General features: G+C 42.0%; 89 protein-coding genes and 2 pseudogenes (1 of these 91 cut by a window edge). 44 read left to right on the top strand and 47 right to left on the bottom strand.

The window, feature by feature from the left end:
- Nucleotides 1-388 precede the first annotated feature (388 nt).
- The 9 genes from V7K45_RS00710 to V7K45_RS00670 all read right to left on the bottom strand — a co-directional run bounded on the left by V7K45_RS00710 (nucleotide 389) and on the right by V7K45_RS00670 (nucleotide 15,193).
- Entirely contained in the window at nucleotides 389-6,007 is a 5,619-nt protein-coding gene (locus V7K45_RS00710; protein ID WP_334999410.1) for an ATP-binding sensor histidine kinase, read from the bottom strand.
- 477 nt (nucleotides 6,008-6,484) lie between these two features.
- Nucleotides 6,485-7,696: a precorrin-6y C5,15-methyltransferase (decarboxylating) subunit CbiE gene (gene cbiE, locus V7K45_RS00705; RefSeq protein ID WP_334999408.1), complete on the bottom strand. Its 1,212-nt coding sequence runs from the start codon at nucleotides 7,694-7,696 to the stop codon at nucleotides 6,485-6,487.
- Between the two features lie 45 nt (nucleotides 7,697-7,741).
- Nucleotides 7,742-8,146, bottom strand: a complete 405-nt coding sequence (locus tag V7K45_RS00700) for a VOC family protein (RefSeq protein ID WP_334999406.1) — start codon at nucleotides 8,144-8,146, stop codon at nucleotides 7,742-7,744.
- Between the two features lie 18 nt (nucleotides 8,147-8,164).
- Complete coding sequence (locus V7K45_RS00695; protein ID WP_334999418.1) at nucleotides 8,165-8,761, bottom strand: tRNA-(ms[2]io[6]A)-hydroxylase; 597 nt, start codon at nucleotides 8,759-8,761, stop codon at nucleotides 8,165-8,167.
- Between the two features lie 164 nt (nucleotides 8,762-8,925).
- Nucleotides 8,926-10,821, bottom strand: coding sequence for a CheR family methyltransferase (locus V7K45_RS00690; RefSeq protein ID WP_334999404.1), 1,896 nt, complete (start codon nucleotides 10,819-10,821; stop codon nucleotides 8,926-8,928).
- 433 nt (nucleotides 10,822-11,254) lie between these two features.
- Nucleotides 11,255-11,881 (bottom strand): chemotaxis protein CheB, encoded by a 627-nt coding sequence (locus tag V7K45_RS00685; RefSeq protein ID WP_334999402.1) that lies wholly within the window; start codon nucleotides 11,879-11,881, stop codon nucleotides 11,255-11,257.
- Between the two features lie 147 nt (nucleotides 11,882-12,028).
- The gene (locus V7K45_RS00680) at nucleotides 12,029-12,898 is read right to left on the bottom strand and encodes a polyphosphate kinase 2 family protein (protein ID WP_334999400.1); all 870 of its coding nucleotides are present in this window, start codon (nucleotides 12,896-12,898) and stop codon (nucleotides 12,029-12,031) included.
- A 220-nt stretch (nucleotides 12,899-13,118) separates the two neighbouring features.
- The gene (locus tag V7K45_RS00675; RefSeq protein WP_334999398.1) at nucleotides 13,119-13,595 is read right to left on the bottom strand and encodes a hypothetical protein; all 477 of its coding nucleotides are present in this window, start codon (nucleotides 13,593-13,595) and stop codon (nucleotides 13,119-13,121) included.
- 335 nt (nucleotides 13,596-13,930) lie between these two features.
- Nucleotides 13,931-15,193, bottom strand: coding sequence for a proton extrusion protein PcxA (locus V7K45_RS00670; RefSeq protein WP_334999396.1), 1,263 nt, complete (start codon nucleotides 15,191-15,193; stop codon nucleotides 13,931-13,933).
- Between the two features lie 585 nt (nucleotides 15,194-15,778).
- Here V7K45_RS00670 and V7K45_RS00665 point away from each other — a divergent pair.
- The 3 genes from V7K45_RS00665 (at nucleotide 15,779) to V7K45_RS00655 (ending at nucleotide 18,182) form a co-directional block, all read left to right on the top strand.
- Nucleotides 15,779-16,948 carry a tetratricopeptide repeat protein gene (locus tag V7K45_RS00665; RefSeq protein WP_334999394.1) on the top strand — a complete coding sequence of 390 codons (1,170 nt, stop codon included), beginning with the start codon at nucleotides 15,779-15,781 and terminating at the stop codon, nucleotides 16,946-16,948.
- 72 nt (nucleotides 16,949-17,020) lie between these two features.
- Nucleotides 17,021-17,587, top strand: coding sequence for a Uma2 family endonuclease (locus V7K45_RS00660; RefSeq protein WP_334999392.1), 567 nt, complete (start codon nucleotides 17,021-17,023; stop codon nucleotides 17,585-17,587).
- 337 nt (nucleotides 17,588-17,924) lie between these two features.
- A complete protein-coding gene (locus tag V7K45_RS00655; RefSeq protein WP_334999390.1) occupies nucleotides 17,925-18,182 on the top strand; it encodes a helix-turn-helix domain-containing protein in 258 nt (85 codons plus the stop codon).
- A gap of 339 nt (nucleotides 18,183-18,521) precedes the next feature.
- Here the strand turns inward: V7K45_RS00655 and V7K45_RS00650 are convergent, their stop codons facing one another.
- Complete coding sequence (locus tag V7K45_RS00650) at nucleotides 18,522-19,688, bottom strand: pyridoxal phosphate-dependent aminotransferase (protein ID WP_334999388.1); 1,167 nt, start codon at nucleotides 19,686-19,688, stop codon at nucleotides 18,522-18,524.
- A gap of 436 nt (nucleotides 19,689-20,124) precedes the next feature.
- Between V7K45_RS00650 and V7K45_RS00645 the strand changes: the two genes are divergently transcribed.
- The gene (locus V7K45_RS00645) at nucleotides 20,125-20,793 is read left to right on the top strand and encodes a ribonuclease T2 family protein (RefSeq protein ID WP_334999385.1); all 669 of its coding nucleotides are present in this window, start codon (nucleotides 20,125-20,127) and stop codon (nucleotides 20,791-20,793) included.
- Nucleotides 20,794-20,974: 181 nt separating this feature from the next.
- Here the strand turns inward: V7K45_RS00645 and V7K45_RS00640 are convergent, their stop codons facing one another.
- Nucleotides 20,975-22,057, bottom strand: coding sequence for a class I fructose-bisphosphate aldolase (locus V7K45_RS00640; RefSeq protein WP_334999383.1), 1,083 nt, complete (start codon nucleotides 22,055-22,057; stop codon nucleotides 20,975-20,977).
- 363 nt (nucleotides 22,058-22,420) lie between these two features.
- Here V7K45_RS00640 and V7K45_RS00635 point away from each other — a divergent pair, with 363 nt between their 5' ends.
- Nucleotides 22,421-22,735, top strand: coding sequence for a hypothetical protein (locus tag V7K45_RS00635; protein ID WP_292809785.1), 315 nt, complete (start codon nucleotides 22,421-22,423; stop codon nucleotides 22,733-22,735).
- Nucleotides 22,736-22,767: 32 nt separating this feature from the next.
- On the opposite strand, the gene V7K45_RS00630 is transcribed toward V7K45_RS00635, so the two are convergent.
- Genes V7K45_RS00630 through V7K45_RS00620 form a run of 3 tightly spaced genes read right to left on the bottom strand, consistent with a single transcriptional unit; the run spans nucleotide 22,768 to nucleotide 26,501 of the window.
- Entirely contained in the window at nucleotides 22,768-25,119 is a 2,352-nt protein-coding gene (locus tag V7K45_RS00630) for an AAA family ATPase (RefSeq protein WP_334999381.1), read from the bottom strand.
- A 51-nt stretch (nucleotides 25,120-25,170) separates the two neighbouring features.
- On the bottom strand, nucleotides 25,171-25,389 hold the full coding sequence (locus V7K45_RS00625) for a hypothetical protein (RefSeq protein WP_334999379.1): 219 nt from the start codon (nucleotides 25,387-25,389) through the stop codon (nucleotides 25,171-25,173).
- A 14-nt stretch (nucleotides 25,390-25,403) separates the two neighbouring features.
- Entirely contained in the window at nucleotides 25,404-26,501 is a 1,098-nt protein-coding gene (locus tag V7K45_RS00620) for an ATP-binding protein (protein ID WP_334999377.1), read from the bottom strand.
- Between the two features lie 211 nt (nucleotides 26,502-26,712).
- Between V7K45_RS00620 and V7K45_RS00615 the strand changes: the two genes are divergently transcribed.
- Nucleotides 26,713-26,961: a hypothetical protein gene (locus V7K45_RS00615; protein WP_334999375.1), complete on the top strand. Its 249-nt coding sequence runs from the start codon at nucleotides 26,713-26,715 to the stop codon at nucleotides 26,959-26,961.
- 125 nt (nucleotides 26,962-27,086) lie between these two features.
- On the opposite strand, the gene V7K45_RS00610 is transcribed toward V7K45_RS00615, so the two are convergent.
- Nucleotides 27,087-28,730, bottom strand: coding sequence for an acetolactate synthase large subunit (locus V7K45_RS00610; protein ID WP_334999416.1), 1,644 nt, complete (start codon nucleotides 28,728-28,730; stop codon nucleotides 27,087-27,089).
- A gap of 93 nt (nucleotides 28,731-28,823) precedes the next feature.
- On the bottom strand, nucleotides 28,824-30,191 hold the full coding sequence (locus V7K45_RS00605) for an NAD-dependent succinate-semialdehyde dehydrogenase (protein WP_334999373.1): 1,368 nt from the start codon (nucleotides 30,189-30,191) through the stop codon (nucleotides 28,824-28,826).
- 226 nt (nucleotides 30,192-30,417) lie between these two features.
- Here V7K45_RS00605 and V7K45_RS00600 point away from each other — a divergent pair, with 226 nt between their 5' ends.
- Nucleotides 30,418-31,041 (top strand): Uma2 family endonuclease, encoded by a 624-nt coding sequence (locus tag V7K45_RS00600; protein WP_334999371.1) that lies wholly within the window; start codon nucleotides 30,418-30,420, stop codon nucleotides 31,039-31,041.
- Between the two features lie 169 nt (nucleotides 31,042-31,210).
- On the opposite strand, the gene V7K45_RS00595 is transcribed toward V7K45_RS00600, so the two are convergent.
- Nucleotides 31,211-32,863: an adenylate/guanylate cyclase domain-containing protein gene (locus V7K45_RS00595; RefSeq protein ID WP_334999369.1), complete on the bottom strand. Its 1,653-nt coding sequence runs from the start codon at nucleotides 32,861-32,863 to the stop codon at nucleotides 31,211-31,213.
- Between the two features lie 477 nt (nucleotides 32,864-33,340).
- A complete protein-coding gene (locus V7K45_RS00590) occupies nucleotides 33,341-34,681 on the bottom strand; it encodes a DEAD/DEAH box helicase (protein WP_334999367.1) in 1,341 nt (446 codons plus the stop codon).
- Nucleotides 34,682-34,896: 215 nt separating this feature from the next.
- Between V7K45_RS00590 and infC the strand changes: the two genes are divergently transcribed.
- Nucleotides 34,897-35,409, top strand: a complete 513-nt coding sequence (gene infC / locus V7K45_RS00585; protein ID WP_289798351.1) for a translation initiation factor IF-3 — start codon at nucleotides 34,897-34,899, stop codon at nucleotides 35,407-35,409.
- 159 nt (nucleotides 35,410-35,568) lie between these two features.
- Here the strand turns inward: infC and V7K45_RS00580 are convergent, their stop codons facing one another.
- Complete coding sequence (locus V7K45_RS00580; RefSeq protein WP_334999365.1) at nucleotides 35,569-36,183, bottom strand: TetR/AcrR family transcriptional regulator; 615 nt, start codon at nucleotides 36,181-36,183, stop codon at nucleotides 35,569-35,571.
- A 406-nt stretch (nucleotides 36,184-36,589) separates the two neighbouring features.
- Here V7K45_RS00580 and V7K45_RS00575 point away from each other — a divergent pair, with 406 nt between their 5' ends.
- From V7K45_RS00575 to V7K45_RS00565, 3 genes are all read left to right on the top strand, one after another.
- Complete coding sequence (locus tag V7K45_RS00575; RefSeq protein WP_334999363.1) at nucleotides 36,590-37,900, top strand: HlyD family efflux transporter periplasmic adaptor subunit; 1,311 nt, start codon at nucleotides 36,590-36,592, stop codon at nucleotides 37,898-37,900.
- Nucleotides 37,901-38,022: 122 nt separating this feature from the next.
- Nucleotides 38,023-39,198 (top strand): ABC transporter permease DevC, encoded by a 1,176-nt coding sequence (devC, locus tag V7K45_RS00570; RefSeq protein ID WP_334999414.1) that lies wholly within the window; start codon nucleotides 38,023-38,025, stop codon nucleotides 39,196-39,198.
- A gap of 133 nt (nucleotides 39,199-39,331) precedes the next feature.
- Nucleotides 39,332-40,030 carry a DevA family ABC transporter ATP-binding protein gene (locus tag V7K45_RS00565; RefSeq protein ID WP_334999361.1) on the top strand — a complete coding sequence of 233 codons (699 nt, stop codon included), beginning with the start codon at nucleotides 39,332-39,334 and terminating at the stop codon, nucleotides 40,028-40,030.
- Between the two features lie 26 nt (nucleotides 40,031-40,056).
- Here the strand turns inward: V7K45_RS00565 and V7K45_RS00560 are convergent, their stop codons facing one another.
- The 4 genes from V7K45_RS00560 to V7K45_RS00550 form a co-directional block, all read right to left on the bottom strand.
- Nucleotides 40,057-40,977: a hypothetical protein gene (locus tag V7K45_RS00560; protein ID WP_334999359.1), complete on the bottom strand. Its 921-nt coding sequence runs from the start codon at nucleotides 40,975-40,977 to the stop codon at nucleotides 40,057-40,059.
- Nucleotides 40,978-40,997: 20 nt separating this feature from the next.
- A complete protein-coding gene (locus V7K45_RS32870; RefSeq protein ID WP_442941940.1) occupies nucleotides 40,998-41,312 on the bottom strand; it encodes a nuclease A inhibitor family protein in 315 nt (104 codons plus the stop codon).
- Nucleotides 41,313-41,433: 121 nt separating this feature from the next.
- Nucleotides 41,434-42,039: a hypothetical protein gene (locus V7K45_RS00555; RefSeq protein WP_334999357.1), complete on the bottom strand. Its 606-nt coding sequence runs from the start codon at nucleotides 42,037-42,039 to the stop codon at nucleotides 41,434-41,436.
- A gap of 143 nt (nucleotides 42,040-42,182) precedes the next feature.
- Nucleotides 42,183-46,250 (bottom strand): hypothetical protein, encoded by a 4,068-nt coding sequence (locus tag V7K45_RS00550; protein WP_334999355.1) that lies wholly within the window; start codon nucleotides 46,248-46,250, stop codon nucleotides 42,183-42,185.
- Between the two features lie 707 nt (nucleotides 46,251-46,957).
- Here V7K45_RS00550 and V7K45_RS00545 point away from each other — a divergent pair.
- The 5 genes from V7K45_RS00545 (at nucleotide 46,958) to V7K45_RS00525 (ending at nucleotide 52,363) form a co-directional block, all read left to right on the top strand.
- On the top strand, nucleotides 46,958-48,154 hold the full coding sequence (locus V7K45_RS00545) for an ABC exporter membrane fusion protein (RefSeq protein WP_442941939.1): 1,197 nt from the start codon (nucleotides 46,958-46,960) through the stop codon (nucleotides 48,152-48,154).
- A gap of 127 nt (nucleotides 48,155-48,281) precedes the next feature.
- On the top strand, nucleotides 48,282-49,460 hold the full coding sequence (gene devC, locus V7K45_RS00540) for an ABC transporter permease DevC (RefSeq protein ID WP_334999351.1): 1,179 nt from the start codon (nucleotides 48,282-48,284) through the stop codon (nucleotides 49,458-49,460).
- A 75-nt stretch (nucleotides 49,461-49,535) separates the two neighbouring features.
- On the top strand, nucleotides 49,536-50,234 hold the full coding sequence (locus V7K45_RS00535; RefSeq protein ID WP_334999349.1) for a DevA family ABC transporter ATP-binding protein: 699 nt from the start codon (nucleotides 49,536-49,538) through the stop codon (nucleotides 50,232-50,234).
- A gap of 532 nt (nucleotides 50,235-50,766) precedes the next feature.
- Nucleotides 50,767-51,702 (top strand): M23 family metallopeptidase, encoded by a 936-nt coding sequence (locus V7K45_RS00530; protein WP_334999347.1) that lies wholly within the window; start codon nucleotides 50,767-50,769, stop codon nucleotides 51,700-51,702.
- Between the two features lie 121 nt (nucleotides 51,703-51,823).
- Nucleotides 51,824-52,363: a late competence development ComFB family protein gene (locus V7K45_RS00525; RefSeq protein ID WP_190909652.1), complete on the top strand. Its 540-nt coding sequence runs from the start codon at nucleotides 51,824-51,826 to the stop codon at nucleotides 52,361-52,363.
- A 69-nt stretch (nucleotides 52,364-52,432) separates the two neighbouring features.
- On the opposite strand, the gene V7K45_RS00520 is transcribed toward V7K45_RS00525, so the two are convergent.
- A complete protein-coding gene (locus V7K45_RS00520; protein WP_442941938.1) occupies nucleotides 52,433-53,077 on the bottom strand; it encodes a L,D-transpeptidase in 645 nt (214 codons plus the stop codon).
- Between the two features lie 651 nt (nucleotides 53,078-53,728).
- Here V7K45_RS00520 and V7K45_RS00515 point away from each other — a divergent pair.
- The 3 genes from V7K45_RS00515 to V7K45_RS00505 all read left to right on the top strand — a co-directional run bounded on the left by V7K45_RS00515 (nucleotide 53,729) and on the right by V7K45_RS00505 (nucleotide 55,684).
- A complete protein-coding gene (locus tag V7K45_RS00515) occupies nucleotides 53,729-53,881 on the top strand; it encodes a hypothetical protein (RefSeq protein ID WP_334999345.1) in 153 nt (50 codons plus the stop codon).
- Between the two features lie 365 nt (nucleotides 53,882-54,246).
- Nucleotides 54,247-54,903: a sigma-70 family RNA polymerase sigma factor gene (locus V7K45_RS00510; protein ID WP_094352725.1), complete on the top strand. Its 657-nt coding sequence runs from the start codon at nucleotides 54,247-54,249 to the stop codon at nucleotides 54,901-54,903.
- Nucleotides 54,904-55,069: 166 nt separating this feature from the next.
- Nucleotides 55,070-55,684, top strand: coding sequence for an anti-sigma factor family protein (locus tag V7K45_RS00505; RefSeq protein WP_334999343.1), 615 nt, complete (start codon nucleotides 55,070-55,072; stop codon nucleotides 55,682-55,684).
- 16 nt (nucleotides 55,685-55,700) lie between these two features.
- On the opposite strand, the gene V7K45_RS00500 is transcribed toward V7K45_RS00505, so the two are convergent.
- A complete protein-coding gene (locus tag V7K45_RS00500) occupies nucleotides 55,701-56,156 on the bottom strand; it encodes a gamma-glutamylcyclotransferase family protein (RefSeq protein WP_334999341.1) in 456 nt (151 codons plus the stop codon).
- Between the two features lie 1,146 nt (nucleotides 56,157-57,302).
- On the opposite strand from V7K45_RS00500, the gene V7K45_RS00495 reads away from it, so the two are divergent.
- The 3 genes from V7K45_RS00495 (at nucleotide 57,303) to V7K45_RS00485 (ending at nucleotide 63,473) form a co-directional block, all read left to right on the top strand.
- The gene (locus V7K45_RS00495) at nucleotides 57,303-57,875 is read left to right on the top strand and encodes an alpha-ketoglutarate-dependent dioxygenase AlkB family protein (protein ID WP_334999339.1); all 573 of its coding nucleotides are present in this window, start codon (nucleotides 57,303-57,305) and stop codon (nucleotides 57,873-57,875) included.
- A 397-nt stretch (nucleotides 57,876-58,272) separates the two neighbouring features.
- Entirely contained in the window at nucleotides 58,273-60,912 is a 2,640-nt protein-coding gene (leuS, locus tag V7K45_RS00490; RefSeq protein ID WP_334999337.1) for a leucine--tRNA ligase, read from the top strand.
- Nucleotides 60,913-62,324: 1,412 nt separating this feature from the next.
- Nucleotides 62,325-63,473: a pyridoxal-phosphate-dependent aminotransferase family protein gene (locus V7K45_RS00485; protein ID WP_334999335.1), complete on the top strand. Its 1,149-nt coding sequence runs from the start codon at nucleotides 62,325-62,327 to the stop codon at nucleotides 63,471-63,473.
- A 334-nt stretch (nucleotides 63,474-63,807) separates the two neighbouring features.
- On the opposite strand, the gene V7K45_RS00480 is transcribed toward V7K45_RS00485, so the two are convergent.
- The 6 genes from V7K45_RS00480 to petM all read right to left on the bottom strand — a co-directional run bounded on the left by V7K45_RS00480 (nucleotide 63,808) and on the right by petM (nucleotide 68,575).
- Nucleotides 63,808-64,035 carry a DUF2949 domain-containing protein gene (locus V7K45_RS00480; protein WP_012410503.1) on the bottom strand — a complete coding sequence of 76 codons (228 nt, stop codon included), beginning with the start codon at nucleotides 64,033-64,035 and terminating at the stop codon, nucleotides 63,808-63,810.
- 485 nt (nucleotides 64,036-64,520) lie between these two features.
- On the bottom strand, nucleotides 64,521-65,051 hold the full coding sequence (locus tag V7K45_RS00475) for a DUF192 domain-containing protein (RefSeq protein WP_334999333.1): 531 nt from the start codon (nucleotides 65,049-65,051) through the stop codon (nucleotides 64,521-64,523).
- 137 nt (nucleotides 65,052-65,188) lie between these two features.
- Nucleotides 65,189-65,875, bottom strand: a complete 687-nt coding sequence (gene nblR, locus V7K45_RS00470) for a response regulator transcription factor NblR (protein ID WP_334999331.1) — start codon at nucleotides 65,873-65,875, stop codon at nucleotides 65,189-65,191.
- Between the two features lie 303 nt (nucleotides 65,876-66,178).
- Nucleotides 66,179-67,096, bottom strand: a complete 918-nt coding sequence (locus V7K45_RS00465; protein ID WP_334999329.1) for an NAD(+) kinase — start codon at nucleotides 67,094-67,096, stop codon at nucleotides 66,179-66,181.
- 130 nt (nucleotides 67,097-67,226) lie between these two features.
- Nucleotides 67,227-68,225 (bottom strand): SDR family oxidoreductase, encoded by a 999-nt coding sequence (locus V7K45_RS00460; RefSeq protein ID WP_322672493.1) that lies wholly within the window; start codon nucleotides 68,223-68,225, stop codon nucleotides 67,227-67,229.
- A 245-nt stretch (nucleotides 68,226-68,470) separates the two neighbouring features.
- On the bottom strand, nucleotides 68,471-68,575 hold the full coding sequence (petM, locus tag V7K45_RS00455; RefSeq protein ID WP_094344256.1) for a cytochrome b6-f complex subunit PetM: 105 nt from the start codon (nucleotides 68,573-68,575) through the stop codon (nucleotides 68,471-68,473).
- Nucleotides 68,576-68,780: 205 nt separating this feature from the next.
- Here petM and pdxA point away from each other — a divergent pair, with 205 nt between their 5' ends.
- Nucleotides 68,781-69,875 carry a 4-hydroxythreonine-4-phosphate dehydrogenase PdxA gene (pdxA, locus tag V7K45_RS00450; RefSeq protein ID WP_334999325.1) on the top strand — a complete coding sequence of 365 codons (1,095 nt, stop codon included), beginning with the start codon at nucleotides 68,781-68,783 and terminating at the stop codon, nucleotides 69,873-69,875.
- 126 nt (nucleotides 69,876-70,001) lie between these two features.
- On the opposite strand, the gene V7K45_RS00445 is transcribed toward pdxA, so the two are convergent.
- A complete protein-coding gene (locus V7K45_RS00445) occupies nucleotides 70,002-70,706 on the bottom strand; it encodes a response regulator transcription factor (RefSeq protein WP_334999323.1) in 705 nt (234 codons plus the stop codon).
- A gap of 1,138 nt (nucleotides 70,707-71,844) precedes the next feature.
- Between V7K45_RS00445 and V7K45_RS00440 the strand changes: the two are divergent.
- A pseudogene (locus V7K45_RS00440) lies at nucleotides 71,845-72,291 on the top strand (rhodanese-like domain-containing protein); the annotation flags it as partial.
- Between the two features lie 529 nt (nucleotides 72,292-72,820).
- Here the strand turns inward: V7K45_RS00440 and V7K45_RS00435 are convergent.
- The 7 genes from V7K45_RS00435 to alaS form a co-directional block, all read right to left on the bottom strand.
- Nucleotides 72,821-73,450: a ribonuclease H-like domain-containing protein gene (locus V7K45_RS00435; protein ID WP_334999321.1), complete on the bottom strand. Its 630-nt coding sequence runs from the start codon at nucleotides 73,448-73,450 to the stop codon at nucleotides 72,821-72,823.
- Between the two features lie 89 nt (nucleotides 73,451-73,539).
- Nucleotides 73,540-74,088 (bottom strand): CAP domain-containing protein, encoded by a 549-nt coding sequence (locus V7K45_RS00430; protein WP_334999319.1) that lies wholly within the window; start codon nucleotides 74,086-74,088, stop codon nucleotides 73,540-73,542.
- Nucleotides 74,089-74,856: 768 nt separating this feature from the next.
- Nucleotides 74,857-75,387, bottom strand: coding sequence for a CAP domain-containing protein (locus tag V7K45_RS00425; protein WP_334999317.1), 531 nt, complete (start codon nucleotides 75,385-75,387; stop codon nucleotides 74,857-74,859).
- A gap of 434 nt (nucleotides 75,388-75,821) precedes the next feature.
- Complete coding sequence (locus tag V7K45_RS00420) at nucleotides 75,822-76,103, bottom strand: hypothetical protein (RefSeq protein ID WP_334999315.1); 282 nt, start codon at nucleotides 76,101-76,103, stop codon at nucleotides 75,822-75,824.
- Between the two features lie 158 nt (nucleotides 76,104-76,261).
- Complete coding sequence (locus V7K45_RS00415) at nucleotides 76,262-77,419, bottom strand: class I SAM-dependent methyltransferase (RefSeq protein WP_334999313.1); 1,158 nt, start codon at nucleotides 77,417-77,419, stop codon at nucleotides 76,262-76,264.
- Nucleotides 77,420-77,450: 31 nt separating this feature from the next.
- Complete coding sequence (gene trpB / locus V7K45_RS00410; protein WP_334999311.1) at nucleotides 77,451-78,686, bottom strand: tryptophan synthase subunit beta; 1,236 nt, start codon at nucleotides 78,684-78,686, stop codon at nucleotides 77,451-77,453.
- Nucleotides 78,687-78,977: 291 nt separating this feature from the next.
- Complete coding sequence (gene alaS / locus V7K45_RS00405) at nucleotides 78,978-81,620, bottom strand: alanine--tRNA ligase (RefSeq protein ID WP_334999309.1); 2,643 nt, start codon at nucleotides 81,618-81,620, stop codon at nucleotides 78,978-78,980.
- A gap of 279 nt (nucleotides 81,621-81,899) precedes the next feature.
- Between alaS and V7K45_RS00400 the strand changes: the two are divergent.
- The 3 genes and pseudogenes from V7K45_RS00400 (at nucleotide 81,900) to V7K45_RS00390 (ending at nucleotide 86,800) form a co-directional block, all read left to right on the top strand.
- A pseudogene (locus V7K45_RS00400) lies at nucleotides 81,900-82,135 on the top strand (heavy-metal-associated domain-containing protein).
- Nucleotides 82,136-83,025: 890 nt separating this feature from the next.
- The gene (locus V7K45_RS00395; protein WP_334999307.1) at nucleotides 83,026-84,051 is read left to right on the top strand and encodes a GGDEF domain-containing protein; all 1,026 of its coding nucleotides are present in this window, start codon (nucleotides 83,026-83,028) and stop codon (nucleotides 84,049-84,051) included.
- Nucleotides 84,052-84,274: 223 nt separating this feature from the next.
- Complete coding sequence (locus V7K45_RS00390; protein ID WP_334999306.1) at nucleotides 84,275-86,800, top strand: tetratricopeptide repeat protein; 2,526 nt, start codon at nucleotides 84,275-84,277, stop codon at nucleotides 86,798-86,800.
- Between the two features lie 36 nt (nucleotides 86,801-86,836).
- On the opposite strand, the gene V7K45_RS00385 is transcribed toward V7K45_RS00390, so the two are convergent.
- Nucleotides 86,837-87,094 carry a ribbon-helix-helix domain-containing protein gene (locus V7K45_RS00385; RefSeq protein ID WP_334999304.1) on the bottom strand — a complete coding sequence of 86 codons (258 nt, stop codon included), beginning with the start codon at nucleotides 87,092-87,094 and terminating at the stop codon, nucleotides 86,837-86,839.
- 79 nt (nucleotides 87,095-87,173) lie between these two features.
- Between V7K45_RS00385 and V7K45_RS00380 the strand changes: the two genes are divergently transcribed.
- Complete coding sequence (locus V7K45_RS00380) at nucleotides 87,174-87,392, top strand: hypothetical protein (protein WP_334999302.1); 219 nt, start codon at nucleotides 87,174-87,176, stop codon at nucleotides 87,390-87,392.
- On the top strand, nucleotides 87,385-87,804 hold the full coding sequence (locus V7K45_RS00375; RefSeq protein WP_334999300.1) for a hypothetical protein: 420 nt from the start codon (nucleotides 87,385-87,387) through the stop codon (nucleotides 87,802-87,804). The genes V7K45_RS00380 and V7K45_RS00375 overlap by 8 nt, the downstream gene beginning before the upstream one ends.
- A 53-nt stretch (nucleotides 87,805-87,857) precedes the next feature.
- Here V7K45_RS00375 and V7K45_RS00370 read toward each other — a convergent pair whose 3' ends face one another.
- Entirely contained in the window at nucleotides 87,858-88,595 is a 738-nt protein-coding gene (locus V7K45_RS00370; protein WP_334999298.1) for a Ycf66 family protein, read from the bottom strand.
- 215 nt (nucleotides 88,596-88,810) lie between these two features.
- Between V7K45_RS00370 and gndA the strand changes: the two genes are divergently transcribed.
- Together gndA and V7K45_RS00360 are read left to right on the top strand one after the other, a co-directional pair.
- Entirely contained in the window at nucleotides 88,811-90,241 is a 1,431-nt protein-coding gene (gene gndA, locus V7K45_RS00365) for an NADP-dependent phosphogluconate dehydrogenase (RefSeq protein ID WP_334720165.1), read from the top strand.
- A gap of 300 nt (nucleotides 90,242-90,541) precedes the next feature.
- Nucleotides 90,542-91,090, top strand: a complete 549-nt coding sequence (locus V7K45_RS00360; protein WP_334999295.1) for a hypothetical protein — start codon at nucleotides 90,542-90,544, stop codon at nucleotides 91,088-91,090.
- 196 nt (nucleotides 91,091-91,286) lie between these two features.
- Here V7K45_RS00360 and V7K45_RS00355 read toward each other — a convergent pair whose 3' ends face one another.
- Entirely contained in the window at nucleotides 91,287-92,429 is a 1,143-nt protein-coding gene (locus tag V7K45_RS00355) for a protein kinase domain-containing protein (protein ID WP_334999293.1), read from the bottom strand.
- A gap of 250 nt (nucleotides 92,430-92,679) precedes the next feature.
- Complete coding sequence (gene cax, locus V7K45_RS00350) at nucleotides 92,680-93,771, bottom strand: calcium/proton exchanger (RefSeq protein WP_334999291.1); 1,092 nt, start codon at nucleotides 93,769-93,771, stop codon at nucleotides 92,680-92,682.
- A 529-nt stretch (nucleotides 93,772-94,300) separates the two neighbouring features.
- Between cax and V7K45_RS00345 the strand changes: the two genes are divergently transcribed.
- Nucleotides 94,301-97,024, top strand: coding sequence for a DUF3536 domain-containing protein (locus tag V7K45_RS00345; RefSeq protein ID WP_334999289.1), 2,724 nt, complete (start codon nucleotides 94,301-94,303; stop codon nucleotides 97,022-97,024).
- Nucleotides 97,025-97,411: 387 nt separating this feature from the next.
- Here V7K45_RS00345 and V7K45_RS00340 read toward each other — a convergent pair whose 3' ends face one another.
- The 4 genes from V7K45_RS00340 to V7K45_RS00325 form a co-directional block, all read right to left on the bottom strand.
- Nucleotides 97,412-97,657: a hypothetical protein gene (locus V7K45_RS00340; RefSeq protein WP_334999287.1), complete on the bottom strand. Its 246-nt coding sequence runs from the start codon at nucleotides 97,655-97,657 to the stop codon at nucleotides 97,412-97,414.
- Between the two features lie 36 nt (nucleotides 97,658-97,693).
- Nucleotides 97,694-97,939, bottom strand: coding sequence for an HNH endonuclease (locus V7K45_RS00335; protein ID WP_334999285.1), 246 nt, complete (start codon nucleotides 97,937-97,939; stop codon nucleotides 97,694-97,696).
- Nucleotides 97,940-97,946: 7 nt separating this feature from the next.
- Nucleotides 97,947-99,044 carry a Gfo/Idh/MocA family protein gene (locus V7K45_RS00330; RefSeq protein WP_334999283.1) on the bottom strand — a complete coding sequence of 366 codons (1,098 nt, stop codon included), beginning with the start codon at nucleotides 99,042-99,044 and terminating at the stop codon, nucleotides 97,947-97,949.
- Nucleotides 99,045-99,214: 170 nt separating this feature from the next.
- Complete coding sequence (locus V7K45_RS00325; protein ID WP_334999281.1) at nucleotides 99,215-99,682, bottom strand: DUF4870 domain-containing protein; 468 nt, start codon at nucleotides 99,680-99,682, stop codon at nucleotides 99,215-99,217.
- Nucleotides 99,683-100,235: 553 nt separating this feature from the next.
- Between V7K45_RS00325 and V7K45_RS00320 the strand changes: the two genes are divergently transcribed.
- The 12 genes from V7K45_RS00320 to V7K45_RS00265 all read left to right on the top strand — a co-directional run.
- Nucleotides 100,236-100,457, top strand: coding sequence for a hypothetical protein (locus tag V7K45_RS00320; protein ID WP_334999279.1), 222 nt, complete (start codon nucleotides 100,236-100,238; stop codon nucleotides 100,455-100,457).
- Nucleotides 100,458-100,866: 409 nt separating this feature from the next.
- A complete protein-coding gene (locus V7K45_RS00315) occupies nucleotides 100,867-103,206 on the top strand; it encodes an NACHT domain-containing protein (protein ID WP_334999277.1) in 2,340 nt (779 codons plus the stop codon).
- Between the two features lie 625 nt (nucleotides 103,207-103,831).
- Entirely contained in the window at nucleotides 103,832-105,919 is a 2,088-nt protein-coding gene (locus tag V7K45_RS00310) for a glycosyltransferase (protein WP_334999275.1), read from the top strand.
- A 23-nt stretch (nucleotides 105,920-105,942) separates the two neighbouring features.
- Complete coding sequence (locus tag V7K45_RS00305; RefSeq protein WP_334999273.1) at nucleotides 105,943-106,506, top strand: hypothetical protein; 564 nt, start codon at nucleotides 105,943-105,945, stop codon at nucleotides 106,504-106,506.
- An 86-nt stretch (nucleotides 106,507-106,592) separates the two neighbouring features.
- Nucleotides 106,593-108,383 (top strand): ABC transporter ATP-binding protein, encoded by a 1,791-nt coding sequence (locus V7K45_RS00300; RefSeq protein WP_334999271.1) that lies wholly within the window; start codon nucleotides 106,593-106,595, stop codon nucleotides 108,381-108,383.
- Nucleotides 108,380-110,188, top strand: a complete 1,809-nt coding sequence (locus tag V7K45_RS00295; protein ID WP_334999269.1) for an ABC transporter ATP-binding protein — start codon at nucleotides 108,380-108,382, stop codon at nucleotides 110,186-110,188. Before V7K45_RS00300 ends, V7K45_RS00295 begins: the two co-directional genes overlap by 4 nt.
- Before the next feature lie 15 nt (nucleotides 110,189-110,203).
- Nucleotides 110,204-110,776, top strand: coding sequence for an acyltransferase (locus V7K45_RS00290; RefSeq protein WP_334999267.1), 573 nt, complete (start codon nucleotides 110,204-110,206; stop codon nucleotides 110,774-110,776).
- 305 nt (nucleotides 110,777-111,081) lie between these two features.
- Complete coding sequence (locus tag V7K45_RS00285; RefSeq protein WP_334999265.1) at nucleotides 111,082-111,381, top strand: DapH/DapD/GlmU-related protein; 300 nt, start codon at nucleotides 111,082-111,084, stop codon at nucleotides 111,379-111,381.
- Nucleotides 111,371-112,555 carry a hypothetical protein gene (locus V7K45_RS00280; protein WP_334999263.1) on the top strand — a complete coding sequence of 395 codons (1,185 nt, stop codon included), beginning with the start codon at nucleotides 111,371-111,373 and terminating at the stop codon, nucleotides 112,553-112,555. The genes V7K45_RS00285 and V7K45_RS00280 overlap by 11 nt, the downstream gene beginning before the upstream one ends.
- Nucleotides 112,556-112,557: 2 nt before the next feature.
- The gene (locus V7K45_RS00275; protein ID WP_334999261.1) at nucleotides 112,558-113,745 is read left to right on the top strand and encodes a hypothetical protein; all 1,188 of its coding nucleotides are present in this window, start codon (nucleotides 112,558-112,560) and stop codon (nucleotides 113,743-113,745) included.
- The gene (locus tag V7K45_RS00270) at nucleotides 113,742-114,884 is read left to right on the top strand and encodes a glycosyltransferase family 1 protein (RefSeq protein WP_334999259.1); all 1,143 of its coding nucleotides are present in this window, start codon (nucleotides 113,742-113,744) and stop codon (nucleotides 114,882-114,884) included. The genes V7K45_RS00275 and V7K45_RS00270 overlap by 4 nt, the downstream gene beginning before the upstream one ends.
- Before the next feature lie 139 nt (nucleotides 114,885-115,023).
- Nucleotides 115,024-115,176, top strand: the beginning of a protein-coding gene (locus tag V7K45_RS00265) for a glycosyltransferase family 2 protein (RefSeq protein ID WP_334999257.1). It continues 1,020 nt past the right edge of the window; the window shows 153 of its 1,173 coding nt (coding positions 1-153); its start codon is at nucleotides 115,024-115,026; its stop codon lies off the right edge, out of view.

The following is a 115,176-nucleotide window of genomic DNA, read 5'->3' as shown; positions in this document are numbered from 1 at the left end:
TCTGCTTAATATTAAAGATTTCCATATTTAAAGCTTGTATTTTATCAACTCAGTGCTGCTGGGTCATTTTTTCCTACTTAGTCTAAACTCCAGTTATTTCGAGGATATAAAAATTGGGTTAATTGCAGTGTCGGCGGATTATCCCCCTACCGATGCAGTTAAGTATTCGCGTTTTTCTGAGATGATTCAACTGTCGGCACCTAATCGCAACGATCGCAATTGAGATTCACTCCTTAATGTACAGTCAAAGGAATCCCGTTATCTTTCGGTTTTAACTTGAGAATAAACGCAACCAATAACAGTATGTCCCTTTTGAATAAAAGCCTCGGTCATCGCATAACCTAGACCTTTGCTGATACCTGTAATTAAGATAAGCTTAGTCTTTGTCTCACTGTTGCATTGGAATCTCAATCACAAACTCAGTCCCCTTTCCCGGAGCTGATTCACAGCTTAACTGACCTTTATGTTTGTCTACTACCACTTGATAACTAATTGACAACCCCAACCCCGTACCACTTCCTACTGCCTTAGTGGTAAAAAATGGATCGAATATTTTTTGCTGTACCTGTGCAGTCATCCCATAACCGTTATCAGCAATCCGAATTTTCAACGTGTTTACTTTTCCTAATTCAGTACGAATACGAATCTGAGGATTTTTGCTTGGAGAATCTTCTCCATTGTTGTACTCCTCTAAAGCATCGATCGCATTACTTAAAATATTCATAAACACTTGGTTGAGTTGACCGACATAGCAAATAACATTCGGAAGTTGTGCGTATTCTTTAAATACCTCAATTTCCGCGCGATCGCTCTTTTCCTTGAGTCGGTGCTGTAAAATCATTAGGGTACTATCGATGCCTTCATGAATATTGACAGGCTTCATTTCCGATTCATCTAGACGAGAGAAGTTACGTAAGCTCAGAATAATATTTCGGATACGGGAACTTCCCACTTTCATCGAATCGAGAACCCTTGGAAGGTCTTCTGTCAGAAATTCTACATCCATTTCCTCAATTTTTTGCTCCACTATTGCTGAGGGATGGGGATATTGTTGCTGATAAATATTAATTAAATCTAGCAGTTGTCGAACATAGTCACTTGCGTGAGTGATATTACCATGAATAAAATTGATAGGGTTATTAATTTCGTGGGCAATTCCCGCCACCATTTGCCCTAACGAAGACATTTTTTCACTTTGGATTAATTTACTTTGGGTACTTTGTAATTCTTCTAAAGCTTCTTGCAAATGCTGATTTTTTTCGTTAAGTTCTGCTGTTCTTACTACCACTCTTTCCTCTAGTATATGACTGTAGTCCTCCAATTGTTCATTCGCTTCAGCCAAATTATTGTAGAGAATAGCATTTTCTAAAGAGATTGCAGCTTGGATAGTTAAGAGCTTGAGAACTTCTAAGCGATCGCGTGTAAATGCTCCAGTAGTTAAATTATTTTCTAGATAAATCAGCCCTAGCAATTTACCTTGATTAAGCATTGGAATACATAATATGCTTTTTGGTTGCTCACGGTTAATATAACTATCTATCGCAAAAGAAGCTTTATCTGTAATGTCATCAATTACTAAGATTTCTTGGGTTCGTTTGACATAATTAATCAGAGAAATAGGAACAATATCGCTAGACTCGAAAGGAATAGATAAAAACTCTGTGTGAGTACCTCTAAAGGTGGAAGCAGAACTAATTGCAGCAATAGTTAAGTCTAAGTTATTAGCTTCACTCAATATCAGCACACACTTAGAAGCTCCTGCATTCTCCATCACAACTTCCATTAATGTAGAAAGTAGTGCCTTCAATTCAATCTCTCCAGACACTGCTTGAGAAGCTTTAATGACAGTTCCCAAATCTAACATATCTGAAATACTAGTGTTGGAGCCAATGACAGTTTCATTCGTCACCAGAGTAGATTTATTGCTAAGTGTAGATAAGTGTAAGCCCAGTTCAGGTAAATTCTTGCCACTGTAAGAATAGCTAAGTTCTTCTTGCTGAATCGTGGCGAGAAGTAATTGAGGATAGCGTTTTTGCAAGTCATAAACTTTGGCTAAAGCTCCCCAACGAACATAGCAATAGTAGGCATCAGTGAGGTATAATTGAGCAATTTTTTGTTTACCCCATTTGAGATAAAACGTAGCGGCTAATTCACAAGCAAGAGCTTCTTCGTTAATGTAATCATTTTCTTTACTAAGGGAAATAGCGCATTCATAATTATCTATTGCTTCAAGATATTGACCAAGAACTCGATGCCGTTCCGCCTCTACTAAATGAAATTTATGTAAATAATTCATTGGAGCATGATGTGCCCAATGTGCTATTTTTGCCTGATTTACTATAACTTTTTTGATAATTTTTTGTTGTTTCTCTTCATCAACATCAGGGTACAAAGCAAGCTGTACTAATGAATCATAAAAATAGAATTGAGCACTGATGATCATTCCTAGACAAGCATATAAATACTGTTCTGCCTTCAGAGAATTTTCAAGTGCTTGGGAATAATCTGTAAACAGGTAACATAGTTGCAGCTTACAAATAAATAAGGAAATAATTGCAACTCCATCATTAGCCGCTATATGAATCGGTAACATTGTTTTCTCATTATATGCGTCACCAATTAAACAAGAATAATTTTTTGAAGAATCTAACAAATTCAATACCATCTGGCGATATATTTCATTCCAATGAAAAACTCGCTCTTGCTTTATTTGTTTTATAGCATTGCTATGTGTTCCCATTTCCTGTTCAAGAGGAACTAATTCCTTGCCAATAAAATATGCGTAATAGGAGTAAGTATAAAGACAATAAGCCCCAAATTCTAAATCTCCTGTTTCCAAATTATTAGAGTAAACTTCTATTAGAGGTTTTAGTGTATTTCTAACATGTTCTTTCCAGGGTTTGATGAGTTGATTAAATGTTTGAATTACCTTCAACATAACTTCTTGAGTTTGGAATTTGGTCAACATACTTTCAGCCAGTTTGCCAAATCGATAGCCAGACTCAATATCTCCCACTACACTGCACAATATAATCCCATAAGCAACATACACGAATGCAGATAAAGATGCATTGCCATATTTAATCGATAAGTTGAGCTGATTCAGAACTATTAATGGAAACAATGTAGGAACAGCTGTGTAGGCAAAAGCAGTTATATTAGATAATATACGTATCACTACTAATGACCGAGAGTCTGTCATTTGAGGTAAATTAATTAAGTCTTCAATATTCCTGCCGCTTAGATGCGATGCTGTTTCCACTAATGCTATTTCAATATCAGACTGCTGAGGATTACAGGGAAAGTCTACCCCTAATAATTTTAAAAATCCTAGTGCAAGGTTAACAGCTTCTAGTGCTTGACCCTGTGCGCCATAAGCTTGAATTTTTACTTCATAGACTTTCACTTTTTCTAAGAGTGTTTTAGCTCTTACTAATACCACCTCTGCCAATTTCTCCATCTGCTCAAAGTCGCCAGCCAAGTATGCTGCTTCTGTTGCTATTTCATACAAAGCTAGAGTTAGCTCATATTTTATCTCCCAACTATCATCTGCTAGTAGCTCAATTCCAGTAGTTAAATACTTAAGTGCCGATAAATAAGCTGTTGATACTAAAGCTTTACGTCCAGCAATTAGATTCATTTCAGCCAACTCATTACGTTTAGCTTGATGGGTGATAAATTCAGCTGCAATATTCAAATGATTGACAAGCTCAAAAATATTTTCTTCCCGTTCGTCAACTGGGGTATTTTTCAAGAGAAGCAGCCCAATTTTTAAGTGCGTTTGCTTGATTTGGTCTTTGGGAATTAGAGAATAAGCTGCTTGCTGAACTCTATCATGTACGAATTTATATGTGGGTAGCTGGGAATTAGTTGCTGAGAAATTTTCTGATTCTCTACTTGAAAAGCTTAATAGTTGTTTATCATTTTCTGGTACAAAATTATAACTATCTTTCTGAGGTATAATCAGTCCTTCAAGTAATGCTTGCCATAAGTCAGATGCAGTATCTATTACAGATTTTTCATTAACAAATGATAATGTTTTTAAGTCGAACTCATTACCAATACAAGCAGATATTTTTAATACATTTTGTACGTTTTTTGGCAACTTTTCTATTTGTATGCCCATAAACTCTACTACATCATCTGTCAGAGATAAAGTTTTAATTTTGGTAATATCGTACTTCCAATGACCAGCATCGACGTTTAATTCAATTAATCCGTCATCATATAGTAGCTTGATAAATTGAGATGTAAAGAAAGGATTCCCTTTAGTTTTAAAAAACACCATTTGAGTCAGAGGTACAGCAATGACTTCTGGACAACGTAACGTATCAGCAATCATTTGATTTAAATCAATCTGACTTAAAGGTGAGAGTTTAAATGTATTAATTACTCCTCCTAGTTTGGCAATTTCTTGTAGTGTCAAATGTAGTGGGTGTAGATTTGAAACTTCATTATCCCTATAAGCGCCAATTAGTAACAAGCTACCTTGACTTTCATATATTTTCTCTGTATCCTTAGCAATGTGAGAAGAAGTTCCATCCATTAATAATTGAAGAAATTTCAAAGAAGCAGTATCTGCCCATTGCAAATCATCTAAAAAAATGACGAGAGGATGCTCTTTCGTAGTGAATACCTGAATAAATCTTTGAAACAACAAATTAAAGCGATTTTGAGCGGCGCTACCAGTAAGTTCAGCAGATGCAGGTTGTTTGCCAATAATGATTTCTAGTTCAGGAATTACATTAATGATTACTTGAGATTGCGTATTCAATGCCGATAATATTTTGGTTTTCCACTGTTGAATTTGGGCATCTGTTTCGGATAGGATTTGCTCAATTAAATCTCGCAAAGCTTGCACCAATCCTGACAACGGAATGTCGCGTTGGAATTGGTCAAATTTTCCTTTGATGAAGTAACTACGCTGTCTAGCAATGGGTTTATGAACTTCATTAACCACAGCAGTTTTGCCAATCCCTGAGTAACCAGAGACTAAAATCATTTCCGTTTTTCCCTTTGTCACCCGGTCAAAAGTAGTGAGGAGAATTTCAATCTCTCTTTGACGACCATAAAGTTTTTCAGGAATGGCAAAATGATTTGAGATATCCCGAATTCCTAATTCAAATGCTGTAATATTTTGTTTCTCTTGCCATTGGTTTTGACATCTCTCCAAGTCATACCTGAGTCCATGAGCGCTCTGATATCGGTCTTCGGCATTTTTTGCCATCAGCTTGCTGATAATATCAGATAAAATTGTGGGAATATTGGAGTTAATATGGCTAGCTTTTGGCGGTTCTTTGGCAATGTGAGAGTAGACTAACTCCATCGGTTCAGTAGTACTAAATGGTAACTGCCCTGTCAGGAGTTCAAAAAAGGTGATACCCAAGGAATAAAAGTCGGTACGGTAGTCTATACCTCGATTCATGCGTCCTGTTTGTTCAGGGGAAATATAAGCTAGAGTACCTTCTAGGACGTTAGGGTTTGTGAGAAATTGAATTTCTTTTGGTAATAGAGTCGCAATACTAAAATCGATGATTTTGGTCTTACCTGTTATCGGATGAATCAAGATGTTAGCAGGTTTGATATCTTTGTGAATGATGCGATGGCGATGTAACTGTTCTAAAGTTGCACTAATTTCAATGGCAATATCGAAAAACTCACTCAATGAAACAGAATGATTTCCTTTTTTTTGCTTTTCTTGCTGCCATAAATTCAGGGCAATCCCACCAAAATCTTCCATTACTATCACATATCTATTGTGAGATTTCTCTAGGTTTATTGGTTTGATTATGCCAGGAATTTCCAGATTTTGGGTAATAGTGTATTGATTGTGAAACTGATTAATTTCAGCAAAATTAGGATCTTCATTACGCATCAATTTTAAAATAACTGATTGCCGATCTTTTTCTCTGATAGCTTGATAAACTAAGGTTTTTTTACCTGAATATAATTGCTTAATAATGCGATAGCCAAAGATAGGAGATATTTTATCTGATTCTACTAACATTGCATCTAGTTATGATAATTTTCTTTCTCTGGTTTAGTATACCCAGAGCATAATAGCTACTATCAGTAAGTAATAGAATTTTGTAAGATGCTAAAAATTATGGTTATTAATCACCAATTGACAGCAGATTATAGGTAACTGAGATATAAGAATATCAGTGGATTAACGGGTAATAAGTGGCTATTTCTGTTTAGTTTCTTCAAAAAGCGAAAATTGAAAAATGCTGCGATCGCACATCAATATTAGACATTTTAACCGCAGACAGATATTCATTTTGCTGTATCTAAAGGTAGAGGATATACTCACAATTGTTCATAGTTTTGACAGCAAGATACATTTGACAGAGTATAATGTGTATAAAATAATTAGAATTTACGTAAGTTATCACCAAATTACAAAAGCGATGTCTGCGACAAGACGTTCGCGTAGCGTCTCCGACAGGAGAAGCGTCTACACACTCATAACTTTATTCAATTTTTAAGACTTCACTACTATCCATTGCGTCACAGCCGCCATTGCTCGCCAACCTAAAAATTTACCAATAGGTTCCGCCCGTTGAATGGCAATACGAGTTAAATTGCCACCGACTCGTTCATGCCATTGAAATAAAGTTTGCTCGCCCTCTACTGTGACAACATTGGCCACTAAACGTCCACCCGGCCGCAGTGCTTCCCAGCAAACATCAAAAAGTCCGATTGCTGTCACCCCACCACCAATAAAAATGGCGTCTGGTGGTGGCAAATCTTTCAGGGTATGGGGCGCTTTACCTTCAATGATTTGCAGATTTGGAGTACCGAGAGTGGCAGCGTTGTCAGCAATATACAGTAGTCTAGACGAGTTTTGTTCGATCGCGATCGCTCGACATCGCGCATTACTCCGCATCCATTCAATTGAAATTGAGCCGCAACCCGCGCCCACATCCCACAATAATTCTCCTGGTGTGGGTGCTAAAGCTGCTAGGGTGATTGCCCTAACTTCACGCTTCGTTAACTGTCCATCGTGGTGGTAGGCGTTATCTGGTAATCCTGGCAATCTTGGTAATGGGATAACCCCAGTATCGGCAATACAATCAACTGCGATCGCATTCAAAGCCGCAACTTCGATTTCACTCCAGGATGCAGCCGTACCTTCTACAATTCTTTCATGAGCGCCGCCCATACGCTCCAATACGGTGATTTTACTGCCACCATAGCCGCGATTTGTCAAAATTTCAGCAACGAGGGCTGGTGTGTCTTTACCCTCACTCAAAATCAACAGCCGCGCTCCCGGATAAATGTAGGACTGGAGTAGGGAGGATGGACGACCATTCAAACTTAAGGTTTCTACCTCAGTCAAAGACCATCCCACCCTGGCACAGGCGAGGCTGAAGGCTGAAGGTGCGGGGATAATCGTCATTTCAGAGACGGGAATTCGCCGCGTTAAGGTGACACCAATGCCGTAACACATCGGATCGCCGCTTGCGAGTACGCAGATTGACTGACCCCGGCGCTGAATGATTTCCTCTACAGAAGTACTAATGGGAGATGTCCAGACTAGTTTCTCACGTCGATCGTCTGTAGGAAGCATTGCTAAATGGCGATCGCCTCCCACAATTACTTTCGCTCGATCGACTAGAGAACGAGCGATCGCGCTTAACCCCTGTAATCCATCTTCCCCAATGCCAACAATAGAAAGCCATTTCTGTATCATGCTAATTCATGATTAATTACTTCATAACGTTGTTGGCAGGAACTTTTAACTGATAATTCCGAGATTGTTGTAGATTTCGATCAGATTGCCATCAGGATCGCGCAAATGAGCTGTGCGGATTCCCCAGCTTGGACGATCTTGTGGTTGAGTCACAACGAGCGCATTTTGAGCCTTTACCTGCTCATAAACCTCATCCACGTTATCCACTGCCAAAATCAAGACTATTTTATCTCGATTGACAACGTATGAAGGCTGTTCAATTCTTGGGACTACTTCAGCCATTAATTCTTGTTTGAGCAAACCCAGCTTGAGATATCCGGTATTAAACTCAGCATATCCGCTATCTTCATCGCCCCAATCGACATCAAATTTCAGCAGATCCCGGTAGAACAGAAAAGAATCTTTGTAGTTGGAGACAAGCAGTCTCAGGTGTGTTAGCTGAAGCTTCATATCTGTTGGGTTAGTCTACTAACTGTGAATTCTAGGTTCTGGATGCAAAGTCGCCAGCAATTCGCTTTCGACAATTGCTAATTCATCAAGCCGCTGCATGACAATTTCTTTGTCGAAATAAGTAGCAGCTAAAACCCAATATATACCGTAGTGACGCGCTTCGGATGCCATTAGCCCACGATAAAATTTTGCTAATTCTGGCTCTGGACAGTAAGCAGCTAATAGTCCCAGGCGTTCGTGAGAGCGAGCTTCAATTAAACCAGTGACTAGTAAGGAATCCAGAAATCGGTCAGGTTCTTTGGGGCGTACTTGAGCTTTTAAACCCGCGCCATAGGGAGGCGGTGGTAGGGGAGCTAGGGGAATATTCCGGCGTTCTAACCATTGGTTGACTAGCTCAAAATGTTCTAGTTCTTCGCGGGCGATCGCAGTTAACTCCCGTACCATTTTAGTATTGGAAGGGTAGCGAAACATCATGTTCAAGGCCACGCCTGCTGCTTTGCGTTCGCAGTGGGAGTGGTCGAGTAAGATGATATCTAAATTAGCCATCGCTTGTTCTAACCAAGCAGAACTAGTGGGCTGTTTCAGGGCGTTGATAGTCGATAACTGAGTAAGCACAGAGTCAATCAATTTTGGATTTTGTATTTTTCAATAGTTTAAACTAGTAGTCCACCAAGTTCACTTGGCGGGGTAAAGGGTAAGGGGGAAGGGGGAAAGGTTTTAAATTCCTTACCCTTTACCCTTTACCCCTTTCCCCCTGCTCCCCTGCTCCCCTGCCTCCCTCATTCCTGCTGCCGCCGTTTCTCCATTTCTTTAGTAGAAATCATACTGCTGACTCTCTCTACATCTACCATCATCAACACTGCTCCTTGCATTTCAATGTCAAGCAACGGAGTAATTGCCAGGTAACATTGTATTTGCCTACCCCGACGATTGGTAGCATCAACGATCATTTCTTGAAACTGCTTTTTCCCGGATAGTGATTCACGAATAGGCGATCGCAACTGCTCGACGGGTAGCCCAATATCTAAGCTAAAGATCGACTTGCCGATCACTTCATCAGTTCGCAAGCCCCATAAATCTTCTACCATGTAATTCCAAATAGAGATATTAAAGCTGCCGTCAATTACTACGATTCCCGTTTGGAGACTTTTAAGAATAGAGATAAGGAAAATATTTGTGCGATTGAGTTCTGTGGTGCGCTCGCTCAGTTCGTTATTAATTGTCTGTAATTCTTCATTAGTCGATTGGAGTTCTTCATTCATTGTCTCCAATTCTTCATTAGTAGATTGGAGTTCTTCGTTGGTTGTTTCTAACTCTTCATTGGTAGATTGTAATTCTTCGTTGGTAGTTTCTAATTCTTCATTGGTAGATTGTACTTCTTCGTTGGTAGTTTCTAATTCTTGTTGTGAACGTTGCAGGGCATCTTGGAGTTTAATATAACGGGTGACATCATGAAAGGAGATACTGACCCCTAAAAAGTTAGTGTCTGTTTCTTGTAAAGGCGTAATTTGTACATCTAGATATTGGGTTTCTGTGTTAGACAAATAGCGCTCTACATTTGTTAGGCTCACAGGGCGGCGTTCGGTATAAGCCCGTTCAATTAGCGATCGCAATTCAACTGGCCGATAGGAAAGTTCTAGATCCTGGAAGGGACGAGCTAAATCTTTGGGAAAAAGAGCAAACAAAATCCGCGCTTGCTCGTTCACCATTACCAGAGTGCCATTAATATCAATGACTATTTGGGCGATTGGAGCTGTGTCAAAACCCATATCTCGCAATCGGAGATTTCTAGCCAAACGGTTGCTAGATTCATCATCCACTGAATTTGCCATAACTAAGAGGCGATCGCGTAAATTCACCGTCGATACCTTAGTAAATATTCGGTTTTTCAAGTCCAACGGCGTAAACAAATTAGAATGCATCAATAGCATCTCTGCTTTTCCTAAAAACAGATAGCCATTATCATTGAGTGCAAAATGAAACCGGGCCAGAATTCGCCCTTGAGTTTCAGAATTAAAATACATTAATGTATTGCGGCTGACTAATAAATCTAAGCGCGAAATAGGCGCGTCTTGAAGCAAATCGTGGCGACCAAAAATCACTGAGCGGCGCAAGTCTTGGCGGAAAATATAGCGGTTTCCGACAATCTCAAAGTATTTCTGCCGCAGTTCATCTGGCACATTTTGGACATCTTTTGCTGAATACACGGCTTGCCTAGCGTGGTTGAGAGCATCTTCATCTACATCTGTGGCGTAGATTTTCACTCGTTGACGAAATTCCTCTGCTCCCAATATTTGGGCCATCAACATTGCTAGGGTATAAGCTTCTTCTCCAGAAGCACAGCCAGCACTCCAGATGCGGATTTGATCGGAAGCTTTTTTATTCCTAATTAGATTAGGCAGTATTTGCTCTGCTATGTATTCCCAAGCTGATGAATCGCGAAAAAAAGCAGTGACGTTAATTAAAATCGTATTGAAAAGATAATTGAATTCTTCTGGATAAACTTCTAGATAGTCTTGATACTCTTCAAAGTTTTCTATGGTTAATGACTGCATCCGCTTGAGTACTCGACGTATCAAAGTCGAGCGCTTATAGCCCGTAAAATCAAATCCCCGGCTTTGTCTGAGATAAACCAGTAGATTTTCAAATTTAGGATCTTTTTCTGCGGAAGTCATAGGGCGGAGGGGCAGAGGGCAGGAGGCAGGGGGCAGAGGGGCAGGAGGCAGGAGGCAGGGAGCAGAGGGGCAGGAGGCAGGGGGCAGGAGGCAGGGGGGCAGAGGGGGCAAAGTTCCAAGCTACATCTGCAAGTATCAAAGGCTCATTAATGAGTATCAAAGGCTCATTAAAGGAGTTCAAAGGCTCATTAATGAGTATCAAAGACTCATTAAAGAAGTTCAAAGCCTCATTAATGAGTATCAAAGCTTCATTAAAGGAGTTCAAAGACTCATTAAAGGAGTTCAAAGCCCCATTAAAGGAGTTCAAAGGCTCATTAATGAGTATCAAAGCCTTATTAAAGGAGTTCAAAGCCTCATTAATGAGTATTAAAGACTCATTAAACTATGGTGACACCAAATTTTACTTTAAAACGAGTTTTCTCTGCCTCTGAGCTTAGTTAGATTCTTCCATAACCAAAGTCACCAGGGTGCTGGAAATTTCATCAAGGGGGAGAATAAAATCTATATTGCCAGTTTGAATTGCTGCGGAGGGCATCCCGGAAAATTCGGCGGTTTTTACGTCTTGGACAATGACAGTACCGCCCATTTTTTTGATCGCTTCTACTCCGATTGCGCCATCGCTACCCGTTCCTGTTAGCACAAGGGCGATCGCTCTGTCTTTGTAAATGGCTGCAACCGATTCAAATAATAAATCAGCCGAAGGACGTAAAAAATTTACTAATTCTGACTGTGATAAGGAAAGTGTACCGTCACCGTTAACCAACAAGTGACGATCGGGTGGAGCAACGTAAGCCGTTCCTGGGGTAAGGGAATCTCCTTCTTGTGCCTGTTTGACAATAATATCTGTGCGCCGACTGAGAATTTCTGCCATAAACGACGGATATTCCGGAGCCAGGTGTTGCACAATGGCGATCGCGGCGGGAAATTCTGCTCTTAGAGCCGATAGCACTTTAACTATAGCAGTCAGACCGCCTGCTGAGGCTGCGATCGCCACTATATCAAAGGCAGCATTAGTAAAGTGAGGTGGATGATTTTTGGCATTTTCTGCCATTTCAATCATGATTTTGCGCCTATCACTATCTGCGTAACTTCTTTTGTTACAAATAGCATTAATTAAGTTACAATTTTTTATTCTTATTTACATATATTACACAGTATATCTTAACTACTCTAGTATTTTTTTGCATTTGCCGATGGAATTTACAGGTTAATCTTCCTGCTCTAGAATACGTTTCGCTTCCAAAAGTTGCTGCTTATGTTCCTCACTAACTGTTGGGTATTGCAGATTTAGTTCTTCTAATTTTGTGCAGATAATATTGGCAACGGTCAGGCGTGTAAACCATTTGCGATCGGCAGGAATAATATACCACGGTGCCCATTTAGTACTAGTATTATTAAAAACTTCTTCATAAGCATTCATATAATCATCCCAAAAAGCTCGTTCTCGGACATCATTATCTGAAAATTTCCAATTTTTATCAGGAGAGTCAATCCGTTCTAAAAAGCGTTTTTTCTGCTCTGACTTAGAGACATTTAGAAAAAACTTCAGAATAATTACACCATTATTAACTAAATATTTTTCAAAGTTATTGATTTCTTCAAAACGCTGTTTCCATATCTTATTTCCATTAGGGAAGCGAGGAAGCTGTTGTTTCTGAAGCATTTCTGGATGGACGCGAACCACTAGCGCTTCTTCATAGTATGAACGGTTAAATATGCCAATTCTTCCTCTTTCTGGCAGAGCTTTCATTGAGCGCCACAAGTAGTCATGGTCTAATTCTTCTGCACTGGGCCCCTTAAAACTAAACACCTGAAATCCCTGCGGATTAACACCAGAAGTCACGTGTTTAATAGTGCTGTCTTTGCCAGCAGCATCCATTGCTTGAAAAATAATCAACAGAGCATAGGTATTTTGAGCATAGAGAATATTTTGGTAATTAGCTAGTCGTTCAATATCTACCTGTAATTTGCTTGCAGCATCACTTTTTTGATGAAAATCGGTTTTGTAAGCTGGATCGTAGTCTTTTTTCAAAGAAATCTTTGAACCTGGCGAAACAATGAAAGCATCATGATTCATGTATAAAATCTCCTAGTAACTATTTAATACACAAGCACATTTTTAAGTGTTAATTCCTGAAAGTTAAGTAAAGCAGCGTAAATAATTAAAACTTTGTAGTAAAGACTTTAGTCCTCTCTGCGAGACGCTACGCGAACAAACGATCGCTTTAGCTTTTACTACAAACTAATATCAAGATTTCTTACATTACTTAATCTACTTCGATTTATTATCATCTACTTTACTTCCGTCGTTTTGGCATAGGACGCATTGCTTCACGCCCCAAGATAAACATCCCCGTAATACCTAAACAGACAAACCAAATATATTGGTACCAATATTGCCGAATCTGTATAACTGTACTGGTTTTTGGATGCAATGTATTTAAGTATAGCAGCAGCACCAATATCATCAGTGCCCCAAAACCAACAAGGCTCAAGCCAACAAGAATTCGTGCAGAACGCAGTTCAAAATCACTAATAGTATTTAGGTCAATTTCTGCCAGTTCCTTAAAGGAGTCATCCGCCAAAGATGAGGCTGCTTGAACTCTATTGCTCAGTTTTGATGGCAAAATCGGTGACAGTTTCGCTACAGTTGGGCGACGAAGTAAAGCCTCAGTATCTCGCAGCAATTCTAGCGGCTTACGGGTAGTAGTTGGTTGAGCAAACTCTATGTTGTCTGTAGGAGTTGAGGCATTAGCTTTGCTTTCAAAATCCATAGTATAGTTCGGGAAAACCAGGATATACATAGCCTAGCGAATCAAAAGACAAATGCGTGAAAATAATTCGTAATTTGTAATTAATTGATTCTGGGAAAAATGCATTCTTTACTCAAAGTAAGTGAATTTGGACGTTGGATAATTACAAAACAAGGCAGGAGACAGAGGGCAGGAGGCAGGAGGAAAGAAGTATTAATTAAAACTAAACTTTCAGGGTATAAAGCCCAGTTTAAAAGATGAATTGTATCAGCAAAAAATACGCGAAGTACAAAGCTTCCAAGATAAATTTCACGTTTTAAAACGTGAATTTATTCTATCTCTTGCCTCCTGAAAAACTATTCGTCCATCTCTTTTAATGTAGCTAATGCTGATGGAGATAAACGACTGAGATAGCGGAATATCCAATATTTAAAGATAGTATTTAAAATTACAGGAAATGTAGCAATAAAGAAAAAGATTACATTTCTACTGGGTGGTAGACCTAAATGTTCTGCCAATCCCGCAAGCAGGACTTCCCACCCATCCGGTGAGTGAAATCCTACAAATATATCAGTAAACAGAATAATTAAAAAAGCTTTGGCACTATCGCTCAGACCAGAGACAATGGTATCCATAAAAGACTTCAGTATTGCAATTTCTCTTTTGCTCATAGCGATAACTATACCAAAAGAAAATAATGAGATTAAATCAGCAAAAACATTACTAATGCTACTATTACTTTTTCTGCTAAATTCTTCCGAAATTTCAATTGCTTTACTTTTGATTTTTTCTTGTGTTAACTCTGAAGAAAGTGGCGGTGCTTGATTAAGAAAATATTCAAATCTCAATTCTTCTTGAAAATTATGTAATTCATGGAGAGCTTCTTTTTCCATGTCAGAATTGATGAAAATTTTAGTTGTATTATCTCCTCTAACCCTTTCTAATATTGGAGTTACTATAAATTCTTTAGATATATATTGAGTTAAAAGCGGTACAAGAATGAGAACTATCAAAAATCGCAGGGCAATTATTGTTCTACCTTTAGAAAGACGATAATTCTTGAGAAATTCTTCTTCTGTCTGCGGTGCAAAATCTACTTGAATTTTATTAATCCTTCTGCCAACAGAACTCTTTGGCAATCTAGGTTTTGGAATTGGAGGGTTAATTTGAGGATCGTTTATATTAGATGAATTTAGCTGTTTTTTTATTTCGTTATCATTAATGTTTAAAGGCTGATAAGTTGACACTAAGGAAGTATTATTAATTACTTCATCTTTGATAGCGTACTTCTCTACTACTTCATCAATAACCTTCAAATTTTCTAACAAAACAGAATTAGAAATATTGACAATTCCCCGACTAAGCTGGAATTCTGCAAGCCTGATCTTAATAATAGTTAGGTTCTTATTAAGATATACTTGCCAATAAGACATTACATTTTCAGTATAGTTTACTGATTGTAAAGATATTTTTTTGCTATCAAAATGTTCGTTCTCAATGTTTTTAATTCTCTGAGCCGCTTGGTAAGCTTCTAAAAGTGCCCTTTCTGGCGTATCTGAAAACCAACGCTTAAGCGATCGCAAATATTTTTGGAATGTTCTGGTAAGTGAGCTTTTCATTACATATATGACTTTTAGATAATGTGTATTATAGTTATATAATCATAAAAAATGGGTAATAACAGCTAAATAGTTAGTCCAACCCAGATTCAGTTAATATTCCCTGATGCGATGTCTTTGATGGTCACTGACTTGTACTGAGCGCAGTCGTAAAGCCTGCGGCATAGCTACGCTTCGGGCGCAGCCTCTCGCAGAGAAGTAGCTTTGTCGTATCACTTGCCTACGGCACGCTTTGCAAACGTGGAAGCAAGCTACGCGCAGCATCTCGTAGAGAAGTGCAGGCTACGTCTACGCTAACAATTTTATATTACCTGTAAACTCAGATGGAGCGGCATAAATTGACACTGGTTCTTTATATTGACAGTTTAGCCATTACACCGTCATCATTAATACCATCTGCCAGTATTTATGCTCTATACAAAAGCCTTGATTGTAACATTTCACAATCAAAGCAAATTTTTCACTATGCAGAGTCTATCACTGTTAAAGGGAATAGAAAGTAAAGATGTTGCTTTCTCATCTCCTTTATCCCTCTATTCACTACTCGCCACTCCCAAGTTTTAAATTATGAGATTGAGTCTATGCATGATTGTAAAAAACGAAGCAGCAACACTGCCTAAATGCCTGAGCAGTGTGAGAAAAGTAGTGGATGAAATGATAGTCTTGGATACAGGCTCAATCGATCGCACTCCCAATATTGCCCAACAACTCGGTGCAAAAGTTCATCATTTTAAATGGTGTAATGATTTCAGTGCTGCCCGCAATGCAGCTCTCAAATATGTCACTGGTGATTGGATTTTGGTATTAGATGCTGATGAAACTCTGACTCCCGCAATTGTACCGCAGTTACGAGAGGCGATCGCCAGAGATGAATATTTGCTCATCAACCTCGTCCGCCAAGAAGTTGGTGCAGAACAATCTCCCTATTCTCTGGTTTCCAGGCTATTCCGCAATCATCCAGATATTCGTTTTGACCGTCCTTACCATGCTTTAGTAGATGATAGTGTGTCAGAAATCTTAACCAAAGAACCCCACTGGCAAATAGGTTATTTACCTGGGGTTGCCCTTGTACACACAGGATATCAAAAAAGTGCGATCGCTCAAAATAACAAATATGCCAAAGCCGCTACAGCGATGGAAGGGTTTCTCGCAACTCATCCCAACGATCCCTATGTTTGCAGTAAATTAGGAGCATTGTATGTGCAAACTGGGAAAATTTCTCAAGGTATGGATTTGCTCAGACATGGAATCACCGTTGCTGAAGACAACTACGATATTTTATATGAACTCCATTATCATCTAGGCATTGCCTACAGTCGGTTGCAAAAATCTCCACAGGCAATTTTTCACTATCAAGCTGCCATCAAATTGCCAATTTATCCCATGCTCAAACTAGGAGCATACAACAACTTGGGTAACTTACTCAAAGCAGCAGGAGATTTCAACGGTGCGAAAACTGCTTATGCCACAGCTTTGAAAATCGATCCTACTTTCGTTTTTGGACATTATAATTTGGCGATGACATTTAAAGCTTTGGGTTTATTTGCAGATGCGATCGTATATTATCAACATGCAATTACCTTAAATCCCAACTATGCCGAAGCATATCAAAATTTGGGGGTAGTATTGCTGAAAATTGGCAATCATCAAGATAGTTTAGCAGCTTTTAAAAAAGCGATCGCCCTTCACGAAAGGTATAATCCCGAAGAAGCAAAGAGACTACGCCAGGGATTGCAAGAGATGCAGCTGATGTAGAGGTGAGGGCGCATGGGGCATGGGGGAGATAATTGACATTAGGATATTAATATCAATATTTCAGAGGTTTCGATGAGCCAAATCATTGATGAACGGATACGTTGGACAAGTGCAGACCTAGAGTTATTGCCAGATAACGGTAATCGCTACGAAATTATCGATGGGGAATTATTTGTGACTAGGGCACCGCATTGGGGACATCAAAAAGCTACTGGTAATATTTATGCAGAATTAAGAAGTTGGTCACTCTCATCAGGTCTTGGTGAGGCTGTCCCAACACCAGGAATTATTTTTAGTGATGCAGATAATGTTATTCCCGATGTGGTTTGGGTAAGTAAAGAACGCCTCGCCATTTTACTCGATCGAGAAGGACATTTAACCGGAGCGCCAGAATTGGTTGTAGAAGTACTTTCCCCTGGAGTCCAAAACGAGCGACGCGACCGCGAAGTTAAGCTAAAATTATATGCTTCTAGAGGAGTTCAAGAATATTGGATTTTAAACTGGCAATTACAACAGGTTGAAGTGTATTGCCGAGAAAAAGCAGTTCTGAAATTAGTAGCAACATTATTCGCAACAGATGACCTCTCTTCACCTCTGTTACCAAATTTTGTTTGCACTGTAGCGCGGTTGTTTGTGTGAATATGCGGAACATCAAAAACTTTAAGCTGGAAACACAAAACATCAGACTGAAGTATAGTTCAATACAGTTAAGTTAACTGTATTGACTTATAGTCTCAAAAGTTGCCTCCCCTAGTTCTCCCCGATTGTTACCTAATCTAAAAATACCAACCCAAAAGTTAAAATCAAAACTTTTGGCGGTATCAAACTTTTTATTATTTTATGAATGAAGAGATAAAGTTATTTCGTATATTTTGTTTATATTCAGTGATGTTGGCAGCATAATTGCCCACACGTCCATAATTATTTAAAGAATACGACAACGTAGATGTAATAAGTATTTGAGGGAGAAATACCTATGCTTGAATCCCATCTTATCCACACCGAAGCTGATTATCGTGCTGCACTTGATGAAATTGAAAGATTGTTTGATGCAGAACTTAATACACCAGAGTTTGACCGCTTGGAAGTTTTAACTACGCTTGTGAAAGCATACGAACAAAGGTATTACCCAACCGAAGCACGAGATCCTATTGAAGCAATCTTATATTATCTTGAATCCCGTGAGTTGTTTTTAGATGATATAGAGCCAATGAAACCAGCCATGTTTTACTAAAAACCCCTGGAACTTGAACTTCGGAACACGAAATTTGAACTTCGGAACACGAAACTTGAGCTTCAGAACACAAAACTTGAGCTTCAGAACACAAAACTTGAACTTCGGAACACGAAATTTGAGCCTCGGAACACGAAACTTGAGCTTCAGAACACAAAACTTGAGCTTCAGAACACAAAACTTGAACTTCGGAACACAAAACTTGAACTTCGGAACACGAAACTTGAACTTCGGAACACGAAACTTGAGGTTTCAAAATGAACTCCACCAGTTCTGAGTCGAAAAGGTGGAGTTAAAAAGTTGAAGAGTAGAAAAATGCTCCTCACAAATGACAACCGACTAAATACGCGACTTGACAAATTTCTCTAATCTATCCATTCCTTTTTCAATCGTCGCCATATCTGTGGCGTAGGAAAGGCGAATATTGTCATCAGCGCCAAAAGCAATTCCGGGAATGACAGCAACTTGATGTTCTTCCAGTAAAGCGTCACAAAATTCTAGGGACTTTAGACCGGTTTTGCTGATATCAGGGAACAGATAAAAAGCGCCATCTGGTTTTGCAGTACTCAATCCGGGGATGGCGTTGAGTCTGTCTAGCATTACCTGTCGTCGTTTGGCGAAGGCTTGGCGCATTTCTTCGACACAATCTTGAGAACTTTGTAGCGCTGCGATCGCACCATATTGAGCAAAGGTACAGACGTTAGATGTACTATGCCCTTGGATGGAACTCGCTGCTTTAATGATTTCCACAGGCCCCGCTAAATAGCCGAGACGCCACCCAGTCATGGAATAAGCCTTCGCAAACCCATTACTAATCAAAGTGCGGTCAAAAATTGCCTTCCCCAGAGAACCGATGCTGATATGTTCTGCACCGTCGTAGAGAATCTTCTCGTAAATCTCATCAGAGACAACAAAGATATCTGCATCAACTACTACCTGCGCCAGTGCTTTGATTTCATCTGGCGTGTAAACCATCCCTGTGGGATTAGATGGAGAGTTGAGGATGAATAACTTCGTCTTCGGCGTAATTGATTTACGGAGTTGTTCGGGAGTAATTTTATAACCTGTCGTGGCATCTGTAGGCACAATCACCGGGACTCCACCGACCAAAGTCACCATTTCGGGATAACTTAGCCAGTAAGGTGCAGGGATAATTACTTCATCACCTGGATCGATTAATGCCACCATTAAGTTGTACAGAGAATGCTTACCGCCATTGGTGACGATGACATTCTCAGACTTGTAATCAAGACCATTATCGGTTTTAAGCTTGTGGGCGATCGCTTCCCTTAACTTTGGTTCTCCGGCTGCTGCACCATATTTGGTTTTGCCTTCATCCAAAGCTTTGACTGCTGCGGCTTTAATATGCGCCGGGGTATCAAAATCTGGTTCTCCAGCGCTAAAACTACAAACATCTATTCCTTCCGCCTTCAGTGCCTTAGCCTTGGCTGCGATCGCTAAGGTTAATGAAGGTGTTACCTGACTTACTCTTGCTGCCAGCTTCATTCTTACTATTTTTTGGCAAATCTTTCACTTATCTAAGGATATCCCAGAATCCCTACCAAGATTTGCTTTTTCTGAATTCATTGATAATCGGGGAGATGAGGGGCAGAGGGGCAGGGGAAGCAGAGGGGACTAGGGGGACTAGGGGACTAGGGGACAAAAGTTAGAACTTACAACAAGTCTTTCCCCTTGTCTCCAATTCTCCTTGTCCCCTTGTCCTCTTCCCCATGACCAATAGACTTCTTGGCATTTGTCGGGAAAAGGGGAAAGGGGAAAAGGTTCTGCAAAAGTCCCTTTCCCCTTTAACCTTTACCCTTTTCCCCAAGAGTGCAAAAAGCACTTTTGCAAGAGGTCTAATGACTTTGCAAAGCAGTTTGATTCTTGACTCTTAAGAATGTATCGTATATAACTTTATTTTTAGGGGAAACTAACTGTTTTTATGCAGATTAAGAAACTTTTAATTGCATCTTCTCTGCTAATTACTGGTCTTTTTATACCTAATGCTGCCATTGCCCAAAATCGCGGTACTCCGGGTAAATTTGATTTTTATGTACTGACACTCTCTTGGTCGCCAGATTATTGTGCGGCAAATGGTAGCCGTGACCCGCAGCAGTGCAGTTCTGGAAGAAAACTTGGTTTTGTACTACATGGTTTGTGGCCGCAGTACCAAGCTGGTTATCCAGCTAATTGTTCCACGCAAAAATTACCGTTGGAAGTAAAGCGGCGGTTTCCTAATTTGTATCCTAGTAATAAGCTTTACGATCATGAATGGGAAAAACATGGTACTTGTTCGGGGAAAACTCCTGCGGAATACTTGGGATTGAGTAAAAAATTAAAAGATGCGATCGCTATTCCCGCAGCTTACAATCGTCCTGCGAAACCTTTGCGTACCACAATTACAAATTTTAAAAATTCATTTGTGAGTGCTAATAATCAAATTACTGCTGATGGTATAGCACCTTTTTGTTCTGGTTCAGGAAGATTTTTGCAAGAAGTCTTCTTTTGTTATTCCAAAAACGGCGAACCTGGTATTTGTAGCGCCGAGATTTTGAAGCGATCAAAAACAAGTTGTGGTCAGCCAGATTTTTTAGTGAGAAACGTTAGATAAAAAGGGGACATGGGGCATTGGGCATTGGGAATGGGGCATGGGGAAGAGGACAAGGGGACAAGGAGAATTGGAGACAAGGGGAAAGACTTGTTGTAAGTTCTAACTTTTGTCACCTTGTCCCCCTTGTCCCCCTTGTCCCCCTTGTCCCCCTTGTCCCCTCTGCTTCCCCACTCCCCACTCCCTAAGCGATCGTCACATCTGGCGATAAATAAACATCTTGAATGGTATGAAATAGCTTCACACCTTCCTCAAAAGGACGTTGGAAAGTTTTTCGCCCAGAAATTAATCCTGAACCACCAGCGCGTTTATTAATTACAGCAGTGCGTATTGCTTCGGCGAAATCATTTTTACCAGTTGCGCCACCAGAATTAATCAACCCCACACGCCCAGAGTAGCAATTTAGTACTTGGTAACGAGTTAAATCAATTGGGTGATCGGTTGTCAATTCTGTGTAAACCCGCTCATCGGTTTTGCCGTAACTCTTACCACTGGCTTTGGCAACTGCACCGTAACCATTGTTATTTTCGGGTAACTTTTGTTTGATGATGTCGGCTTCAATGGTTACACCTAAATGATTTGCCTGTCCGGTGAGGTCAGCCGCAAGGTGGTAATCTTTATCTTGTTTAAAGGCGTTATTCCGCAGATAACACCAGAGAATAGTCGCCATCCCTAACTCATGGGCACGTTTAAAAGCTTTGCTGATTTCCTGAATTTGTCTGGTAGAATTCTCCGAACCAAAGTAAATTGTCGCACCTATCGCCGCCGCTCCTAAATTCCAAGCTTGTTCTACATCCGCAAACAATACCTGGTCAAATTGATTGGGGAAAGTCAGCAATTCGTTGTGATTGATTTTGGCAATAAAGGGGATTTTGTGGGCATATTTCCGTGATACGATGCCTAATGTTCCCAAAGTAGTAGCAACAGCATTGCAATCTGCGGCGATCGCTAATTTGATAATATTTTCTGGATCGAAGTAAATCGGATTGGGCGCAAAAGACGCGCCAGCTGAGTGTTCAATCCCTTGGTCTATCGGTAAAATCGAGAGATAACCTGTGTTTGCCAGACGACCTGTAGAATAAAGTAACTGGAGATTACGCAATACTTGAGGATTGCGATCGCTGTTAAGCCAGATTCTATCTACAAAGTCTGGGCCCGGCAAATGTATTAAATCACGAGAAACTTTTGCTTTGTGGGTAAGCAGGTCTTCTGCCTCTTTACCTAGCAATGACTCAATAGAATTAGCCTCTTTGAGCGTTGTAGTCATAGTATTATCCTCAAAGTTTGAGCAAATGACCTTGCCTTTAAGATAGCATTTCTAATATTGCTAACCTGGTTGTACGGTCATCAATTATGTGTATTCTTTTTGAATATATAGCAATCTTCTTTTATAAATGAAAACCAAAAGGCTGAGATTTCCCACTTATTTCAATAAGTTGGGAATCTTGTTGTGAATGATTCAGTAAGGTTATACTACCGGAAGTATTCAATCAACTTTCGGAATTGATATTTTCAACTTCAGTTACCAACATCAAACAGTACAATTATACTACATGGTATCGTAACTGAAAATTCAAAACCCATCTTTCCCGATTTTGGTAATAATTTTGAACAGAATAAATCCAATTCTATGAGTAAGTTTCAAATTGATATCGACTTCAGCAATATAGATTTAGCTTCCCTTGAAACAGAAGAAGATTTTCAAAGAGAGGCAAAAATGTTACTCCCAAAGGCACTGGTCAAACTAGGTGAAAGTGTGGGTGAAAAGACTTGGGAAGAATTACAGGAAAAGCTGCAAGGAAATGGAGGTAAACTCAAATCTTCTCCCAGCGAAAAACGTAGGTTTATTCAAGAAACCGGAAGAACTTATCAACGAAATGCTAGTAATAGAGAAAAACAAGAACTAGAAGACTATATAGTAGAGCAATTACGTCAGCATAAGTAGTATTTGTCATCAGTTAACTTAGCGGACATTATTCAAATAAACCAGCGGCGAATCAATTCCACCTGGAAGCGATAGCCGTCGTCAACTTCCTCAATTAACTCCCGTTGCAACAGCAAGTTGAAAGTAATGTCAGCATCGGGGAACTGTTGCAATAGAGCTTGCCGACTGACTATAGCCCCTTCCCCTTGAACAGCGATAAAACGTAGAATAGCCTGTCCAGTAGCGTCTACTTGGTTGTTTTGAATGTCAGCAAAGAAAAAGCCACCACTTTTTAAAGCTTCTGGTATCGCGGCTTCCACATCAACTAAAGTTGCCAATCGCCGGATAGAAGGGTCTTGCTCGTTCTTAAGGACAATAATTTCTGCACACAGTAGTTGTACTAAGAATGGATGACAACGGGTAAGTTGTAGCACTCGCTCAACAGCGTTAGGTTCATAGCGGAGAGTAAAATCTTTGACGGGACGTTCAATTAATTGTCGTGCTTCCGCTTCTTTGAGGTACGAGATATGCACTACTTGAACATTAATCAGATAACTAGCCCAGCGCTGATATTCTTCGATAGTATGGGAGCCAGCCAGTAACACCTTGAAGCGGGGACGATGTTGGATGAGGTGACGCAGCATTCCCAAAACATCCTGTTCATCAAAGCGACCTTTGGCTATGGCGTTGTCTAGCACCTCGAATTCATCTAGCGCTAGTAAAGCGGTATTTTGTTCTAGAGCCTGTTCTACTTTATCTAGCCATTCATCGAAATAGGTGAAGGGGTCAGATTTTAGCACTTCGCGGGTTAGGGACGGTAGAGTTAAGCCTTGCTTTTTTGCTGACTTCTCCATTTCTTTAGCCAGGTTGTAGAGAAAGCCTGCATGGTCACTAGCTGATGAAGGTGCGCCTTGCAAGTCTACAAACATGGGGATGATGTTACTAGGTAGTAACTTTCCGATGTTATTGAGGAGGGAAGTTTTACCCATACGTCGCTGACCGTATAGTAGCAGAGGTGGGCGACGGCGATCTAAAAGTAACTGCTCAATACGTAAGCCGATGTCATCACGCCCCGTGAAAATTTCTTGCTCTAGTGTAATGGGATTACCAGTAATGTAAGGCGAGTTAATTTCTTGACGGAGTTCAGTAATTTTAGCCAGTTGCTCTATATAATTGGCGACTATCTCACGCCAACTTTTGATAATGGGGTAGAAACGGATTGTGTATTTGTCGCTGCTACGAGCGAAGTTCTGCAACTGTAGATTTAATTTATCTGCAACATCTCTGAAGAGTAAGCGCTGGTTATAAGCACTTGCTTGATTGAGAGCAGCATCAACATCCTCACTAATACGGCTAAAAATTCGTAGTAGAGGGCTAACTTCACTCTCTAGTTCGCTACTTACCAGACTGCGATGAGCTTCACGGATAGCTTCCACATCAGTACAGCTTTGTAAACTGCGTGCATCCAGTTCAATTTGTACAGCTTGCGCCGCCCAGCGTTGGGGGCTGATACTGAGATATTCTAAAGCAACTTTGCCTTCAACTGGGTTATTTTCAATGACGAAGAGGAGATACTCATCCAAGCCGCGCAAATGTAAACGCTGCCACTCATCCCAGAACGCGGAGTGAAAGCGCAACAAACAAGGGCTTTTACCATTACGCCTTTTGTCTAATCTATAGAGGAGATAATTCCAGACGGTGAGAAATGGAAAGGATAGAATAGGCCGCCATGAGTTAATAGTGACTCCTATGCCTAGCGCCACGCCTAGCGCCACGCCGAACGCCACGCCGAACGCCACGCCGAACGCCACGCCTACCGCCACGCCTCCCGCCACGCCTATCGCCACGCCTCCCGCCACGCCGAACGCCACGCCGAACGCCATGCCTACCGCCACGTCTCCCGCCACGTCTCCCGCCACGCCGAACGCCACGCCGAACGCCACGCCGAACGCCACACCTACCGCCACGCTTCCCGCCACGCCGAACGCCACGCCGAACGCCACGCCTCCCGCCACACCTACCGCCACACCTACCGCCACGCCTACCACCACGCGAAAAGCTATATTTGCGATTGGTTCACCCAATGCCCACAGCACCAAGCCCAAGAATAAGTTAGCCAGGATAGGTAAGATAAAGTATCCCTGGATGAACAGCCGCCATAGAGCAAGGTTTTGCCATCGCCCTTGTCTCAACAAGATAATCAAAGAAGAATCGGTGTCTAAAATAGCGTCAATGCGCTTGAGGTGGTTACGCCACGCTGCGGGACAGAAGAACAACCAGAAAAGCAGTTGCAGACTACCGAAGATTAAGTTGGGGTGCTGCTGGGGTGCATCGGTGTAGGCGTTGGGGGATAGTTGTGGTGAGGTCAACGTTTTTGCACTCCTTAATTTAATACTCTGTGTCATTGCGATTGCTTCATTCCGCTTCGCTCCATTCGCAATGACAATTTAGGTTTATCATTGCAAGACTTCCCAATCCTCTATAGGTACAGGAGGCTCAAATGGATCTTCATAGTGAATAACCGTTCCCCGTAAAGGATAAGGATTAGATTCTGAAGGTTGGGGAAAACGTTCTAAAACAATGATTTCTACTGCTTCGCCTGCTTGAAACGGTAAATCCTCAAGAATCAAGGTTCCGTTTTTAATTAACTTTGTTTCAATTCGGTGTGCTTTCATAGTTACTCTGCTAGTTATGAATCTAATAAATCAGCAAATGGTTTCATTTGTCGTAATCCTTCCTCACGCCAATTATCATCATTTTCTCCTTCTTCTAAGTTAAATAATCTTTCTCTACACAAGATTTGCAACAACAGTGGCCAGCAGCAACTTTGTGTCAAAATCCACTCTACATCTTCGTCAGTGAAGGGAATGGGCGAACTTGCTATCAATTCTCGCGCTTCTGTCTTAGTTAATGCTTCTAGATGTGCGGTATAACCGAAAATATTGAAAAAAGGTGAACTGTGTCCTGTGTTTCGCGCCATTTCAATCGGTGATTCGTGGGTAGCCAAGACAAATGCTAGATTCCCTCCTGTATGGTTAGTTGCCAAAGACCGCAAACATTCCCAAAAGCCATCGTCTAATTCTGGACAGCGTTGCAACCCAACACTAATCTCATCCAATAAAATGACTGTGGGAGAATGCAAATTATCGCTGACTACATCCATGAAACGATCTAAATCGCAAGGTGTCGGCACTAGCATCTTCAGTGATTCTAGGATGTACTTTAGCAGTCCTTCTCGGCTTTGCATTCGTGCGTCTTGCAAGTCTACAAAAATCCAACAGTAATTTTCTGGATGCGGTAGCCAGTCAGATTTTTGCTCAGGACGCAGCTGTTCTGCTGGGGTGGTGGTGATATTTTTTAGGTAGTGTAGGAGGGATGTTTTACCGCTACGCTTTTTGCCGATAATGGCGGCGTTTTGTAGGGGATGGCGTTTGAGTAAGTTGAAGAGGCGTTTTAATTCTTTCTCGCGCCCAAAAAAGTAACGTGGCTGGGTGATGGGTGCGCCAGTGATGAAGGGTGATGCTTCATCGTTAGTTGACTGAGGTTTATTTGGTTGAGTTTCTGATTCTTTGTATGCAATGTCTTGCCACTCTAGTCCTAATTTCTCACAAATTTCTCGAAAATTCTCATAGTCAATTGCTATGCCAGCGAAGAAGTTTTTGACAGTGGACAGTGAAGGGTCTATGTCCTCAGAGAACTTTTGCAAGCTAGGATAGCCGTTACGCTGAGGTGCTGACTTAACTTTTTTAATATACTCTGGGGCTACTCGGAGCGATCGCGCCATCATTCTTCATCGAGAAACTGCTGTGAGTATATCAGCTTTTTATACTAGCTAAAGCAAAGCTGTTTAGCGATAATGTCTTGCACTCTAGAAATTATAGTCATCCTGAAGTTAAGCAATAATCAACTAAAACTCGTCTATTAGGTGACTATTTCTCAACTCAGTTCTCAGCCAGCACCAAGTTGTAATGAGAATGTAAGGGATTAAGGCTTTAAAAATGAAACGAGTACTGGCAGTTTTGCAAATTACTTTATCACTTTGCGGAGTGATGATGTTTAGTACAGTAACTTACGCCGCTATTAATATGGTGAACGGTCAATACCGAGTTGAAATGGCGCTCAATACTAAAGGACTCATTATTAAGTCAAATATTGACAAAAGGCAATGCAAACCAGTAGAAAATATTGCCCTAAAGCAGGAAAGCACAAATTCTAACCAGGAGATGATTAATAATGAAGTGAAGTAAAGTGGTGCGTTACGCCAAAAGCTAACGCACCCTACCAAAACCCTAAATGAGTAGAAATTAATAAAAAGTTAGGGATAAATAACTCCTAACTCTTGTAGAGACGCGATTAATCGCGTCTCTAATTTTTACAACGCACAAGTCAACTCGCCGGCTTTTTGACTAAAGCGGTGATTCTCCCGATAATCTACGGGACAATCTATCACGGCGGGCACATCTTGAGCGAGTGCTTCTTTCAAAGTGGGAATCAAATCTAAAGCTGATTCAACTCGGTAGCCTTTTAAACCCATGCTTTCGGCTAATTTGACAAAATCAGGATTGCTAAAATGTACAAAGGATGAGTTTCCTTTACCAAATTGATTTTCTTGCTTCCACTCAATTAACCCATAGCCGCCATCATTGAAAATTATCGTGACAAAGGGCGTACCGACACGCAAGGCTGTTTCTAATTCTTGAGAATTCATCATAAAGCCGCCATCACCTGTGACAGCAACGACTTTGCGCTTAGGATGAACGAGTTTTGCTGCTAAAGCGCCAGGAATGGCAATACCCATAGCTGCGAAGCCGTTGGAAATTATGCAAGTATTGGGACTATGGCAATGATAATGACGAGCCATCCACATTTTATGTGCGCCAACATCAGAGATGACGATATCATCTGGGCCCATCACTTGGCGTAAGTCATAAATTAACTTTTGCGGCTTAATCGGAAATCCGTCGTCATGGGCGTACTGTTCGTAATCAGCCCGAATTTCTGACCTTAAGCTAATAGCAAAAGGATCGGGTTTGCCTTGTCTGTCTGCTAATTTTAAGATTTCATAGAGGGAATCTGAAATATCTCCCACGACTTCGGCGTTGGGAATATAACTACTATCAATTTCTGCCGGACTTACCCCAATATGCACAATTGGGATTTCACCATTCCGATTCCATTTCTTGGGGGAAAACTCAATCAAATCATAGCCGATCGCAATTACTAAATCTGTGTTATCAAAGGCACAGGTAATGAAGTCTCTTTGCTGTAATCCCACTGACCACAAAGCTAATTGATGTGTGTAGGGAATCACGCCTTTACCCATAAAAGTATTGGCAACAGGTATATTTAGCAAGGTAGCAAATTGCGTTACAGCATCACTTGCATGAGCGCGAATTGCCCCATTTCCGACTAAGATCAATGGGTTCACTGCTTGGCAAATTGCGGCAGCTGCTGCCCGAATGCTAGCAAAAGATGCATAAGTTTTTTCGCTATTATCCTTACGCAAAGGTTTGCCTTCGACGGGCATGGCAGCAATATTTTCTGGTAAATCGATGTGAACCGCACCGGGTTTTTCAGATTGCGATCGCTTAAATGCTTTCCGCACTACTTCGGGTGTAATACTCGGTCGCACAATCTGCTTATTCCATTTGGTAACAGGTGCAAACATTGCCACCAAGTCTAAATATTGATGGGATTCTATATGCATTCTATCTGTTCCCACTTGACCGGTAATCGCCACTAAAGGCGCACCATCAAGGTTAGCATCTGCCACCCCAGTCATTAAATTGGTTGCCCCAGGGCCAAGAGTAGAAAGACATACTCCGGCTTTTCCGGTTAAGCGTCCATAGACATCGGCCATGAATGCTGCACCCTGTTCGTGACGAGTCGTAATAAATTTAATTGAAGAATGTTTTAGCGCTTCCAAAACGTGAAGATTTTCTTCACCAGGAAGCCCAAAAATGTATTCCACTCCTTCATTTTCTAGGCACTGCACCAATAATTCTGCTGTATTCATTTTATTTTCCGACAACTCTATTAACGAATAAGACTTTTGTTCTTTGTCATTAGTCATTTGTCCTTTGACCAATGACTAATGACCAATGACTAATCATTTAACCCACACGGTTTTAACATTGACAAACTCATGTATACCTTGGATACTCAATTCTCTGCCATATCCAGAACGCTTGATGCCACCAAAGGGCAACCGAGGATCGGATTTGACCATACTGTTGATAAACACTGCACCAGCTTCGATTTCCTCAACCAAGCGATCGCTCTCTTGGTCGTTGGTTGTCCAAGCACTTGCACCTAAGCCAAAGGGTGAGTCATTAGCGAGTTTAATGGCAGCATCGATATCTGGAACCCGAAATAACAAGGCTACCGGGCCAAAGAATTCTTCTTTGGCGATTGGTGTGTCGGTGGGGATATCTATGATAATCGTTGGCGGATAAAAGTTTCCAGGACGATCTGATAAAGGATGTCCACCGGTGAGGACTTTACCACCGCTGCTAATAGCACCTTGCACTTGTTGGTCTAAATCCTGGAGAATACCAGGTGTTGCCAGTGGCCCTAAATCGGTATCTGGTTGCATAGGATCGCCTACTTTCAGCGCCTCAAATTTTTCTAAAAGCAATTTTTCAAATTTGTCTGCGATCGCTTCTGCGACAATAAAACGTTTCGCTGCAATACATGATTGCCCGTTATTTAACATCCGCGCTGTAGTAGCTGTGACAACTGCTGCCTCCAAGTCAGCACTTTCTAACACAATAAACGGGTCACTTCCTCCTAATTCCAAAACTGTTTTTTTAATTTGTTTGCCGGCGGCGACGGCGAGGGATGCACCTGCTGGTTCGCTTCCGGTCAAGGTAGCAGCTTTTACGCGGTCATCAGCCATCAAATCGGCAACTTTGGCAGCGCCTATTAATAGAGTTTGAAACGCACCTTCAGGAAAACCTGCCCGTCGGATAATATCTTCAATTGCCAAGGCGCACTGCGGCACGTTGGAAGCGTGTTTGAGTAAGCCGACATTTCCGGCCATCAGGGCTGGTGCGGCAAAACGAAACACTTGCCAGAAGGGGAAATTCCACGGCATCACCGCGAGAATTGCACCTATTGGTTGATAACGTACAAAACTGTGGCTGGCATCAGTTTTTACACTGACATCAGCCAAGAAATCAGGGGCGTATTCGGCATAGTAGCGACAGACGGCGGCGCATTTTTCGACTTCTGCGATCGCAGCTTTAAATGGCTTACCCATTTCTAGAGTCATTAACTTAGCAAATTCTGCTTTATCTTGCTCTAAAATCTCAGCAGCTTTTTGCAGCCACTGCGATCGTTCAGAAAAACTAGTCTGACGATACTGTTCAAAAGTCCGATCGGCTAAATCGAGTTTAGCGTTAATTTCTGCGTCATTGAGCGCCTCAAAGGTTTTGAGCGTCTCCCCAGTGGCGGGATTAATGGTGGCGATCGCCATTACCTGACCTCCCGTTAAAAAATAGCTTCGGTAGGCTTCCTAGTGTTACACAGATTAATTCTGGAAGCTACCACCCAAATTCTAGTCTTATAACCCAGAATTGGTTGCTGAATATTACAATTTTGAAATTATTTTTGAAATCAAATATACCAACCAATAAGTATTAATATTGATGAATTCAATAGAAGTAAAGTTGCTATAATTTGCACAATTGAGGAATCAAGCCATGACTCAAGTCTTACGCAAAGTAGTTACATTCGATGAATTCGTTGCTAAATATCCAGATAACACAGGACAACGTTACGAGCTATATGATGGGGTAGTAGTAGAAATGCCGCAACCTACAGGCGACCATGAAGAGATTGTTGTATTTTTATCTACAAAAATCACTTTAGAATATAGTCGCCTTAGCCTGCCATATGGTATACCAAAAACAGTATTAGTAAAACCACTTGAAAATGAATCAGCTTACTCGCCAGATGTATTACTCCTAAATCTCCCTAATTTAGTTAATGAACCTCGGTGGAAAAAAGAATCAACTGTTACTCAAGCAGTATCAATTCCTTTAGCAATTGAGGTGGTAAGTACAAACTGGCGTGATGATTATCTGAAAAAATACGCTGATTATGAAGAAATGGGAATTCCTGAATACTGGATTGTCGATTATGCTGCATTGGGTGGTAGAGAATTTATTGGCAAGCCCAAACAACCGACTATTTTGGTTTGCTGTTTAGAAGAAGGTGAGTATCGTGTTAGTAAGTTTCGAGGAGATGACCGTATCCAGTCGCCAACATTTCCAGAGTTTAATTTGACCGCAGAGCAAATTTTTCGCGCTGGCATAGTCAGCTAAATTTAGCATCAGGCTATTCAACCTTTCGTAAGAGAAAGGCTGTCACAGCTATTCATAGCAGATTTATCTTAACCAGGATAGTTAGATATTTTTTAGATATTTTTTATTTGGAAGCCCCTCACATAATTCATAATTAGCGATTTTTTCCTATTCCCCATTATGCCAATCCCTAAAGATTCATGATTGGAGCAATGATTGTTGGCACTGGCTGTAATTTTGTCTGATAAACCTTAACTAATCGCTCAATACCTTTGAAACGGTAATCTCCCATTTCTTGGAAGTCTGAGGGTTGTGAAAGCATTTTATGGGTGGCTTCACTAATCACGCATTCACTAGGGGGACAAACTGCTTCCATCCGAGCAGCAAGATTAATTGTTGCGCCTAATGCCGTATAATCTACCCTTTGAGAACTACCGACATCTCCCACCACAGCCTTACCGCTATTAATCGCAATGCGTAATTGCAGGGGTTCGTGCCAAAAACCATTGGCATTAAGATGTTCGAGACGAGTAAGCATTCCCTTGGCAGCAGTAACAGCGCGCTCGGCATGATCTGCTTGCGGTTCTGGAGCGCCAAAAAATGCCATAATGCAATCGCCAATATATTTATCTAAAGTGCCGCCGCAACCAAACACTTCTTTTAGCATTTCTTCAAATAAATTATTTAATAGTTGAGCGATCGCAGTTGGTGTTAACCTTTCAGAAATCGCCGTAAAGCCCACCAAATCAGCAAACAAAATACTGATTTCGCTCTCAGCGGGAGCTAAACGACCACCCGGTAATCCGCCTACAGATATCAACTGCTGTACAACTGCTGGAGAATGATAGCGTTCTAGTCGGTGACGAATCATCTCTTCAGTTTTGAGTTTTTCTACTAATAGCCAACGCTGCACGCTAGAAGCTACAAGATTTGCTAAAGCTGAGAAAAAGCTCAATTCTTCTTCACCTTCATTTGCCCAATGGTAAGAAGAGAAATTGGCATCGGCATACAGTACGCCCACAACTTTATTTTCATCCCATAAAGGCACTGCCATCGCGCTACGAATACCTTTGACTAAAATACTCTGTTCGCTAGCAAACCGTTCATCTTGATGAGTATCACCAGTTTGAATGACTACTTTTTCGTCAAAGACTTTTTGACATATACTACGACTAATCCAACTACCATCAGAAGGGAGATGTTTCTGTTGGGAAACATTTCGAGTGGCAGCATTCATTAATTCTAACTGGCCGCAACCATTGACATCAATTAATAATGCCAAGCGATCGATACTATCAAGATAACGAAAAACTACTTGCTGCACCTGAGAAAAAATCTCTTCTATAGATGCGGCTGCACAAAGATTTTTCGCTATGTCCACTAAATCTTTGAGACGGGCAATAGTTTTGTCCTTATTATTGATGTTGCCATCTTTGCTATCAGCTGCAATCCATTGCTGTTGTAATTGTTCAACATTATGAAGGATTGTTCTTTGCTCATTAATGTCCGAAATTCCGGGGTACTCAGGTGTCGGTTGAAAAACAGGGGTTGTGAGCAGCACTACCAGGCTAACATTGCCCAGCCAAATGATATCGCCGTGATGTAACTCTTGAGGATAGTTAACCAGATATTTATTGACTTGCGTCCCGTTTTTGCTGCCCATATCCTCAATAGTCCACACACCGTCAGCCGTTTTTACTAAGCGAGCATGGTTGCGGGATACTCCACCAAAAGGTAAGTACAAATTACATTCCGGCAAACGACCAATTGTAAATACATCTTGGTCAACTGCGATCGTGGTCTCGGTATCTCCCTCTTGTAGGCGTAGCGTCAGTTCAGTCATGAGTGTGATAGATCCATCGAAGCTAGAGGTCAAGCAACTCTAAGGTAAGTTATACCCTACAGGTTAACCTTCACCTTTTGTTTATGACACTGTTAACTGCATTCCGACAACTGTATTTCAGTAGTGCTGAGTGCTGAGTGCTGAGTACTGAGTGCTGAGTATAACCTTATAGTTAAAACTACGCGAACGCCAATGCAAAGGGCAAACAGAACTTTGCTCTTAGGGGTATGACTACTCTATATGCTGAGTGCAATTAATTTTACTTTTTACTCAGCACGGGCTAAACCTTAGCTATCCGCTAACGTTACTCAGCATTCAGCACTGTTTTAGTGATATCTATTACAGCGTATTGGATTAAAAGTCTCTGGCACAACTCCAAAAGACTTGTGTGTACACCGAAAATTTGTACGCGAGAAGAATGGAAGTGAGGTTTTCCAGAACCCGTGCAAAATCAATCTATTGAACAGCTAACAAATGTTAGCGATCGCGTTTAGCAGAACGGCGCGATGCCGACGAACGAGCGCCAGGTTTTTCGCCATTGGTGGCAGGTGGCGCTGCTTTACGTTTCGCCGATGTCTGTGGTAACGGTTTAGGAGTACGAGGCGGACGCTTATCACTTCCTGGCTTTGCTCTCTGTTGCCGTACATTTGCGATTGGTTCGGGGTTGGTATCGGGGTTGGGCGCAAAACCAGCAACCACTTCCTTCGGCAAGCGTTGCTCAATCAGTTTTTCGATATCTTTCAATAGATGCTGTTCATCGATGCACACTAGCGATACAGCTTCACCTGATGCACCAGCGCGACCGGTGCGACCAATACGATGAACATAATCTTCTGGTACATTGGGCAAATCAAAGTTAACAACATGGGGCAGTTCGCTGATGTCAAGCCCCCTAGCAGCTATGTCTGTCGCCACCAATACTTGTAAAGTGCCATTTTTGAACTTTGCCAGAGCGTTAGTACGCACGGGCTGGCTCTTATTACCGTGGATTGCCAAGGCTTGAATGCGGTCTTCGCCCAACTGCTTCACCAAACGGTCAGCGCCATACTTGGTGCGAGTGAATACTAGTACTTGATACCAATTATCTCGGCGAATCAGATGAGCAAGTAATTGGCGTTTTTTGTCACGGTCTACTTGGTAAACTTTTTGAGCGATCGTGTCGGCGGTAACGTTGCGGCGTGCTACCTCAATCATTGTTGGATTATTGAGTAGCCCGGCGGCCAGTGCCTTAATTTTGTCTGAGAAAGTAGCGAAGAATAGCAAATTCTGTCGCTGTTTGGGCAGGAGTGAGAGGATGCGGCGGATATCATTAATAAAACCCATATCCAGCATCCGATCGGCTTCATCCAGCACCAAAACCTCAATCTGCGATAAATTCAGCGTACCCTGCTGTACGTGGTCTAGCAGTCGCCCTGGAGTCGCGACCAAAATATCCACTCGACTCCTCAAACGCTGTTTTTGCAGATTAATACTGACTCCGCCAAACATCACCATTGAGTTAAGATTTAAGTACTTGCCGTACTCGCGCACGCTTTCTTCCACTTGGGCAGCGAGTTCGCGAGTCGGAGTGAGAATCAACGCCCGGATTGGTGGGTATCCATTAGGCGTACCTTTGCTCTTATTAGACGACAACCGATGCAAAAGCGGCAGTGTAAAACTAGCGGTCTTTCCAGTGCCAGTTTGTGCCCCAGCTAATAAATCTTTACCCGACAACACAGCAGGAATGGACTGCATCTGGATTGGCGTGGGTTCCGTGTACCCTCGTTCGGTAACAGCACGGATAATTTCATTGGACAAGCCGAGATCGGAAAAAGACATAAGACTCCAAAAATAACATCGGCCTGTCGCCAATGATGGCGTCAGTCTTAGGCGGACGGATAAAAATCATTGAAAAGCTGGATGGGCAGTAGCGCAAAGACTGAGAGCGAGTGCCGCAGTCCCTCATTCTATCAGATTGCCGTCTATTGTGTGGTTAAAGTTGCTCTGATTCAGTGTTGTGTTAAATTGGCATTACCTGCTTGTAAAGCAAAGTATTGAACAAATGGGAGAAATTCATTATCGCAATCCAAAAGCAACTGATTAATTCACAAATCAAATCACCTAGCGTCTTTTTGATTGACCATGAGAATAACAATCGTGGTCTGATCGACACCAATGAGGCGTTACAGCTAGCCGAAAGCTTAGAGCTTGACTTAGTTGTAGTCTCTCAAGGTAAAGACGCTCCAATCGCCAAGATTCTCAACTATGGCAAGCTACAGTATCAAAAGAAAAAACGTCAGAGCCAGAGTGCTAGACCCACGGTAAAGGAAGTTCGATTCGGTCTAAACGTGGGTTTAGCTGATTACAATTTACGCATCGAACAAGCAGGTCAGTGGTTGAGTAAAGGCGATTCTGTTAAGTTTGCCATTCGTTTACGAGGCCGAGAACATCAATATCGTGACAAAGCGGGAGAACTGCTAGACCGAATTGCAAACGATCTCAGTCAAGTAGGTAAAATCCAGTCACTGGATAAACGCGCGCTAGTTGTTCAAGTTATTCCTGCTTAGTTATCTGGCGATCGCTAGAGGATGTATTTGTGGCAGCTTGTAAGGAATGAAAAAAGCCGGACACAGTACTGTAGCTTCTATGGAAAAAACAGTCAACTGTTATTCAAGGTGAATTTGACTTTCCGACCAAACAAGCGCCACGCGCCGGGATATAACCAATCAATCGGCGCATTTTGCGATTAGGTGTGTCAAGGCATCAATCAAGCGATCGCTTTTCATTGGTATAATATCCTGTCCATGCATCACATTTTGAGTAATATGAAAATGCACTAATGCTCCTAAGAGAATTCTCGCTGTCGCCTCTGGATCGGGTATCTTTAATTCTGGAGCCGCTAAGTAGTGAGTGAGAGTTTCCGCTACTGGCTTAATCATCACCCGAACACAAATTTGAGCTAACTCAGGAAAACGCCCAGATTCCCCGATTAGTACTCGCATAAATGCACTATGTTCTTCGTCGTTAAGCATCTGATCTAATGCTTTGGTTATTACTTGGCGCACTATAGTGGCTGGTTCTCCCTCAATCGGTTCTGTGCCAAAAATAGAGCTGTTCTTTTTGCTTGTTAGTTGCTCTAACAGTACTTTAAAAAGTCCTTCTTTATCTTGAAAGTGGCTGTAGACTGTCGCTTTAGAAACACCTGCTGCTACTGCTACCCGATCCATACTCGTACCAGCATAGCCATTTTGGAGAAACTCTTGCATTGCACCTTGCAGAATTTGCTCTACTTTATCAACGGAATTATCTCGATCAACTTCGTCAGCTTTGATGCGTACCATTTATTAATCATCCTTTCTTATCAACAATATTAATCGATGCTGCAAAGTGTCCCGGTACAAAATGGCAAAAATAAATATACCCTTCAATAAAGTCCAAAAGCATCTATTATTAGCTTTCCTCTCCTCTACTTTTTTGTAGTAGACAATCAATCCCAATAGAGAATAGCATTCCGCAGCATAAGGGATTTCCAGTTAAAAAAGTATCCGGCCTAGAGACGCAATACCTTGTGCCCATACAAATCTAGAAATGATTTGGGATAATTTATTTTTTGCAAGTCCCTAATGCCAAGCAAATTGATTGACAAGTTTATTTGTGTTCTATTGACTAAACTAGTCCGTTTAGTTTAGCATAAATTGAACTGGACAGTTTAGTACAGGTTGCTACTGGTGGTAAGGGGGAAATAGTATGAGGGAAAATAGAAATGCAGAGGGTTTAGGGTCTTCTCAGAATCTTTTGCGTTCGCCACTTCTACTTACAATACTTGCATCTCTAGCAATAGGCGCAACCAGTGTTTATACAGTGATGAAGCTTCAGGCTACAGCTAACGAAAAGCAAAAAGCACCAGTAGCAGTTCAGCCTGTGGTAAAAACAGTAACAGCATTAGGGCGGTTAGAACCGAAGGGAGAAATAATAAAACTGTCAGCGCCTTCTTCAACTGGTGAAGGAAATCGGGTAGAGCAACTATTGGTAAAAGAAGGCGATCGCGTCAAAGCCGGCCAGGTAATTGCGATTATGGACAACCGCGATCGCCTACAAGCTAGTTTGATTGAAGCCCAAAAACAAGTTCAAGTTGCCAAAACCCGCCTTAACCAGGTAAAAGCTGGAGCTAAACAGGGAGAAATTGGAGCGCGTCAAGCTAGTGTGAATCGTTTGCAAGTAGAACTAGAAGGAAATATTAAAACTCAGCAAGCCACAATTAATCGCATAGAAGCAGAGCTGCAAGGGCAACAACGGAGCTTGCAAGCAACAGTGGCTCGCGTGGCAGCCGAGAGACGTAATGCTCAAGCTGACGTGCAACGCTATGAGACTTTATACAAAGCAGGAGCAATTTCTAGCCAAGAAGTTGATAACAGACGCTTAAACGCCGAAACTTCCACTCAAGCGTTAATTGAAAGCCAAGCCACCCAGACAAGAACTGTCGCAACCCTACAACAGCAGCTTAACGAAGCAAAAGCCAACCAGAATCAAACCCTCGCCAGCTTGCAACAGCAGATTAATGAAGCAAAAGCTAACTTGAATCAAACTGCTGAAGTCCGTCCAACAGATATAGCAAACGCACAAGCAGAGGTAGACAGCGCTCAAGCCACGGCGGATAAAATTAGAGTACAACTGGCGCAGGCTTATGTTGTGGCTCCTAAAGCCGGTCGAATTTTGGAGATTAATACGCGAGCCGGAGAAACTGTTGGCAATGAAGGAATTGTGGCTCTAGGCCAAACCGACCAGATGTATGCAGTAGTAGAAGTCTATCAAAGTGATATCAAGAAAGTGCGTCCAGGACAGGATGTGCGGGTAAGTAGTGATTCCCTACGCAATGAATTAGAGGGAAGAGTGGATTGGATTGGTATGCAGGTAAAGCGGCAAAATCTAATTAACGCCGATCCCTCTAGCAATATTGATGCCAGAGTAGTGGAAGTCCATGTGCAACTGAATAAACTATCTAGCCAAAATGCTTCTAGCTTCACTAATTTGCAAGTCAAGGCGGTAATTGTACTTTAAAGGGCATTGAACATTGGGCATTGGGCATTGGGCATTGGTCAATAATTAATAGTTATTATTCCCCTGCTTCCCCTGCTCCCCCTGCTCCCCTTGCCTCCCCTGCTCTCCACTCCCCACTCCCTATTATGAAATTAATCGAACAACTGCGGCGGCGAACGCCTTTAGGATGGCTGCAACTGAGTCATGAAAAAGGTCGTCTTTTGGTAGCATTGTCAGGCATTGCCTTTGCCGATGTTCTGATGTTCATGCAGCTAGGGTTTCAGAATGCCCTGTTTGAAAGTAACACAATGCTGCATCGCAGTATGCAGGCTGATATGTTTGTCATCAGCCCCCAAGCACGTAACCTAGCATATATGTCTAGCTTTACGCGGCGGCGGTTGTATCAAGCAATGGATATACCAGGTGTAAAGTCGGCAGAAGGAATGTATGTCAACATTGTTGATTGGAAAAATCCCCAAACACATCAGAAGACGACAATATTAGTTATGGGGTTCAATCCCGATCGGCAAATGTTGAACTTAGCGGATGTGAATCGCCAAATAGATGCTATTAAGCTACCAGATACCGTTCTGTTCGATCGCGCTTCTAGAGGAGATTACAATGAAGCGATCGCCAAAATTGAACAAGGTAAAACTGTCACAACCGAAATAGAAAGGCGGACAATTACCGTTAGTGGCTTATTTTCAGTCGGGGCTTCCTTCATAGCCGATGGTACTTTGATCACCAGCGACCAAAACTTTCTGCGACTATTTCCCAGACAAGAAGCAAGTAGTGTCAGTCTCGGTTTAGTGCAGCTGCAACCAGGCTATGACCCAAAACAGATGAAAGCAGCTTTAGAATCTCATTTAGATAATGATGTTAAAGTTTTAACCAAAGCAGAATTTCTCGAATTTGAAATAAATTACTGGAAAACAAATACAGCGATTGGGTTTATCTTCAGCCTGGGTGTAGCAATGGGGTTTTTGGTAGGCGTGATTATCGTCTATCAAGTTCTTTCTACAGATGTGAATTCCCATATCAAAGAATACGCCACTTTTAAAGCAATGGGATATAACAATCTTTACTTATTAAGTGTGGTGTTTGAAGAGGCGATAATTTTGGCGATTTTGGGCTTTATCCCAGGAGCGATCGCACCTTTAGGACTTTATCATTTAACTCGTAATGCCACCAATTTGCCAGTTTACATGACCGTAGCACGAGCCATGACGGTATTAACGCTGACGATGATTATGTGTGTAATTTCTGGTGCGATCGCCACCCGTAAATTACAATCTGCTGACCCCGCAGATATGTTTTAGAAAATGGGCATTGGGGAGGCAGTGCGGTCTTGGGGTCTCCCCAAGTGGAGCAACTGCCGTCATTGGGCATTGGGGATAAAGATACTTACCCAATTCCCAATCTAAAATCTAAAATTTAAAATCTAAAATTAGTATGCCTCCTGTAATCTCTGTTAAAAATCTCGACCACTATTTTGGTCATGGTCAACTTCGCAAGCAAGTTCTTTTTGATATCAACCTGGATATTAACGCTGGCGAAATTATTATTATGACTGGGCCTTCTGGTTCTGGTAAAACGACACTTCTCACCTTAGTCGGCGGCTTGCGTTCTGCCCAATCTGGTAGTTTGCAAATATTGGAACAAGAACTGTGTGGCGCTAACAAAAGACAACTTACTCAAGCGCGACGCAGTAACGGTTATATTTTCCAAGCGCACAATCTGCACGGTAGCCTGACAGCACTCCAAAACGTCAGAATGGGCTTGGAAGTGCATAATAATATTTCCCCAGCAGAAATGAAAACCCGTTCAGCCCAAATATTAGAGGAGGTAGGATTAGGAGAACGCTTGAATTATTATCCTGATGATTTATCTGGGGGACAAAAACAAAGAGTTGCGATCGCTCGTGCGTTGGTTGGTCGTCCTAAAATTGTCTTAGCAGATGAACCCACCGCCGCCCTTGACAGCAAATCGGGACGAGATGTAGTTAACCTCATGCAAACACTAGCTAAAGAACAAGACTGTACCATTCTCTTGGTTACTCATGACAACCGCATTCTAGATATTGCCGATCGCATCGTCTATATGGAAGATGGCAAGTTAGTAAATGACCGTGCTGTTGTTGCAGCATCTTAAGCAAATCACAAATTAAATCGGATTTTCTAAGGATTGTACTCAAATTCGCTTTGCGATCGCACGCCTATCCAATCTCCTGCTGGCGTTTGTCCGACTTCGTAGCTGTAGCCAACATCCCAAAAGCTGATACTGTAACAAGTGCGATCGCGCAAACACTGGTTCATAAACTGGCTGAGTTTACGGCTATTGTAGCCATCATCAGCATATTCAACTGTTCGCTTCTCCAAAAAAACCATCGTTGCTGCTTGTAATGCGAGTTGAATTGCTGTTGTTTTAGTTTTGGCTAATGCACCGACAATTTGATGTTGGTAGGTGTAATTGTATCCGCCGTGGTAGTAGCCGTAGTTGGTAATTGGGGCGAGTTTGTCTAAGAGAATTTGAACTTTAGCGATCAGATTTTGAGTTGCTTGGGTTGGCAATTCTTCGAAGACAATTTGTGTTGTGCGTTGATGGCGATCGCGATAATTATCGCTTACTTGGTCGGGGATAGTGGGGGCAAGACAAAAATAATGGCGATCGCTAGTTTCACCAACCACAATCGACACAGAAAAATATGGATGTTCCCACTCAAAGTATTGATGTGCTGCTTTGGGAACAGATAAATTATATGCTTGGATATTTTGTAAATGATTTTTAACTAACTGCTGGAGTTGTTGATAGTAACCTTGGCGTTCGTTAGCAATACTTTCGTTCCAAGTATTGTCTTTGCGTTTAGAACGTGGCGGGGCGTATTCATAATCAGAAGCTTCCTGATTAGTAGGAGTTCCCCATTCTTCAATTTTTTGCCAATGTTGAAAAGCAAGTTCTATGTAAGTGAGATTAACAAAGCCTTCGGAAATCATCAGATTCCAGAGGTTAAATTCACCTTGGGTTGTAGTTTCCCAAACAAACGGATTTGAGCAGAGTAGTTCTAGTGTACCAAGGAGTTGTTCTGTTTCGAGTTTCATTTTTGATATTAATAAAAAATCTAGGGATTGTAAACAAATTCACTTTTTAGATATAGTCCAACCCAATCTCCAGGGTTACTTTGACCTATTATGTATATATGTTCCTGAGTAAAAAAACTGAATCTATACATAATTACTTCAGGAAATCTCTGGTTAAAAAATTTATTAACTTGCTCATATTTTGCATAAACTTCTTCATAATCTTCCTCATAGTAGTCGCTTAAGTAGTTTTTATCAGTATAAAAGCTATGAAATTGTTTTAGTTCTAGAAGTCTAGCCTTTTGAAAAGCCTGTTCAAATGCTAGTTCTTTAGATACAGCAACACCATAAACAATTTGATGATCGTAGCTATAGTAATAACCACCACCAAATTCACCTTCTAAGGAAATTGTGCCTATTTCTGAGGTAATTGCTTCAATTTGTGAAATGAAATTTAGTGTGTTTTGACCGTATAATTCAATACGGTTCAGATAAGCCCAAAACCCTCATGTAGAGACGCGATTTATCGCGTCTTAAAGACCAATTACCTACACCAATAACCCTTAACTGAACCGTATTGCCGTATAATTGACTAGAGGTTGATTGAGATAGAGAAGAACGAGAAATTAGCTCTTGCGGAATTCCTGTTTCTGTATAAACAGTTGGACAAATACAAATCCAATTACCTTCTTCTGTTTTCCCAATTACAAAAGACGATGTAGGATAATAAACTTTCTTGAATCTAAATGATTCTAATTCTTGTAAATTGGTCTGCAAAAACTGAAATAAAGCTGCTAATTTATTGTTTCTAATATTTTTCTCTAGCAAACTTAAATTGATTTTGGGAAAAAATTCCAGATATTCCAATTCTTGCCAATTTTTAATTATAATATCTACATCTGTAAGCTGTAGCCAACCATTAGCCAGACAGAGATTGATAATATTAAATTCTCCTTGTTCAGATACGTCCCAAACAAATGGAACAATAGTACCGCCGTCTTCATGACCTGGTAAACGAACAGTTAAGTAAGGCTCAACAAGAACTTGTAGAGATCCAAAAATGCGTTCTGTTTCAGTGTGCATAGTATATTAAGTGCCATTTAATTACAGTTATGTGATTGATAAATTTGCGATTATTATCATAACGATGCTTGTAGCAAAGCAGATTGAAATGGTTGCAACAGAATACCAAGAATCTTATCAACATCATTGATGTAGTATTCAACTTACGAATTAGTATTAACTCTAGCGGCTGCGCGGACAATCCGGTTGCTATCTTGGGCAAGTTGCTGGCGTAAAACGCTTGGAGTTCCAGAATTATCAGCAACGGCGTAGCGTTCCAGCCAGGATGCAGACTGCGCTGCTTGAGTCAGCACTTCATGGGGAGTTAGCGGGTGGAGGAGTGTCACAAACCGCACAAAGGCATTTTCCGAACTCGCGTATTCTGCAAGTGTACTTACTAAATCATCAGTGCTGGGGTTGTAGAGGCGGTTGAGTCCGCGCAAGGTGGAACTAGTTTGGCGGGTGGTGGGTTGTACAATCAAATCGCGGAGGCTTTCGCGGATGGGTGCAGGGGTGTTGGGATTTTGAGCAACTGCGCGGCGGACTTCGACTTTTTCATCGTTTGCCAGTTGTGTCAGTATTGTTTCAGGTAGGTTAGAATTGCTAGCCGTAGCAGTGCGGGCACTGGAGTTTTCGTCACCTGTGAGAAGTTGTAAAACAGTAATTGGTGTATTGGGGTTAGTCGCTACTTTGATTCGCACCTCTACTTGTTCATCTCGCGCCAGTAATTCCAAAACGCTAACAGGTGCGTTGATTATAGCCGCAACAGCTTCACGCACGGATATTTCTGTATCTTCTGCCAAACGCAACCACAAAGCCTCTGTTAAATTGGGATGCCGAACTAAACAAACACGCACTTCTACACAAGGATCTTGGACAAGAATACCCAGCAATTGCGGTGTTAAGCTGGGATTGTATGCAAGCGATCGCACTATCTCATCGTTGGTTGTAGGTGGCATAAACGCTTGCGGATCGGGTGTTGCACCAATAAACTCTCTTCTTGCTAAAATCTCCAATGCCTCAATAGGTGTGCGAGGATTACCAGCTATTAAACGCAACACATCATTATGATTGCCGGGAAATGCACTTTTGAGCATATCCACTGTTTGATTTGGCGTATTTCCTGAATTTTGGGTACTCAGAACAATTTCAGCAAGTGCGCGAGGCGGTGTGTTGGGATTGCGAACAACTTCCAAACGAGTTGTAAAATCTGGGTGACTAGCTAGCACTTCCAAAGTTTCAGGAAATGTATTAGCATTACTGGCGACAGCACGAACTGTAGCTACATAAGAGTCTCTAGCTAACTGTCTTAAAACCGTGGCTGGTGTATTAGGGTGAGATGCGACTCGATAACGCACTGAACTATCGGTGTGACTTGCTAACTGTGACAAAGTTTCAGCAGGCATTTGTGAACCTTTGACAGGATGTTTAATAAAATCAGCAAGATTTTTGCTACTCATGCTTTTAACCGCCTGAGCAAGCACAATTCCTGGTGTATTGGGATTGCGTTGATTTACGAGATTTTCTTCTAATCCTAAGCGAGTGAGAATTGTGACAGGAGTATTGGGGTTAGCAGTCAGTCTTGATTTGACTTCACGGCTGGTATCGTTGGCTAACCGCGTCAAAATTTCAACAGATGAATCGGGATGTTCTGCAACTTTGGCTCTGACTTGCTCAGATTCATCTTGCGCTAGCATTTCTAATAGTTGAATAGGCGTTGGTGTTTTATTATGAGATGATTTATGGAGAAGCCATAAACGTACATTTAAGCTTTTGTCTCGCGCCAGATCGAGTAAACTATGGAGTGGTAAATTGGCATTTTCTAAAACAACTTGACGCACAGTTTCATCTGCATCTTTTGCCAGTTGTTCTAATATTTGAATCGGAGTTTGGTTACTACGTGCTGCGGTTAGTTTAGCTTTTTGATCTCCCTTTTCCACAACCTGCGCCAAAGCATAAGAACTATTAGTGCGACGAGCCATTAATTGATGAGCGTTTGCAGTTTCTTGCTCCTCCTCTATAGCCAGCAACAACCAATAACGTTCAAGGAAAGGAAAATTAGGATTTTTCAGTACAGTCTCACGTACAGTTGAAATATTATTAATTGTTTTCTCTACAGGCTGTCTGGTAAGTTGCACCAAAATATTAGTCGGAGTCCCAGGATTTTCAGCTACCCAATTGCGGGTTGTGCTATTGCTGTCCTGGGCTAATTCTGCTAGTGCCTCGGTGGGTGCATTGGGGTTTCTAGAAACTGCTTGACGACCTACACCAGGGCGAGTCATTAACTGAGCTATAATTTCCGATGGAGTATTTGGATTTCTGGCAATTCCTTCTTGAATATTGTTCCAATTTGTAGAAAGAAGTTGCTGAAAATACTCTCTGCGTTCTGCTGCTGGAATCTGTGGATTATAAACAAGTGCTAAAAACAAGTCGCAGTCACTCTCATGAGAAGTAAGTGGTATTGATGGTCTTCTAAGCTGATTAGTTAATTGATTCCGTAAAGAAACTGGAGTATTTTGATTGCCAACTAACGCTACAGCTATAGAGCGGTTTCTTGAGTTATTTTTAACACCACTGTTAATTAATGCCAAAATAGTTACGATATTTGTAACTACTTGTTCTTGTAGTTGATTCGATAGTCCAGAAAGCATTTCTGTCCATTCAGATAAAAATCTATTCATCAATAGAGATAGTTCATTTTTCGTATCCTCGTAAGTTAAAGTTCTTGTCATTACCTCCAGAAAATCAGGACTTTCAAAAAGTCTCATCCACTGTTCAACATTAACAACAATATTATTAGGATATAAAGTCTGATGCTTAAGATCAGACATGAATTTATCAGCAGTGGAATTGAAGGAGTTAGCATTAACAGCATACTCAGAAGCTAAAACTCGTCGAATTTCCCGTAAAAGCTTGGTGCGATAAGACTCATTTTGCCCTATCGCCTCTAAAACATACACTGGTGTTTCGGGATTTTTGGCAATTTCGACTTTAATATTGTCCTCCGCATAAAGTATCAACTCTGATAAAATCCGTAGTTTTACTTGTTCAGAAGTTTGGGAATTTTGGGCAACAGCAAGCTTGACATGAGAATTGGGATACTGTGCCAATTGTTCTAAAATCTCCACCGAAACTTGCGGATGTTCGGCAACATCAGTGAGAAACCCAATCTCATCCTGAACCCATTTTTCAGATATTCCTGGCGTTGAGCCGGCTTTTCTTTCTTGTTCTAGTTTTTCCGCTCTTAGTGCTTCTAAATCAATATTTGCTAACTCAGCCAAAAACCTTGTTGGTGTGTTTGGTTGTTTTAATAAAAAATAACGAAGTTCCTTATTTTTCCAAATTGGCTGGTTTGTCGCTAGTTCGTTGAAAACCCGCTCTAAAATACTAGCTGGTAAATTTTTCCTTCTTTTTAAAAGATGCTGTTGAGTTGAAAATAATTGATGCAATATTTCTTCCGTTGCATTCTCATGTTCTGCTACAGCTGCTTGTATCGTTTTATCTTGATGTTCTGCTAGCACAGCCAACACATCTGCGGCTGTTTCTGGATTCTTCGCTACCGCTAACTGAATTTTGTACACCGCATCCCCAGCCAACTGCATCAGCGTCTCTGCTGTCGCTGAGGGATTTTGCGCCACAGCCAACCGCACCCACGCCCAACGACTCTGCCCCAGTATTGCTAATTGTTCGCTACCAGTATTCCAGTCAGATGCAACGGCATACTGTCCTTCCACGAGTTCAATTAATGGTGGTGGACAACTGGGATTAAATTTCACCGCCAACCGGACTGGTAATTCCAAATCACCCGCCAACTGTTCCAACACTGCTGACGGCGTTTCTGGCGACTCTGCTACCTGTAACCTTGGTTCTAAAGTTGGTTCCTGTGATAGCCGTTGTAATAATTGCAACCGATAACGCAAGGGCATTTGAGGATTTCGCAATCCTTGAATTAGTCGCTCAGATGGAACCCATTCGCTTAAAAAGCAAGGAGGTACAGGCCCGATTTTGAGTAGTTCTACTGCTAATCGGTCGTTTTGCCCTAGCTGACGCTGTTGCAGGATATCATCAACTGCTTGCTGCCACCCGTCTGTTATTTCTGCTGCCAAATTTACGTGCAAACTTGCTGCTTCTGCTACCTGTGCATCAGGGCTATTAACTAGAACTTCTAAAAGACTTCGCGGTGTCTGCTGGAAACTGGCAACGGCTAATTGCAATGCTACTGACTGTTGCAATTTTTATTTGTGAGAATTGCAAGCTACAGGTGTCACAATGCGGTTTGGTTAATGTTTCGTTTTAACCTTTGAATGGGATTATAGCGGTTCTTGTCCCTTATGAGGTACAAAAATCCCACACTGCTAGTCACAAGTCAAATTACCCCCCTTAATCCCCCCTTGGAAAGGGGGGAAAAGAAATCTAGTTCCCTCCCCTTTGCAAGGGGAGGGTTAGGGTGGGGTAAAACTGATACGAAAACCAGGTGAGTAAACTATTTCAGACTTGTGTATACACCGTAGGCAAGCGAGGTCGGGAATATGATGTACCTAATACGATTGGTAAACGCTATTATCATCAAAATTTAATATAAATTTCCACCGCTCGTAATCACACCAAATATTTTTTGTTATTTACTTAATTTGATTATGATTGTTGGCGCTGTTACAACCCGGAAATTTAAAACCGTTTACTATACCTGAGTACTTTCATAAAATAAAAGTAGTTTGCTAAAAACATAAACCTCTAATTCGCTAGAGATATTCGTTGTTATCCTAGCCAGATAAATCACTTTATCTAAGTAAAATCTCAATAATTTCCAAATTATTTTATGGACTTGGAAGTGATAAATCAACAATCACTGACTCAAGAAGTAGGAATTAGCAAATAAGTACGGAGAAAAGCCTAATCTATTCTTTTTTCTGCGCCACTAGTTAAGAGGTAATCTATGGTGCGAAACTCAAAGCTAGGGTACAGAACGTTCCCTAAGTCTATTCTGCGTCCATCCGTTGCTATAGGTATAACTATATCTTTATTGGTTGGCGGAATAAGTTTTTATATAGTAAAACGTGGGCAAAATTATGCCAATCAAGAGGCACAAGTGCCAGCAACACAATTGCCACAGTTAAAAACGGTAACAGCTTTAGGGCGACTCGAACCACAGGGAAAGGTAATTAAACTTTCTGCTGCGGTGTCTGCGGAAGGAAGCCGGGTAGAAAAGTTGTTGGTAAAGGAGGGAGATAGGGTAAAAGCAGGACAAGCGATCGCAATTTTAAATAGCCGCGATCGCCTCCAAGCAGCATTCAAAGAGGCGCAAGAACAAGTAAAAGTAGCTCAAGCAAACCTAAACCGCACCCAAGCAGGCGCTAAACGCGGTGAAATTGCCGCCCAAAAAGCTGCGATCGCTCGCTTAGAAGCCGAACGCCAAGGTGATATTAATGCCCAAGCCGCGACAATTGAGCGATTTCAAGCCCAAGTGCGTAACGCCCAAGCAGAAGACGAACGCTATCAGCAACTATATCAACAAGGTGCAATTTCCGCCTCGCAAAAGGATAGCAAGCGTTTAAATTTGGAAACCGCCCAAAAAAGTCTACAAGAAGCCCAGGCAGAGTTAAATCGTACCCAATCAACTAGTCAGCAACAAGTTAAACAAGCCACAGCAACACTCGATGAAATCGCCGAAGTGCGTGGAGTGGATGTAGAAGCCGCCCAAGCAGAAGTCAATCGTGCCGTAGCAGCCATGAATCTGGCAAAAGTCAATCTAGAACAAGCTGTAGTGCGATCGCCGCAAAATGGACAGTTATTTGAGATCCATACCCATCCTGGAGAATTAGTATCAAATGATGGCATTGCAGATATTGGACAAACCAACCAGATGTATGTCATTGCCGAAGTCTACGAAAGCGATATCGGCAAAGTACATTCAGGGCAGCAAGTGCGAATTTTTGGTGATAACCTCCCGATTGAATTGCAGGGAATCGTAGATCGCAAAGGCTTACAAGTGCGACGACAGAATGTCATCAACACAGATCCCGTCAGCAATATCGACAACAGAGTAGTAGAAGTCCACATCCGACTAGATGAAGCCTCCAGCCAAAAAGCCGCCACCTTAACCAATATGCAAGTTAAGGCAGTAATTGAATTGTGAAAATCTGGCATTGGGCATGGGGAAGAGGCAGAGGGGCGGAGGGGCAGAGGGGAAAGGCTTACTGCTACTTCTCCCCTGCTCCCCTGCTGCCCCTGCTCCCCTGCCCCCCTGCCCCGACTACCTAATTATGGGATTGATCAAACAACTGCAACGGCGAACCCCTCTAGGATGGCTGCAACTGAATCATGAAAAAAGCCGTCTTTTCGTGGCATTATCAGGCATTGCCTTTGCGGATCTTCTCATGTTCATGCAGCTAGGTTTTCAGACTGCGCTGTATGACAGTAACACCAGACTACATCGCAGTTTGCAAGCAGACATTGTTTTAACCAGTCCCCAAGCCCGTAACTTAGCAAGCTTGTCTACATTTTCTCGGCGGCGGCTTTACCAAGCAATGGATATACCAGGGGTAAAGTCAGCCCAAGCAATGTATTTCAACAATACAATCTGGAAAAATCCCCAAACACACCGTGAAACGGGGGTGTTAGTAATCGGCTTTAACCCAGACAAGCCAGCTTTTGCCTTACCAGATGTTAACCAGCAATTGCAAGCGATCAAACTGCCGGATACCGTCTTGTTCGATCGTGGTGCAAGAGGAGATTATCAAAAAGTGATCGCTCAAATTGATCGAGGTAAAACCCTGACTACTGAAATAGAACGGCGCACAATTACCATTAGTGGCTTGTTTCAAGTCGGGGCTTCTTTTGGCTTTGATGGCAACCTGATTACCAGCGATCAAAACTTTTTGCGGCTATTTTCTGGGCGACAGTCGAGCAGTGTCAGTCTAGGTTTGATTCTTCTGAACCCAGGCTATGAACCGAAAAAAGTAGCAGCAATGCTCAAAGCCTACCTCAAAGATGATGTCAGAGTATTCACCCACGCCGAATTTATTGAATTTGAAAATAATTTTTGGAGAACAAATTCCCCAATTGGGTTTATTTTCAGTTTGGGTGTATCGATGGGGTTTGTGGTGGGCACGATCATCGTCTATCAAGTTCTCTCTAACGATGTTAATGCCCACATTCGAGAATACGCCACCTTTAAAGCAATGGGATATCGCAATTACTACTTGCTAGGTGTGGTGTTTGAAGAATCGTTGATATTAGCAGCACTGGGCTTCTTTCCCGGATTGGGAGTGTCCTTAGTGCTTTATCAACTGACTCGTAGTGCTACAAATTTGCCCATATACATGACTGCGATTCGGGCATTGCAGGTATTAGTACTGACCATCATTATGTGTACAATTTCCGGTGCGATCGCCACCCGTAAACTCCAAGCCACCGACCCTGCTGATATTTTTTGGAATTAATCCTTTGTCATTTGTCATTTGTTACTCAAAAGGACTAAGGACAAATGACAATCATCACGAATAATCGAGCTATTTATGACTAGCAAACCCGTCATCTCTATTAAAAATCTCGACCACCACTTTGGTCACGGCTCACTCCGCAAGCAAGTTTTATGTAATATCAACTTAGAGATTAATGCTGGTGAAATTATTATCATGACTGGGCCCTCTGGTTCTGGAAAGACTACCTTACTGACCTTAGTGGGTGGATTGCGTTCTGCCCAATCTGGTAGTTTGCAGGTGTTGGGACGAGAACTTTGTGGTGCTAGTGCTGAAGAACTAGTGCAAGCACGACGCCATAACGGTTATATTTTCCAAGGAGATAACTTGCATGGTAGTTTAACGGCACTCCAAAACGTCAAAATGGCTTTAGAATTGCACAAACATCTTGGGTTAAAAAAAATGCAAGCTAGATCGGCCCAAATGTTAGAGCAAGTAGGATTGCGAAATCATTTGCATTATTACCCTGATAACCTGTCTGGGGGACAAAAACAACGAGTAGCGATCGCTCGTGCTTTAGTCAGTCATCCTCAAATAATTCTCGCGGATGAACCCACCGCCGCCCTTGACAGTCAATCGGGACGAGATGTAGTCAATCTCATGCAAAAACTGGCAAAAAAACAAGGCTGTACCATCTTGATGGTTACTCATGACAACCGCATCCTCGACATTGCCGATCGCATAGTTCAGATGGAAGATGGCAGACTCAAGTTAAAAGTAATACTATCAGCCTAAAGTTAATTAGCGTATTCCCTGATTCAGAGTTAATTTATAAAGTAAATCTGAAGTGTGGCGTGGCAGACTCACTTTTTTCCCTCAATCTCATAGTTTTTTGGTGACTAAACCGCTATTCTCAGTAAATTTTAGTAAATTTTAAAATATTTCCGAATGGTATGTATATAGTTTAATTTATCTTCGTTGACTTACTTACCTAGTTTAAGTAATTTCCCTATACCAATTTCAACCTAAGAATGTGATATTAGTGTCCAGTTGAAAAAGTGTCCAGTTGATTCCGAGATTTCCTTCAAGTATTATTTATGTAATCACAGTTAAATTTTATGCTCATTGCCAATGTCATACACCTTGGTTATTAGAGTCAAGACCAATTTCCTAAAATTACAGATAAAATGATTCGCCCTTGCAATCCATAAATACCTGGAGAATTTCCGAAAATTTATGGTTGACAACAACATCGGCTTCAAACAGGAAACACTAGCGATAATAAGCTAATCTATTTTCCAATACAAGCAAGGGTTTTTGTAGTTCTATGATTATTGAGAATAGCGCTAGTAGTTCAAACAAAAAGTTGCTCGGTTTTGATGTCAAAACTTTGACAGCCAATTGCCGTGCAATAAATGTGTTACAGGGAATATTTGCTGTTCTCCCCCTCGCCTTAGCATTACCTGTAGATGCTTTGCAAGTAAAGGTGATTCCAACTAATCCTAAATTAGGGGATACACTCTCGGTGCAGATTAATCTAGATAATCCAGAGAATGGTACAAATCCAACAGTAGCTAGTGGAAAGAATACATACCCAGCCTTTAAAATTGCACCCAATCAGTATCGGGCATTTGTTCCCACAACTCCATTAGAAAAAGCTGGAACTAGAACACTCCGGGTTGCTGGGGATGGTCAAGTGCAAAACTTGGCAGTGAATGTGCTTAATCGCAAATTCCCCGTGCAACGCATTACTTTGCCACCTGGCAAAGCCGGAGTGGATGCCACAGAGTATGAACTCAAGCGTGTGGCAGCTTTTAAGGCGCTACAAACACCAGAAAAGTATTGGAATGGAGTATTCCTGAAGCCAAATGCAGGGCGGATGAGTACAAACTATGGTGTACGTCGCTACTATAATGGTACATTTGCAAAAGACTACTATCATCGTGGTCTTGACTACGCTGGTGCTGCCGGTTCGCCGGTAATTGCCCCAGCCGCTGGGCGAGTTGCTTTGGTAGGTAGGGTATCCCAAGGGTTTCGGATACACGGTAACGTAGTTGGCATTGACCACGGTCAAGGAGTAACCAGTATTTTCATGCACCTGAGTCGTATTAACGTTAAAGAAGGTGATTTTGTGAAAGCTGGTCAACTAATTGGTGCAGTAGGTTCAACAGGTGCAGCCACGGGACCACATTTACACTGGGGTCTGTACGTCAACGGACAATCTGTCGATCCAACACCTTGGCGAACTAAGGTTGTTAACTAGTAGAGGCAGAATTGATCTTGTCTTTGCATAATTTGTGTATTTTTTGCTGAGAATTAGGCAAAATAAATTGGATTGATACCGTCCCTACCAAGCTTTGCCAACATAAATGATGATAAGCGTTATGAGTATCGAAAAAATTGTAGAACAAGCTCTCCAGGATGGTTATTTGACACCAGCAATGGAAGCAGAAGTCGGTAGAATCTGTGATAACGCCTCAGAACTCTCAATTGAAGAGTATATGGCGTTGGATCGGCTGATGGGTGCGCTATTGACTGGTGAGGTAGTGGCGGTACCTCGCAAACAATTCATTAACGTTATGGAAGAATTGGTGCTGACGGAAGCGATCGCACGAGTCGCAGAAATTGAAGCCACCAGCGAAAGTTCTTTAGATGTTGGAGATATTGCCGCTTACGCTCTCAATCGGCTACCACCTTTGTATGCTACTACAGAAGAGGGTGCTAATTTTCAGCGCCAAACGGCTCAGGCACAACTGCAAGACTTAATTTCTCAACAAATAAGTGAGGCGATTAATCGTTATCTCGATCGACCCAATTTCTTCCCAGAACGTCAAGCCTTGGGTAAAAATACTGGTAACGAGGTTGTACGCCAAGTTAGTGCTTTACTCCAAACATACGCACCTAACTTTGAGCAAAAATTATAATTTTAAGAGTCATTAGTCATTAGTCATTTGTTTTAGACAAAGGACAAAGGACTAATGACTCTTAACTAATTAATCACGTACTAACACTTTTGTCCCTAAACTCACTTGCTCATATAACAATCGGACATCAGAATTACGCATTCTCAAGCAGCCGTGGGATACAGCCGTTCCTACCAGGTCGATATCCGGCGTGCCATGAAAGCCAATTTCATTCCGTCCATCTGACCAAAAACCAATCCATCTATCTCCCAAGGGACTATCCGTACCAGGCTCAAATACTTTGCCAGTAATCGGGTGACGCCAGATTGGATAGTGTCGCATGTGGATCACTTGGAAAGAACCAGTGGGCGTTTCCCAACCTTTCTTGCCGACAGCAATCGGATAGCTGGCGATCACCTCTTCTCCTGCATATACATAAGTGCGGCGATCGCTTAAATCAACCACCACTTGCGTCTTGACATTTGCCAGCCTACTAGATGGTACTTGTTGGGCTGAAGCCTTAGACCACAGACCTTTTGGCCAACTATCCGCAACTGGATTTTGTCTTTCTACTTGCGCTACCAGCTGCGGCGGAGTTGGTAAGTCATTTGCTTTAGCTACATTATTCTTAATAATTTGGGGCTTAGTTTGAGGCTTAATGGTAGAAGGCTTGAGTTTAGAAGCCCTACGAATAGTTGCTTTCGCTAGATTCTTGTTAATTATTTGCGACTTAATCTTAGAAGCCCTAAGAGTAGTTATTTTAGCTAGATTCTTCTTAATTATTTTTGATTTAGTTTTAGGTTTAATAGCAGAGGACTTTGGTGTAAACGTCCTCTGGACAGTAGAGCCTTGGGCAACTTCATCAGGTGGCACAGATCCACCCAGCGCAATTTCCCCCAAACTCACTTGAGAAAGATTCTTGTAGACTCCCTCTGGGCGGCTTCCCTTAAGATTAGTTCGGGTAGAATCTCGCCGCATCGAAGTAGATGCAGACTTCTCATACTGCCGTTCCGCCGTACTAATGCGCCAATGGACAGCTAAGGATAAAAATGCTGTGCCAAAACAAAGCAGCATTACCATACGCCCTACAGATTCGTTTCTTACCATTGCCATCGCCTATTGTTTATCCCTGACATATCCAGCCGAGCAATTGAATGAGTTCATCATCCGATTATCAAAAATTTATCAATACTTATCATTTCTGTTGTAAATCTGCCAACACCTCTGGGCAAACTAAGACTATACAAATTGTCCCAACGGCAAAAATCCAAGTAAGCAACCTTATTCCTCAAAAATTTTGAGGGTCGTAAGCCTCTCCTCGGACTTTTTGGTGGAACTCTTGAAATGTAGCAATCAATCATTAATGGTGTAGGTGGATGAAAAACCATGTTTGAAAAACTATTGCTAGCGGTAACAATTACATTTTCCCTCAATTTATTTTTTCAAGTTCGCGTACCAGAGCAACATAACTCTAGTGCTGCCTTCGGGTCACAACCAGAACAATCAGCAACTATTCTAGTAACGAAATCAAAAAATTAAATCACCATCTTAGCAACCACAGCAACCTAACTTCCAGAAATTATTACCCAAATTTTAAAGGTATGAAGAAGTTAGAATTACAAAATTTTATCTTCATTTTTATAGCTAAATTTAATTATCTCGATCAAGCGTATATACCCAGTTGCTAAAAGTACTAAAATGTGCATTACACCGCGCCTTTGTTCGTCGATCGGTCTTAGGTAACTATGGGAGCAGTATAAGGAAAAGTGGCTCTGCTTATTGCTATAAATGTATCCAAAATTGTATGCTTCAGTGTTCCAGTCATAAATCCGTCACCTGAGCATGGAACTTCTGTTCCATTAGCAGGTCTAATAGATAGGGATGATTTAGAGCCAGTACGATCTATGAGTCAATCGATTACTGTATCCTGGTCAACGGTTGATGCAAAGTATCCAGAAGCATCAGTGCAAGTTGACAAACTCCCTAACCACGATTTAATTTTGCGCTGTCAAGCCGGACTGCGACCAGATCGTGCTGCCTTTGCGGAACTATTACGCCGCTATCAAAGTCAAGTCGATCGAGTTTTATACCACTTAGCTCCAGATTGGCCTGACAGAGCCGATTTGGCTCAAGAAGTTTGGATTCGAGTGTATCGGAACATTAACCGATTACAAGAGCCTGCTAAATTTCGGGGCTGGTTAAGCCGCATTGCCACCAACTTGTTTTACGACGAGTTACGGAAACGCAAGCGGGTGATGAGTCCTTTGTCACTGGATGCTCCCCGTTCCTTAGAGGACGGCGAGATGGATTGGGAAATCGCTGGCGATACCCCAGGCCCAGAGGAAGAACTGACAACTAGAGAATTTTACGAGCAATTGCGGGAAGCGATCGCGGATTTACCAGAAGTTTTTCGTACTACCATTGTCCTCAGAGAAATCGAAGGCATGGCTTATGAAGAAATTGCTGAAATCACTGGAGTTTCTCTAGGAACTGTGAAATCAAGAATAGCCAGAGCTAGATCGAGGCTGCAAGCCCACTTGCAGAATTATCTAGACTCCTAATTTTTCTAATTTACAGTATCTTGCTTCTGCCATTGGGCAGAATTTAAGCATAGATTAAAAATTACTAGAAAGACGTAGATTGTTTCTGCCTTTAGGAGGAAAATTGGCTAATTTTCCCAAAATCCCCGCCCAGTTTACCCGTGTATGAATTGGTAATAATGTTAAGATGACTACTGATTCTCAGTTTTACGACCGTTCTCCTTTGCAACTTCCTCAAGATTTGTCAGATGGAATGGCCAAGCATACCAATGAATCAACGGGTCTTATGGATATGGTGAAGCGCGATCGCTTCGAGTTATTGAGTGCTTACCTCGATGGTGAAGTCACAGCCACCGAACGCAAGCAAGTAGAAGAATGGCTGGCAAATGATGCCTCAGTTCAATGTTTGTATGCCCGACTGTTAAAGCTGCGCCAAGGTTTGCGGACGCTCCCAGTGCCAGTAGCCCAACAGTCGCCAGAAGAAACAGTTCAGCAAGTATTGACACGTTTGCGCCGCCGCTCCCGTTTAAACTGGATAGCGGCAGGTGCAGCTGTTGCTGCTTGTGCGATCGGCGCAATATCTGGCTTAGTTGGTGGTGGTTCGATGGTACCGCAACTGGCGCAACGACCACAAAGAGAACCTATACAAACCTCCTCAGCGTCTATAGTTCCCCCTTCGCCGCTGATGGTGGGACTAAATAACCCGGTAATTGAAATTCCGAAAGCAGCAGTAGCCTCTCCAGAAAATTCAATTTATCAGGTTCAGCCGCAACGACACGACCCCAAACAGGACATCAACTGATCGCAAAGTTAAAATTTTACAAATCGTAACTGTACTTTGGGGTTAAACCACAGCCGCTCCACCAGCCGCTAGGTTGGAGTAAACCTCCTAATTGCTCAACTTGTTCTAGAGTCATTAAATAAACCCAAGCCCAACTATAAGAGAGCGACTGTGGCTCATAAACCTCAATAATTTGTCGATTATAGAGGTTTTCTGGCGTTTTTCTATTGGGCTGGTAATCTTCCAGCACATCTAACTCATTTAAAATCTTGGGGTTGGAAAAAGAGAGTAAATATCCGTGAACTTGGCTATCGCCTAGCGTCATCGCTGGGTAGCCCATTGGCAGAGCAAATAACTTGCCTTGTACAAGAGCTGTTTTGACATCAACAACTTTGCTAGCACAGTATCTTTTATAGTTAGCTTCACCTGGTTTGAGCGTGCCGTAGACAAAAACCCGCACCAAATCAGAAAGTTTTATATTTGGTTCAACCATCTGAATTTATTTTCCTAGCAGAGAACTAAGTATTTTAAGCGCGTGGTGTGAGCATAGCGAAAAAGTGAGTGAATTTCATTACAGAGACACAAAAAGAATGTAAAGAGGAATATCGGAAGTTTCACCAATAATCCCTCCTCACATCATACATAGAAATTATAGGTATAATAAGTAGCTAGTCAGCATCAGTTATTTGGGCAACTTAAGAGAGTAGTTAGATCCACTCTTAGGGCTTCTCACCAACATTTCTAGCCCACAGGAAGCACAGATACAAGTTAGATTTTTTGAGGATATTTACAAATTCAAAATAGAAAAACTTCCATTTCTGCGAGATGTCGATATATATCGTGGTAGGAAAGAACTCAATACAGAAGCGGAATGTGATAAGTATATTGCTCTCTACGGCGGACACCAATTTCACAAGCTCTACGCAGCGTTTCCTTCAACTAACTTTCAGTACACAGAAGGTAAAAGCGTAGAAATTATCGACTGGGGTGCGGACAGGCGCTTCCAACCTGCATTTTTATCAACTATCTTATTGAAAAATGCATCAGCCCTAAAATAGAATCAATTACACTAATAGAACCATCTTCAATTGCATTATGGCGAGGCTATAGCTTTGTTCGCCAAATGTTACAGCTAACTTTATCTAATAACTCTTTAATCCAAACAGTTAATAAGTGTATAGATAACTTAAATTATAGTGACTTTGTTTCAATTTATAGCAACATTAAGATTCATTCATCCATTTTCAAACATACTAAATATTGAAGATTTCGATTTAAATAAGTTATATCAGCTAATAATTAATTCCTTATCAGGATTAAATCGTCTTAATTTGTACAAGTCCGTATCATAACGCAAGGAACTATAGAATAGATAGTTTTTATGATTTATTCAACGAGTATCCTATAGTTAAAAAATCCTTTTATTCAGACGAAGCAATTTCTCAAGATATTTTTTATAAAAACACTGGAAAATTTCAAATAAGGCAAATTAAAAGGTATGAAAGGCAGTTCAGTATAATGCTTTGAGGATTTTATGAAAAATAGACCAGCTAGCGATGCAATTCAGGGAAAGTTATTTTCTGGGTTTGACTCCGTTGTAGATGAGTCAATAGAGACTAGGTGTAAAGAAATTTTATCTATGCCAGATGCAGAGGTTACTTTCTATCGCAATTTTTTCAATCAGCAAGAAAGTGATGAGCTTTTTAAAACCTTGCTTAACGAAATAAAATGGCGACAAGATAAGATGAATATTTATGGTAAAGAGGTAAACTTACCAAGAAAAACTGCTTGGTATGGAGATAACAATATGTCATATAAATTCTCAGGTATTCATCTTGACCCAGAACCTTGGATACCTACGCTGCTAAAAGTAAAAGAGAAAGTTGATGAGATTGCAAAAGTTAACTTTAACAGCGTCTTACTGAATCTTTACCGAGATGGAAACGATGGAATTTCCTGGCACACAGATGCTGAACCAGAGCTAGGGAATAATCCAGTAATTGGTTCTGTTAGCTTTGGCGGAGCAAGAAGGTTTATGTTTAGGCATAAACATAATCAGGATTTCAAAACAGAAATTGAGTTAATAGATAGCAGCTTCCTTCTCATGGCAGGTGCAACACAGCATTTTTGGCAGCATCAAATCCCCAAGACATCGAAGCGAGTTAAACCAAGAATCAATTTAACTTTCAGGGTAATTAATCATTTTTGTTGACGGGATTTAGAAACACAGACAATAACTAACTGGTATTATGGTATTTTATGGCATCTCCTACTGTAGGGGATTTTTTCTGTTTGTTCGTAATGGTTAGAGATACTCTGATTTGTATCTAAAATGCCCTTTAAGCGGCTAGTGGTAAGGCAATAAGAATAGTAAAAATGGACTAATTATACAGAAAAATAGCTAGGATTATTATGGTGTAAGCATTGTGGTAGATTTAAAATACTATTTCAATAACTTTAGGCAACTAAGGGCGATAGAAAGATAATGACAAGAAAGTGAGCATTTGTTGAGCATTGTTCCTCGATACGAAAATAGACTTATAGTTCAGGTTAAAATCCTGAAAACAAGTGTTTCGAGTATTATTTGAGCATTCATTATAGAAATAAAGATGGCTGAAAGCACTAATTTTTCTTTATCTAGATATAACCCAGCAGCGATTGAGGAAAAATGGCAAAAAACATGGGTAGAACTTGGCTTAGATAAAACACCGACAGCTAGCAACAAGCCAAAATTCTACGCTCTTTCCATGTTCCCTTATCCATCGGGCAGCCTACACATGGGTCACGTCCGTAATTATACAATTACCGATGTGATTGCCCGCCTCAAGCGAATGCAAGGGTATCGGGTAATACACCCAATGGGTTGGGATGCCTTTGGCTTGCCAGCAGAAAACGCTGCCATTGACCGTGGTGTACCACCAGCAAAGTGGACTTATCAGAATATGGCTCAGATGCGGCAACAATTGCAGCGTCTTGGTTTATCTATTGATTGGGAATGCGAACTTGCTACCTGTTCGCCAGATTACTATAAGTGGACACAATGGATTTTCTTACAGTTTTTGCAAGCGGGATTAGCTTACCAAAAAGAAGCAGCGGTAAACTGGGACCCTATCGATCAAACTGTACTAGCAAATGAGCAAGTTGATAACGAAGGACGTTCTTGGCGCAGTGGGGCAATAGTTGAGCGCAAATTATTACGCCAGTGGTTTTTCAAGATTACCGACTACGCCGAAGAATTACTCAATGACTTGCATCAATTGACAGGTTGGCCGGAACGCGTCAAGTCTATGCAGGCAAACTGGATTGGCAAATCTACAGGCGCTTACTTAGAATTTCCTATCATTGGGATAGATGAAAAAATCGGAGTGTACACCACACGCCCAGATACCGTTTATGGTGTTAGCTATCTAGTGTTAGCACCAGAACATCCTTTAACAAAGCGCGTCACAACAAAAGAACAACAAGCAGCTGTAGAAGCCTTTATTAAAGAGGTTTCCAATCAAAGTGAGTTGGAACGTACTGCTGAAGACAAACCTAAGCGGGGTATCCCTACAGGTGGTAAGGCAATTAACCCATTTACAGGGGAAGAAGTGCCGATTTGGATTGCTGACTATGTACTGTATGAGTATGGTACTGGGGCAGTGATGGGTGTACCAGCACATGATGTCCGAGATTTTAAGTTTGCTAAAAATTACGATTTGCCAGTTGATTTTGTTATCGTTTCCCCGGATGATGTTGCAGGTTTTGACTTAACTCCAACCTCTGATGTTGATGAAGTCACTCAACTTATCCAAATTGAATATAACCAGGCATACACTGAACCAGGAATTTTAATTAATTCTGGGGCTTTTACTGGTATTTCTTCCACAGAGGCTAAACAAGCAATAATTGAATACGCCGAACAACAAGGTTTTGGTAAAGTACGGGTGCAATATCGCTTGCGGGATTGGTTGATTTCACGACAACGTTACTGGGGCGCACCAATACCTATAATTCACTGTCCCAACTGTGGGATAGTACCAGTTCCTGATAAAGATTTGCCAGTACAGTTGCCGGAAGAGGTAGAATTTACTGGACGTGGCGGTTCACCTTTGACTCAGTTGTCAAGCTGGGTAAATGTACCTTGTCCAACTTGTGGCACTCCAGCAAAGCGGGAAACTGACACGATGGATACTTTTATTGATTCCTCGTGGTATTACTTGCGCTTCCCTGACGCTAAAAATGAACAACAGGTTTTCGATTCTAGTAAAATAAACGACTGGATGCCAGTTGACCAGTATGTGGGTGGGATTGAACACGCGATTTTACATTTGTTGTATTCGCGGTTCTTTACTAAGGTTCTGCGGGACAGAGGCTTGTTAAACTTTGATGAACCCTTCCAACGCTTGTTAACTCAAGGTATGGTACAGGGTTTAACTTACCTAAACCCTAACAAGGGCGGCAAAGATAAATGGATTCCTTCTAATCTGGTAAATTCAGCCGACCCACGCGACCCCCAGACAGGCGAACCGTTGCAACGTCTCTATGCCACTATGTCTAAATCAAAGGGCAACGGTGTAGCGCCAGAAGATGTAATTTCCAAATACGGTGTAGACACAGCGCGGATGTTCATCTTGTTCAAAGCGCCGCCAGAAAAAGACTTGGAATGGGATGAAGCCGATGTGGAAGGACAATTCCGCTTTTTAAATCGGGTTTGGCGTTTGGTGACAGATTATATTGCTGCTGGGGTATCCCGTAAAAAAGCTCAATCTGATTTAACTAAGGTAGAAAAGGAATTGCGCCGGGCGATTCACACGGCGATTCAAGCGGTGACAGAAGATGTGGAAGACGAATATCAATTCAACACAGCTATTTCAGAATTGATGAAGTTGAGTAATGCCTTAACTGATGCTGACGGTAAAAATTCACCAATTTACGCAGAAGGTATTCGGACTTTGGTGGTTTTACTAGCACCATTTGCACCACATATTGCTGATGAATTGTGGCATTTATTGGGTGAAAGTGATTCAGTTCATACGCAAACTTGGCCATCATTTGACCCGGCTGCTTTAGTAGCTGATGAAATCACTTTAGTGATTCAAGTTATGGGTAAAACTCGCGGCTCAATCCAAGTACCAGCACAAGCAGATAAAGCAGCGTTGGAGAAATATGCCCGTGAATCAGAAATTGCCCAGCGTTACATCGAAGGTAAAGAAATTAAAAAGGTAATTGTGGTGCCTGGAAAGTTGGTAAATTTTGTAGTTAGCTAAGTACAGCTTTGCGTAAAATCGTGGCGAATTGAGGGTTGAAATTTAAACACAGATGCGCTTCTCTACGAGACGCTACGCGAACGTCTTCACGCCGGGTAGGAGCGCAGAGAATTCGCTACGAATTAGTAATGAAATGTTGTACTTAAGTAGCAAAAAAACTGTTGCAAAGAAAAGTAATTTGTGTGGTACGTCCAGTTACTTAAAAAGGTTTTGACGAAACGCATAAATTATAAAGTCGTTAAGTATATGTCGTAACAATTTTTCTCAGTAGTTTATTGCTCTGAGACATGTGTATTTAAACACATGTATATAGCCGTCCAGAGAGTAGAATTGTTTTATTTATACACAAAAAAACGCTTGAGAGTTTTGCTCACTCAAGCGCTTTTTCGTAAAAGCTTATACCAACTCACTCGTTTGATGCAACATTTGAAATCTGCAACACTCCCTGAGGAGGGAGTATTACTGGGATAACTTGTGACAAACATGTGGTGAAATGGTATCACTCCTTGCACTAACTAAGAATATCTCTTTTGTAAGAATACCGGGGATCTAGTGAGTGACAGTTTATGAACTGAACACTAGTTAAAAACGACTCACCGTGAATAGTAATTAAGGAGACTAAGCACGATTGTAGCAATTTTGTAAGTATAGTATAAAAACTTATAGTTTTTTAGTACCCGCCGCCGACATTGCTTACCACTAAGTACGTATCAAAAAGTGCAGCAATTAGTAGCATAGATATCTCAACTTCTGCGTTAAATTAGTGGCTATCAAATAAGCTAGAAAAGGCTTGGATATTGGTATCGAAGCGATTTTGACTCAAATAAATCAGAGACGAAGGTATTGTTTAGAGAATGGCAACCCAAGAACAAATCTTTGACCCAAATAGATTGAAAAGTTTGGGTTGGGTATCTTCTATCTCTTAGCAAATGGTAACATCCAAGTCTTCTGTATAGTGTAGGGAGTTACTTCTTTGATGGAAGCAAAACACAACTTTTTCACCGACAATTACCGCGATGTTCAAAACGATTTCGCGTTTTTCTATAAAAGCAACTGAGGAGGATTATGGGTAAATTTTAAGAATTTATCGTACCTATGCCTCATCTAGATAGATGTTTCATCCTTGGCTAAAATAGCCGTTCGCCTACGAGCAGACACCTTAACCTGGCGTCTAGGTGTGTGGTAAGATTGCCTGGAACAAAGGTTTTATCTGAGTTGGAGTCTGGTATAAATTGCAAAGGTCAAGCTGACCGATCATTAACTCCCACGATACTTTTCCTATATATTTGGAAAATATACAACAAGGCTGGTGACGATCTGAGTGGAATTTGTAGATGAATATTTAGGATTTGCTATCAGACTTAACCAACTTCCCACAATTTTGACTTTTATTTGGCTTTTAGGATAGACACATGAACGATAAGCTGATGCTGATGATTCCAGGCCCTACACCAGTGCCAGAAGCTGCCTTACTGGCGTTAGCCAAGCATCCGATTGGGCATCGTACTAGTGAATTTAGCAACATATTGGCAGAGGTGACAGAAAATCTCAAGTGGCTGCACCAAACTCAAAGTGATGTGCTGACGCTGAATGTTAGTGGTACGGGTGCTGTCGAAGCGGGAATAATTAATTTTCTCTCTCCAGGCGATCGCATTTTAGTTGGCTCTAATGGTAAATTTGGCGAACGCTGGGTAGAAGTTGGTCAAGCCTACGGTTTGAATGTAGAAGAAGTTAAGGTGGAATGGGGAAAACCCCTAGACCCCGCAGTATTTGCCGAAAAACTCCAAGCAGATACCCAAAAGCAAATCAAAGCTGTAATCATTACCCACAGCGAAACCTCGACGGGTGTGTTGAATGACCTAGAAACAATTAACCGCCACGTTAAAGAACACGGTGAAGCTCTAATTATCGTTGATGCCGTCACGAGCTTGGGTGCGTTCAATCTACCCGTGGATGCTTGGGGCTTGGATATAGTTGCCTCCGGTTCCCAAAAAGGTTATATGATTCCGCCGGGATTGGGTTTTGTTTCTGTCAGCCCCAAAGCTTGGGAAGCTTACAAAACTGCGAAGCTACCGAAATATTATTTGGACTTAGGCAAATATCGCAAAGCTACAGCCAAAAATACAACTCCATTTACTCCGCCTGTGAACTTGATCGTGGCGTTACACACCACGTTACGAATCATGAAAGAAGAAGGTTTAGAATCAATATTTGCTCGACATGAACGGCTGAAAAATGCTACCCGTGCGGCCATTAAAGGGTTAAATTTACCCCTACTCGCAGCAGATAGTTCCGCTAGTCCGGCGATTACGGCTGTAGCACCCCAGGGAATTGAACCCGATAAAATTCGGTCATTGATGAAAAAACGTTTTGATATTGCCCTAGCTGGTGGTCAAGACCATTTGAGCAATAAAATTTTCCGTATTGGTCACTTGGGTTTTGTGAGCGATCGCGATATCCTTAGCTGCATAGCATCCTTAGAAGTTACCCTCACAGAACTTGGCTACGAAGACTTTACTCCTGGTGCTGGTATAGCAGCAGCAGTTCAAGTGTTTACTTAATCCTGAGTACTAAATCAAAAGAGCGAGTTAAATTATCAACTCGCTCTTTTTATTTGTATATAGAGTAGAAACCGTCAGAGTCAAGAGAGCTATATATCAACCTTTGCATAAGGTAGAGTTGATGTGGCATACCTCAATTCTCCTAAATGACACCAAGTTGCCCTAGATAGTATTATTTGCTTTGAAGAAAGTCGCACTGTATCTTTGACACCAAACAAGACTAACTTTGGCAACTTAGTATCATCCAAAATTGGCATAAATAGTGATTCTGTTAATATGCATGTAGAAATTTGTAAGCCAAAGTCTAAAAACTACAAGCCAAAATTGGTATAGTCTACGCCGTCTCCAGCCAATCGTAAATCTGTTCTAATTGCTCTAAAGTAATCAAACCATATTGCCAAAGAATCATTGCCAAAGGACCTGGGTCTTGCTCCCGATGCCGAAGCGCCACTGCTAGTGATGCTGTAGAAATTGCCAAATCTTCTTGCAAAAAATGAATCAGTCGGGAATATTTTGATGGTGACATTTGTATCTCACCTCCTTGTGCAGAATGTATTGTCATATATCACTTCACCATTACTCGGTAGACAGTAGTCAGTATTTCATCTGTCACTGTGCCGTTATCGGCCATACACCCAGCACAGTTTTTGTTAATCTGCCTTTAAGAAAGGCTTCCCATAGATGGTCTGAGAAATAAAAATTCTCATACAAATCATCTGCTAGCTTATTAATCAGTATTTTTACCTAATTAAATTGGCTTCATCTTATTTACCTTTGTGTTTTATTTAATTACACAGGTAGTAATAAAGATTCCATAGCCTATACTCTCTTATTGGCGACTATTTACACTTACGCCCAAGGGAATATTTTTGAGACTAAACCTGAAGACTGCGATTTCAGGTTTGAGACAGTAGAATTTTACATTATTACCACAGTTTTTAAATAGTAGCGTTACAAGTGCTGTTTGACCACATACAGTGACATTTTTTACAAAAAAAACATATATTTCGACCGTATAGGCTCTCAACCGAGTAATTACCCAAGTTTTTATTTCCGCAAAGCACCGGAGTTTATCAACTCAATTTTGAGAATATCGCCCACTTTCAACTTCAATTCGGCAGCTCTTCGAGAACGAAGTTCAATCACCTTATCAATTGGTGTATTGGGACCATAGGTAGGACAAGGCTCACTTGCACAAGGAGGCGCAGCAGCCTGAATATATTTAACTACACCTTTATGTAGAAATACCATGTCCAGGGGTACTGGTACATTCTTCATCCAGAAACTGACTGGTTGTGCTGAAGGGAAGCCAAACAGCATCCCCTGGTTATCTGGTAAAGCTGGTCGATACATCAATCCCATCGCTTGCTGTTGTGGCGTCTGCGCTACCTCTAATTGAATCGTTGTACCATTAGGCACAATAGCTTTAGCAGAAATTGGTAGTTTTTGACCTAAACTTTCTGGTGCTGGAGTTTTAGAACCAGAGGTGGGGCTAGGAGATTTAGCAGTTGTTGGCACGGAACAACCCATCAGAAAAATACTCAGCATTATCGAGAGCAAACTTAGCCGACGAGTCATATAGCTTTTCGATTTTGTAATTTAGACTTCAATTTTACAGTGTTGTAGGCAGAAAAACCCTTTGGGTAAGAGGCAGCAGCACCAAAGAAAGCATTCCCAGTCTGAGGCTACGGAAATAAGCAAACCGCTACAGTATACTAGGATTCTCTTAAAACGTATCCTACGCCTCGCACTGTTTGAATCAGGCGCTTTTGACCTTCATCTTCGATTTTTAACCGCAAGTAACGGATGTAGACTTCAATTACATTTGACTCACCGAGAAAGTCGTAACCCCAAACATTTTCTAGAATTTGTTCGCGGGTTAACACTTCACGGGGATGTTCCATTAAGAATTTTAATAGTTCAAATTCCTTCATTGTCAAGTCAATTGGTCGTCCGTTGTGTATGGCACGACGAGTTGCTATGTCTAAAATTAAATCCCCGAAGCGTAATTGCTCCGTGGTATCCAAATCGGGTTTTAAGTAGAGGCGAATCAACTTTAAAAAGTCTTCTGAACGGTAAGGCTTGAGGATATAATCATCGGCTCCAGCTTCTAGACAAGCTACACGATCGTCAACTGTATCCCTTGCCATTAAAATCAATACAGGCGATCGCATACCAGTGCTTCTCATATTTTTGCACAATGAGAGTCCTGATTCTCCTGCTAACATCCGGTCTAAAACAATTAAAGCAGGCTGGCGATCGCGACAGTGTTGTAAACCACTCGTCGCATCATGAGCCAAAATTGATTCATAACCGGCTTCTTGCAAATCGCAAGAAAGCTGATTTGCAAGGCTCTCATCGGTTTCAATCACCAAAACACAAGGACTTTGAGCAACTGTCATAACAATTTGGGATATTGGATTTGGGATTGTCAAGATATTCCAGAGAAAATCTTTACATCAGTTATAAAGTGCAATTACGAGCTTTTAGTGATGTAGCAATTCTGATTTGACGCGCTGCTAAGGATGTTTTAGCACGTTCAGGTGTCAGCTATCGAATTCTCGGATGCAATCTTAATAACTAACTCCAAATTCCATCTCCATACCGTAATTCTGGAAGGAAATTAGTAAGTTGGGGACTGGGGAGTGGGAAGATAAGGGAGAAATGAATTCAAAATTCAAAAACTTCTGCCTCCTGCCCAATCCCTACGGCAATTCTACCGAAGTCGGTTTAGCGATATGTGGCAAACCCCAACCTAATTTTTCTCGCAAAATTCGGAAAAACTCAGGCGGTTGCAGGCGAATAAATCGGGCACTATATTGCGATCGCTCCATATATACTCGATCTTCTGGGAAGATATAGCACCCTCCATTCCCATCTACTACCATTACCAGCCGAGGGATATTGACTGGATAGATATTGACCGACTCAGTATCTGGAAATACCAATGCTCTAGAAGCTAGGGAATGGGGACAAATGGGTACTAGCTGTAAAACAGGTACGCCAGGAGTCACCACTGGACCACCAGCACTCAAAGAGTAAGCTGTAGAACCAGTAGGCGTGGAAACAATCACACCATCTGCGGCAATATCTACTGGCGCATGATGCCCTATGGCGATTTCAAAATGGCACATAGAAGTCAAAGGTTCTCGGTGTAGCACCATTTCATTCAGGCATAGGGCTTCCCATAGCACTGAATCATCCCGAAACACTTTGACATTGAGCATTGCTCGTTCTTCAATTTCATACTCACCTGCCATTGCCTGTTCTAGTGCTTGGGGCAATTGATTCAGGAAAGTTTCCGTCAAAAATCCCATGTGGCCGGTATTCACTGTTAGCAGTGGAATACCACAAGGGGCTACTTGACGAGACGCTGCCAGAACAGTGCCGTCTCCCCCTAATACCACTGCAAACTCCATATCTGAATCAAAACCAGGGGGTGTCAGACCGTCAATGGGGGTGTGGCACACAGGACTCTCCGGGTTAGGGTAGCCCAATATCCCACCGATACTCGATGTGATACATACATTCCAACCGGCTGCGGTTAGCTTGTCTTTCAACTCGATAGCGACACGGCCCGCTATCGGTTTAACGTCATTGTAGATAATGCCTGCTTTCGGCACACTCAAATATCCAAGTTTAGGCGATGCTCTGTATTATGTAATCCTTACACATTTTGCGTCATGTAGTCATTAATCTAGAGTCAAATATCCAGAGTCTAGAGTTTTAGGACTAATATCTGTTTTGTAATGACTATTGACTATTGGCTTTTGAAGATTGTTTAAAAGGAGTTTTTTTAGGTTTCTGCTTTTTATTTTTATTTTTCTGGTAGTCTACTTCTTTGAGTTTCTTCATTATTCGGCTGAAGTACTCTTGGAGATAACTTTCTAGGGTTGTGGTTTGTTGCGGATCTAAACCAAACACTGTATATACTTCATCCATTGAAGCATTTAACTGTTTCCCACTAGCCAATACTTCTGTAAACGCCAGCCTGTCTGCTACGTTCCATCCCCACTGAAAGAACCGCATTATGCCCCGCACAGCACGCAGTAAGTTTATTGGCATCCGCGTTACCCTGGCATCTTTTCCAGATAAGCGTTCGCACAGGTTGATAATTTCTTCTGCACTCCATGCACGAGTACCGACTACAGGAAAAGCTTGGTTTTCCGTTTCTGGTACACTCAATGCTCGGATCGCAAACTTAGCAATATCCTGAGTGTCCATATAGGCGATGGGAGAAGAATTACCTGTTACCCAAACTGGCTGTCCTTCCAGAATGGGAATCCCATACTGACCGATTAACCCTTGCATAAATCCAGCTAGTCGCAAGATGGTATAATTCAAGCCTGACTCAGCCAAGAATAGTTCTGTACACCGCTTAATTTCCATTAGCGGCACTTCTGGGTATTTATCAGCATCTAAAATCGAAAAGAAAATAAAACGCTCGACACCCGCTGCTTTTGCAGCTTGAATCAATGCTACTTTTCCTTCCCAATCCACTTGTTTGATACTTAGTGAATCTGTAGGGCGAGAGGTTGAGGCATCAATAACTTGGGTTACACCAACTAAAGCTTCCGCTAGAGTGTCGGGGTAACGTAAATTTCCGGGGACGAGTTCTGCACCCCATTCTTTGAGAAAAGCTGCTTTTTTACTGCTGCGGACAAGACAGCGTACTTTATATCCCTCATCGATAGCACGACGAGCCACTTGTCTTCCTAAGGTGCCAGTGGCACCGACGATTAATAATGTCATGAGGGTTGTAATAAATTTTAATGTTTTATGAAAAGAATGTTATCAGAATAACCTATGCAAACAAAAGTTTACATCTTTTCTCAGAAAATCAGTTTATTTGGGTGGACTCATGAGAAAATAGCTGTCCTATTAACGGACAAGCTTTTTTCTCATATTGATGAAAAGGGATTAGGGAGTAAGGAATGGGGAAAATAATAACTCCTAACTCCTAACTCCTAACTCCTAACTCAGCACTCAGCACTCAATTATTCTTCTGTGCCTTGAATTTTCAGTAACAACGCGCCCAAGCCCCAGCCTACGAAGATTAAACCGAAAGACAATAGAGCTGCATTCAAAATTTCGCCGCCCATTAGTGTGATTCTCCTTATGCAAATTGGTGTGTAAACTAGGTCTACCAGAAGCTTTTCAACAGTTGCTAGGATTAGACCTGTGTAAACAATTTTAAACTAGTTTAGCAGGTAATCCCTACTGGCTTGGGGGGCAATCCCCACTGTTGACAAAAGGAGAGATGGGTAAATCGAGAAGATTTAATGATAATAATTATGAAAATATTTTATGTATCAAAATAATCAAGGTGATTTAATAAATTTTGTGAAAGAGCATCGTCCGCGTTTGGCGCTGACGCTCGGAGATCCGGCGGGAATTGGGCCGGAGGTGATTTTGAAAGCTTTAGCCGATCCAGAAATTCGTAAAGAATATGACGTTACAGTAGTCGGTAACGGAGATTTGCTAGCACAGATTTATTACAAACTGAATTTAACTGAGAATTTAGTAGCTTTGGCAAATCCAGATGATTTGTCAGTCAGCGATGTGCCGTTGGATGGAAAAATTAAAGATCAAATTATTTCAGGAATAGGTAATGCAGCCAGTGGTGCGGCTAGTTTTGCGTATATGGAATATGCGATCGCTCAAACACTGGCTGGTAAATTTGATGGTATTGTCACAGGGCCGATCGCTAAATCTGCTTGGAAAGCCGCAGGATATAATTATCCAGGGCAAACGGAACTTTTGGCACAAAAATCAGGTGTTGACCGTTTTGGGATGTTATTTGTAGCGCGATCGCCTCATACTGGTTGGACACTCCGCGCAATACTAGCAACCACACATATTCCCCTACGTCAAGTAGCCGATGTATTGACACCGCAGTTGTTGACACAAAAACTGGATTTGTTGGTGGAGTGTTTAGAGAAAGATTTTGGTATATATAGAGGGAGAATTGCGATCGCCGGGTTAAATCCCCACAGTGGCGAACAGGGACAACTTGGACATGAAGAACAAGATTGGTTAATTCCCTGGTTGGAGCAAGAGCGACAAAACCGACCACAATTGCAACTAGATGGGCCGATACCGCCAGATACAATGTGGGTTAAACCTGGTCAAGCTTGGTATGGAAATTCTTTAGTACAAAATCCTGCTGATGGCTACTTGGCACTTTACCACGACCAAGGCTTAATTCCTGTGAAGTTGATGGCGTTCGATCGGGCAGTTAATACTTCTATAGGTCTTCCTTTCGTTCGCACTTCACCCGATCATGGCACAGCCTTCGATATTGCGGGTAAAGGAATCGCTGATGCTACGAGTATGAAAGCAGCAATACATTTAGCCGCTGAGTTAGTTAGTCAAAGATTGGCTAAGAAAAATAATCAATAATCTTTAAGTGCAGCTTTGCTTAAAATCTTCAATACACGACCAAATCAGTTCTGAATATGGTTCAAAGCATTTTTTTCTTCTTGCAGTCTTGTTTCTACTTCTGGGGTAGCCTTAAAAACTAGTATTCTAGTCGGGCGCTTCAAACTTATAACCATAGCCTCGTACAGTTTTTATAAACTCCGGGATGCTGGGGTCGACTTCCATCTTTTTGCGAAGTTGACCAATATGCACATCAACCACCCGGCCATCTCCTACGTAATCGCAACCCCAGATTTTTTGGATTAGCTGTGGACGACTCCAAGCCTGATTAGGATGACTTGCCAAAAAATGCAAGATATTAAATTCTAGTGCTGTTAAGGCAAGAGTTTTATCGTTAAGTGTTACCTCGCGGGCCTCTGGATTAATTACTAGCTGTTTGAAAACGATACGTTGTGTTGAGGAGGGATTGATGTAGCGTATCCGCCTCAAAAGAGCTTCTACTCTAACTTCAACTTCTGCAAGACTAAATGGTTTAGTCATGAAATCATCAGCACCTGCGCTTAAGATTTTAATTTTATCAGCCTCGTCAGTCCTACTAGTCAGTATCAGCACTAAAACATTAGTACGACTCTGCATTTCTTGGCAAAGGCTATAACCAGTAACATCCGGCAAATTCCAATCCAGAATTACTAAAGCTGGGTTGAATTGCTCAAACAACGATAAGGCAGTTTTACCATCTGCTGCCGACTCTATTTGATATTTCCGACTTAAAAAACGATAGACGAGATTTCGAACGCCGAAGTCGTCATCAACGATCAGAATTTTCGGAGTAGTAGCAGTAACCATAACCATAATGTTATCTATTGTAAATTGGGCGATTTGCTGTTGTGCCAGCTTTACTTTACGTGTTTCTGTTGAGTACCACCGCTACTGTAGTACTTGTATACATTTAATTTTCCATGAAGCCGATCGGGGCTGAGGTTGCGATCGTGCCGATAAAATTTATAATTATGGCATGATTTTTGCGTAGTTTTGAATTTATATTGTATAATTTTAAATTTTTACATTTGGAATAAGTGTAATTAAAAACCATCTCCGTAACCGCAAATAGTTAAAAGACACATCTAGAAGCGACAGTAATTGCTACAAATTTAAAAGAGTAACGCACTCCCTGGTTAATTAGGTCTCTACAAAGGCTCAGAAACTAACTTCTCAGCCAATCTAGATTCTCAACTCCTACTTACTCGACTGTACTATAACCAATAGCTATGTTCTCTTGAAGAAGGTCTACGAAAATCTACCCTGGTGCATTTACATGTAGCTGCCCTCTTAAGCATATACTATACTACAAGTTTCAGCCTGAGCTATGACAAAAGGACTGAAAGCATCGCCAGAAGGTATGTAGGGCGTCAAAACCAGCTTTAACAGACAAAAGCAAAATAACAACAAGAATTGCTCTAGCAATATTATGATGTCAATAACTTGCTGGAAGCTTGTTTCAATAGTACTGCTGACAGCAGTAGTCAGAAGTAAAACACCCTTTGTATTTGGGTAACAGATTTAGCTTGTATACCTCACAAACTTTTAATCTGCTGTATATAACTCTACGAGTTTGCTAGGAAATGAGGAGACATTAATATTAGCGATCGCTAATATTAAAAAAGTATAAACTACTATATTTATTACTAAATATTTTTCATTTTAAACTGATGTTTTTTCGATTGATAAAGAATTCAGTAAAATCTAAAATATCTAAGTAACAAAAATATAAAATAAATATAAACTTTAAATATATTAAATGAAATTTCAATAAAAGATTGTCTCTTTATACTCTCAAAGGGCATTATTTACAATTGGTTAATTGGTTGATTTTCGGGAAAATCATCAGTCTATCTGAGGGGAGAGTTTGAAAATATTCATACCAGAGAAAGATCAATTCAATATCTTCAGTTCGCTAAATTACTATTAGTATCGTCAGTAAGGAAAAATTATGGTTAATAATTTAGTAGGCGGCATCATTCCTCCACAACCACCAATAGAAGCTCAAACTGATGCTCATGTCCTAAAGAGTCGTCTGGAATGGGGTGAACCAGCTTTTACAATCTTGGATGTGCGCGATCGCACGACCTTCAACGAAGGTCACATTATGGGAGCAATGCCAATGCCAGCAGATGAATTGGTAGAGCGTGCAGTAGCTTCTTTAGATAAGAGCCGTGACATTTACCTTTACGGTGATAACGAACAAGACACTGCCCAAGCCGCACAACAACTGCGTTCTAATGGATTTGAGCATGTCTCCCAACTCAAAGGTGGTCTTGGCGCATGGAAGGCGATCGGTGGCCCAACAGAAGGTATTGTTGAATCAAAAACTCCCGCAGGTGCAGATGACTACAATGTTGTAGATCGGCTGAAAAACCACCAAGAAAATCTGCAAAAGGGCGGTACTAGCTTCACGGAATCTATTAAACAGGGAGCAAGTAACCTTAAGGAAGGCATTCAAGAAGGAGCAAGTAACCTTAAAGAAGGAGCAAGTAACCTCAAGGAAGGCGCTCAAGAGCAAGCAAGTAACCTTAAGGAAGGCATTCAAGAGCAAGCAAGTAACCTCAAAGAAGGCACTAGTGAATCTACTTCTAGAGACGCCAATGATTCTAATGTTGGCTCTTAGGCAAAAAATACAGCAGAATTCAGAATTCGGGAGCGGAGCCGGAGAGGCTCCGCCAAGGCGTCAGAATCCAGAAGTAAAAGAGGCTTTATACATACCTGGCTTTGAGACTAACCTTTGTGTATTTCACTAACTTGAAATCTGCTGTGATTTAGCATGAGGCTTTGTAGTAAGCACTTTAGTGCTTGGGAAATAACGACTTTAGTACTTACTACGAACCTGCTTATCTATCAATTTCAACTTGACATATAACTAGTCGGAATTGACGAGCAATAAAAATTTATTGTCACTATTCCCGATTCGATTAGTGTTCAAATAGATCCTTGAATTGCAATAAATCTAAGGAAACTATAGTTGGTAGAAAATCAAAACATTCTTGAGCAACTTGCCAACGTTCTTCTCGTTTAAGCATTTCTATTAACTTCTGCTGCACGCTAAGTAAATAGCGTACATCGTTGGCAGCATAACTTAGTTGAGCTTCAGATAAGCTAACGGCGTTACCCCAATCAGAACTTTGAGAGCTTTTATCTAGTTCCACTTGTTCTAACTCTTGTACTACGTCTTTGAGTCCGTGGCGATTTGTGTAAGTACGGGCTAACTTACTGGCAATTTTAGTGCAAAAAATTGGCCGTACCTGAATACCCAGATTGGCTCGCAAAGTAGCCAAGTCAAATCTAGCAAAGTGAAACACTTTCATGACATTGACTGCTTCCAAGAGTTTTTTTAAGTTGGGGGCGTCAGCTTGCCCTTTCGCTATGCGAATTGCAGTCACTTTCCCTTCAAGATTGCACAGCTGGACGAGACACAAGCGATCGCGCAGCGGCAATAATCCCATCGTTTCTGTATCAACTGCGATCGCTGTAGATTCTAAATACTGGCTAAGGGTTGCGTCACTGAGGTCGCGATCGCTCACCTGAAAATCTGGTAATGTCATCAATTGTTCAAAAATAATAGCAGTGTCCAGCAGAAAAAAGTCTTGTCAGACACTACATTATTATTGTGCAAAAAAATCAGAAATTAAATCTACCTAGTGCGAAAAAACATCTGTGTCAGGTAGACCTCGCCTTGATTATTAGTAGCAACGCCAATTCCAGTCAGGTTGTAATTTCCTTTAAGGTTCTTTAGGTGTCCGGGACTTTTGATCCAGCCAGTAACAGCTTCCTCCACGGGGTTGCTATATCCTCGGTTAAAAGCAACATTTTCTGCTGCACTGTTGTAGCGAATCGGGATAGCTTTGACTCGCCCTTCAAATCCCTGATGGCTAAATGGGGTTTTACCTTTAGCCATATTTTGACTATGAATTCTTGCCTGTCGAGTTAAATTTGGATTTAAAGTCAACTTTGGCAGTCCTTTAGAAACCCGATATCGATTAATTTGGTCAAATACTGATTTTTCTAACTCAGTAGTTTTAAAAGTAGGAGTCGATATTGCAACCTGACTAGAAAAAAGCGACAACAGCTTATTACGGGTGGATGTATTCGTAGAAGTATGATTTGGTATCGGAGCAGTCGTTAATCCACTAGCAAGGACAAGCGCACTTAAAGCGATGCCAAAAGCAGTTTGTCGGAACATGGAGAATTGCGTAATGTGTAGAGATATAAGACTTCTACTCTACCCTATTGTTCCGAGAATACATACCACAATACTATTAAGTAATGATGAATTTCGGCAATTTGGCTACATCCTTTACAAGTAACACAAGCAATCATTTCCAATTGTCAGTATTTCAATAAGTCAGCTTCATGAAAATCACGGTTAATTTGGCTAATAATTTCAGATTTTCATGATTTACCAAGCAAAAGCTTTAGTAACAGGTTAAAGTCTGGAAAATTTGAGAAAAAACCTAAACTTTATCAAATCTAACGTTGTGTGCAATTTTTGCTCAAACCTAATCTCCTTGCCTAATAATAAGGAATAGGTAGATTTCAAAGCCCAATACAGTTCAGTCAAGAAAAATTGTAGCTTGGGTTAAGCAAAGCGCAACCCAACAAAACCCAGTAAATGTTGGGTTTCGTTCCTCAAACGCCACTTGCTTCCCCGAAGGAGGTACAAGTCGGGAAACCGCAAGGGCGCAGTGGCTCCCCAACCTACACAGTTTAAGACTTATGGCACTAACCCAAGCGTATTCAATACGGTTCGGTTAAAGGGGAAAGGTGAAAGGTGAAAGGTTTTGAATACATCCTTTCCCCTTTACCCCTTAACCTTTCCCCGGACCACAAGGATAGTGAAAAATGCTTATCCGAACCGTATTGCAAGCGTATTGACTTAAAGGCTTTCTCTGTTTGCAGGAGAGAGAAATGGAAGTTAGATCAGAATATTAAGTTGCACATCGCGTCAAACCTATGGGCGAATGAACATTTGTGTGAAGTAGATTGCGCCTTGACTGTTTTTAGCGACACCAATCCCCGTCAAATTATAATTACCTCTGATATTGGCAAGATGCCCTGGACTTTTGAGCCAGCCTTGAACAGCGACTGTAGCAGGATCGCCATATCCCTGGTTATAAGCGACATTTTCAGCAGCCGATCTGTAAGAAACACCGGTTGCATTCAGACGTTCTGAAAATCCATTATGTCCAAAGGGAACAGTACCATTAGCCATGTTCTTACTGTGAAGCCTAACTTGATTATCCATAGCAGAATTACGAGTCAGCGCTGGTAGCCCTTGGGAAGCTCTGTAGTTATTGATTTGGTTAAAAATCGACTGTTCTAGAGCAGCAGTGTCCGTACTAGATGCTGCAATTTGGTTAGTATTATTTGATACGTTTGAAGGCACAGGCGTACAAGCTGGATTTGTTACAGAAGTAGCGATCGCTCCACTACTGAGAGCAATAGTGCCTAAAGCAACGCTGTAAACTATTTGTTTGATCATTTGTTGGCAGTAAAGTTTTAGACAATGTAACCAACGAATATCAATGTGACAAATTGCTTATAGGTCTAAATTGCTTCAATTGTGGGCTTTTTTGCTCAAAAACTACTAGTAAACGTTTCAATGCACGATTTAACGCAAAATTAGTACTATTTAATTAACATTTGTCTTCTATCATTAGTATGATTATTTTTATTTAAGATTTCAGATTTAGACTGTTACATAGTGTAATTACTAGATTTATTTGAATTTATGAGTTCCAGATTATGCTTATTTACCTTCATAAATTCAGCTATTTTACTGTACTTAAGTATATTAAATAGCTTTTTTATGTCCAAAAAGCAGTAAAAACCGATTATGATAGTTGAAGATACGGAATGTCGGATAAAAAATGGCTGGATTTATTCAGCCAAATTTCTACGTGATTTCAAGTAGGTTTATTTAAGGGGTTCTAACTCTTCCTGTATCACACGCAACACCCGTGCAATATATTCTGCACGCCACTGTTCCCGTTCCTTGGCTACTTTGACATCCGGCTCGTAAGCTTCAATCTCACTAGCCGATAAAATACCTTTCACCTCTAGCAACCGTTCAATGGTGTCTAGTCGCTCATGCATCACGGACACTTCACCAGTCAAGGCCATGACGATCGTTAACAATTTATCAGTTTGCGAATTTTCTAAGTAAACAGGTCGTTTACCCTTGGCTATTTTTGTCATCCTAATACCAATTCTCCAAAAATAAGACTAGACATACAAAATGAGGAAAGCCAGATAAAATCTGACTTTCTCAATTACGAATTACGTTAGCGTAGCAGGCCATAGCCCATTACGAACTTGTACTGAGCGTAGCCGAAGTATTACGAAACTTTCTTTGCTTACTTAGTTGCAGCAACCATAAACCAAGTACCTTGGGTGGCTGAGTTACCATTTTTAAACAGGCCATTAGTTTCTTTTGCTTTCCATGCCCCATTCGGGATAAATTTCTCGAATGTCTTATCTGCTGCAAAACCAGCCTCAGTAACTAGCGGCACCAAATCTAAATCGCGTACAGCACTCCAGAAAGGTTCGTTGTTGTTAGCGGTTTCCCAATCATAAATAAACTGTGTATAAACATCCATGTGACGATAAAGGGGTGCTTCTAGATGAATCATCATGCCACCAGGAGCCAGTAGACGATAAGACTCTTGCATAACTTTACGCACAGATGACGGAGGGATTTCATGCAGCAAAATGTGAGAAACCACTAAATCAAATGATTCATCTGGGAAATTAGTATGTTCGGCATTTTGCTGAGAGAAGTGTACCCGTTTTCCCAAGGCTTCGGCTCTTGCATGAGCATAACGCAGTATAGATGCGCCTATATCTATAGCATGGACTTCTGCATCTGGGAAACCATCGACATAAGGTAATGTGCTATTGCCAATAGAACATCCCATATCGAGGATTTTTCTCGGTCGAAAGTTGGGAAATTCTGCTAAAAGGTAGTTTTGGACTATAGATAGCCCCATATCATCGTTGAGCGGCCCCAACCAACCTAGTCCATAAACATAAGCGCCGCGATCGTAAGTTGCACCGGCTGCGACATCATCAGCAGTGAATTCACCGTGATATCCTCCGGGCATACAGTGAATGTCTACAGCCTTTTGATAATTAGGTATTTGAAAATTTGGGTCGAGGGTTAAAGTACCCAGTTCACCACCTTTATCTTTGGCACGCTCAATCAACTCTGGCAGTTGTCTGTCAACGTTAGCATTTACAGCATCCCATAACATTTCCTGGTTGATGCGCTTCAGGGCACTAGTCCAGCGATAATAGGGTTCGTGCTGCATTACTTCCCGAATTTCATGACGATTCTGGGGAGGACGCTGATGTTCTTGTTCAAACTTCGGCTTGGCTAGTTTTTCATAAATTTCTTTATTACCAGGAGTGACATTCTTGAAAATGTGCATTTTCATACTTTGCACAAAGTTTTGGCGTGCCAACTCGTCGTGAGTGGGCTGCGGTAACATTGGGTGTTGGAATTGTTGATTCATTATTGTTTTTTCCCAGATGTTTTATGTAGATTTACCCTGGATACAATAACTTGGCTACCGTTTGTACATCCTTGTCACCGCGTCCAGAGCAGTTAATGACAATCCGAGGACTGTTGGTTAGTTGAGGACAGAGGGTTTCGAGATAAGCGATCGCATGGGCTGTTTCTAATGCTGGGATAATCCCTTCCAATTTCGATAATCGCTGGAATGCCTCCAAAGCCTCTGCATCCGTCACACTATAGTATTCAGCGCGACCAGTATCTTTCAAATAGCTATGTTCTGGCCCCACACCGGGATAATCTAACCCTGCACTAATTGAGTGTGCCTCAATGATTTGCCCATCTTCATCTTGCAGCAGGTAGCTCATTGCTCCGTGCAGCACACCAACGCGCCCTTTTGTCAAGGTTGCGGCGTGTTTTTCGGTATTGACACCTTCTCCGGCTGCCTCAATCCCAATGAAGCGTATAGAAGACTCATTCATAAACTCATAAAATAGTCCCATCGCGTTGGAACCACCACCCACACAAGCCAAGAGAATATCAGGTAATCCACCCCACTTTTCTATTGCTTGGGCGCGAGTTTCTTGACCGATTATTGCATGGAAATCACGTACCATCATTGGGTAAGGATGAGGCCCTGCTACCGAACCCAGGATGTAGTGAGTCGTTTCGACATTTGTCACCCAATCTCGGATTGCTTCCGAAGTAGCATCCTTCAAAGTTCCGGTTCCCGCCTCTACCGGACGCACTTCTGCCCCCATCAGCCGCATTCTAAACACATTTAAAGCTTGGCGTTCCATGTCATGAACGCCCATGTAAATTACGCATTCCAGCCCAAAACGAGCGCAAACTGTAGCTGTAGCAACTCCATGTTGTCCGGCACCTGTTTCGGCAATAATCCGTTGCTTACCCATGCGTTTTGCCAACAATACTTGACCAACAGCATTATTAATTTTGTGAGCGCCAGTATGATTTAAATCTTCACGTTTCAAGTAAATTTGTGGCCCCGTGCGATCGGGTCGGGCATAATGAGCAGTCAGGCGTTCAGCAAAATACAATGGTGTCGCACGTCCTACATAGTCTCGTAACAACTGCTGTAGTTCTGCTTGAAAACCGGGGTCATTGCGGTATTGCTGATAAGCTGTTTCTAGTTCAGCAAGTGCAGGCATGAGGGTTTCAGGTACATACTTACCGCCAAAGCGTCCGAAGCGGCCTAGCGTATCTGGAACTTGAGCAGTTGAACTTGGAGATAGGGGAGTGGTAGTCACAGGCTGTTTTTGATGACGGGACTGACTTAATTATTATAGAAAAGTCTGAAGCATATCTGGAGAATGGGGAGGAAGTAGGGGGCAGGGGGGCAGGGGGGCAGAGGGGCAGGGAAGCAGGGGGGAATAATAAATAACAATATATCTGCCTTGAAAATCAAACAGAACTTATGCAAAGTAATAGTTGAAACCCTGATTTTTAAGTAGGGGCAATTCATGAATTGCCCCTGAGCGCGTGTGCCTAAGTTCTATAGAAAATGGGGCTTGGAGATTAGGTTTCGCGTTAGCAGCTTATTAACCTAACGCCGACTTTAAATCACTTTCTGCTTGTGCCAACGCATCTGGTAATTTACTTGCATCGCGTCCGCCAGCTTGGGCTAAGTTTGGTCTTCCACCGCCGCCGCCGCCGCAAATTTTAGCGATCGCACCCACAAATTTACCAGCTTGCAAACCTTTTTTGTTCACTTCTGAACTAAAAGCTGCAACTATACTAACTTTCCCTTCTTCTGGAACAGAACCCAGTACCACTGCACCGTTACCGATTTTTTGCAACAAGCGTTCGGCTGCGGTTTTCAATGATTCTGGATCGACATCTTCTAATTGGGCGACAATAATTTTAGAATCGCCTACAGTTTGGGCTGTTTGTAGTAAGCTGTCAGATTTTGCGATCGCTAACTGTACCTTCAAGGTTTCTAATTCCTTCTGGCTATTTCTCAGTTCGCTTTGCAGACTTGTGATTCTGTCTGGTAATTCTTCGGGTTTAACTTTAAAGCGATCGCTCAAATCTTTAACTACTTTATCCCGCAGATTCAGATAATCTAGGATTGCTGGCCCCGAAACAGCTTCAATCCGCCGCACCCCAGAAGCTACACCAGCTTCCGAGATAATCTTGAACACGCCAATTTCAGCAGTATTACTTACGTGAGTACCACCGCATAGTTCCATTGATACGCTAGGAAAGTCAATCACGCGCACTTCCTCACCGTATTTTTCGCCGAACATAGCAACAGCACCCCTAGCTTTCGCCTCGGCTATTGGTAATACTTCCACTTTTGCAGCATGAGCCTCAGCAATCCAAGTGTTCACCTGTTCTTCAACTTGTTGAACTTCCTCTGCTGTCAATGCGCGGGGACAGTTGAAGTCGAAGCGCAACCGATCAAATGAAACCAGAGAACCAGCTTGAGATATGCCCTCATCAACAATTTTTTTCAATGCCGCTTGCAATAGGTGCGTTGCGGTATGGTTAGCTTGGGCGCGACGGCGACAAGCCGGATCGATTTGGGCGGTGACGCGATCGCCTACGCGCAGTGTACCGCGTTCAATGCGTCCGAAGTGAACAAAGAAATCAGATTCTTTTTTAACATCTTCTACGCGAACTACGATACCATCACCGGAGATATAACCGCGATCGCCTATTTGTCCCCCAGATTCCGCATAAAATGGCGTTTTGTCAAGGACAATTTGCACTTGTGTTCCGGCTTCTGCTTCCTCTTGGGAAACACCTTCTACCAAAATCGCTTCGACTTTCGCAGTCGTCGCAGGTTGGGTATATCCGATAAATTCCGTAGCGTGGATGTGTTCTGCTAATTTATCGAGGGAACCTTGCACAGTTAAATCGATGGTTTCATGTGCGCCTCTACTGTCTTCTTGTTGGATTTCCATTGCTTTCTGAAATCCATCAACATCAACTGTCAAGTTGTTTTCCTCAGCAATTTCTTGAGTAAGTTCAAAGGGAAAACCGTGGGTATCGTAAAGAGTAAATGCACTTTCACCACTAATTTGAGTTTCCCCTCGCTGTTTTACTTCTTGGATAATTTCTTCTAGCAGTTTTTCGCCTCTATCTAGAGTTCTGAGGAAATTGGATTCTTCCCGTTGCAACTCAGCTTTAATTGCTGCTTCTCGTTGGCGCACATTGGGGTAAGCTGATTCCGAAAGAGCGATCGCAGTTTCAGCAACTTGGGTAGTAAACTCGCCAGAAATCCCAATCAATCGCCCATGACGCACCACCCGCCGAATTAAGCGCCGCAGTACATAACCGCGTCCCACGTTGGAAGCGCGAATTTCATCAGCAATCATGTGGATAACAGCACGAATATGATCGCCGATGACTTTTAGGGAAGTTTTAGTTTTTTCATCACTGCTGTGGTAATCAACACCAGCAATTTGACCTGCTGTTTGGATAATTGGAAAAATCAGGTCAGTTTCGTAGTTATTGGGCACTTTTTGGAGAATTTGCGCCATTCTATCCAAACCCATGCCGGTGTCGATGTTTTTGTTTTGCAGTGGCGTTAAATTGCCTGATGCATCCCGGTTATATTGCATGAACACGAGATTGTAAAACTCGATAAACCGGGAATCGTCTTCTAAATCTATATTTTCGTCACCCCGTTCTGGGTGGAAGTCGTAATAAATTTCGGAACAAGGCCCACAAGGGCCAGTCGGGCCAGACACCCAAAAGTTATCGTCTTCGCCCAAGCGTTTAATTCTCGCTACCGGCACACCGATTTGATCGCGCCAAATTCCAAAAGCTTCATCATCATCTTTAAAAACGCTGACGACAAGATTTTGAGGGGAAAAGCCAAAGACTTGTGTAGAGATTTCCCAACCCCAAGCGATCGCTTGTTCTTTAAAATAATCACCAAAGCTGAAATTACCCAGCATCTCAAAAAAGGTGTGATGCCGTTTGGTGCGTCCAACATTCTCGATGTCGTTGGTACGGATACACTTTTGCGAAGTCGTAGCCCGCTTAAATTCTGGCGTGCGCTGCCCCAAGAATATTGGCTTAAATGGTAGCATCCCCGCGATCGTCAGCAGCACGGTTGGGTCTTCTGGCACGAGGGAGGCACTTGGGAGAATTTGGTGTTCCCGTTGAGCAAAGAAGTCGAGAAATATGTTGCGAATTTCGTTACCGCTTAGGTACTGGGGATTTGAAGACATAGGTGTTTTTAACTTTAGACTTTAGACTTTCGGCTTGGGCGTAGCGGCACTAGGTAGGTGTATTTTTATAAATAGCTTTATATATTCTTGCATTTTGTTTAATATTACTGCCAGCGAATTCTCCCATTAGGTGAGATATATGCAGTTACTAGGATGTTTTTACGCTACTATTTGATTTTGGTAGGATGTGTGTAGGCGTAGCCCGTCGTAGACATCGCATTTCGTTGCTAAAGATTAATCATTAAGAAATACTTTAAAATTTCCATACTGAGGTAACAAATGGCACTAAAACTGAAAGTATCAAATATTTCTTATGGAGGATGTACAGAAATCATTACTTAGTGTAGGCACGTATGGAACCTGAAGCCAAAGTGGATGTAGATGTTAACGCTAAAACTGTCACGGTACAGTCGGAAGCTTCTGAGGAGTCAATCAAACAAGTAATTGTTGCTGCTGGTTACGCTGTAGAAGGTTATCGATCGGATTCTAGCTTTTCACAGAAGTTTAGATTTTAATATCTCAGGCGACGCTAACAAAATTTTTTTATATTTTTTCCGCCCGTAGAAGGGCGGAATCGAAATAATTTCCCTAAATTAGGGGCAGGTTTTGACATCAACTTTTTATTTAACTTTGTTTTCCAGATTTATGATGTTGCAGCAAATAAAAAAGATGTGAATTAAGTAAATAGGCAAATACAGATAAAGCGTAGGCAGAAATATTTTCTTTCTACTGTTACCGCATTGTTTAACTTGGGTTCATTCTCAGTTAAATTAGAAACTTTTGGGTAAAAATCTCTGCATTTATTTGCAGAGTATGTTAGCCCCAAAGAGCTACTGTATAAGCACCAAAGAGTTTTGTTGTATACTTTTATATACAAGTTAAATACTTTCTTAATATTTTATTAAAGCCTAGTTTGTAAAGAAAAAGGCTAAAAAACTTTATGAAAAATGACATTTTTTATTACATAAAAAATTTTTGATTTCGATAAATCAATGGAAAAATTTTATATTTCCTTTGTTTTTATACTTGGGAAGAAATTTAGCGCCCTGATGCAATGGTGATTACAAAGTATTTATTTCGGTAATTCCATCATGTAAATAGTACTTAAGAAACTACAGAAATAGTTTTTATGCATTTAAATAATATTCAGTGTTTTTACTGTTTTAAAAATAAACTGTAAAGAAGACATTAGTTGTTAGAAATGAATATTTTCCAAATTGCATTAATCAATATAAATTCTTAAAAGGAGATTAAGCTTGGAAGTTAACTGTCTAATCAGCACTGAAAAAACAATATGTCAAAAAATATAATTTATCCGAAAACATCATATTGAGTATTAGATGACAATAGCAGTAGTTATCCAAGTGAATTTATTTAAAATTTAAATAGGATCAAAAATAAAGCAATGAATATTTCTATTCTGATCTTTGGAAAAAATAATTTTATCGCCACACTTCCAGATCAGATCCGTTATGCGACTGCTTTTAGTGTAGAAGTTATGGACAATTTGGATCGAGCAGTGTCGCGGATTAAAACAACACCTCCCGATATAATCCTGGTGCAGGCTAGCCTGGATAGCAGTATGGAACTCTGCGGTTGGCTGAAAGATCAGACAAAACTATCGTGGATATATTGTATTCTTTTCGAGGATCGTTCCCAACAGCTGACTGATAGAAATAAGGGTTGGCACAGGGAATTGGAGATGAGTGCTGCGGCCCTAAAACAAGGAGCCGATGCATATATTTGGCATCTTATTGAAGAAAAAACAGATTATAGCTTGGCAGAGTTGACTGCCAATCATGGACTAATACTTGCTCAATTGACAGTTGGTTTGCGGAAAGCACAAAAATACCGAGATTTGATTCGGACAAATGATATGTTATCTGCGATCGCCTTAGCCGATTCGTTGACAGAATTAAATAATCGTCGTGCTTTAGAATGGGACTTACCCAGACAAATTCAAAGAGCCAGGACTCAAAAAACTTCCCTGAGTTTGATTATTCTGGATGTAGATCATTTTAAGAAAGTTAACGATACTCACGGGCATTTAGTAGGCGATCGCATTTTGCAAGTATTATGTCAGCGTTTGCGCCACAATCTGCGCTGTCAAGATACAGCATTCCGCTATGGTGGCGAAGAATTTGTAATTCTTCTAGCTAACACTACCGATGAGGAAGCACTATTAGTAGCCCGTCGTCTCAATCGCGTAGTCAGCGACGAACCATTTGCACTCAACAATAAACTGACAATTAATGTCACCATTAGTTTGGGTACAGCCTCTCTGCAACCTGAGGATGATGAAAAAGGAGAGAGTCTGCTACATCGTGCCGATCAATGTTTGTTACAGGCTAAAACTTCTGGGCGTAATCGGGTGATTAACTCCAGCTACTTATCTCATCATGGCTCACATTTGAAAGTTGTTTCTTCGTGAAAGTGCAGGGCATACGTGTCTATTTAAGCTAAAACTCCTTTAAAACCTGGCTAATAATAGTGCAATCACACCTGTTGTCCTAAAAAGGCTCAGATTTAGCATTAAAAATTACAATGCTTCAATCTAATTTTTATAGAATTCCTTGAAATAAGCAATTTTAGATGTTGAATTCAAGTATGAGTCGCTAAAATCTATACATTCGATCAAGTATTTCAATTGCCAGATGACAACTCCAATACCTTACTACATCTCTCGCAAACAGGCTCATGACTTTCTAGCTAAGTTTGCCAAAGCACTGGTATCTCCAGAATCTACCCCACTGCTGTTTCAGGTTTATGGGATCGGAGGAGTTGGTAAAACTACCCTCACCACAAAACTGAAAGAGACGCACGATTTACAAGCTAACTTTGCAGAAGTATCTTTTGGTCGTACACCAGGTATTGAAACGCCACTGAAGCTAATGGAAAAGCTTTATGAGCTATTACCAAAACCTACCGGACTCTGGCGAAGGGATTTATTACCTAAACCTGACCCTTTTACATCACTTTATGATCAGTATCAAGAAACTGTTTATAAGCTGAAAACGGAATCCGTGCAAGGTAAATCAGTTGGTACACAGCAACAAAATACAGTTAAAGATTGGTTTGAACTAGGAACAGCTACACTGCTAGCCACAGGTGCAGGCTACTTGGGAGATCACGGAACAGCATTAAGTTTAGGTTTGGATGCTACGGTCAAGGCTGGGGGAATTTTATCAGATGCATCGCAGGCACTCAAACCAGCAAAAGAGCGTATACAAGAACTGCTGCAACAGCATCCAGCAACGAAGAATGACAAAGAGCTTCAAGAGTTGATGCTGGAACCAATACCCAAGTTGACTCATGCATTTGCTCAAGGGTTAATCCAGAAAACTCAAAGACACAAGCGCTCGATTGTACTGGTTCTAGATACCTATGAAAAGGCATCATCAGATATTGACACTTGGCTGTGGCAGTATTTGTTAGAAGATACGCCCCTTAAGTCTTATGGTGTACGTATTTTGGTGGCAGGACGACGTTCTTTACTAGAAAAGCCAAGTTGGCGAAAGTTGCAACAGGATCGGGATTTAATCTATGAGCAACGACTAGATGAATTCAACAAAGAGCAAACTAAGGAATATCTTCAGCATATTTGTATTACCAAATCTGGAGAAATTCAGAAAATATATAAAGCTACTAAAGGCTTACCCTATTATCTCAGCTGGATTAAAGGGCAGAAGGAAGAAGGTAGAGAAATTGACTTTTCCCGTGGCAACCAAGTGATTACTGATCTGTTACTCCAAGGATTAAATCCAAAGCAAAAACAGATAGTGCAATTGGCGGCTTGTTGTCGTTGGTTTGATCGGTCGCTGGTTCAATATTTAATGCAAAAACAAGGAATAGACTTTGAAACTGGTGTTCATGCAACTATAGACTGTTTTGATTGGCTAACAAAGTGCGATTTTGTTGAGTTTGTTCAAGGTCATTATCGACTAGATGATGTGGCTCGTGATATTTTTCGTCTGTCATTTTGTCAGGAGGACAAAACGCGATTTCGTGAAACCCATGAACTGCTAGCCACATATTTTGATAAACAAGCTAACCAAGAAGTTGCTACAGATAGCCCTGAACCAGAAAAATACGATAACTCTGATTGGCGTCAATACACTGCTGAATTTCTCTATCATGCTCTCTTTGCGAGAAGAGATGAGGGTCAGCGTCAATTTATTTCTCATTTCTTTGCTTCTCGCTATCTTAAACAACTTGAAGTAGTAATGATTCCCTTCGCCGCAGTTGTTGCAGAAGCAGCAGTAGAGAATTATCGCCTCTTGCCCGATTCAACTGAGAAGTTTCTGAAAAGCATAAAATTGGGCTTTTTCTTTAGTTGGATGATGTTACCAGAAAATCCTGTTAAATATGAAATTAACTACAAGAATGTGATTGGTCCATCCAAAGAAGAAATAGAGGCAGCATTACGACCTTGTTTTAGTCAAGTTGATTTTTTGGAAGATGGACTGGGTAAATATGCCGGGCTTTTGTATAAATCCCTAAGAAGCAACCCAAGTCAGCGAAGAGATTTGCTACATAGATCAACTGAGCAAGCTGAACGATTTTCGAGTGATGCTCATCCTGAATTCGGCAGCAATCTATTTCTAGAGGTAGGTAATTGCCTATATCTTCTAGAAGAATACGAAGAGGCGCTGGCTAGCTATGAAAAAGCCTTGGCAATTAAAGATGACTTCCCCGAAGCCTGGTTAAAGCAAGGCATAGTGCTGACGGAGTTAGATCGTGATGAACAGGCACTAGCTAGCTATGACAAAGGCTTGGCAATTAAAGATGACTACCCTCCTATTTGGAGCAGCAAGGGTTTGACCTTGAGTTTTTTGGGGCGTTATGATGAAGCATTAGCTAACCTCAATGAAGCTGTAAAGCTTCAACCACAATATCCGCTTTGGTGGGCTAACCAGGGTATTGTACTGGCTCGTGCGGGGCGTTACCAAGAGTCAGTGGCTAGTTGTGAGAAGGCTTTAGAACTACAAGCTAATGATGAAAGTGGTCATTACAGCAAAGCTTGCTATTTCGCTTTACAAAATGATGTTGATTTAGCCATTGAAAACCTACAACAAGCAATTAATCTCAATGCTCGTCGATGTCGTAGGGAAGCAAAATTTAACCCTGATTTTGATAGGATTCGAGACCATGCAAGATTTCAGGCATTACTACAAGGTTAAATGAGCAGATTATATTCACAGGTGATGGACTTCCAATTAAAAGGTATCCATGTCTAATTTCTCTGACAGTCGCGCCATGAACACTTCACCATCTGTTACGTCTCCACGTTCAATAGAAGCAAGCCCAACAGCTATTTTTTTATGGGTTTCTTCTTCCCATTCCTGATAACCTTTCTCCCATTCTTCCAGCAGTTTCAATACTTTAGCAATCACATCTTCAGCATTTTCATATCTACCTGTAGCAATTCGGGTTTGTATAAATTGCTCGTATTCCGCTTTAAGTTGGATGTTCATAATTTTTATCCCTACTTAGTTAAGAGCATTCCCCAAACTATGCTCTAAAATTTATCTAAATTCATTAAAGCCTTAACTTATGCTTCTTACCGAACTCATACCGCTAGTTAAAGAATTATCCCACACTGATAAACTCTTACTAATACATTTCCTGGCAGATGAATTGTTAAAGGAATCAAGTTTAGTCCCATTGGATGCTGAGGACAAAGTAACAAGTCTTGGCTTATATGATTCTTTTGAAGCTGCTGCTGTTTTAGCGAAGGCATTAGCAGAAGAAAAAGCGGCAACACATGGTTGATAAAGTTAGATTTGCATTTACTGAGGTAAATCCAGAACTCGGTGCATTAAGTACGCTGCCTTATCTACCGCTAATTCTCACTTATCAGAATCGTTCGGTAAGTGTATCAGGCTTGCTAGATACTGGTTCTACTGTCAACGTATTGCCCTACGAAATCGGGTTAAGGCTGGGAGCAGTTTGGGAACGCCAAAGGCTCTCCGTTCCATTGGGTGGTAATTTGGCTAGGTTTGAGGCGAGGGCATTGGTGTTGATGGCGAATGTTGAACAATTTCCGACAGTAGAGCTAGCTTTTGCTTGGACAAGAGATAGAAACGCCCCATTGATTTTGGGACACATGAATTTCTTTTTAGCATTTGATGTGTGCTTCTATCGTTCTGAATTAGTATTTGAAATTAGCTCTAAAATAGCTTGATATAAATAGTGAAACCCAACATTATATTAGGTTAATGGTGGGTTTCACAGAATTTAACTACCTTGATTAGGTGGTGTTTGTTCAGGTGGCGTTTCTGCTGGGGGAGCGAGTACCGCATCGGGCGCAATTTCTTCTACAGGAATCGGTTGTTTATCCTCAATTTCAAAATCTGGTTGCGCTGCTTCCACCAACTCAGGAGATGGGGGATGTGGTGGAATTGCTTCTGGTACACTCTCAGTTTTTGCTTCGGTTTCGGTAGTAACTGTCTCCTCTGCTGGTGGTTCTGGTATGACAATAGTTTTGTCAATAATCTCAATAGCAGGTTTCTCTGACAGTACAGAAGTAATATCTTCAGGTTTGGGGGTTGTGGGTGTTTTTTTACTCACAGTCTGCTGCACCTTGTCTTTCGCGCCACTGAAGGTACTACCAAGACCTTTTTGCAACTGGCCCAGCCGTTCCTGAAGGGACAACTTATTCACCTGTTCTTGAATTCCAGTTTTTACCGTCTCAGCATTGGGTACTTGGGTTTGTTGTGCCTGTGGAGTCAATTGCCGACGTAATGATAGAGTTTGCCAGCCAAACCAGACCAAAAGAGCCACACTAGCCACATGACCGAGCAACAAACCCCCAGTAATGCGTGGTGCAAACACCCATAAGACTAAGGCGTAGAACAGCCCTACACCACTCCAGATAAAGTCATTCTTGCGGTGGATTTCTGGGAAAAAGAAAGCTGCTATGTAAATGGCTAAACTACCAAGACCGACTACCAAAGCTAGGACATATGCCAGCATTATTTGGTTACTCCTTACTACGTCCTTTAATTATTTCAATTTTGCAAATTTTGCCAGTCAATTGTTGATTTAGATACAATTTAAAATTAATTATCCCTGTTAGTTGTGGATTTTTGTCATTTATTCAAGTCTTAAGGTCTTCTTTAGGAGAGAAGGGAAAATATCGGACTACCCTTAAAGTAAAAGGATCTGCAAGAGTTAGCCAGAAATTTTTTATGACACTACAAAGCTTTGGTGTGATTGGATTAGCCGTTATGGGTGAGAACATCGCTCTAAACGTGGAGCGCAATGGCTTCCCAATTGCAGTTTACAACCGCTCCCGAGAAAAAACGGATGCGTTTATGGCGCAGCGTGCGCCAGGACGGAACGTCAAAGCCGCCTTTACTCTAGAAGAATTCGTTGCCTTATTGGAACGTCCCCGCAAAATTCTAGTAATGGTGCAAGCTGGTAAGCCAGTGGATGCGGTGATTGCTCAACTCAAACCCTTGTTAGAAGAAGGCGATATCATTATCGACGGTGGTAACTCTTGGTTTGAAGATACGGAACGACGCACTCAGGAATTAGAACCCGCAGGGCTTCGGTATCTTGGTATGGGTGTCAGTGGCGGTGAAGAAGGGGCGCTAAATGGGCCTTCACTGATGCCTGGAGGTACAACAAGCTCTTATGAGTTTCTATCACCAATTTTCAACAAAATTGCTGCCCAAGTCGATGATGGCCCTTGTGTAACCTACATTGGCCCTGGTGGTTCTGGCCACTATGTCAAAATGGTACACAACGGCATTGAGTACGGCGATATGCAGCTAATTGCTGAAGCCTACGACTTGCTGAAAAATGTCGCTGGATTAGACCATAATCAGCTACATGAGGTGTTTGCTGAATGGAACACCACCGATGAACTCGATTCATTTTTGATTGAGATTACGAAGAATATCTTCCCATATATTGACCCAGAAACAAAAAAACCCCTGGTGGATTTGATTGTTGACGCAGCAGGCCAAAAGGGAACTGGACGCTGGACTGTACAAACTGCGTTGGAATTGGGAGTTGCTATTCCTACAATTACAGCAGCAGTTAATGCCCGGATTATATCTTCGATTAAAGAGGAACGGGTTGCAGCATCTAAAGTCCTCACAGGCCCCAGTGGCAAGTATGACGGGCAAACCAAGGACTTTATCAATAAAGTACGTGATGCTCTCTATTGCTCAAAAATCTGTTCTTATGCTCAAGGGATGGCGTTGCTATCCACAGCTTCAAAAACATATAACTGGAATTTGGATCTGGGCGAAATGGCGCGGATTTGGAAAGGTGGTTGTATTATTCGCGCTCGCTTTTTGAATAAGATTAAGAAGGCTTTTAGCGAAAATCCAGCTTTGCCTAATCTGCTGTTAGCTCCCGAATTTAAGCAGACAATTCTCGACAGACAGACTGCTTGGCGGGAAGTGATTGCAACAGCTGCAACACTGGGAATTCCAGTACCCGCATTTAGCGCATCCTTGGATTATTTTGACAGCTATCGCCGCGATCGCTTGCCTCAAAACCTAACTCAAGCACAACGCGACTACTTCGGCGCACATACCTACCTGCGTCTTGATAAGCCTGGAACTTTCCACACCGAATGGGTACCTATTGCTGAAGCTAAGAAGTAAATTTTCACACATCTACACCAGGTTATTGTGAAAAGTTAAAAAGTTTCAGAATACAGTTTTAAGGGTGACTCTGAGTTTCAGAGTCACTTTCTTTTTAGGGAACTCCAAAAAATAAATTATCCAATTTTTGGAATCAAAACGACTTTTCCTTCCTCAGCTAAGTTGTCAAATATTTATCTCCTGGTTGTAGTCTTTCCCTCTGTTTATACACTTCAAAGATTAGAGGTAATGTCATTCCAGGTAAAACTACATAAAATATATCGGTAAAGAATTTAAAGTTATTGGAGAGGGAACAAATTAATGACCAGACTTGATTTGTGGGCTGAAATTATCCCTGGAGTTTCCGCAGCAGGATTTAGGATTGGACAACATCTTTCATCAATCCCCGATCTTAGAGAACCTATTCTCACTATCGATCAAAGAGAAGAGAGGAAAAAGAAAGAAAAAGGCTTGGAATCAATTGGTCTGGATAAAGCTTTATCTGATTCGGATGGCTGGATTTTTCAAAAAATCTCCTCGGATTCTGAGAAATTAGATGGACATAAAGTTTTTTATTATAAAGATAGAGTTGTATTACTACATTTTAATGCGAATGATATTCTCTTCGTTATTTTTGTGTTTGAGGGCTACCAAGGAAAATTTTTTGATAAATTTGAAATCGGCTCTAAGGTTTCGGATTTAAGCGAGTATGTTGAGCTTGAATATGATAGCGGGGATGAAATGCATTATCCTTGTGAATCATCGCATGTTAAAGGTATTGCCTTCTATGGTGCAGAAGAATCTTTAGAAGATAATCCTGAACAAAAAATCATGGGTTTTTGCGTACATAACTGGAGCTTACAGGTATAGAAATGAGCGTGGGGTAAGCTCATGAAAGAAATTATCTGCTCGAACCGAGGGGTAATGCGACTACTTTGGAGATGTCTAATTAACAGTTTCCTCAGCAGCATTAGTCAGATAGTAATAACAGGAGCTTTAAATTAATCTAGAGAACGATTAATTATGTATAAACACAAAACATAGCGTTTATTTTAACAGAGAAATTTTAAGGATTGTTATTACCAAGATATTTGGCTTTTAACTCTTCTAATTCTTGATCTATTTCATTTTTTTTACTAGAAGGCTGAGATGTAGGGTTTGGTGGTTGTATTTTATTTGGTTGAGGTTTGTTATTACCCAAAAACTGGGTTTTCATTTGTTCTAATTCTAGATCAATTTGACTAGGAGATGGCGATACAAAAGCAGGTGGAGAATTGGGTGGCGATTGAGGAATAGGTTTTGATGAAATCGCTGGTGTGGCTGCTACTTGTGACTGTTGATTTAAATCTTTGAGAACTTCATCTACTGTTTGATAACGCCGAATTGGAATACTTTCTAGCATCTTGTTGAGAATGCGACTCAACTGATTGCTAACAGGAGTTTTCAAATATTGCTGCCAAACCCAAGTATCGTTGTTGGTATCATAGGAATCAAAGGGCGATCGCTTAGTTAATAAATTAATACAAGTAGCACCCAAACTGTAAATATCGCTGGCAAATACAGCCCTACCTCTCATTTGTTCAGGAGCAACATATTCTGGACTACCAATACTAGTACCAGTTTGATTTAAGGCAGCGCCAGTGGCAGATTTTGCAGCACCAAAATCTACTAATACTAGTTTGCGATCGCTCTCGCGTAAAATAATATTTTCTGGCTTGATATCGCGGTGAATTACGTGTCTGGCGTGACAAAATTGCAATACTGATAATAAATCATTTAGTAATTGCCAGATTTCTATTTCACTAAAAGCACCTCTATGTGCTAATTCCTGGGCTAAGTTTTGCCCGTCGATAAATTCTTGTACGAGATACTGCCGAGCTTCTTGGGTAAAATATGCCAGTAGTTCGGGAATTTGGGGATGTTTGCCCAATTCATCTAACTGCACCGCTTCTTGATTAAATAACTCTACAGCTTTTGCCAGAGTGTTAGTGCCTTGAGATTGAGGATAAAATTGCTTAATTACGCAACGTGGTTTTGAGGGTTTATCCTCATCCACAGCTAAGAAAGTTTTGCCAAAACCACCTTGTCCGATTGGTTTGATAGCACGATAACGTTCTTTGAGGAGTAATTTTGCACCGCAAGTCACGCAAAAATTGACATGATTGGGATTTTCCGGCTTGGGACAATGGGGATTAAGGCAGTAGCTCATACAGGCGATCGCTCTTATATCTCTTTATTTTACTGGCGTTAAGGGTGGAGACTTTTGCGAATCCGTTAAAATATGAGCGATGTCTACGACGGGCTACTCGGCGTCGCACTACTAACTAGTACAATACGGCGGAAATCAAGCCACCATTTGAAAACTTGCAAAAGCCTTGATATACAAACTTTTGACACTTCGACTCCGCTCAGTGTGAACTTTTGACTTCCCCAAAGGGGCTGACTTCCGCCTTGCGGTACTACCCCATACCTTCCATAACTGGATGAAAGTAGAAGGCGAACCCTAACACCGTATAAGCAGCTAATAATAAAGTGCCTTCTAGCCAATTGGATTTACCATCAGAACTAATACTGTTGGCAATCAACACTGACACAACCACAGCGACTAATTCAAAAGGTTTGAAATCCAAATCCATTGGTTTACCTAATATCCGCCCTGCAATCACCAATACAGGTGCGACAAATAGGGCAATCTGCATACTCGATCCCACAGCTACCGAAAGAGAAAGATCCATCTTATCTTTCATCGCCACGGTGACTGCTGTGGCGTGTTCAGCCGCGTTACCGACGATGGGAACCAATATCACCCCTGTAAACAACGCCGTCAAACCTAGCTGAGATGTAGCCACTTCCAAAGAATCTACTAGCATTTCTGACTCAAGTGCCACTAGTAAAGTACATACTAGCAACACGCCAACCCACAACATCATATTTGGTTTCGCGTGAGGGGTTTCCTCTTCTTCTGTCTCCGCTACACCCACATCATAAAGATAGGAGTGGGTTTTCATCGAAAATAGCAGTGTTAGAGCGTAAACCAAGATTAATACTACAGCAACAGCAATAGAAAGATTTTGCAGTGTTTGTTCGTTAATTCCTTGAGAAGTGTAATTCATTGCCGTTGGCATCAAAATGGCAATCACCGCCAAATTCATCGAGGCAGCATTTACCCGCGCCACAATTGGCTGAAATGTCTGTTCTTTGTAGCGCAGTCCTCCCAAAAGCATGGAAAAACCCATTACCAGTAGTAAGTTGCTAATAATCGATCCCGTGATACTGGCTTTTACTACATCTATTAACCCAGCGTTCAGCGCTACTAGGGCGATGATTAGTTCTGTAGCATTGCCAAAAGTGGCGTTTAACAAGCCCCCCAATGATGGCCCGACTACCACAGCAATTTCTTCTGTGGCTGTACCCATCCAAGCTGCTAAGGGCAGAATTGCTAATCCAGCTGTAATGAAAACTATCAATTCTCCCCACTCCAGAAAGTGGGCTGCTACAGAAACCGGGATAAAAAGTAGTAAAGCGAAAAGAATAATGTTTTTGGTTGACATTTCTTGTTTTGGGTTGAGGGTATCATTCACAGCGAGCAATCCTAAGTTTCAAATTTGGAGTGTTGAATTAACAATCACTTTCACTCAGCACTCCGATATGGTACTCTCAACCGCCTGTAGAGCAATTCAGAAATTGTACTGTTTTCCGTTCAACGTTGCGGATGTTGTGTAAAGCAAAATTGCGATATAATGAGTTCTTGTAATCTTTTGTTGCAAAACTATGAATTTGAGCCAAAATATTACACCAAAAATGGGGTTTAATATATTAAAAGACAATTAAAATTTTGATTGGCGCTGAAGAAAAAAACCCCTAACTAAGGCTTTGTTCAATGGCTAATTACTTTAAGCCTTCAGGGAAAGGGCTGTGCGATAACGCAGATTTCCCACTAGAATAAAACAGCTTTGTCGAAAATTTAATTGGATTTCATAGTTGTTGTTTATACCGGATTTTGTGTAAAAACTATTGGAGAAAGGTTTACGCACAATATTTTCGGTGCAACTGCAAGTTTTTTGTTTTGGATAAATATACATGACTTCTGCTGCTGAAATGCCAGCTAGCTCTGGCTCAACGTTAACATTACATTCAGATCCCAATAACACCAAAGAAACCGATCCCCTGAGAAAGGCTAATGGTGTTTATGTGACGGTGCATGGTCATTTTTACCAGCCACCAAGGGAAAACCCTTATCTGGACGCAATTGAACGCCAACCGAGCGCTGCACCTTTCCATGATTGGAATGAGCGGATTCATTGGGAATGCTATCGTCCAAATGCCTTTGCCAGAGTCTTAAATGACCAAGGCGAAGTGGTGGGGATCGTTAATAATTACGAGTATTTCAGTTTTAATATTGGCCCAACGCTGATGTCGTGGCTAGAACGCTACGATGTGGAAGTTTATCAGCGAATTTTAGAGGCGGACGCCAAGAGTAGCCAACGCTTGCATGGTCACGGCAATGCGATCGCGCAAGTATACAATCACATCATCATGCCTCTGGCGAACGAACGCGACAAATATACCCAAATTCGCTGGGGTAAAGAAGACTTCCGCTCCCGCTTTGGCCGCGATCCCGAAGGGATGTGGCTAGCAGAAACTGCTGTAGACTACGCCACCTTAGAAGCTCTTGTTGCTGAGGGTATTCGCTTCATTGTTCTTGCACCGTCTCAAGCATTGCGTTGTCGTCCCCTTCCCACTCCAGCTCATCCCCATCCTGAATGGATCGAAGTCGGCGGTAGTCAGATTGATTCTACCCGTCCCTACCGTTGTTATTTGCAGCCCACACTAGACACTTCATCTTCACCTCTGAGTGGGATCGCCACTAGCCCCAACGATAGTAGTACAGAAGAATTACCCTACATTGATATCTTCTTCTACGATGGGCCGATATCGCGGGACATGGGTTTTAGTGATGTCGTTTATAATTCTAGTCACTTTGCCGGACGTATTGGTTCGGCGGTGCGTGGGGATCATCGTCCAGCACAGCTAATTTCTGTGGCGACGGATGGGGAAACCTTTGGACACCACAAAAAGGGAACTGAGAAAACTTTAGCCTACGCCTTTACCAAAGAGTTTCCTCAACAGGGTTGGACGGTGACGAACTTCGCCCACTACCTGAGCTTAAATTCTCCGAGTTGGGAAGTGGAATTAAAGTCAGTCACAGCCTGGAGTTGCGCCCACGGTGTCGGCAGATGGGAGGATGACTGTGGTTGTGGTGGTGAAGGCAGTATTTGGCATCAGAAATGGCGTCGTCCCTTGCGGGATGCCCTCAATTGGCTGCGGGATCAGCTAACTGAGGTGTATGTAGAACATGGTAGACAGTTATTTCGCGATCCCTGGCTAGCACGGGATGAATATATCCAAGTGATGCGCGATCGCTCTGCTACCAATGTCAACCGTTTCCTTGCCCGTCATCAAACCCACAAGCTAACCGCAGCCGAACAAGTAGACGCTCTGCGCTTGTTGGAAATGCAGCGTCACGCTTTGTTAATGTTCACTAGTTGCGGCTGGTTTTTTGAAGAAATTTCCCGTCCAGAGGGGACACAAATTCTGCGCTACGCCGCCCGTGCTTTGGAATTGGCAGGGGAAGTAGCAGGCGTGCAGTTGGAAAAAGGCTTCGTCAAACGTCTTGGTTTAGCCCCCAGTAATGTGGATCAGTTCAAACACGGTGCGGAAATCTATCGGCAACTCGTGTTAACTGCCCAACTTGGCTTTAAGCAAGTAGCAGCCCATTACGCCATTACTTCCCTGTTTACCAATCAGAAACCAGCAGAGACACATAATTCTCTACCGAGAAAAGATGCTGCTGATAAACAATCTCAGCGTTACCATAAACGGGTTTATTGTTACGCAGCCAATGAGCTAGATTACCAACTGCAACGCATGGGATCGCTAACTCTGGCTGTGGGCAATTTAAAGCTGGTATCAGAGATTACTTGGGAAAGCGAGCATTTGGTATTTGCAGTTCTGCATTTGGGAGGCTGGGATTTCCACTGCTGCATTCAACAATTTACTGGGCGGCGTAACTACAGCCAATTAAAAGAAAAGCTGTTTGGGGCGCTAAAACAAGCTAGTGCGGCTCATACTATCTTGGCGATGACACAGCTATTTGGAGAAGAAGCTTTCAGCTTACAAAATCTATTTGCTGAAGAACGCCACCGGATTATGGGGCTGCTGAGTCAGGAAACACTGACACGTTTAGGACAGTTGTATACCCAAGCCTACCGTGATAATTATGGTGTGCTGATGGCGTTTCATCGCGATGAAATAGCAGTACCGCAAGAATTGCAGGTAGCAGCAGATATTGCTTTAGGGCATCGCTGTCTGATGACATTGCGATCGCTAGAGCAAGAGATTGCCGATCCCCAAAAGAGTTGGAATCACATCTTAGAATTAGAGGCGATCGCTACTGAAGCAAAACATCTGCGTTGTCGGCTGAATATTCCCGACGGTAAGCAGATGTTAGAACAGTTAATTGCGCGATCGCTCTGGCAATTATTGCACGATGCCAATGGTAGTTTTAATGCAGATATCCAACTGTTGGAACGATTGATTGATGTCGGGGATCAACTAAATATTAATGTTTCCCTACAGCGATCGCAGGAATTATACTTTAGTTGTCTGCAAAGTCAGATAGCACCAGTGTGTATTACTAGCGTTGGCAATGAAGGAGATAATCAGTGTCTTCAGTTGCTCAAGTTGGGTAAAAAATTGGCCGTTGATGTTACCTCGATCTCAAATCAGTTGAGATCGATGTAGGGACTCACAGCGGTACATTGGTGTCAACTTCAGCCATAATAAGCAGTTTGTAGTGGGGACTTCAGTCCCCAAAGCCAGGACTAATACCAATCCGTAATTCGTAATTCGTAATTAAGCAAAGTCAGATATTGTTTGGGTTTTGGGGTTTGAATATGTTGCCTGATTTTAGAGAATTAGTATAAAGTCCTGACTACGAACAAACATTTTTATTCAGCTTGATTTACCGGACATGATATTATATAATCTATGTTCGGTAAATTAGTTTTGATATGTCATTGCGAACGGAACGAAGTGTAGTGAAGCAATCGCAAGGCTGTGTGATTGCTTCTCTACGAGACGCTTTCAAACGTTTCCCTTGCAATGACAAGTATTTAACCGGAAATGATATTACCTAACGTGAGAGCGATCGCAATGGTAGGGATAAAGCCACTCACACTTAAAGAGTCCGTGGGTATGTTTCTCAAAAAATGTTCCTGCATGGCGTCCAGGTGATATATCGATCCCAGCTTTCGTTTTAATCTCATATAACCAGGGAAAGGCTACTACAAAAACAGCTATGACAGTAAAGAGGTAGAGAATCGTAGTTTTAATGTTGAGAAATCTTTGGAAATTGCTATTGTGATTTAGTGGCATAGATAATCATAAACTAATAGCCCATCCAATCCTAACCTAAAGTTCAAAATATCGCCGAAAGCGGAGATCGATATTGTCTGTTTTCTGCTGATTACAGGTTAAACAGAGAGTTTGTAAATTGCTGATATCATTTTTACCTCCACGGACAAGGGGAATGATATGGTCGATGCTGAGATGAGTTTCTATAGTAGTTTTACCGCAGCTTTGACACTGGTATTTGTCACGTTGAAAAACGTATTTCTTTACTTCCGGTGGGATACGAATGCGGGGAGTTTTGCTCATGTTATTTCTAGTTGCTAAGAAATTCTTCCAAGCTTGGAACATCTACCCAACTTGCTTTTTGATGCGATTCATGAGATAAATCCATCAACAACTGAGAATAAATTCCTTCGCGTAGTGATGGTGTAATTTCCTGATTGCGGTCAATTCCTTGTAACCATCGATCTACTACGCGGATAAATGCCGAAATCCGACCATCAGCATAATTTTTGGGAAAAATTAACCGATTCGGTATTTCTATTTCTGTTAGAGATTTACCTGGCTGCGAACCCCAAACACGAAAACCATGTATATAATCTTTTTGATTTTCACTGCCTACGATTAATGTACCGCGATCGCCATATACTTCTACCCAATGGGTTCTTGCTGCATGAACAACTGCACTGATAGAAAGTTGGCAAGGTGTACCATTGGCTAATTCCAGCGTTAATATACAGTTGTCATCTGTATTCACTATCTTAGATTCCCCACTAATGGGGTCAACTCGTGTAGGAATAGCAGTAGTTAAATGAGCGTTTAATCTACGCACTGGCCCGAATAACCAGTGAACATAATCGAAGGCGTGAGAACCCAAAGATCCCAATGCACCGCCTCCTTTCTCTTTCTCAGAATACCAATTCCAAGGGCGTGAGACATCAGCACGAGAAGAACCTAACCAATCAATTTTAATTAGCCGTAACTCACCCACATAGTTTTCTGACAATAATTCTGCAAACAATTGCCATGCTGGTACAAAGCGAAATTCAAAGTCTACAGTTGCGATAACGCTTTTTGTTTTAGCTAACTGATAAAGTTCTTTTGCTTCAAATACATTTAAAGTTGTCGGTTTTTCTAGTAATAAATGTTTCCCAGCTTGCAGTACACTTTTTGCCATTTCATAATGCAAAAAAGGCGGCGTCGAAATGCTGACGGCTTGCACTTCTGGTAATGCCACAATATCTGCAAATGAGTCGTAAGCGTGAGGGATATTATGGGATTCTGCTATAGCTTTGGCTTTATTTATATCTCGGTGATAAACAGCAACTACCTCAGTGCGAGAATGTGCTTTAAATCCGGGAATGTGGACTTTTTGACCAAATCCAGTGCCTGCGATCGCAACTCCAATCATCTAATTTTTATCCTCATATTTATACAACTTATTATTTACTTATAATTCACATCTAATATGTAGTTGTATTAAACTGTTTAGCCAATATTTTTCCTCCTGCTTGGCGGTTCTTATTGAGTTTGTAACATCTAGCGATCGCTCTTTTGAATCTAGTATACTATCAGATAGGCTTATCGTAAAACTCTAATTGTAAAGGGGTAACGATAATGCTCGCCATTGTAAGCTTTAACAGCAGCAAAAGTCACTACAAAGGATTGTAGTAGCAGTTTGAATAAAATTAATAGCATAAGTATAATTAATAAGTTATCTAAAGTATTTTTTATTTGATTAATTGAACCATTATTCGTTACTGCCAAACTCAAGCTAGTGACTACTAAAATTAAAGATATTGTTATAACAATAAAAGTGTAACAAGTTAAAGAAATTTGAAAATTTAATGATTCCTTACCTTGTAAATCAATCCAGGGATATTGAGCCTTTTTAAAGCGCCAGATTATGAGTGGAGGCAAAACATTTAAAGGTAAATATAAAGGAATGCCAAGAAATACCAAAAAACACAATAATATCCACCCTAGCAAAGCCGAGAGATGACACAACATCGCCCATATACGCATTTGTTGTTTAGGTTTTTCTTTCATGGCTTTTTATTTGTAAGTGGATTTAGCTGATAATTCCCCACTATAATTATCTATAAAAAAGCCAAACCAGAGTTAAAATCTGAGTATTTCTCGGTCATAATTGACGAAAAGAGGTTTTATTTGCCAGGTTATGCTTTCTTCTGGTAAAGGTAGACGCGGTTTAGCTATATCTTCGTTATTCGGAAAGCGCTGTAAATCTTTAATAGACCTCTTGGCATTTGTGCTTTTTGCATTCTTGGAGAAAAGGTTTTGGTTAAAGGGGAAAGGGACTTTTGCAGAACCTTTTCCCCTTCCCCTTGCCCCTTATCCCCAGAGGGGACCCCACTTTCCCCTTTTCCCGACTTATGCAAGAAGTCTAATAAGTAGTCAAGTTTCAAAACCACCATAGCTGCACCTATAGTCAGGTTAAGGGACTCGAAGTAGCAAACACAACTGTTTGCTTTAACTTGTGGTATAATCTAAAACTTTCAAATTATACTTGCGTAGGCGTAGCCAGTTGATACCGCGTCCGCTTCAAAACTTATCATTAAGATCGCAGAGATGCAGATGGGAGATGTTTTTAGACTTTCTGCTTCCCTCTTTTGGCACAAATTTTGCAGATAGCACTGCTAAAGATGGCATTGGCGTAGCTATTTCATCAACTTGGGCGATCGCAATCAGAAAGTTTATATTAAGTACTGACGAAACTAGCAACTATTTTTTGGGATACCCAATAGCAAGATTTTTGTCAATAAGCTATCAGTCCAATAAGTCTGTCTGCGATCGCATTGAATAAATGTATAACTTAACGTATAAGTTATATGCGATGAGCTTGCTTTAATTTGTATATCTATCATACTTTTCCTACCTTTCCTACCTTTCCTACCTTTCTTATCTTTAATTAAATTACGCATTTAAAATAACGAAATACTAAAAAACATTGTTTTAAAAAAAAGGTAAAATATAAGCCATAAGGGGGAAGAAAGACCCGAAATAAATTAGTTAGTTTTAAAAGCCAGTAATCAAACCAATCCTATTAATAAGTATCAATGACACTACATCAATTACGCTAGCTACAAAATTTTACTTAAATATATCAAAAAAAATTGATAAAACTTCAACATGAAAGTGACATAATTATGAATCAATAATTAATTGATTAAATATTTCTTTGAATTAATAACTGGAGATTCAAAAACTGGTCTATGGCACGACGTTCGTTGAAAGCATCTACTCTAGGTATTGAGAAAGCAAAAAAGGCTTTTAAAATTAGAGAATGGACGCAAGAGTATTTAGCTAGCGAGATAGGACTTGAGACTCGGCAACCAATCTGGAAATTTTTTACAGGCAAGCCGATTGAGCGTCAAAACTTTATGGAAATATGCTTTCGACTCGGTTTAGATTGGCAAGATATTGCTGAACTACCTAATCAGAGGTTACTGACAGAAAACAACCAGGAATGGGAAAACTGCCAAGATACCGAAAGCTTAGTGCAAATGTTGCGATCGCGTCTAAGTGATAAGATTAAATCTCAATGTGGCACTACGAGGTTGTTAGATATCGATCAACCAATTCAACTAGAAGAAATATATGTCAGCACCAATATTCTGAATAATATTACAAGTCGAAGATGGGTAGATATCCTCGATATACAAAGCTTCATTCCCGAAGAGTTCAACTGTTTTGCTTTTAATCAACTTTATCAAGAACGAGTTTCTGCAATCCAAGCAGTTATCGCCTATCCCAAACTAATGGTACTAGGTAAACCAGGGTCTGGTAAAACCACCTTTTTACAGTATATTGCTATGCAATGCAATCAAGGCAAATTACTATCAGACAGGATACCAATTTTTATTCGCTTGAAAAACTTTGCCGAGGATGCTAGAGAATCCGGAAATTATAGTTTATTGAACTATATTAGCCAAGAGCTTGCCAACTGCGGTGCTTCAGACCAAGAAATTCAAACATTACTAGTTAGTGGCAAAATATTAATTCTACTGGATGGCTTAGATGAAATTCCAGAAGATGATAACACCAAAATTATCACTAAAATTCGCAGTTTTGCTGCAAAATATTACCAAAATAAGTTGATTCTCACATGTCGAATCGGTTATCAACAGTATCAGTTTGAAGAATTTAGCGATGTTGAAATTGCTGATTTTGATTGTTCTCAAATTGAGGCTTTTGTACAAAATTGGTTTGTTAATGTTAGCAACAATTCCATCGAGAAAGGAAAAGCTTTAGCTTGTCGATTCGTGCAAAAATTACAATTATTAGAGAATCAACAAATTCGAGAACTAGCTGTCAGACCACTTTTGCTTAATTTGGCTTGTTGTGTATTTCAAGCTTGCTCAGACTTTCCAATTAGAAGGGTCGAATTTTACAAGCAAGGATTGGACATTTTGCTCAATCGCTGGGATAAAGTGAGGAACATTAAACGAGATGAAATTTATCTTAATTTATCTTTAGCTCAGAAGGTTGAACTGCTGAGTCAAATTGCTGCTATTACCTTTAAACAAGGTCATTACTTTTTCACACAAAGTATTATCGAGCAATACATTACGGACTACCTCTGTAACTTACCCATAGCCCAAACTGAGCCTGATATACTGCAACTCAATAGTGAAGCAGTGCTGAAATTACTTGAGACACATGGATTACTCATAGAGCAGGCGCAGGGAGTTTACTCGTTTTCGCATATAGCTTTTCAGGAGTATTTAACAGCTAAAAATATTGTTACCAGCGCCAACCCCCAAATATTAGAAAAAAAATTAATCGATCTGGTTAGCCATTTAACTGAACCACGTTGGCGCAAAATCTTTTTACTAACCGCTGGCATGTTGGATAATCCCACTTGTCTGTTGCAATTAATGAAGCAACATATCGATCGGCTTGTCGGTTTTGATGGGCAATTAGAAAATTTCTTCAACTGGCTTAACCATAAGTCTCTTTCAGTTCAGTCTACTCATAAAAGAGTAGCTATTCGTGCCTTTTACCTAACCCTAGAACTTCTCGACGATCTAAGCTTTACTAATGACTTGGCTTTTTCTCTTGGCATCGATCTCAGACTTACTAGTAATCTTACCCCTGATTTAGCTCTAGATATAACTCTTCAGTGTGCCCTTAAGTTAAGCGTTGCCCTCTCTAACGAGCCGACTTTAGATCGAGTTTTGGCTTTAAGCTTTGCTCTCCCTGATGACCGCATTCTTGTCTGTCACCCTGAGTTACAGCATTCTTTACAAAAACTTAAAGAACAATTACCAACCCCATTTCAAGGCAGAGAAAAGTTAAAAGAGTGGTGGAATGCTAATGGTCAAACTTGGGCTAATAATTTGAGATTGGTGATAGTTCAGTGTCGCAACATTGGTTATCAATGGCAGTTCAGCGAGGAGCAAAAAGAAATACTCAAGCAGTACTACGCTGCTAGTCAGTTATTGGTAGATTGCCTTAATAGTGCTTGTAAAGTAACTCCCACCGTACCAGAGAGTCTTTTAGCAACGTTATTGTTACCCACCCCTAAAATATTGATGAGATACAGCAGCTAGTAGTTCGCCAAGCGAACTTGGCGGGGTAAAGGGCAAGGGGGAAGGGGGAAAGGGTTTAAATCCCTTACCCTTTACCCTTTCCCCTTTCCCCAGCCCTCACCCAGCATTTTTGGGTTGGCAGAGTACTAGTAGGTTGGGTGAAGCGGAGCGCAACCCAACACATATCAGGATGTTGGGTTACGTAAAGTTTCCACCCAACCTACAATTTTTTTGCAACATTTTAGCTTTGCCACGCCAGTAGTAACAAGTTTTAAAAGTACTATTTTCCGAATGAGTATATGTAGTATAAAATTTTTGGCAAAATTTCGTCCATTGGCTGAAATTGAATGCTGAATCTATGTATTCAACGACACATTTTTGAACTGACTCAGCAACGCTAGTTGCTGAGTTTGATGACCAACTGGCTACAAAACCGGATTGAAAGTATACGTTAATTCATACATTTTCGTAAACGCGATCGCAAACGTACTGCTGACACAGTATTAAGTATTACTAAATTGTTAATTAATAGCGATTGTGGTGGTACTAACACCAAATATGCTGCGAATGCATTAATGAGCTAAGTATATGTGTGTTTCTGTTTTTGAGCAAACTGACGTAGCGTTTCAGCAGCAAGGAAATAAATTTGCAGTCAATTGTCGGGGGTAATTTGCAAAACTTGACTTCAACACCTTCTGGCTTCTGTGCTGAACCACTTGCAAAAAGCGAAGTAGTCACAGTAAGAGGTAAGTTTTTCTTTATTAGAGATCAAAAGTTTTTCCTCAAAGGAGTGAGTTACGGTCCTTTCTCCATTGGTAGCCACGGTGAATCCTTTCCAGAAAAATCAGTTGTGGAAAAAGATTTCGCCATGATAGCAGAAATGGGGGCTAACTGTCTGCGTACCTATACTGTTCCACCTGATTGGCTGTTGGATCTAGCTGCAATCTATGGTTTGAGGCTGTTAATTGGTATACCTTGGTCTCAGCATATTGCCTTCCTCGACTATTCTGCTGTAAAAGCAGAAATCCGTAACTGTATTGTTCAAGGAGTTAAAATTTGCCGGAATCATCCCGCCACCTTCGCCTATTTGGTGGGTAATGAGATTCCTCCAGATATTGTCCGATGGCATGGAGCAAAACCAGTTCGGACTTTTATTAAAGAGTTAATGGCGGTAGCAAAAGACAGCGATCCCGAAGGTTTGGTGAGCTATGCCAATTACCCCTCTACAGAGTATTTAAATATTGACTTTACTGATTTCTCATGCTTCAACGTTTACTTGCATCGGGAAACAGATTTTCGTCGCTACCTCTCACGACTCCATAACCTAGCCGAGGATAAACCTCTAGTACTGAGTGAGTTTGGCGTTGACTCGATGCGTGAAGGAACCCAAACCCAAGCCGAAATTCTCTCTCAAAAGCTGTCATCTAGTTTTGAGATGGGAGCAGCCGGGACAATAATATTTTCTTGGACGGATGAATGGTTTACCGGTGGATATGCCATACAGGACTGGGCTTTTGGTCTAGTTGACGCCGAACGGCTCAAAAAGCCCGCCTTTGAGACAGTTCAGGAGTATTACACAGCGCCTCTGCCGCCAGCGCTACCTGAGTATCCTAAAGTCTCAGTGATTGTCTGCGCTTACAATGCTGAACGCACGATGGATAGTTGTCTAGCTTCTCTCAAAGAACTCAACTATCCCAACTATGAAGTCATTGTAGTTAATGATGGATCGAGCGATCGCACTCTCGAAATTACTCAACATTACGACTATGTACGCCTAATTAACCAAGAAAATAAGGGATTAAGCGTCGCCCGCAACGTCGGTATGGCCGCCGCAACTGGCGAAATTGTCGCCTATACCGATTCTGATTGTATGGCAGATCCAGACTGGCTCACCTATCTGGTGGCCAAGTTTCTCTCCTCTGGTCTAGGTGCCGTAGGCGGGCCAAACTTATCTCCCCCGGAGGACTCTCTTGTTCCCGCCTGCGTTGCCGTCTCTCCCGGCGTACCTACCCACATACTTTTGAGTGATGAGGTAGCAGAACATATTGCTGGCTGTAACATGGCTTTTCGTCGGGAGGTTTTACAAGAAATTAACGGCTTCAACCCGATATTTCGTACTGCTGGGGATGATGTCGATATCTGCTGGCGACTGCAAGATCGAGGTTACACCATTGGTTTTAGCCCAACGGCAATCGTATGGCATTTTCGCCGTAACACAGTAGCAGCCTATCTCAAACAGCAGCAAGGTTATGGCAAGGCAGAAGCACTCGTTTATTTTCAGCATCCTTACCGCTTTAACCTTTTGGGACAGCCCTCTTGGTTGGGGAGAATCTACGGAGATTTATCTGCATTTCTGCGTATTGGTCAACCAATTATCTACTCCGGGGTGTTTGGTCGTGGTCTGTTTCAAACCTTGTACGAGCCTTCCTCCTCTTTGATCTCATACCTCCCGCTGACACTGGAGTGGAATGTCGCAGCTTTGATCCTATTTGTGTCTGCGCTTTTATCTGGCGATCGCCCGTGGTTGGGTGCAGCAATGTTCCTTATCTCTTTTAGCTGGTGTGTAGCTGGTGCTATACAAGCGCGGATTGACTCTCGTTTTCTCAAAAGAAGGGCACGGTTGCTGGTGGCGCTACTGATTTACCTGGGGCCAATTGTACGTAGTATAGAACGCTATAAATGGCGGATCAAAGAACTTAAGAAAGCCGAGCCGATAAAGTTTGATGAACTGTAAATAAAAATAGAAGCATTAAAAAAATGACTCAAACACTAACTCAAGCAGATTTAATTCAATTTGATTCGCCAGCCCATAAAGTAAATATTTCCTGGCGCGATCGCGCCTATGAGTTGTCCTATTGGACAGATGCAGGAATAGAGAAGGAGAACTTGCTGCAAAAGGTAATGGATTTACTCCTGCCTTGTAAGTATTTCATTGCGATGGATCGAGGCTGGAGCGACTGGGATTTAGAGATTTACCAGGGGATTTGGTCAAAAGTTCAGTTGAAAGTATGTACTGAAAATCATGGAGGTAACAAAAGAGTCTTGCGGGTGCGGTGTGCCCTGAGAATGTCACAGTTAGCCATTATGGCGATGGTTGGCTATTGTCTCTTTACAATTGTGGCGATCGTTCTGGGAATGCCAGAAGTAGCAAAACTCACAATTGCACTAGGTACGCTCAACGCCACTGTTATCTTATATCAGAACTTCCAGTTAGGACGTATTCTCTACCAAGTACTGGAGATTGTTGCCAAAAGAGTGTACTTACTGCCAATACAAACCAACAGCAACAAGTCTGTTGTAGAAAGTGTATTACAGCCATGACGAATGTCTTGGTACTCCAGGCCAGACGGGAGGTAAATCTGTAAGTGAGGCAAGAGATCAAAGCAATAATGCATCGATACGGGCAAATGCTCCGATATCCGCTGCGCCACTGGCGCACCTTAATCGCAATCCTCGGTCTCACGGCTGGCACTTCAGCCACCGCCACACTTCAACCTTGGCCAATGAAAATCCTGGTGGATTATGCTTTCGGTCAAGCAGTCATCCCCCCACTGGTTCGCTCATTTCTGGGGACTTTTAACCTGGCGTTCACACCGCAGTTGCTGGTCGTTGTCGCTGCTGTTTGTAGCCTTGGACTTTATGCTCTAAACGCTATCTTGGAAACTAGCCTCAGCTGGGCCTGGAGTGCTGCCGGGCAAAGTATGGTCTACGAACTAGCCCAAAAACTGTTCTATCGTTTGCAACGCCTTTCACTGCTGTTCCATAGCCAACGGACTGTCGGTGATTCCCTTAGCCGTCTGGCCGGAGATACCTATTGCGTTTATACCCTGACTGGTGCTTTGCTGATTTCACCCGTGCAGCACCTGCTGACGTTAGTAACTATTAGCATCGTCGCCTGGAACCTCAATCCTTTACTAACGCTACTTTCGCTTTTCGTAGCCCCAATAATGGGCGGTTCAGCCCTTGTTTTTGGTTCCCGACTCAAGCGACGGACAAAACTTAACCGCGAAGCCCATTCTCGCCTCACCAGCTTTGTCCACCAAACAGTCACTGCAATCCCCATGATTCAGGCATTTGCTAGGGAGAGTTACAATACGCGGCAGTTTGAGAGGTTAGCAGCAGACGGAGTTGTGCTCTTACAACGCGAAACTCTGCTCAAGAGTGTTTACAGCGTAGCAAATGGTACTGTAACAACCATCGGTACTGCGATTGTCCTGTATGTAGGCGGGCAGCAGGTGTTATTGGGGGTTATGAGTATCGGCAGTCTGCTCGTCTTCTTGGCATATCTACAATCTATACAAGGAGCATTTAGGGGTCTATTTGGCATTTACGGGAGCCTGAAGTCCGTAGATGCCAATATAGATAGAGTTTTAGAGATTTTGGATGCTGAAGATGGGGTGCAGGATGCCCCTGATGCCAGACCATTGCCAGTTCACCCGCCGGGAGGACGCGGACACGTATGTTTAGAGAAAGTCACCTTCGGTTACGAACCTAACTATCCCGTCCTCAAAGAAGTTAGCCTAGAAGCGCGACCGGGAGAAACTATCGCCTTGGTAGGCGCGACTGGTGCTGGTAAGAGTACGCTGGTTTCCCTGATTCCCCGCTTTTTTGACCCCTGGCAGGGACGAGTCCTGTTTGATGGGGTGGACGTACAAACAGTGCAAATCAAAAGCCTGCGCGAGCAGATTGCCCTGGTGCTACAGGAGCCGTTTCTGCTGCCACTCTCGGTAGCACAGAACATTGCCTACGGTCGCCCTGGAGCTAGCTTTGAGGAGATTGTCGCAGCCGCCAAAGCAGCTAAGGCGGACGACTTCATCCGGCAGTTGCCTCAGGGGTACGACACCGTTCTGAGTGAAAGAGGAGCTATGCTTTCCGGCGGACAGAAACAACGACTGGCGATCGCCCGAGCGCTGCTTAAGGATGCACCAGTACTAATTCTCGACGAACCTACTTCTGCTTTGGATGCCCACACTGAAATGCTGCTGTTGGCAGCTTTAGACCGTCTGATGCAGGGGCGGACGGTATTTATCATCGCCCATCGGCTCTCAACTATTCTCCGGGCGGATCGAATCGTGGTGCTGGAGCAAGGGAGAGTTGTGGAGATGGGAACGCATCAAGAGTTGCTGGCAAACTCTGGTCTTTACAAGCGTTTGCACTCCTTGCAGTTTCTCGAACCGTCACAGGAGGTCGTGTTATGAAACTGTGGTGGCTGCGACTGGCAGGTTACGCCCTAGTTCGTTGGCGCGGACTCGCCTTTGTGCTGGTGCTGATGCTCGTTAATGTCGGGCTGAATGTCCTCAAGCCCTGGCCTTTGAAGGCGATCGTTGATTGTGTCCTGGGCAACCAATCTCTGCCAAGTACTGTTGTTTGGCTCAAAACCTTGGCTGGTAGTGGCGATATTCAGCTACTCGGTTTCTTAGCGGCTGCCACAATTGTTCTATTTCTAGCTAGTGAAGGAATTCGTCTGCTCCAAGATTATGTTGGTGCTGGCGTTGGCAGTCAAATGAGTTATGACTTGGGAGCAGCACTGTTCGATCGCCTACAGCATCTTTCGCTAGAGTTTCACAACCAACAACAAGCTGGGGATCTCGTTCGGCGAGTCATGACCGACAGCATCTGTATTCGGAATTTGGTGATGGGGGTTTTTCTGCCCGTGCTGACTTCTGTGGCGAATCTAGCAGTCATGTTCCTTGTGATGTGGCAACTCGATCGCTTCCTTTCACTGCTCTCGCTGCTCGTTGCCCCTTTGATTGTGTTACTAATTTGGGTCTTTAACAAGCGCATGATTGAGCGAACCTATCAGCATCAACAATTTGAAGGCGAGATTATGGCGCTTGGCGAGCAGACTTTAACAGCGCTACCAATTGTTCAAGCATTCGGACGTGAAGCACACGAAGATGAGCGCTTTCGCTACCTGTCCCAAAAAGCGCTTCAAGCTTCTTTGCAGGCTATTTTTGCCCAGATGCAATTCAAATTTGGTGTCAGCGGGGTAACTACAGTCGGTACGGCAGCAATCATGCTATTCGGCGGCTTCCAAGTTCTGAATAAGTCACTTTCCATTGGGTCTTTACTAGTCTTCCTTTCTTATCTCGCCTCTTTGTATGCGCCGATGGAGACTTTGGCTTATATGTCTTCTGGTTTTGCAGCAGCAGCAGCTAGTGCTAGGAGAGTGTTAGTCATATTAGATGCTCAGGAACAGGTGCAGGAGGCTGCCGATGCCAAACCTCTGTTTTTACAACCAGGTAAAGCAACTGGCTACGTATGTTTAGAGAAAGTCACCTTTGGTTATCAGCATGGCAAACCAATACTCCAGGACATTTCTTTAGAAGCCCAGCCAGGGGAAACCATCGCCCTAGTGGGAGCTACAGGAGTAGGAAAGAGTACTTTGGTTTCCCTGATTCCCCGTTTTTTCGATCCTTGGCAGGGACGAGTCCTATTCGATGGCGTGGACATCCGCGACGTGCAACTGCAAAGCCTGCGCCAGCAGATTGCCGTGGTGCTGCAAGAGCCGTTTCTCTTACCGCTAACCATTGCCGAGAACATTGCCTATGGCTGTGTTAATGCCAGCCGCCAAAGAATTATCGCCGCCGCCCAAGCGGCCAATGCTGACACCTTTATTCAACGATTACCCAAAGGTTATGACACGGTAATTGGCGAGCGAGGAGCTACGCTTTCCGGGGGAGAAAAGCAACGGTTAGCGATCGCCCGCGCCCTGCTCAAGGATGCGCCAGTGCTGATTTTGGATGAACCCACCTCTGCTTTGGACGCTGAAACCGAGTTTCTGCTGCTGGAGGCATTAGAGCGACTGATGGCAGGACGAACCACGTTTATTATTGCTCATCGACTCTCCACCATTCGCCGTGCAGACCGGATCGTGATGTTGGAAGGAGGACGAGTTGCGGAGATCGGAAACCATCAAGCATTGCTCAAGGCTCGCGGGCTGTACTATCGCTTGCACCAAACCCAGTCCAGCCGAGCGATCTTCAATTCTGAAACGGTATAAACCAGGAGAGCCAAGGTGAGCGATTTAGCCAATCATCAGTCGGATTACAGGGCAATTACGGATTTTCCACCAAATGTCCAAATTGGTTCAAATACAGTCATCATGGGCAATCTTGCCTTCAAGCGATTCCATAGCCGCAACAGACAGGGATTGGTCATTGGCGACTACTGTACTATGGACGGCGTTCACTTCGATATTGGCGAAAAGGGACAGGTCGAGATTGGCAACTATTGCTACTTCACAAACGTTGTACTTTTGTGCGAACTGGAACTTCGCATTGGCAGCTATGTTGTGATTGGATGGAATGCAACGCTTACTGATACCGACTTTCATCCGATCCTACCTGCTGAACGCATTGCTGATGCGATCGCCTGTTCGCCGTTGGGAAAGACCTTACCGCGACCGAAAATTGTCAAGCGACCCATAGTTATTGAGGACGGCGTGTGGATTGGACCGAACGCCACAATCCTCAAGGGAGTCCATATTGGCGCTGGTGCTTTTGTGGAGGCAGGTGCAATGGTGAACCGAGACGTACCGCCACGCAGCCGAGTCATTGGTAATCCAGCACAGATTATTGGGGAGGTTTAACGGCGATGGTTGCTGCACGCACTCTCTCGTGGGATTGGTATCCAGGAACGATTCCAGAAAACGTGGTTCTTGACGAAACCGCCTACGTGGAAACGACCTTTAGTTTTTATTTATACCGTAGCGAAGCACCAGTGGGGGTGCAGTTCGGTCGCGGGGCTTCCAGCTATCTGGGGACAATGTTTGATGTTGGCCCCTGCGGGCAGGTGAGTTTGGGCAACTATGCTCTGGTTCACGGAGCCAGGATTATCTGCGACGCCCAGATTGAAATCGGTGATTATGCCCTCATCTCTTGGAATGTTGTATTGATGGATACCTACCGACTACCGTTCGACCCGACACAGCGGCGGCACGAATTAGAACAAATACCATTGCGTTCCCCCCGGCGTATTAATGCAACGGAGCCAGCACAACCGATTCTCATCGGTTCTAACGTTTGGATTGGTTTTGATGCCTGCATACTACCAGGCGTCACCATCGGAGAGGGGGCGATCGTTGGTGCCCGGTCTGTTGTCACCCAGGATGTCCCACCATATACCATCGTGGCTGGCAATCCTGCCCGTGTTGTTCGTCATTTGGATGCAGGAGGCATTGATCGTGAAGCATGAACGCCCCAGTAAGGGGAAAATCATTGTCTTCGGAATTCTATTTTGGTATCCCTTGGCAGGGGTGACTTACCAGTTCCTCCACTACCTGCTGGGGCTGCGTCGCTTAGGGTATGACGCTTACTATATAGAAGATTCATGGCGTTGGATTTACAATCCCCGCCTCAATGACCTCTCTCCAGATGTGATTGAGAATATTCAGCGAATTGCCCCAATTTTAGAGGCCTATGGTTTCCAAGATCGGTGGGGATTTCGCGACTATTTGGGAGATGAGTGTTATGGGATGACTCAAACCGAAATCTTGCAATTATATAAGGAAGCAGACGCCTTCTTGAACGTCACGGGCGACCAGGAAATCCGCGACGAGCATCTGGCTTGCCCCCGCCGCATCTATGTAGAATCAGATCCGGTTGCTTCCCAGATTCGGGTTGCTCAGGACGACAAAAAACTCATTGGTCACTTGTCCGCCCACGACACTCACTTCAGTTTTGGAGAAAATCTCGGCGCACCAGATTGTGGTGTTCCCGTTGGTGGTTTTAACTGGTTAGCTACCCGCCAGCCAGTTGTGCTGGATTTGTGGGAAACTCCAAACTTCACACCTGGGATTGCTTACAACACCATTGCCACTTGGAATAACAAGGGCAAAGACATTACTTATCAGGGCAAAACTTACTACTGGCGCAAGGCGCGCGAGTTAGAAAAATTTCTTGACCTTCCCCAGCGGCGTCCGTTGCCATTTGAGATGGCGACCAATGTGAGCGACGAGGAAAGAGAGAATGTGCGATCGCTGCTGCAAAAGCATGGTTGGAGGCAGATAGACGCGGTGGAACTGTCTCAAGATATGAAGAATTACCGCGCTTATATCCAGGAGTCGCGCGGGGAGTTCACAGTAGCAAAGGAGCAATACACGCGTCTGTTGAGTGGCTGGTTTAGCGATCGCTCTGCTTGCTATCTAGCAGCCGGTCGTCCTGTGATTACTCAAGAAACGGGATTCAGCAAATATCTGCCAACGGGTAAAGGACTTTTTGCCTTCAAGACTATGGAAGATATTTTGGCGGCACTCGACGCGATCGAAAGCGATTACAAAGGCAATTGCCAAGCAGCCCGCGAAATTGCCTCAGAGTACTTCGCCGCCGAGAAAGTGATTGGCAGTCTTATGGAGCGAGCGGGGTTATAAGCATGGCACGCATTGTTGTTTGCGGATATATGATCCGACATCCGGTAGCTGGCAATCTCTTAGCCTTCTTTCACTATGTGTTAGGGCTGCATCTTCTGGGGCATGAAGTCTTATACCTGGAGGAAAGCGGCTGGCCTGGGTCTTGCTATAACCCGATAGACCACAATTACGATGACGACCCTAGCTTTGGCATTGATGCAGTACAAACGCTAATAAATACATATTGCGTGAATGCAACAGTGTGCTATGTCAATCGAGATACAGGAGATGTCTACGGTGCTGATTGGCAAGACATCAAGCAGATGCTCAGGACGGCGGATTTGCTATTGAATATCGGTGGAGTTTGCTGGTTACCTGAATTTCTTTTATGTCAACGTCGAGTATTGATCGACATGGATCCATTCTTTACCCAGATTGGGACATTCGCTGCCGAGGGTCGCAACGAGTATCACGCCTACTTTAGTTATGGCGCTAATATTGGACAACCCGATTGCAGCATACCAAGCGATCGCATTGAATGGCTCCCCACTGTACCGCCTGTTGTACCAGAAATCTGGCAAATTACTCCAGAATATATAAGAGAAAAACCCACATCGCCATTCACCACAATTGCCAATTGGAATGCTTATGGCGGTGTAACTTATAAAGGTGAGTATTATGGGCAGAAAGACCGGGAATTCATGCGGTTACTGGAACTCCCTAGCTACTGTTCCCAGAAACTCGAACTCGCTCTTGCTGGCAGGGATGCAGAAATAGCGGAGGTTGGGAAATCTTTAAAGGCAGCAGGCTGGTTAGTTCGAGATGCCAAGGAAATTAGCACTAGTCTGTCAACATATAGAAGTTACCTGATTGGCTCTCGCGGAGAATTTAGCGTTGCCAAACAAGCTTATGTCAAAACTCGCAGCGGTTGGTTTAGCGATCGCAGTGTTTGTTATCTCGCCGCTGGTCGTCCAGTCGTTTTACAAGATACCGGATTTAGCAACTGGTTAAGAACGGGTTACGGCGTGCTGGCTTTTTCCTCCTTAGCAGAAGCAGTAGATTGCATCGAGCGCGTCAATGCGGATTATCTGGCGCATTCCTTGGCAGCAAGGGAAATAGCCGAGCAAACCTTTAGTTACAAAGTGGTGCTGCCTCGACTACTAAAGACAGCAATTTCAGCTCGAGACGAGTTAAGGAGCGTTGAGGTATGACGATCGTCATTTTTGCCAGTGCTATCGGTCGTTTTCCCATAGGAGGCAATGCCTGGTCTGACCTCCAATATCTTTTAGGTTTGCGATCGCTTGGGCATGATGTTTTTTATTTAGAAGAATGCGGGCTAGAGTCGTGGGTTTACAACTGGGAAATTGAGGAACTGACAACCGAGTTGGACTATCCGACAAATTATGTCAAAAACTGTCTCGAACCCCTGGGCTTTGCAAACCAATGGATTTACCGAGCTGGCGATCGCTCCGTTGGGATGGATATTGAAAAATTTAAAGATATCTGCTTACAGGCTGATTTGATGATTGTGCGCGGCTCGCCAATTTCTCTTTGGAGACAGGAATATAATTTGCCCAAGCGCCGCATTTATATTGATGCCGATCCGGGTTTCACTCAGATTAATATTGCCAGCGGTCATGGGGAATTGATTGAGACTATCGAACATTGCGATCGCCTGTTCACCATTGGGCAACGCATTGATGCTGATGACTGTCTCATCCCCACAAACGGTAGGCATTGGCTAAAGACATTACCTCCAGTGGCACTGCCTTACTGGCCAGTAATTGACGACGATAATCCTACTCACTTCAGTTCGATTATGCAATGGCGCAGTTATCGAGAGGTAGTCTACGAGGGAGTCACCTACGGCAACAAAGATAAAGAATTTCTCAAGTTCATTGACATACCGCAACTAACAAAACAACTGTTTCGGATTGCATTAAGTGGCGGCTTTCCTAACGAACTATCCCAGTACGGCTGGGAAGTCCTCCCTGGATGGATTGCGTCTTTTTCAGCAGAGTCGTACCAAAAATTCGTTCGAGAATCCCGTGCTGAGTTTGGAGTTGCCAAACAAGGTTATGTTGCGACAAAAGGCGGTTGGTTTAGCGATCGCAGCGTCTGTTACCTCGCTTCCGGCAGACCTATTCTAGTTCAAGACACAGGCTTGAGCGATTGGCTACCAGTAGGAGAAGGGATTTTAACCTTCCGCGACCAAAAGGAGGCAATTAAAGGTACAGAAGCCATCAACGCTGACTATGAAAAACATCGGTATGCAGCACGGCAGTTAGCAGAGGAATATTTTAACTCGGATAAAGTTCTGCCTTTGTTGCTAGAAGCAGCGATGAATTAAATAATTCAATTTAGGAATAATTAGAACGACTTAAAAAAACCAAATTATCTAAACAAAAATCAAATAAGCTTAAACTCTCTTTCCTTCTGCCTCCTGCCTTATCCCAATAATAAATATTCACATTAACCTATTTATCAATATGCCAACAGTCACCATTGGATTTTTTCCTCGCGAACAGTTCTCATTAGCTGCGGAATCGTTGCAGCGAATTTTTGACTGCACGCATATTCCTTTTAATTTAATTGTCATAGACTGCAACACTCCCCAAGTCTATTGGCAGCAAATAGAACAG

The organism is Nostoc sp. (assembly GCF_036917375.1).
Classification (GTDB): domain Bacteria; phylum Cyanobacteriota; class Cyanobacteriia; order Cyanobacteriales; family Nostocaceae; genus Nostoc.
The sequence above is the reverse complement of the archived record's forward strand: the minus strand, read 5'-3'. Positions and strand labels throughout refer to the sequence as shown.

Excerpts from the sequence above, each read along its gene's own strand:
- V7K45_RS00710 (WP_334999410.1), bottom strand. The coding sequence starts at position 6,007 with ATGTTAGTAGAATCAGATAAAATATCTCCTATCTTTGGCTATCGCATT.
- cbiE (WP_334999408.1), bottom strand. The coding sequence starts at position 7,696 with ATGATACAGAAATGGCTTTCTATTGTTGGCATTGGGGAAGATGGATTA.
- V7K45_RS00700 (WP_334999406.1), bottom strand. The coding sequence starts at position 8,146 with ATGAAGCTTCAGCTAACACACCTGAGACTGCTTGTCTCCAACTACAAA.
- V7K45_RS00690 (WP_334999404.1), bottom strand. The coding sequence starts at position 10,821 with ATGACTTCCGCAGAAAAAGATCCTAAATTTGAAAATCTACTGGTTTAT.
- V7K45_RS00685 (WP_334999402.1), bottom strand. The coding sequence starts at position 11,881 with ATGATTGAAATGGCAGAAAATGCCAAAAATCATCCACCTCACTTTACT.
- V7K45_RS00680 (WP_334999400.1), bottom strand. The coding sequence starts at position 12,898 with ATGAATCATGATGCTTTCATTGTTTCGCCAGGTTCAAAGATTTCTTTG.
- V7K45_RS00675 (WP_334999398.1), bottom strand. The coding sequence starts at position 13,595 with ATGGATTTTGAAAGCAAAGCTAATGCCTCAACTCCTACAGACAACATA.
- V7K45_RS00670 (WP_334999396.1), bottom strand. The coding sequence starts at position 15,193 with ATGAAAAGCTCACTTACCAGAACATTCCAAAAATATTTGCGATCGCTT.
- V7K45_RS00665 (WP_334999394.1), top strand. The coding sequence starts at position 15,779 with ATGATTGTAAAAAACGAAGCAGCAACACTGCCTAAATGCCTGAGCAGT.
- V7K45_RS00660 (WP_334999392.1), top strand. The coding sequence starts at position 17,021 with ATGAGCCAAATCATTGATGAACGGATACGTTGGACAAGTGCAGACCTA.
- V7K45_RS00655 (WP_334999390.1), top strand. The coding sequence starts at position 17,925 with ATGCTTGAATCCCATCTTATCCACACCGAAGCTGATTATCGTGCTGCA.
- V7K45_RS00650 (WP_334999388.1), bottom strand. The coding sequence starts at position 19,688 with ATGAAGCTGGCAGCAAGAGTAAGTCAGGTAACACCTTCATTAACCTTA.
- V7K45_RS00645 (WP_334999385.1), top strand. The coding sequence starts at position 20,125 with ATGCAGATTAAGAAACTTTTAATTGCATCTTCTCTGCTAATTACTGGT.
- V7K45_RS00640 (WP_334999383.1), bottom strand. The coding sequence starts at position 22,057 with ATGACTACAACGCTCAAAGAGGCTAATTCTATTGAGTCATTGCTAGGT.
- V7K45_RS00635 (WP_292809785.1), top strand. The coding sequence starts at position 22,421 with ATGAGTAAGTTTCAAATTGATATCGACTTCAGCAATATAGATTTAGCT.
- V7K45_RS00630 (WP_334999381.1), bottom strand. The coding sequence starts at position 25,119 with ATGACACAGAGTATTAAATTAAGGAGTGCAAAAACGTTGACCTCACCA.
- V7K45_RS00625 (WP_334999379.1), bottom strand. The coding sequence starts at position 25,389 with ATGAAAGCACACCGAATTGAAACAAAGTTAATTAAAAACGGAACCTTG.
- V7K45_RS00620 (WP_334999377.1), bottom strand. The coding sequence starts at position 26,501 with ATGATGGCGCGATCGCTCCGAGTAGCCCCAGAGTATATTAAAAAAGTT.
- V7K45_RS00615 (WP_334999375.1), top strand. The coding sequence starts at position 26,713 with ATGAAACGAGTACTGGCAGTTTTGCAAATTACTTTATCACTTTGCGGA.
- V7K45_RS00610 (WP_334999416.1), bottom strand. The coding sequence starts at position 28,730 with ATGAATACAGCAGAATTATTGGTGCAGTGCCTAGAAAATGAAGGAGTG.
- V7K45_RS00605 (WP_334999373.1), bottom strand. The coding sequence starts at position 30,191 with ATGGCGATCGCCACCATTAATCCCGCCACTGGGGAGACGCTCAAAACC.
- V7K45_RS00600 (WP_334999371.1), top strand. The coding sequence starts at position 30,418 with ATGACTCAAGTCTTACGCAAAGTAGTTACATTCGATGAATTCGTTGCT.
- V7K45_RS00595 (WP_334999369.1), bottom strand. The coding sequence starts at position 32,863 with ATGACTGAACTGACGCTACGCCTACAAGAGGGAGATACCGAGACCACG.
- V7K45_RS00590 (WP_334999367.1), bottom strand. The coding sequence starts at position 34,681 with ATGTCTTTTTCCGATCTCGGCTTGTCCAATGAAATTATCCGTGCTGTT.
- V7K45_RS00580 (WP_334999365.1), bottom strand. The coding sequence starts at position 36,183 with ATGGTACGCATCAAAGCTGACGAAGTTGATCGAGATAATTCCGTTGAT.
- V7K45_RS00575 (WP_334999363.1), top strand. The coding sequence starts at position 36,590 with ATGAGGGAAAATAGAAATGCAGAGGGTTTAGGGTCTTCTCAGAATCTT.
- V7K45_RS00565 (WP_334999361.1), top strand. The coding sequence starts at position 39,332 with ATGCCTCCTGTAATCTCTGTTAAAAATCTCGACCACTATTTTGGTCAT.
- V7K45_RS00560 (WP_334999359.1), bottom strand. The coding sequence starts at position 40,977 with ATGAAACTCGAAACAGAACAACTCCTTGGTACACTAGAACTACTCTGC.
- V7K45_RS00555 (WP_334999357.1), bottom strand. The coding sequence starts at position 42,039 with ATGCACACTGAAACAGAACGCATTTTTGGATCTCTACAAGTTCTTGTT.
- devC (WP_334999351.1), top strand. The coding sequence starts at position 48,282 with ATGGGATTGATCAAACAACTGCAACGGCGAACCCCTCTAGGATGGCTG.
- V7K45_RS00535 (WP_334999349.1), top strand. The coding sequence starts at position 49,536 with ATGACTAGCAAACCCGTCATCTCTATTAAAAATCTCGACCACCACTTT.
- V7K45_RS00530 (WP_334999347.1), top strand. The coding sequence starts at position 50,767 with ATGATTATTGAGAATAGCGCTAGTAGTTCAAACAAAAAGTTGCTCGGT.
- V7K45_RS00525 (WP_190909652.1), top strand. The coding sequence starts at position 51,824 with ATGAGTATCGAAAAAATTGTAGAACAAGCTCTCCAGGATGGTTATTTG.
- V7K45_RS00515 (WP_334999345.1), top strand. The coding sequence starts at position 53,729 with ATGTTTGAAAAACTATTGCTAGCGGTAACAATTACATTTTCCCTCAAT.
- V7K45_RS00510 (WP_094352725.1), top strand. The coding sequence starts at position 54,247 with ATGAGTCAATCGATTACTGTATCCTGGTCAACGGTTGATGCAAAGTAT.
- V7K45_RS00505 (WP_334999343.1), top strand. The coding sequence starts at position 55,070 with ATGACTACTGATTCTCAGTTTTACGACCGTTCTCCTTTGCAACTTCCT.
- V7K45_RS00500 (WP_334999341.1), bottom strand. The coding sequence starts at position 56,156 with ATGGTTGAACCAAATATAAAACTTTCTGATTTGGTGCGGGTTTTTGTC.
- V7K45_RS00495 (WP_334999339.1), top strand. The coding sequence starts at position 57,303 with ATGCCAGATGCAGAGGTTACTTTCTATCGCAATTTTTTCAATCAGCAA.
- leuS (WP_334999337.1), top strand. The coding sequence starts at position 58,273 with ATGGCTGAAAGCACTAATTTTTCTTTATCTAGATATAACCCAGCAGCG.
- V7K45_RS00485 (WP_334999335.1), top strand. The coding sequence starts at position 62,325 with ATGAACGATAAGCTGATGCTGATGATTCCAGGCCCTACACCAGTGCCA.
- V7K45_RS00480 (WP_012410503.1), bottom strand. The coding sequence starts at position 64,035 with ATGACAATACATTCTGCACAAGGAGGTGAGATACAAATGTCACCATCA.
- V7K45_RS00475 (WP_334999333.1), bottom strand. The coding sequence starts at position 65,051 with ATGACTCGTCGGCTAAGTTTGCTCTCGATAATGCTGAGTATTTTTCTG.
- nblR (WP_334999331.1), bottom strand. The coding sequence starts at position 65,875 with ATGACAGTTGCTCAAAGTCCTTGTGTTTTGGTGATTGAAACCGATGAG.
- V7K45_RS00460 (WP_322672493.1), bottom strand. The coding sequence starts at position 68,225 with ATGACATTATTAATCGTCGGTGCCACTGGCACCTTAGGAAGACAAGTG.
- petM (WP_094344256.1), bottom strand. The coding sequence starts at position 68,575 with ATGGGCGGCGAAATTTTGAATGCAGCTCTATTGTCTTTCGGTTTAATC.
- pdxA (WP_334999325.1), top strand. The coding sequence starts at position 68,781 with ATGTATCAAAATAATCAAGGTGATTTAATAAATTTTGTGAAAGAGCAT.
- V7K45_RS00445 (WP_334999323.1), bottom strand. The coding sequence starts at position 70,706 with ATGGTTATGGTTACTGCTACTACTCCGAAAATTCTGATCGTTGATGAC.
- V7K45_RS00435 (WP_334999321.1), bottom strand. The coding sequence starts at position 73,450 with ATGACATTACCAGATTTTCAGGTGAGCGATCGCGACCTCAGTGACGCA.
- V7K45_RS00430 (WP_334999319.1), bottom strand. The coding sequence starts at position 74,088 with ATGTTCCGACAAACTGCTTTTGGCATCGCTTTAAGTGCGCTTGTCCTT.
- V7K45_RS00425 (WP_334999317.1), bottom strand. The coding sequence starts at position 75,387 with ATGATCAAACAAATAGTTTACAGCGTTGCTTTAGGCACTATTGCTCTC.
- V7K45_RS00420 (WP_334999315.1), bottom strand. The coding sequence starts at position 76,103 with ATGACAAAAATAGCCAAGGGTAAACGACCTGTTTACTTAGAAAATTCG.
- V7K45_RS00415 (WP_334999313.1), bottom strand. The coding sequence starts at position 77,419 with ATGAATCAACAATTCCAACACCCAATGTTACCGCAGCCCACTCACGAC.
- alaS (WP_334999309.1), bottom strand. The coding sequence starts at position 81,620 with ATGTCTTCAAATCCCCAGTACCTAAGCGGTAACGAAATTCGCAACATA.
- V7K45_RS00395 (WP_334999307.1), top strand. The coding sequence starts at position 83,026 with ATGAATATTTCTATTCTGATCTTTGGAAAAAATAATTTTATCGCCACA.
- V7K45_RS00390 (WP_334999306.1), top strand. The coding sequence starts at position 84,275 with ATGACAACTCCAATACCTTACTACATCTCTCGCAAACAGGCTCATGAC.
- V7K45_RS00385 (WP_334999304.1), bottom strand. The coding sequence starts at position 87,094 with ATGAACATCCAACTTAAAGCGGAATACGAGCAATTTATACAAACCCGA.
- V7K45_RS00380 (WP_334999302.1), top strand. The coding sequence starts at position 87,174 with ATGCTTCTTACCGAACTCATACCGCTAGTTAAAGAATTATCCCACACT.
- V7K45_RS00375 (WP_334999300.1), top strand. The coding sequence starts at position 87,385 with ATGGTTGATAAAGTTAGATTTGCATTTACTGAGGTAAATCCAGAACTC.
- V7K45_RS00370 (WP_334999298.1), bottom strand. The coding sequence starts at position 88,595 with ATGCTGGCATATGTCCTAGCTTTGGTAGTCGGTCTTGGTAGTTTAGCC.
- gndA (WP_334720165.1), top strand. The coding sequence starts at position 88,811 with ATGACACTACAAAGCTTTGGTGTGATTGGATTAGCCGTTATGGGTGAG.
- V7K45_RS00360 (WP_334999295.1), top strand. The coding sequence starts at position 90,542 with ATGACCAGACTTGATTTGTGGGCTGAAATTATCCCTGGAGTTTCCGCA.
- V7K45_RS00355 (WP_334999293.1), bottom strand. The coding sequence starts at position 92,429 with ATGAGCTACTGCCTTAATCCCCATTGTCCCAAGCCGGAAAATCCCAAT.
- cax (WP_334999291.1), bottom strand. The coding sequence starts at position 93,771 with ATGTCAACCAAAAACATTATTCTTTTCGCTTTACTACTTTTTATCCCG.
- V7K45_RS00345 (WP_334999289.1), top strand. The coding sequence starts at position 94,301 with ATGACTTCTGCTGCTGAAATGCCAGCTAGCTCTGGCTCAACGTTAACA.
- V7K45_RS00340 (WP_334999287.1), bottom strand. The coding sequence starts at position 97,657 with ATGCCACTAAATCACAATAGCAATTTCCAAAGATTTCTCAACATTAAA.
- V7K45_RS00335 (WP_334999285.1), bottom strand. The coding sequence starts at position 97,939 with ATGAGCAAAACTCCCCGCATTCGTATCCCACCGGAAGTAAAGAAATAC.
- V7K45_RS00330 (WP_334999283.1), bottom strand. The coding sequence starts at position 99,044 with ATGATTGGAGTTGCGATCGCAGGCACTGGATTTGGTCAAAAAGTCCAC.
- V7K45_RS00325 (WP_334999281.1), bottom strand. The coding sequence starts at position 99,682 with ATGAAAGAAAAACCTAAACAACAAATGCGTATATGGGCGATGTTGTGT.
- V7K45_RS00320 (WP_334999279.1), top strand. The coding sequence starts at position 100,236 with ATGTTTTTAGACTTTCTGCTTCCCTCTTTTGGCACAAATTTTGCAGAT.
- V7K45_RS00315 (WP_334999277.1), top strand. The coding sequence starts at position 100,867 with ATGGCACGACGTTCGTTGAAAGCATCTACTCTAGGTATTGAGAAAGCA.
- V7K45_RS00305 (WP_334999273.1), top strand. The coding sequence starts at position 105,943 with ATGACTCAAACACTAACTCAAGCAGATTTAATTCAATTTGATTCGCCA.
- V7K45_RS00300 (WP_334999271.1), top strand. The coding sequence starts at position 106,593 with ATGCTCCGATATCCGCTGCGCCACTGGCGCACCTTAATCGCAATCCTC.
- V7K45_RS00295 (WP_334999269.1), top strand. The coding sequence starts at position 108,380 with ATGAAACTGTGGTGGCTGCGACTGGCAGGTTACGCCCTAGTTCGTTGG.
- V7K45_RS00285 (WP_334999265.1), top strand. The coding sequence starts at position 111,082 with ATGGATACCTACCGACTACCGTTCGACCCGACACAGCGGCGGCACGAA.
- V7K45_RS00275 (WP_334999261.1), top strand. The coding sequence starts at position 112,558 with ATGGCACGCATTGTTGTTTGCGGATATATGATCCGACATCCGGTAGCT.
- V7K45_RS00270 (WP_334999259.1), top strand. The coding sequence starts at position 113,742 with ATGACGATCGTCATTTTTGCCAGTGCTATCGGTCGTTTTCCCATAGGA.